This is a genomic window from Marinobacterium lacunae (genome assembly GCF_000705555.1).
In the GTDB taxonomy this organism is placed as follows: Bacteria; Pseudomonadota; Gammaproteobacteria; order Pseudomonadales; family Balneatricaceae; genus Marinobacterium_D; species Marinobacterium_D lacunae.
Window position 1 is genome coordinate 1 of record NZ_JMQN01000063.1, and the last position, 115343, is coordinate 115343.

The 115343-nt window shown below is 56.0% G+C and carries 98 protein-coding genes; 53 read left to right on the top strand and 45 right to left on the bottom strand.

Going from position 1 to position 115343, the window contains the following annotated elements:
* Positions 1-156: 156 nt before the first annotated feature.
* The 7 genes from ADIMK_RS20580 to tcuA all read right to left on the bottom strand — a co-directional run bounded on the left by ADIMK_RS20580 (position 157) and on the right by tcuA (position 8878).
* Positions 157-1020, bottom strand: a complete 864-nt coding sequence (locus tag ADIMK_RS20580; RefSeq protein ID WP_036192290.1) for a universal stress protein — start codon at positions 1018-1020, stop codon at positions 157-159.
* A 17-nt stretch (positions 1021-1037) separates the two neighbouring features.
* Positions 1038-3029 carry a tripartite tricarboxylate transporter permease gene (locus ADIMK_RS20585; RefSeq protein ID WP_036192293.1) on the bottom strand — a complete coding sequence of 664 codons (1992 nt, stop codon included), beginning with the start codon at positions 3027-3029 and terminating at the stop codon, positions 1038-1040.
* A 63-nt stretch (positions 3030-3092) separates the two neighbouring features.
* The gene (locus ADIMK_RS20590; RefSeq protein WP_036192296.1) at positions 3093-4196 is read right to left on the bottom strand and encodes a Bug family tripartite tricarboxylate transporter substrate binding protein; all 1104 of its coding nucleotides are present in this window, start codon (positions 4194-4196) and stop codon (positions 3093-3095) included.
* A gap of 126 nt (positions 4197-4322) precedes the next feature.
* Positions 4323-5441, bottom strand: a complete 1119-nt coding sequence (locus tag ADIMK_RS20595) for a 4-oxalomesaconate tautomerase (RefSeq protein ID WP_036192299.1) — start codon at positions 5439-5441, stop codon at positions 4323-4325.
* Between the two features lie 250 nt (positions 5442-5691).
* Positions 5692-6345: a GntR family transcriptional regulator gene (locus tag ADIMK_RS20600; RefSeq protein ID WP_036192302.1), complete on the bottom strand. Its 654-nt coding sequence runs from the start codon at positions 6343-6345 to the stop codon at positions 5692-5694.
* Positions 6346-6417: 72 nt separating this feature from the next.
* Positions 6418-7497, bottom strand: coding sequence for a tricarballylate utilization 4Fe-4S protein TcuB (gene tcuB / locus ADIMK_RS20605; RefSeq protein WP_036192306.1), 1080 nt, complete (start codon positions 7495-7497; stop codon positions 6418-6420).
* A complete protein-coding gene (gene tcuA / locus ADIMK_RS20610; RefSeq protein ID WP_036192484.1) occupies positions 7484-8878 on the bottom strand; it encodes an FAD-dependent tricarballylate dehydrogenase TcuA in 1395 nt (464 codons plus the stop codon). The genes tcuB and tcuA overlap by 14 nt, the downstream gene beginning before the upstream one ends.
* Before the next feature lie 206 nt (positions 8879-9084).
* On the opposite strand from tcuA, the gene ADIMK_RS20615 reads away from it, so the two are divergent.
* Genes ADIMK_RS20615 through ADIMK_RS20625 form a run of 3 tightly spaced genes read left to right on the top strand, consistent with a single transcriptional unit; the run spans position 9085 to position 12206 of the window.
* Entirely contained in the window at positions 9085-9762 is a 678-nt protein-coding gene (locus ADIMK_RS20615; protein ID WP_036192309.1) for a response regulator transcription factor, read from the top strand.
* Complete coding sequence (locus ADIMK_RS20620) at positions 9749-11161, top strand: sensor histidine kinase (protein WP_036192312.1); 1413 nt, start codon at positions 9749-9751, stop codon at positions 11159-11161. Before ADIMK_RS20615 ends, ADIMK_RS20620 begins: the two co-directional genes overlap by 14 nt.
* Positions 11154-12206, top strand: a complete 1053-nt coding sequence (locus tag ADIMK_RS20625; RefSeq protein ID WP_036192315.1) for an ABC transporter substrate-binding protein — start codon at positions 11154-11156, stop codon at positions 12204-12206. The genes ADIMK_RS20620 and ADIMK_RS20625 overlap by 8 nt, the downstream gene beginning before the upstream one ends.
* On the opposite strand, the gene ADIMK_RS20630 is transcribed toward ADIMK_RS20625, so the two are convergent.
* Positions 12197-13075 (bottom strand): LysR family transcriptional regulator, encoded by an 879-nt coding sequence (locus ADIMK_RS20630; protein WP_036192317.1) that lies wholly within the window; start codon positions 13073-13075, stop codon positions 12197-12199. The two genes, ADIMK_RS20625 and ADIMK_RS20630, sit on opposite strands and share 10 nt — an antisense overlap.
* Before the next feature lie 106 nt (positions 13076-13181).
* On the opposite strand from ADIMK_RS20630, the gene ADIMK_RS20635 reads away from it, so the two are divergent.
* Complete coding sequence (locus tag ADIMK_RS20635) at positions 13182-13901, top strand: sulfite exporter TauE/SafE family protein (protein ID WP_036192319.1); 720 nt, start codon at positions 13182-13184, stop codon at positions 13899-13901.
* On the opposite strand, the gene ADIMK_RS20640 is transcribed toward ADIMK_RS20635, so the two are convergent.
* The gene (locus ADIMK_RS20640; RefSeq protein WP_036192321.1) at positions 13892-14509 is read right to left on the bottom strand and encodes a helix-turn-helix domain-containing protein; all 618 of its coding nucleotides are present in this window, start codon (positions 14507-14509) and stop codon (positions 13892-13894) included. The genes ADIMK_RS20635 and ADIMK_RS20640 overlap by 10 nt on opposite strands.
* Before the next feature lie 300 nt (positions 14510-14809).
* On the opposite strand from ADIMK_RS20640, the gene ADIMK_RS20645 reads away from it, so the two are divergent.
* The 3 genes from ADIMK_RS20645 to ADIMK_RS20655 are packed head-to-tail and all read left to right on the top strand — an operon-like array spanning position 14810 to position 17119.
* Positions 14810-15052 carry a Trp family transcriptional regulator gene (locus tag ADIMK_RS20645; protein ID WP_036192323.1) on the top strand — a complete coding sequence of 81 codons (243 nt, stop codon included), beginning with the start codon at positions 14810-14812 and terminating at the stop codon, positions 15050-15052.
* Between the two features lie 19 nt (positions 15053-15071).
* The gene (locus ADIMK_RS20650) at positions 15072-16460 is read left to right on the top strand and encodes an anthranilate synthase component I family protein (RefSeq protein WP_036192325.1); all 1389 of its coding nucleotides are present in this window, start codon (positions 15072-15074) and stop codon (positions 16458-16460) included.
* Complete coding sequence (locus ADIMK_RS20655) at positions 16457-17119, top strand: anthranilate synthase component II (RefSeq protein WP_036192327.1); 663 nt, start codon at positions 16457-16459, stop codon at positions 17117-17119. Before ADIMK_RS20650 ends, ADIMK_RS20655 begins: the two co-directional genes overlap by 4 nt.
* A 71-nt stretch (positions 17120-17190) precedes the next feature.
* Here ADIMK_RS20655 and ADIMK_RS20660 read toward each other — a convergent pair whose 3' ends face one another.
* The 3 genes from ADIMK_RS20660 to ADIMK_RS20670 form a co-directional block, all read right to left on the bottom strand.
* A complete protein-coding gene (locus ADIMK_RS20660; RefSeq protein ID WP_036192329.1) occupies positions 17191-19362 on the bottom strand; it encodes a methyl-accepting chemotaxis protein in 2172 nt (723 codons plus the stop codon).
* Positions 19363-19681: 319 nt separating this feature from the next.
* Positions 19682-22255 carry an EAL domain-containing protein gene (locus tag ADIMK_RS20665; protein WP_231517111.1) on the bottom strand — a complete coding sequence of 858 codons (2574 nt, stop codon included), beginning with the start codon at positions 22253-22255 and terminating at the stop codon, positions 19682-19684.
* A 273-nt stretch (positions 22256-22528) separates the two neighbouring features.
* Positions 22529-23212, bottom strand: a complete 684-nt coding sequence (locus ADIMK_RS20670) for a GntR family transcriptional regulator (RefSeq protein ID WP_036192331.1) — start codon at positions 23210-23212, stop codon at positions 22529-22531.
* 306 nt (positions 23213-23518) lie between these two features.
* On the opposite strand from ADIMK_RS20670, the gene ADIMK_RS20675 reads away from it, so the two are divergent.
* From ADIMK_RS20675 to ADIMK_RS20710, 8 genes are all read left to right on the top strand, one after another.
* Entirely contained in the window at positions 23519-24610 is a 1092-nt protein-coding gene (locus ADIMK_RS20675; RefSeq protein WP_036192333.1) for an ABC transporter ATP-binding protein, read from the top strand.
* Positions 24611-24652: 42 nt separating this feature from the next.
* On the top strand, positions 24653-25993 hold the full coding sequence (locus ADIMK_RS20680) for an ABC transporter substrate-binding protein (protein WP_036192336.1): 1341 nt from the start codon (positions 24653-24655) through the stop codon (positions 25991-25993).
* Between the two features lie 108 nt (positions 25994-26101).
* Positions 26102-26956: an ABC transporter permease gene (locus tag ADIMK_RS20685; RefSeq protein WP_036192339.1), complete on the top strand. Its 855-nt coding sequence runs from the start codon at positions 26102-26104 to the stop codon at positions 26954-26956.
* A gap of 2 nt (positions 26957-26958) precedes the next feature.
* A complete protein-coding gene (locus ADIMK_RS20690; protein WP_036192342.1) occupies positions 26959-27801 on the top strand; it encodes an ABC transporter permease in 843 nt (280 codons plus the stop codon).
* Positions 27802-27805: 4 nt separating this feature from the next.
* Positions 27806-28501, top strand: a complete 696-nt coding sequence (locus tag ADIMK_RS20695) for an aspartate/glutamate racemase family protein (protein WP_036192344.1) — start codon at positions 27806-27808, stop codon at positions 28499-28501.
* Between the two features lie 108 nt (positions 28502-28609).
* Complete coding sequence (locus ADIMK_RS20700; protein WP_036192347.1) at positions 28610-29161, top strand: hypothetical protein; 552 nt, start codon at positions 28610-28612, stop codon at positions 29159-29161.
* A gap of 104 nt (positions 29162-29265) precedes the next feature.
* Positions 29266-30192, top strand: coding sequence for an ABC transporter ATP-binding protein (locus ADIMK_RS20705; RefSeq protein ID WP_036192350.1), 927 nt, complete (start codon positions 29266-29268; stop codon positions 30190-30192).
* Positions 30193-30204: 12 nt separating this feature from the next.
* On the top strand, positions 30205-30966 hold the full coding sequence (locus tag ADIMK_RS20710; protein ID WP_036192353.1) for an ABC transporter permease: 762 nt from the start codon (positions 30205-30207) through the stop codon (positions 30964-30966).
* A 54-nt stretch (positions 30967-31020) separates the two neighbouring features.
* Here the strand turns inward: ADIMK_RS20710 and ADIMK_RS20715 are convergent, their stop codons facing one another.
* A complete protein-coding gene (locus tag ADIMK_RS20715) occupies positions 31021-31761 on the bottom strand; it encodes a slipin family protein (RefSeq protein ID WP_081849910.1) in 741 nt (246 codons plus the stop codon).
* Positions 31762-31825: 64 nt separating this feature from the next.
* The gene (locus ADIMK_RS20720; protein WP_036192355.1) at positions 31826-33190 is read right to left on the bottom strand and encodes an NfeD family protein; all 1365 of its coding nucleotides are present in this window, start codon (positions 33188-33190) and stop codon (positions 31826-31828) included.
* A gap of 350 nt (positions 33191-33540) precedes the next feature.
* Here ADIMK_RS20720 and ADIMK_RS20725 point away from each other — a divergent pair, with 350 nt between their 5' ends.
* From ADIMK_RS20725 to ADIMK_RS20745, 5 genes are all read left to right on the top strand, one after another.
* Entirely contained in the window at positions 33541-34995 is a 1455-nt protein-coding gene (locus tag ADIMK_RS20725; RefSeq protein ID WP_036192358.1) for a circularly permuted type 2 ATP-grasp protein, read from the top strand.
* Positions 34996-34997: 2 nt separating this feature from the next.
* Entirely contained in the window at positions 34998-35927 is a 930-nt protein-coding gene (locus tag ADIMK_RS20730) for an alpha-E domain-containing protein (protein WP_036192362.1), read from the top strand.
* A 12-nt stretch (positions 35928-35939) separates the two neighbouring features.
* Positions 35940-39323, top strand: coding sequence for a transglutaminase family protein (locus ADIMK_RS20735; RefSeq protein WP_036192365.1), 3384 nt, complete (start codon positions 35940-35942; stop codon positions 39321-39323).
* Between the two features lie 74 nt (positions 39324-39397).
* Positions 39398-41941, top strand: coding sequence for a circularly permuted type 2 ATP-grasp protein (locus tag ADIMK_RS20740; RefSeq protein WP_231517112.1), 2544 nt, complete (start codon positions 39398-39400; stop codon positions 41939-41941).
* Positions 41938-42825, top strand: coding sequence for a transglutaminase family protein (locus ADIMK_RS20745; protein WP_036192368.1), 888 nt, complete (start codon positions 41938-41940; stop codon positions 42823-42825). Before ADIMK_RS20740 ends, ADIMK_RS20745 begins: the two co-directional genes overlap by 4 nt.
* Positions 42826-42861: 36 nt before the next feature.
* Here the strand turns inward: ADIMK_RS20745 and ADIMK_RS20750 are convergent, their stop codons facing one another.
* The gene (locus ADIMK_RS20750) at positions 42862-43710 is read right to left on the bottom strand and encodes a class III extradiol dioxygenase family protein (RefSeq protein ID WP_036192371.1); all 849 of its coding nucleotides are present in this window, start codon (positions 43708-43710) and stop codon (positions 42862-42864) included.
* Complete coding sequence (locus ADIMK_RS20755) at positions 43703-44104, bottom strand: protocatechuate 3,4-dioxygenase (RefSeq protein ID WP_036192374.1); 402 nt, start codon at positions 44102-44104, stop codon at positions 43703-43705. The genes ADIMK_RS20750 and ADIMK_RS20755 overlap by 8 nt, the downstream gene beginning before the upstream one ends.
* A gap of 153 nt (positions 44105-44257) precedes the next feature.
* On the opposite strand from ADIMK_RS20755, the gene ADIMK_RS20760 reads away from it, so the two are divergent.
* Positions 44258-45175, top strand: a complete 918-nt coding sequence (locus ADIMK_RS20760; RefSeq protein WP_197027605.1) for a helix-turn-helix domain-containing protein — start codon at positions 44258-44260, stop codon at positions 45173-45175.
* Here ADIMK_RS20760 and ADIMK_RS21580 read toward each other — a convergent pair.
* Complete coding sequence (locus tag ADIMK_RS21580) at positions 45118-47952, bottom strand: bifunctional diguanylate cyclase/phosphodiesterase (RefSeq protein WP_051693195.1); 2835 nt, start codon at positions 47950-47952, stop codon at positions 45118-45120. The genes ADIMK_RS20760 and ADIMK_RS21580 overlap by 58 nt on opposite strands.
* A 208-nt stretch (positions 47953-48160) precedes the next feature.
* Here ADIMK_RS21580 and ADIMK_RS20770 point away from each other — a divergent pair, with 208 nt between their 5' ends.
* A complete protein-coding gene (locus tag ADIMK_RS20770; protein WP_036192502.1) occupies positions 48161-49177 on the top strand; it encodes an adenosine deaminase in 1017 nt (338 codons plus the stop codon).
* Here ADIMK_RS20770 and ADIMK_RS21585 read toward each other — a convergent pair.
* Positions 49165-52308 (bottom strand): sensor domain-containing phosphodiesterase, encoded by a 3144-nt coding sequence (locus tag ADIMK_RS21585; RefSeq protein ID WP_081849906.1) that lies wholly within the window; start codon positions 52306-52308, stop codon positions 49165-49167. The two genes, ADIMK_RS20770 and ADIMK_RS21585, sit on opposite strands and share 13 nt — an antisense overlap.
* Positions 52309-52507: 199 nt before the next feature.
* On the opposite strand from ADIMK_RS21585, the gene ADIMK_RS20780 reads away from it, so the two are divergent.
* Both ADIMK_RS20780 and dinB read left to right on the top strand, forming a co-directional pair.
* Entirely contained in the window at positions 52508-52843 is a 336-nt protein-coding gene (locus tag ADIMK_RS20780; protein WP_051693197.1) for a hypothetical protein, read from the top strand.
* Between the two features lie 17 nt (positions 52844-52860).
* Positions 52861-53907, top strand: coding sequence for a DNA polymerase IV (gene dinB, locus ADIMK_RS20785; protein WP_036192377.1), 1047 nt, complete (start codon positions 52861-52863; stop codon positions 53905-53907).
* Between the two features lies 1 nt (position 53908).
* On the opposite strand, the gene ADIMK_RS20790 is transcribed toward dinB, so the two are convergent.
* From ADIMK_RS20790 to ADIMK_RS20800, 3 genes are all read right to left on the bottom strand, one after another.
* Complete coding sequence (locus ADIMK_RS20790) at positions 53909-55180, bottom strand: NAD(P)/FAD-dependent oxidoreductase (RefSeq protein WP_036192380.1); 1272 nt, start codon at positions 55178-55180, stop codon at positions 53909-53911.
* Between the two features lie 142 nt (positions 55181-55322).
* Positions 55323-57119, bottom strand: coding sequence for a sodium-extruding oxaloacetate decarboxylase subunit alpha (gene oadA / locus ADIMK_RS20795; protein WP_036192383.1), 1797 nt, complete (start codon positions 57117-57119; stop codon positions 55323-55325).
* 24 nt (positions 57120-57143) lie between these two features.
* On the bottom strand, positions 57144-58559 hold the full coding sequence (locus ADIMK_RS20800) for an acetyl-CoA carboxylase biotin carboxylase subunit (protein WP_036192386.1): 1416 nt from the start codon (positions 58557-58559) through the stop codon (positions 57144-57146).
* 153 nt (positions 58560-58712) lie between these two features.
* Between ADIMK_RS20800 and ADIMK_RS20805 the strand changes: the two genes are divergently transcribed.
* Both ADIMK_RS20805 and ADIMK_RS20810 read left to right on the top strand, forming a co-directional pair.
* A complete protein-coding gene (locus ADIMK_RS20805; protein ID WP_036192390.1) occupies positions 58713-59666 on the top strand; it encodes a LysR substrate-binding domain-containing protein in 954 nt (317 codons plus the stop codon).
* A gap of 176 nt (positions 59667-59842) precedes the next feature.
* On the top strand, positions 59843-60355 hold the full coding sequence (locus ADIMK_RS20810) for a hypothetical protein (protein ID WP_036192393.1): 513 nt from the start codon (positions 59843-59845) through the stop codon (positions 60353-60355).
* A 9-nt stretch (positions 60356-60364) separates the two neighbouring features.
* Here ADIMK_RS20810 and ADIMK_RS20815 read toward each other — a convergent pair whose 3' ends face one another.
* From ADIMK_RS20815 to ADIMK_RS20840, 6 genes are all read right to left on the bottom strand, one after another.
* A complete protein-coding gene (locus ADIMK_RS20815; protein WP_036192396.1) occupies positions 60365-64186 on the bottom strand; it encodes a translocation/assembly module TamB domain-containing protein in 3822 nt (1273 codons plus the stop codon).
* The gene (locus tag ADIMK_RS20820) at positions 64186-66009 is read right to left on the bottom strand and encodes an autotransporter assembly complex protein TamA (RefSeq protein ID WP_156043029.1); all 1824 of its coding nucleotides are present in this window, start codon (positions 66007-66009) and stop codon (positions 64186-64188) included. The genes ADIMK_RS20815 and ADIMK_RS20820 overlap by 1 nt, the downstream gene beginning before the upstream one ends.
* Positions 66010-66078: 69 nt before the next feature.
* Positions 66079-68073, bottom strand: a complete 1995-nt coding sequence (locus tag ADIMK_RS20825) for a sensor domain-containing diguanylate cyclase (RefSeq protein WP_197027606.1) — start codon at positions 68071-68073, stop codon at positions 66079-66081.
* Between the two features lie 181 nt (positions 68074-68254).
* Positions 68255-71140, bottom strand: coding sequence for an aminomethyl-transferring glycine dehydrogenase (gene gcvP / locus ADIMK_RS20830; RefSeq protein ID WP_036192399.1), 2886 nt, complete (start codon positions 71138-71140; stop codon positions 68255-68257).
* Positions 71141-71232: 92 nt separating this feature from the next.
* Complete coding sequence (gcvH, locus tag ADIMK_RS20835) at positions 71233-71625, bottom strand: glycine cleavage system protein GcvH (RefSeq protein ID WP_036192400.1); 393 nt, start codon at positions 71623-71625, stop codon at positions 71233-71235.
* Between the two features lie 50 nt (positions 71626-71675).
* Entirely contained in the window at positions 71676-73055 is a 1380-nt protein-coding gene (locus tag ADIMK_RS20840; RefSeq protein ID WP_036192402.1) for an L-serine ammonia-lyase, read from the bottom strand.
* A 395-nt stretch (positions 73056-73450) separates the two neighbouring features.
* Here ADIMK_RS20840 and gcvT point away from each other — a divergent pair, with 395 nt between their 5' ends.
* On the top strand, positions 73451-74569 hold the full coding sequence (gene gcvT / locus ADIMK_RS20845; protein ID WP_036192404.1) for a glycine cleavage system aminomethyltransferase GcvT: 1119 nt from the start codon (positions 73451-73453) through the stop codon (positions 74567-74569).
* A gap of 43 nt (positions 74570-74612) precedes the next feature.
* Here gcvT and ADIMK_RS20850 read toward each other — a convergent pair whose 3' ends face one another.
* The 3 genes from ADIMK_RS20850 to ADIMK_RS20860 all read right to left on the bottom strand — a co-directional run bounded on the left by ADIMK_RS20850 (position 74613) and on the right by ADIMK_RS20860 (position 76036).
* Positions 74613-75107 carry a Crp/Fnr family transcriptional regulator gene (locus ADIMK_RS20850; protein ID WP_051693198.1) on the bottom strand — a complete coding sequence of 165 codons (495 nt, stop codon included), beginning with the start codon at positions 75105-75107 and terminating at the stop codon, positions 74613-74615.
* Between the two features lie 132 nt (positions 75108-75239).
* On the bottom strand, positions 75240-75431 hold the full coding sequence (locus ADIMK_RS20855; protein ID WP_231517113.1) for a zf-HC2 domain-containing protein: 192 nt from the start codon (positions 75429-75431) through the stop codon (positions 75240-75242).
* The gene (locus ADIMK_RS20860) at positions 75428-76036 is read right to left on the bottom strand and encodes a sigma-70 family RNA polymerase sigma factor (protein WP_081849907.1); all 609 of its coding nucleotides are present in this window, start codon (positions 76034-76036) and stop codon (positions 75428-75430) included. Before ADIMK_RS20860 ends, ADIMK_RS20855 begins: the two co-directional genes overlap by 4 nt.
* A gap of 190 nt (positions 76037-76226) precedes the next feature.
* Between ADIMK_RS20860 and ADIMK_RS20865 the strand changes: the two genes are divergently transcribed.
* The 3 genes from ADIMK_RS20865 (at position 76227) to ADIMK_RS20875 (ending at position 77804) form a co-directional block, all read left to right on the top strand.
* Positions 76227-76418 (top strand): DUF3012 domain-containing protein, encoded by a 192-nt coding sequence (locus ADIMK_RS20865; RefSeq protein WP_036192406.1) that lies wholly within the window; start codon positions 76227-76229, stop codon positions 76416-76418.
* A gap of 80 nt (positions 76419-76498) precedes the next feature.
* Positions 76499-77428, top strand: a complete 930-nt coding sequence (locus tag ADIMK_RS20870) for a DHH family phosphoesterase (protein ID WP_036192408.1) — start codon at positions 76499-76501, stop codon at positions 77426-77428.
* Positions 77429-77450: 22 nt separating this feature from the next.
* The gene (locus ADIMK_RS20875; protein ID WP_036192410.1) at positions 77451-77804 is read left to right on the top strand and encodes a DUF4870 family protein; all 354 of its coding nucleotides are present in this window, start codon (positions 77451-77453) and stop codon (positions 77802-77804) included.
* Here ADIMK_RS20875 and ADIMK_RS20880 read toward each other — a convergent pair.
* A complete protein-coding gene (locus ADIMK_RS20880; protein ID WP_231517114.1) occupies positions 77801-78562 on the bottom strand; it encodes a pseudouridine synthase in 762 nt (253 codons plus the stop codon). The genes ADIMK_RS20875 and ADIMK_RS20880 overlap by 4 nt on opposite strands.
* 73 nt (positions 78563-78635) lie before the next feature.
* Between ADIMK_RS20880 and ADIMK_RS20885 the strand changes: the two genes are divergently transcribed.
* The 3 genes from ADIMK_RS20885 (at position 78636) to ADIMK_RS20895 (ending at position 80730) form a co-directional block, all read left to right on the top strand.
* A complete protein-coding gene (locus tag ADIMK_RS20885) occupies positions 78636-79133 on the top strand; it encodes an FKBP-type peptidyl-prolyl cis-trans isomerase (protein WP_036192519.1) in 498 nt (165 codons plus the stop codon).
* Between the two features lie 44 nt (positions 79134-79177).
* A complete protein-coding gene (locus ADIMK_RS20890) occupies positions 79178-79459 on the top strand; it encodes a peptidylprolyl isomerase (RefSeq protein WP_036192414.1) in 282 nt (93 codons plus the stop codon).
* A 200-nt stretch (positions 79460-79659) separates the two neighbouring features.
* On the top strand, positions 79660-80730 hold the full coding sequence (locus ADIMK_RS20895; protein ID WP_036192416.1) for a GGDEF domain-containing protein: 1071 nt from the start codon (positions 79660-79662) through the stop codon (positions 80728-80730).
* Between the two features lie 19 nt (positions 80731-80749).
* On the opposite strand, the gene leuA is transcribed toward ADIMK_RS20895, so the two are convergent.
* Positions 80750-82417, bottom strand: a complete 1668-nt coding sequence (gene leuA, locus ADIMK_RS20900) for a 2-isopropylmalate synthase (RefSeq protein WP_036192419.1) — start codon at positions 82415-82417, stop codon at positions 80750-80752.
* Between the two features lie 284 nt (positions 82418-82701).
* On the opposite strand from leuA, the gene ADIMK_RS20905 reads away from it, so the two are divergent.
* Positions 82702-83166, top strand: coding sequence for an Lrp/AsnC family transcriptional regulator (locus tag ADIMK_RS20905; protein WP_036192421.1), 465 nt, complete (start codon positions 82702-82704; stop codon positions 83164-83166).
* A gap of 25 nt (positions 83167-83191) precedes the next feature.
* Positions 83192-84955 (top strand): DNA repair helicase RadD, encoded by a 1764-nt coding sequence (gene radD, locus ADIMK_RS20910; RefSeq protein WP_036192423.1) that lies wholly within the window; start codon positions 83192-83194, stop codon positions 84953-84955.
* On the opposite strand, the gene ADIMK_RS20915 is transcribed toward radD, so the two are convergent.
* Positions 84952-86184 carry an NnrS family protein gene (locus ADIMK_RS20915; protein WP_051693199.1) on the bottom strand — a complete coding sequence of 411 codons (1233 nt, stop codon included), beginning with the start codon at positions 86182-86184 and terminating at the stop codon, positions 84952-84954. The two genes, radD and ADIMK_RS20915, sit on opposite strands and share 4 nt — an antisense overlap.
* A gap of 252 nt (positions 86185-86436) precedes the next feature.
* Between ADIMK_RS20915 and ADIMK_RS20920 the strand changes: the two genes are divergently transcribed.
* Positions 86437-86892: an Rrf2 family transcriptional regulator gene (locus tag ADIMK_RS20920; RefSeq protein ID WP_036192426.1), complete on the top strand. Its 456-nt coding sequence runs from the start codon at positions 86437-86439 to the stop codon at positions 86890-86892.
* Here ADIMK_RS20920 and dauA read toward each other — a convergent pair.
* Positions 86878-88614 carry a C4-dicarboxylic acid transporter DauA gene (dauA, locus tag ADIMK_RS20925; RefSeq protein ID WP_036192428.1) on the bottom strand — a complete coding sequence of 579 codons (1737 nt, stop codon included), beginning with the start codon at positions 88612-88614 and terminating at the stop codon, positions 86878-86880. The genes ADIMK_RS20920 and dauA overlap by 15 nt on opposite strands.
* A gap of 123 nt (positions 88615-88737) precedes the next feature.
* Here dauA and ADIMK_RS20930 point away from each other — a divergent pair, with 123 nt between their 5' ends.
* From ADIMK_RS20930 to ADIMK_RS20965, 8 genes are all read left to right on the top strand, one after another.
* Entirely contained in the window at positions 88738-88938 is a 201-nt protein-coding gene (locus ADIMK_RS20930; protein WP_036192431.1) for a ribbon-helix-helix protein, read from the top strand.
* Between the two features lie 107 nt (positions 88939-89045).
* Positions 89046-89255: a DUF2788 domain-containing protein gene (locus ADIMK_RS20935; RefSeq protein WP_036192434.1), complete on the top strand. Its 210-nt coding sequence runs from the start codon at positions 89046-89048 to the stop codon at positions 89253-89255.
* Positions 89256-89392: 137 nt separating this feature from the next.
* Positions 89393-89965 (top strand): LemA family protein, encoded by a 573-nt coding sequence (locus ADIMK_RS20940; RefSeq protein WP_036192437.1) that lies wholly within the window; start codon positions 89393-89395, stop codon positions 89963-89965.
* A gap of 8 nt (positions 89966-89973) precedes the next feature.
* Complete coding sequence (locus ADIMK_RS20945) at positions 89974-90909, top strand: GIDE domain-containing protein (protein WP_051693200.1); 936 nt, start codon at positions 89974-89976, stop codon at positions 90907-90909.
* Between the two features lie 74 nt (positions 90910-90983).
* Positions 90984-91394, top strand: a complete 411-nt coding sequence (locus ADIMK_RS20950; protein WP_051693201.1) for a hypothetical protein — start codon at positions 90984-90986, stop codon at positions 91392-91394.
* 90 nt (positions 91395-91484) lie between these two features.
* Positions 91485-92333, top strand: coding sequence for a 3-deoxy-8-phosphooctulonate synthase (gene kdsA / locus ADIMK_RS20955; protein ID WP_036192439.1), 849 nt, complete (start codon positions 91485-91487; stop codon positions 92331-92333).
* 52 nt (positions 92334-92385) lie between these two features.
* On the top strand, positions 92386-94404 hold the full coding sequence (locus ADIMK_RS21590) for an SUMF1/EgtB/PvdO family nonheme iron enzyme (protein ID WP_051693202.1): 2019 nt from the start codon (positions 92386-92388) through the stop codon (positions 94402-94404).
* Positions 94405-94451: 47 nt separating this feature from the next.
* Positions 94452-95837 carry a DUF4139 domain-containing protein gene (locus ADIMK_RS20965; RefSeq protein ID WP_036192441.1) on the top strand — a complete coding sequence of 462 codons (1386 nt, stop codon included), beginning with the start codon at positions 94452-94454 and terminating at the stop codon, positions 95835-95837.
* A 25-nt stretch (positions 95838-95862) separates the two neighbouring features.
* Here ADIMK_RS20965 and ADIMK_RS20970 read toward each other — a convergent pair whose 3' ends face one another.
* Positions 95863-97530: a sensor domain-containing diguanylate cyclase gene (locus ADIMK_RS20970; RefSeq protein WP_036192444.1), complete on the bottom strand. Its 1668-nt coding sequence runs from the start codon at positions 97528-97530 to the stop codon at positions 95863-95865.
* 129 nt (positions 97531-97659) lie between these two features.
* The gene (locus ADIMK_RS20975) at positions 97660-98151 is read right to left on the bottom strand and encodes a tetratricopeptide repeat protein (protein ID WP_036192447.1); all 492 of its coding nucleotides are present in this window, start codon (positions 98149-98151) and stop codon (positions 97660-97662) included.
* A 282-nt stretch (positions 98152-98433) separates the two neighbouring features.
* Here ADIMK_RS20975 and cysK point away from each other — a divergent pair, with 282 nt between their 5' ends.
* Positions 98434-99402: a cysteine synthase A gene (gene cysK / locus ADIMK_RS20980; RefSeq protein ID WP_036192450.1), complete on the top strand. Its 969-nt coding sequence runs from the start codon at positions 98434-98436 to the stop codon at positions 99400-99402.
* A gap of 75 nt (positions 99403-99477) precedes the next feature.
* Here the strand turns inward: cysK and ADIMK_RS20985 are convergent, their stop codons facing one another.
* From ADIMK_RS20985 to trpS, 3 genes are all read right to left on the bottom strand, one after another.
* On the bottom strand, positions 99478-99675 hold the full coding sequence (locus ADIMK_RS20985) for a hypothetical protein (protein WP_036192453.1): 198 nt from the start codon (positions 99673-99675) through the stop codon (positions 99478-99480).
* A gap of 158 nt (positions 99676-99833) precedes the next feature.
* A complete protein-coding gene (locus ADIMK_RS20990) occupies positions 99834-100694 on the bottom strand; it encodes a sulfurtransferase (protein WP_036192456.1) in 861 nt (286 codons plus the stop codon).
* Between the two features lie 24 nt (positions 100695-100718).
* Positions 100719-102098, bottom strand: a complete 1380-nt coding sequence (trpS, locus tag ADIMK_RS20995) for a tryptophan--tRNA ligase (protein WP_036192461.1) — start codon at positions 102096-102098, stop codon at positions 100719-100721.
* A gap of 189 nt (positions 102099-102287) precedes the next feature.
* Here trpS and ADIMK_RS21000 point away from each other — a divergent pair, with 189 nt between their 5' ends.
* The 4 genes from ADIMK_RS21000 to ADIMK_RS21015 all read left to right on the top strand — a co-directional run bounded on the left by ADIMK_RS21000 (position 102288) and on the right by ADIMK_RS21015 (position 104503).
* Complete coding sequence (locus ADIMK_RS21000; RefSeq protein WP_036192463.1) at positions 102288-102560, top strand: hypothetical protein; 273 nt, start codon at positions 102288-102290, stop codon at positions 102558-102560.
* A 106-nt stretch (positions 102561-102666) separates the two neighbouring features.
* Positions 102667-102906 (top strand): DUF2789 domain-containing protein, encoded by a 240-nt coding sequence (locus ADIMK_RS21005; RefSeq protein ID WP_036192464.1) that lies wholly within the window; start codon positions 102667-102669, stop codon positions 102904-102906.
* A gap of 155 nt (positions 102907-103061) precedes the next feature.
* Positions 103062-103841 carry a peroxide stress protein YaaA gene (yaaA, locus tag ADIMK_RS21010; RefSeq protein ID WP_036192465.1) on the top strand — a complete coding sequence of 260 codons (780 nt, stop codon included), beginning with the start codon at positions 103062-103064 and terminating at the stop codon, positions 103839-103841.
* A 173-nt stretch (positions 103842-104014) separates the two neighbouring features.
* A complete protein-coding gene (locus tag ADIMK_RS21015) occupies positions 104015-104503 on the top strand; it encodes a tetratricopeptide repeat protein (RefSeq protein WP_036192466.1) in 489 nt (162 codons plus the stop codon).
* 1 nt (position 104504) lies between these two features.
* On the opposite strand, the gene panB is transcribed toward ADIMK_RS21015, so the two are convergent.
* On the bottom strand, positions 104505-105293 hold the full coding sequence (gene panB / locus ADIMK_RS21020) for a 3-methyl-2-oxobutanoate hydroxymethyltransferase (RefSeq protein WP_036192467.1): 789 nt from the start codon (positions 105291-105293) through the stop codon (positions 104505-104507).
* A gap of 256 nt (positions 105294-105549) precedes the next feature.
* On the opposite strand from panB, the gene ADIMK_RS21025 reads away from it, so the two are divergent.
* Positions 105550-105939, top strand: coding sequence for a group II truncated hemoglobin (locus ADIMK_RS21025; protein ID WP_036192468.1), 390 nt, complete (start codon positions 105550-105552; stop codon positions 105937-105939).
* Positions 105940-106004: 65 nt separating this feature from the next.
* On the top strand, positions 106005-107366 hold the full coding sequence (dsdA, locus tag ADIMK_RS21030; RefSeq protein ID WP_036192469.1) for a D-serine ammonia-lyase: 1362 nt from the start codon (positions 106005-106007) through the stop codon (positions 107364-107366).
* A 15-nt stretch (positions 107367-107381) separates the two neighbouring features.
* Here dsdA and ADIMK_RS21035 read toward each other — a convergent pair whose 3' ends face one another.
* The 3 genes from ADIMK_RS21035 to ADIMK_RS21045 all read right to left on the bottom strand — a co-directional run bounded on the left by ADIMK_RS21035 (position 107382) and on the right by ADIMK_RS21045 (position 112782).
* The gene (locus ADIMK_RS21035; protein WP_051693203.1) at positions 107382-107948 is read right to left on the bottom strand and encodes a GDYXXLXY domain-containing protein; all 567 of its coding nucleotides are present in this window, start codon (positions 107946-107948) and stop codon (positions 107382-107384) included.
* The gene (locus ADIMK_RS21040) at positions 107941-109251 is read right to left on the bottom strand and encodes a DUF2157 domain-containing protein (RefSeq protein WP_036192470.1); all 1311 of its coding nucleotides are present in this window, start codon (positions 109249-109251) and stop codon (positions 107941-107943) included. Before ADIMK_RS21040 ends, ADIMK_RS21035 begins: the two co-directional genes overlap by 8 nt.
* Before the next feature lie 78 nt (positions 109252-109329).
* The gene (locus ADIMK_RS21045; RefSeq protein WP_036192471.1) at positions 109330-112782 is read right to left on the bottom strand and encodes an acyl-[ACP]--phospholipid O-acyltransferase; all 3453 of its coding nucleotides are present in this window, start codon (positions 112780-112782) and stop codon (positions 109330-109332) included.
* Between the two features lie 151 nt (positions 112783-112933).
* On the opposite strand from ADIMK_RS21045, the gene ADIMK_RS21050 reads away from it, so the two are divergent.
* Positions 112934-113668, top strand: a complete 735-nt coding sequence (locus ADIMK_RS21050) for a helix-turn-helix domain-containing protein (RefSeq protein WP_036192472.1) — start codon at positions 112934-112936, stop codon at positions 113666-113668.
* On the opposite strand, the gene ADIMK_RS21055 is transcribed toward ADIMK_RS21050, so the two are convergent.
* Positions 113665-114177 (bottom strand): RNA methyltransferase, encoded by a 513-nt coding sequence (locus tag ADIMK_RS21055; RefSeq protein ID WP_036192473.1) that lies wholly within the window; start codon positions 114175-114177, stop codon positions 113665-113667. The two genes, ADIMK_RS21050 and ADIMK_RS21055, sit on opposite strands and share 4 nt — an antisense overlap.
* A gap of 160 nt (positions 114178-114337) precedes the next feature.
* On the opposite strand from ADIMK_RS21055, the gene ppiC reads away from it, so the two are divergent.
* Complete coding sequence (gene ppiC / locus ADIMK_RS21060) at positions 114338-114616, top strand: peptidylprolyl isomerase PpiC (RefSeq protein WP_036192474.1); 279 nt, start codon at positions 114338-114340, stop codon at positions 114614-114616.
* A gap of 54 nt (positions 114617-114670) precedes the next feature.
* Here ppiC and ADIMK_RS21595 read toward each other — a convergent pair whose 3' ends face one another.
* Positions 114671-115336 carry a cold shock domain-containing protein gene (locus ADIMK_RS21595; protein ID WP_051693204.1) on the bottom strand — a complete coding sequence of 222 codons (666 nt, stop codon included), beginning with the start codon at positions 115334-115336 and terminating at the stop codon, positions 114671-114673.
* Between the last annotated feature and the right edge of the window lie 7 nt (positions 115337-115343).

Sequence of the window (115343 nt, forward strand, 5' to 3'; positions counted from 1 at the left end):
GTCGAGATCTCCATCTCCGTAGAGTAAATGGAAATCTCATCGAGGTCATGGTGCTAATTCAGGGGGAAAGGTCAGTGCTTCAATATAAAAAAAGGCGATACCGTTTTCACGGTATCGCCCAAAGCACTCGACTGATAACCGAGTAACAAGATAGGGTCAGTGCATCATCAATACCGGTATCCTGGCGTGGCCCACGACGTAACTCGTAACCCCACCGAATACTTGCTCATGTACCCGACGGTGGGTATAGGCTCCCATAACCAGCAAGTCATAGCCCTCGTCATGCAGCGTATCGATGATCGCCTCGCCCGCTGATTTATGGCGGCTGTCGAACGTCTTATGTACCGCGTCTATATCATGCCGTTCCAGATATACCAGCAGATCTTGAACATCGGGCTTGAACGCTCGGGCGTCCCGCTCAGTCAGGACATGAACCTCCTGAGCCCGTTTCAAAATCGGCAGTGCCGCACTGACCGCGCGCGAAACCTCCGTGCTGCCATTCCACGCAATGGCCACTCGCTCAGCGCGAAAACATGTCTGCTCACGGGGCATCAGCATGACCGGCTTACCGCTGCGCATCAGCGCCGACTCAAAAGTGGAGGTCGGAACGCCTGAGCGAGGCTGGGGAATCACCAGCATATCGCTGACCTTCCCTCGCTCTGCAACCATCTCACTGCGCAGCCCTGTTACATCAAGCCAAGTTGCAGAGGGGCCATCAACACGACCGGCGCTGATCAACTCGACAGATGCTGACTTACAGAGCTCTGCAAACATCGACCTCATAGCGACCGATTCATGCTCGGTAGACTTGGTTGCCAATGCCTCCAATTGATGAAGTAGCTCAGCCGGCACTGCCAGTGAGATACGGTCATCCGGAAAGAAACGTCGCGGACTCACCTGCGCATGCATGACATCCAAGTGGGCTTCGAAATACTGGGCGATCGCGAGCGCACCCTGTAATCGTTCCTTTACCTGCCCGCTGCTCGAGAGCGGCATCAGTAACGTTTTAGGATTCATCATTTAAGCTCTCCTGTACCTCAACCCAGCGGCCAAGGCATGTTGACCGCATCCTGAAGCAAGCCGCGTGGCAGCTCCAGCACCATCACATGTGCCAGCGCCAGCATGAAAGCCAATGCACTAACGGTCAGTACACTTGTCTTCAATATGGAGGCTCTTGCTTTAACCAGCAGGAATAGTGCGAAGAACAATGCCGTGGAAATGACGTAACCGAACAGATAGCACGCGACGACCAGACCGACCAGCCAGTACACATAGTGCAACATGCTCGCGACGCTACGGTCGAATGCGTAGCCTTCAGCCACCTCGCCATCAAAGTTCACGGTATCATTGATATCGCCCTTCACCAGTTTGAAGATGACAACACTGGTTAGAACCAACATCACTCCACACACCCCGGCCGTGAAAACACCGCCAAGCAGGGTTCTTTGCATGGCATCGTACAACCCGAAGGCGAACGCCAGCCAAATAGCCCCTGCAAACAGAATTTGCGGTGTGCGGTTCTCAGGCACAGAGGGATCGTCCACATCAGTTTTTACCGCCGGCTCTTCTTTGCTTTTGGCGATATGGCGTACAGCGAAGAAGATCGACAGTGCAATCAGTACACCGATGATCAACACACCCGGCTTAGTGAGAAACCCAATGCCGTCGAACTGGAGCGCCTGATAAAGGTAGGTTTCCATACCACTGGCAAGCACAAATCCGATCAGGAACGCAGGGCGCGGCCAACCGAACCTTTTCATCAGCACCCCGAGAACGCCGATCGCAACCAGGGAGATCAAGTCATTCAGGTCGCGGGTAGCCTGAAACGCCGCAAAACAGATCACCGTGATCATGAACGGCGCCATCAGCGCATAGGGAATGGTGGTAAGTTTGGCGACCCATTTTGACAGCAACAGACATGCACCTGCACCGAGTACGTTAGCCAGTGCCAGCGACCAAACGATGGTGTAGGTAATATCCAAGTTATTACCAACCATTGATGGGCCAGGTTCGAGCCCGATCAAGACCATACCGCCCAGGAAAACCGCCATGCTGCCGGAGCCTGGAATACCGAACAGCAGTGTCGGAATCAGACCGCCGCCTTCTTTAGCGTTATTGGATGATTCCGGTGCCAATACCCCACGGATATCGCCAGAGCCGAAGTTTTCTCTGTCCTTGGAGGTTTGAACCGCGTGACCGTAAGCGATCCAGTCAACAACACTACCGCCCAGACCTGGCAGCGCACCGACGATGCAGCCGATAACCGCACAGCGGAACGCAAGCCACTTATGGCGAACAAGATCTTTAACACCGTCGAGCCACCCGCTACCAAGTTCAGACGCCTCGGAGATGGCGCGGTTCTGTCGCAGCAAGTCAATAATTTCAGGCAGCGCAAAGATACCCAGACCGACGACAACCAAAGGTATACCGTCCATCAGGTAAAAGTTACCGAACGTCATACGGAACTCGCCGGTTGCTGGCGCACCACCGACACTGCCGAGGAGCAAGCCAAGACCACAGGCGCTAAGACCCTTGACCAGACTGTTGCCGGCCAACACGCCGACCATACTCAGACCAAGCAGCGTCAGCATAAACAGCTCGGCGGAGCCGAAGGCCAGGATTACCGGCCGAGCAATCAGCACGAATGCCGTCAATACTGCAGCACCGAATAAGCCACCAAACAGCGAAGCCGCAAAGGCAGCACCAAGTGCACGTGCCGCTTCACCTTTTTTCGCCAGTGGAAAGCCGTCGAGCACCGTCGCCTGAGAGCCACTGGATCCCGGAATGCCCATTAGCACAGAGGTAAAGGTATCGGAGGTCGGGATGACCGCGACCAAGCCGATCAACATCGCCAGCGCAGACGTCGGCTCCATTCCGTACAGAAAGGGCAGAAGAAGTGATAGACCGGCAATCCCGCCAAGCCCAGGAAATATACCAATTGCAAGACCGAGGGTGACACCACCTGCCAGATAAAGCAGGTGCACGCCAGAAAACACTGTCACCAGGGCTGTCAGGAATGCTTCAACCATTTTCCAAACCCTTGATTTGTTATTAACGAAAAAGGGGGCCGAGAAGCCCCCTTCGACGACTCGTTAGAACTGGGTGCCGTATTTTTCGGTCAGCCAGTTTCTGATCCACTCTTTATCGCCATCGGTGATATCCAGCGCCACAGCAAAGGCTTTCTGCGCCTGTTTACCGACCGCCTGGGGATAGCTTCCCAGCACATCTTCGCTACGCGCCTTGAAGCTCTCGGTCGCTACGGCCTTCTTGACCGCTTCGGTCCAGGCGTCTACGACCTCGTCAGGCGTTTCTTTGGGCAGGAACAGCCCTTTCTGCGCTGCAAAGCCAGCGGCAAAGAAGGTTTTCCAGACCTTGAACTCGACGCCGGAGGGCTTCTTGCCATTCATCATTTCATAGGCTTCGGCGAAGTGAGGCAGGTCAGGGAAAGTCGGGTCCCGCTGCAGGTTGCCGTCTTCATCCAACACACCCCAGCTCATGATCGGAATCGCCTTACCCTCTTCCACCAACGGCAGGACCTTGGTCAAGTACGCTGAGGAGGTCTGGTAATCGACGTTCACCTCACCACGCTCAAATGCCAGGCGCCCAGCCCCGCGCCCCTTCATACCGAAGATCGCGTTCACATCCAGGCCCATGATGTCCATCGCCAGCAGCGGGATCAGGTCGAGGGAGGTCGCGCCCTGGCTGGCGTACTTGACTTCTACGCCTTTGAGTTTGCCCAGATCCGCCGCCGATTTGATGCCAAGGTCGGCGCTCACATAGAACACCCCGCCAGTGGGGGATGCGAGCACAGCTTTCCAGTCTTTGTACTCATAGTTAACGCGCGGATCGCCGAGCAGATAGGGGAACTGAGTAGAACCGGAGGTACCCAGAACGGTCAGCCCGTCGTTGCCGGCACGCTGCTGGAAGATGTTGGCACCTTTGGTCGAACCACCACCGGGTATATTTTTGACCACGATAGCGGGTTGCCCCGGCAGCTGTTCGGAAATCAGCGGAGCGAAAAAGCGAGCCCAGGTGTCAGAACCGCCCCCCTCTTTGAACGGCATGATGAATTCAACGCGCTCGCCTGAGAAATCAACGGCCTGCGCCATGGCCGACACGCTAAGCCCAACGCCGCACGCCACGCCCAAAGCCGCACCTTTGATCAGTTTCGAGTAAGGGGATGTCTTGCTTTTCATTATATTACCTCGGGGTTTGTTATTATCTTTTTGCCGCGCGAAACCCCATCTCACGGGGCGGCGGCTGCACTCACAGTCGAATCTACCCAGCCAAGCTGTCAGTAACCTGTCACCCGATAGTCAGCCTCAAACCTCAACTGGCTGCGTGGAGTCAGGCGCCCATACACTGGCAGGGATATGGATCTGGCCTGAAAACAGCAGGCGTGCAGTGCGCACAAGCCCGGCCCGCTTCAACTCCAGGTTGTCGGCGTTCTGCCCTTCTACTTCGAGAATCACATCGATCTTGCCGCTGGGGTGTTCAATGCGAATTGACTTCTGCTCTCCCTCGGGACAAATCGCCACATCCCTCGCGACAGAGCCCGGCACCGCGATACAGGCCGCTACGCATATCGCGCCAGTTACGGCATGGGAGGCGTGGCAGTTATGAGGCACGAAATAACGGGAGGTAATCGCTCCGCCGTTGCGAGGCTCCGAGAGCAGTGCCACCTTGGGGATCACTTTTCCAGCTGCATCGCCAAGCCCCATCTTCAGCGCGGCTTCGCGGCGGATCTTCTCAATCCTGGCGAGAAGTTCGCTATCCGAATCAAGCTCTGCCTTGGATTCCGCGCCAGTCTTACCGAGCGATTTGGCGGGAATCAGCACCATCGGCACCGCCGCATCGACGCAGCTGACTTCGATGCCATCAAACTCATCACGTACATTTCCGGTCGGCAGCAGCTTGCCCGTTTTAGTCCCGGCCACATCGAGGAAATTCAGTATCACGGGCGCACCTGACCCCGGTACCCCATCGATCACGGTATCCCCTTCGTACTCGACAACCCCGCCCGGCGTCTTGACGACGACATGGATCAGCGAGTCGGTATTCACGTTACGTACTCGCACCACCGTCTCACCATCCTGCGCAGCAACCAGCCCCTTTTCGATGGCAAAGGGGCCAACACCGGAGAGGATGTTTCCACACGACGGCCCTATATCGACGCTGAGTTCCTCGACCGACACCTGGGCGAACAGATAGTCCACATCGGCTTCGGGATGCTGGGACGGACCGACGATCGCCACCTTGCTGGTCAGCGTGTGCCCGCCCCCGATGCCATTGACCTGCATCGCATTTCCAGAACCCATCGCGGCAGTCAGAATGCGGTCCTGAATCTCGCGCTCTTTTGGAAGGTCACTTGCTAAAAAATAGGGGCCTCTTGACGTGCCACCACGAAAAATGGTGCAAGGGATTGCGGTCTGATTCGGCATGGCAGCTACCTCACTCTGTTGTCGTTTTAGTTATCAAGTGAGCATCAGTGCTGGTGCATGAAGGGTTACACGCCGGCTTCACGCCAGGATCTATGCTCTATAGCGAGCAAAAATTAACGGCCAAAGCTGTCACCGGCCTGTCAAAGGCCGCAAATCAGTCATGATGTGGGCAAGCGGAGATGGTGCGTATCGAGGCACTGAAAGGCCGATACGCAACAGACTCTTGAATGAGTGGCGAGAATTATGTTCTTTAGATCAGATCGGTCATCATGCGGATACGGGCTTTTTGCGCCGAGCGTATATGCCGCCGGGCGGCTTCTTCGGCCATGTCGGAGTCTCGGGCCTCGATAGCGCTCAGCAGCTCTTCATGCTCTTCCAACGCACTGTTGCTTCTTCCCTCTATCGCGTAGGTGGTTCTCCCCAGCAACGTGAGCGAATCACGAAATCCGGATAACGCCTTAAGCAGATAGCGGTTATGCGCCGCCCGATACAGCGTCTGATGGAAAGCCTCATTGAGCCTTGCTCTTGCCTCGGGGTCATCTGCCTGATTTCGCTCCTGGTTTACAATCTCTCGAAGCGTATAGAGCTCAGGCTCCGAAGCATGCTTCGCCGCCAAGGACGCGGCGCTGGCCTCCAATACCTCGCGCATCTGGTACAGCTCTATTACCGCCTGGTAATCCAACGCGGCGATTGTCATGCCTTGATGAGGCGTAGAGCAGATCAAACCCTCCGACTCCAAACGTCGAAGCGCTTCTCGAACCGGTGTTCGACTGATTCCGAGCCAATTGGCAAGATCGGTCTCGACAACCCGACCACCCGGTTGAAGCGCTCCGCTGCGGATCGCTTCAATTATGCGCTCATACGCAACAGCGGCGAGAGGAGGCTTACGCGCTGATGTTGTCATACCGCTATGATTCCCCAATAAAGGTCCGGGCCTTTCGGCCCGGTACACGTATGAAAGTGCAACTCGTGTTGCTTAAGCCTTGCACTGCTCATCTCTAATCAGGGCTGCCAGGCGGAAGAAACCATGCACCATCTTAGAGAATGGCATCAACAGGAAGAACGCAAGTACTGCACCCAAATGCAACGCCAGCAGCTCATTCAACAGGCTGGTTTCACGCAGGAAGTAAAGCGCCAGCCCGCTGGTGCTAACGACGAACAGCAGTAGCACGAAGGCCATCTCCCCACCCCACACTCGAGCGTCCGCCAACCCACGATCCGCTTTCAGTTTCAGGCTCGCCAACCCCAAAGTTCCGATGCTTAGCAGCAAACCGCCAGAAATACCGAACAACTTAGGCAAGGAGAAAAACCCGTAAGGTGCCTGCATATCGAGCCCATAGTGCATCAACGTCGCCACCGAGGTCGCGGCAAAACAGAGCAGGAAACCATACATGGTGGCCTGATGGTATAGGCGGCGACGGTTCGAGAACGCATCTTCCGCCTCGAAATTACACCCATCGCCATGTCCGCCGGAGAGGTTTTTCATCTTCGCGATGCTGCCAAATGCCCCAGCAACATGGCGCCACCTGATCGACTCTCCACCAATCGTCCGCCAATACCCCCGCAGTGACAGCAAGATGAGCAGAATCGGCAAGATAAATGCCGGAGCAAACAGCATAACCATGGCATTGTGCGACATGAGCGAATAGAACCCTTCGCCAGAGGACTTGGGTGCTATCTGAATCAGCCATACCAGCAACGCAGCTGCCAACACAACAAACAGAGACAGGGAGACACCACTGCGATGAAATAGCTTGGCAATACCCCCCGGCTGCGTGTGACTCTCCCAGCTCTCTTGGCGGACTTCGGCCAGTGCCTTGGGCAGATTCAAGCCAAATTCATGCGGCGCGGTGTACTGGCAGGCGTAGTAGCAACCCCGGCAGTTGTGGCAAAGATTCGATAGCTGCTGAATATCGCCATCGCTGAAGGCACGTTTACTGTGCACCGCCGGAAACACTGCACAGTAACTCTCGCAGTAACGACAGGCATTGCATATCTCAATCTGGCGACGGGCCTCGCCAATGGCATCCACATTAACCAACTCAATTGCTTGCATAGCGAGCAGCCTCCCGACCTGCGATGCGTCCGAATACAGTACCAATTGTCATACCGAAACCGGCGAGATATCCCTGACCGAGTATGGAACCGGCCATAATTTCCCCTGCAGCCCAGAGGTTCTCGATCGGGCCCGTGCGGCCTTGTACTTGGGCTGACTCATCCACTTTCAGTCCAAGATAGGTAAAGGTGACGCCGGTACGCAGGGTATAGCCGTAGTAAGGGGGCGTATCGATCGGACGCGCCCAATTGCTTTTCGGTGGGGTCAACCCCTGAGTGGCCAAACCGTCAAGCTCGGTCGGATGGAAGTGCCCTTCGGTGCAGGCCTGGTTAAACCCATCAATCGTCTCTTGCAGCTGTACAGTCGGCAGATCGAGCTTACCGGCCAACTCCTCCAGGGTATCCGCTTTGATCGGGGGGAAAACCGACGGCATGAACAGTTCCAGCGATTTCGAATCGATGATCACATAGCCAACCTGATCCGGCTGAGCCGCAACCAGACGACCCCAGATCGCATAACGCTTAGGCCAGACATCCTCGCCCTCGTCGTAGAAGCGCTGACCCTCCTTGTTCACCACCACCGAGAATGGGACACAATCCAGTCGCGTTACGATGCCGCCGTCAAACTTTGGGGCGCGCCCATCGATTGCCACCGCATGACACTGAGTAGGGTCACCCACGGACTCCAGCTCTTGACCAATAAGATCCTTGAGCACAACACCTCGATTGTACGGCGTTCCCCTGATCAGGAAATTCTTCGCCGCCGGTCCCCAGGCATCAGCCAACCAATCGACATCCGCCTGAAAACCGCCCGATGAAACAACAACCGCTCGCGGTGACAAACGGTGCTGTTCACCCTGATAGGTGACGTCGATGCTGACGATCCGGTCGCCTTCTCTCTCGAGATGGGTCACCTGCGCCTCGTAAAGAACATCAACCCCCAGGTTCTGAGCGGTGCGATAGTAAGCATTGACCAAAGCCTTGCCCCCACCCATGAAAAACGCATTTGTACGCGAGAGAGAAAGCGTACCCGACAGCGAGGGCTGGAAGCGCACGCCATGCTCCACCATCCAGGCATAGCACTCTTCGGAGCTGCGGATCGCAAGCTTGGCAAGATTTTCATCCGTCTTGCCTTGCGTCACCTTCATCAGATCCTCGAAATACTCCTGTTCGCTGTAACTGTCGGTTAAGACAGCCATGGGCTCACCGTGCATACAGCGAAAATTTCGGGTATGGCGTGAGTTACCACCACGGTACGCCTTGGGCGCCCCCTCCAGTATCAGTGTACGAGCTCCAGCTTCGGCAGCCGAAATCGCGGCACAGAGTGCTGCGTTGCCCCCCCCCACCACAATCACATCGTAATTGGCTCTTAGATCAACCATATTGTTATCAGCCTCCTGATTGTATACAGCCGAATACATTTGCACTCATCCTCTATGAGAAAGCTGTCACAGACCTGTCACGGGGACGAATTAACTACTTCCAGCCCCGCATGAGTACAACTTCTTACGTTAATTTTCAGGATGCGTTTAGAATGAGTAAGAACGGCAGGATGTGATCGATATCGACATATTACTGAAGAGACACAATGAGAATTCTAATAGTCGAAGATGATGAAACGCTGGGCGATGCACTATCAAGGCGCGCAACCCGGCAAGGCCATGGTGCGGATTTGGTTGTGACAGGCAATCAGGCAGATGAGATTCTGAAACGACAGGATTACGACCTGATCATACTCGATTTGAACCTGCCAGGCCTTGACGGTAGACGTGTCCTGGAAAACCTCAGAAAAAGGAAAAAGGACACCCCGGTTCTGATTTTAACCGCCCGAGATCAGGTAGAAGACAGGATTACGCTGCTCGATTGCGGTGCCGACGATTATCTGACCAAACCCTTTGACTTCGGAGAACTGGAGGCCCGCTGCCGGGCGCTGCTCAGACGTAAGTCGGGACCCGCATGGGATCAGATCACCTATGGCAATCTGGTGCTGGATCGAAACGCCTGCACCGTCTCCATTGACAATGAACTCGTCGATCTAAAACAGCGGGAGTTTCGGTTGCTTGAGATATTCCTGACCCACACAGGCCGAGTCTTAAGCAAGGATGAGCTTCTAAATCACATCTACAGCTTTGATGAATCACCAAGCCCAAATGCGATTGAACTATACGTTGCTCGGCTTAGAAAGAAACTGGCATCAAGTTCGGTTGATATAAAAACGCTCAGAGGCTTGGGTTATCTACTCAATGATTTAGATGAAGCAAAATAGTTTTTCAATAAAACAGCAGCTTACCAAGCTCACAACCGCCCTCTTGGTCATTCTGATAATGATAAGCTATTTGGCTGCCGATCTTTACGGACGTCGTGCCGCACGCCTGTCCTATGACCGGCTTCTTGCCGGCGCCACACTACAGATCGCAGAGAATATCAGCCTGATCAACGGCGTAGCAGTGGTCGACTTGCCACGCTCGGCATTTAAGACGCTCGCGCTAGCACCCGATGATCGAGTTTTCTACGCAGTCACCGATGAAGACGGCGAACTGATCACGGGCTATAACGACCTTCCCTTTAATGCAGAAGGCAATGACAGGCCTCGCGAGGAAACGAGCATAGGACCTTTCAACTACAGGTTTTACACTCAAAAATATCGAGGCGAGAACATACGATTTATCACCATGGACCAGGTGTTAAATGACGTGGCGATTAAAAAAAGAATACGTATAACGCTCGGCCAATCCGTGCGAGCCCGAGAGGCGCTAGCTTCAGAGATTCGTTGGAAAGCGTTGCAGTTTGTCTCGTTTTTTTTCGTCCTTGCACTTTTGGTGGTCTCGCTGGCTATTAAAATGATGCTCTTACCGCTTAAAACGCTCAACAAAGAGCTCGGCTCCCGCTCACCTGTGGACTTAACACCACTTGATCTCTCAGTACCGGATGAAGTAACCCCCTTAGTGAAAACCATCAATCATTTCATGGCCCAGCTCAACGGCACACTGGATAAACTCAAGCAATTCACGGCTATTGCCGCACACCAAATACGCACACCTCTGGCTGGACTTAAATCTCAAGCGCAAAATGCGCTGGAGGAACAAGACAGCACGATCAGACGCCAACAGTTGCAACGCGTGGTCGAAAGCAGCGACCTGCTGAGCGAAACCGTGAGCCAGCTACTGATGCAGGCCGAGCTGGAGCACCGCTTTCGGCGTGAGGTTTTTGGCGATGTACAACTCGATGAACTGGTCAAAGAGGTGTGCCGCGATGTTGCCGTGCCCGCCCTGCTAAATGGTATAGAGGTAGCCTACTTGGGGGAGGGTCGGTTTCATTTGACCGGCGATCAATTCGCGTTGAAACAGATGATCCGCAACATTCTCGAAAATGCGATCAAATACAGTGATGCCAATGGGTTGGTCGAGACCAATATCTCAAGACATGAAGACGGCACAATCGTACTTTCAGTCAGTGATAATGGACCTGGCATACCAGAGGACGAGCGCCCAAAAGTGTTTGAAGAGTTCTTCCGCGGAACCGATAGCACCAAGCCGGGAAGCGGTCTGGGCCTATCAATCGCCAAGGAGATCGCCAACCATCACGGTGCAGATCTCCACCTACTTGATAACACGCCTCACGGACTCGTGGTCGAGATCCACTTTAAGAGGTCGGAAAATGCGTAAGTTAGTTCTACTGCTGATAATGCTGGCCACCAATCTACACGCAGCCAACCTTTACCAAATCCCAGCGACCTCCTCACCTTCCACCAAACTCATCATCTATGGTGCCGCGGACTATCCAGCAATCAGCCCTCTGCTGATGGCCTTTCACCATAAGTATCCCAACATCGACATCGAGTACACAGAGGGGAACACGCTGAAGCTGTATCAGAAATTTCTTGCCGTTCAGCCCAATGGCCCGGATGTGATGCTCAGTTCCGCCATGGACCTACAATTCAAGCTGGTCAATGATGGCTACGCTCGAGCTTACCTCTCCTCCGAGACCGAACGCCTGCCTCACTGGGCAAACTGGAGAAATGAAATTTTCGGTTTCACCTATGAACCCGCCGTCATCGTTGTCAATAAAACGTTGCTCGAGAGCACCGATATACCCAGAAGCCGTTCAGAACTGCTAACCCTACTGCGCCGCCAAAGCGAAAGCCTAAAAGGTCGAATCGGCACATTCGATATTGAGCGGGTGGGCATTGGCTACCTGACCTGGGCCAACGACCGCCAGCAGACAACCAGTTACGGCCGCCTTTTGGAAGCCTTCGGCAATAGCCTAGCTCGTCAGTTTCCCAGCAGCGCTTCAATGCTGCAGTCACTGCAGGACAAAGAGCTGACCATTGCTTACAACGTACTCGGCTCTTACGCAAACAGTTGGGCCAAGATATACCCAGACTTACAGGTTATTCTTCCGGAAGATTTCACAACATTGGTCATGCGCAGTGCCTTTATATCCAGAAGCGCCCGAAATCCGGAGAGCGCGCGACTGTTTATCGACTTCCTTCTCTCCAAAGAGGGACAAAGAATACTGGCCGATGCATCCAGCCTTTACCCTATACGTGACGATATTCCAGGCTACGAAACAGTAACATCGCTCATTAAGATAGATGATAGTCGCTTCAAACCGATTTACCTCGACCTATCACTATTGGCAATAAGCGATAAATCAAAAAAACAGATTATTCTGGACGAGTGGGATTCGGCGATGAGATCTTATCCCTGATCTGTCATTTTTTTCCAGAATATCTTTGCCGTTTGACTTAGAGTACGATCTTTTAACTTGATTAAATACATAGAGAGAAGACTGGTGCTATTAAATCCTTCTATAGATAAACGAGCTAAACGTCCAGCGTGGAGATCCTCGTCCACAATATACTGAGGCATACGCGCCCAGCCTAAACCCGCCATCAGCAACTCCTTTTTAACATGATAGTCTTTTACCAGCCACCTCCGTTCACCTGGCAATACATTTAAAGGATCAAACGGCGAATGGGTACCAGAATCTGCGACCAATATGTGTGGACGCTCGCGGGCCTCTTTTTGTGAAATAGTGCGCTGACTCATTCCATGAAAATACTCCGGCACTGCAACTGTGACCATTAACAACTCACCAATATCCGCGTACTCAAAATTATCATTCAATCCCAGATTCGGACCGATCGCGAGGTCAGCCTCACCCAAAATAAGGCGCTCCAGAATACCCGAATGATGTTCTGTGGATATATTCAACTCCACATCAGGAGTTTCATCACAAAATTCACGAATACGGTCTAAGTGCGGCGGTCGCGTACACATTGCACTCAATGAGAGTGAAAGCTTCGGATTAGTGCCTTTCGCTAATAAAGAGCCCAATTTCTGAAACTCATCCACTGCTCCCATTAATTGGCGCGCCTGCTTATAAAGAGCCTTCCCCTCTTGCGTCAGAATTGGCCTGTAGCTTTCCCGATCAAACAGTTTTACGTCATAGCTGTCTTCCAGCACCCGTATCGATGAACTGATAGTTGGTTGAGTCTTATGCAGCTGAGCGGCTGCGGCTCTGAAGCTTCCTGACTCAACAACCGCCATGAAAGCACGAACATGGTCAATCTTCATTATTCAAAATACCTATCATGATGAAAGAACAATATTATTATTATTTTTTGTTTATTAATAATATCATTTCTAAAAGCTTTTTTCTTGGGTACCAAGACTTATGGGAATGGAGTTTTTTACTCTATCTATAGCTGCGCTGATTACTGGACTGTCTAAGTTCTCAGTTGGCGGAATGGGTATGTTGATAGCCCCCATATTGCTCACCACCTTCCCAGCCCACACTGTTTTAGGTATTTTACTACCTATCTATTTGATCACCGATGTTATGGTAGTGCTTAGCTACCGGACCAATATCGATTGGGGTGTTATTCTTAAAATAATACCCGCGCAGTTGATTGGCATGACACTAGCCAGCCTACTAATGGCCAATATGAGCTTAGATTTTCTACCAAAGCTTATAGGTTTCATGATTATATTTATGATATTGATTGGTTTTTGGATTGAATATCACAATACTAATTTCATGAAAAGAAAATCCTCTATTCATGGAACTGGGCTAATAGCCGGTATTGTAGCCATGACTGCTAATGCTGGCGGCCCTTTTATAAGCTTAATACTACTAGAACAAAACCTTAAAAAAGTCTCTTATGTCAGCACTAGAGCGTGGTGTTTTCTTTTTATCGACATAGGAAAAATACCACTCATAATTTCCCTAGGATACATCAACACTGATACAATAAAGATAAGTATTCAATCTATTCCAGCCCTGTTGCTGGGGTCATTGATAGGATTTATCTTACTTAGAAACATCAAAACAAAACATTTCAAATGGATAATACGCATACTATCAGCATTGGCCGCATCAAATTTAATACTCTATGGATAATTCGATACAAGATCATCATAGAAGTTTAACGTCTGATGACGGCTAGTAATTCTGAGTTTTCTTCTAGCCCGTGTTATCGTGGCTTTAACGGCACCGGTTGAAACGCCCATCTCTTTAGATATTTCAACGTTAGAATAACCTTCGCATATTTTCAGCATAACATTCATTTCTTTTTTTGTTAAATCAACAACATCCCCTCTAAACAAGGACAAATAGTTTTTAGACATTATAAATTTATTTTTTACTTCTTTTGTCTCGTAAAGACTTTTAATAGTTTCTGTGACTAACTCAATTTCTGCTCTCATGGGAATAATAAAATCAACCTTTGATCGCATCAAATTTTTTCTATCTTGCAAGCCAAGTGTTTCTTTAAACACGAGCATTATTGTAGATTTTTGGCGTCTAATTTTCTTGTTAAGACGCATATAATCTTGACTTCTTAAAACATCATAAGCAATAACAAAAGAAGCTTCATTATCTAAAGAAGCCACTGATTCAACATCAGGATATTCTTTAAAGGAAACATTTTCGCAGAACAATTCTGAAATTATTTTTTTCAGACTTATATTGAATAACGGTGAGTTACCAACGATAACTGTTGTGACCATTAATACACTACCCCACCTTAATAAAAGGTTTCGATAGTATAAAAAATAAAGCTGTCACTAACCTGTCACCACCATTTTTTATTAGCTGAACATATCTTCTCTATTGGCAGTTTTGTATTGCTGGGGATGAGTCGCCCCTAAGCCACACCGCCTCCCCACCGGAAATCGAACGGCTTAGTCCCCGAGGGGCTAGCCTAATAATGTACGAAATCGGCCCGCCAACAGTCTGAAATTAAACATATGGGGGATATCACACAATTTTGATTGACAGGCTGGCCTTTTGTGATAGCGTACTAGTACATGAATACACCCTATCTCGACGAACTGCTTGATCACCTGCTCGAAATGCGTGACCGCGCATCTCTGGAAAAGGCACTGAGCGAACTGCTGACCCCTTCGGAGTTAACCGAGGTATGCAAACGCCTGCAGATCCTGCGTCTGCTCGAAGAGGGCGTTCCCCAACGCGAGATTGCACGCCGCCTCGGGGTGGGCATCGCCACGGTCACCCGTGGATCACGCGCCCTGAAATCGGAAACACCCTGACCCGGGAATACCAGATACCATGACCAAACCCGCCAGAATCGAACTGCCACGCAAGCCGCACTATGTCACGCTGACAGCGGACACAGACTTCTTCGGCCTGTTCAAAAAGATAGAAAAACGCTTCGATAACTGCTTCATGCTTGAGTCGCTCGGCGAGGAGAGTTTCATCTCCCGCCATTCGATCATCGGTTTCGACCCGGAGCAGATCCTGTATGCCACCGAAGGCGCCCTTCATATCGAGCAGCGCGACGGCAGCCGGGAAACCTACCCCAGCGACAACCCCTACTACCTGCTACGCGAGATCGTGCCGCAAGACATCATCTCGCGGAAATACGCAGGCGGCCTGACCGGTTATATCGGCTACGACTGCATGAACTACTTCGAGCCGACGCTGAATCTGCAGCACAGTGAACTGTTCGACGTGTTCCGCTTCGGTGTGTTCAAGGACGGTCTGATCCTCGACAAGATGACCGGCGAGGTGATCTATTTCTACTACACCGACAGCCGCATGGAGCTGATCGAGTCGATCCTCGCCGAGCCGGCGGCGGAGAACGGCCCGCTACGCATCACCCCGATGGGCGAGACCATGTCTCAGGAAGAGCACGCAGCGGCGGTGATGAAGGTGAAGCAGGACATCATCGAGGGCAAGATTTTCCAGTGCGAGGTTGGCTTCAAGAAGCGCTTCAAGCTTGAGGGCGACACCATCGCCATCTACGAGCAGCTACGCGAGGTGAACCCGTCGCCGCAGATGTATTACGTCAAGTTCGGTGAGCAGAAGCTGATCGGCGCGAGCCCCGAGCTGCTGTTCCGCCTGCGTCAGGGCGAGATGGAAACCTTCCCGCTGGCCGGTACCACCAAGCGCGGCAAGGATGAGGTGGAGAATACCCAGTATGCCCGCGCCCTGCTCAACGACCCGAAGGAGATCGCCGAGCACAATATGATCGTCGACCTGCACCGCAATGATATCGGCCGCGTGGCGCGCTTCGGCACGGTCAAGGTGCGCAGCCTGATGGATATCAAACGCTTCAGTCATGTGCAGCATATATCCAGTGAGATTGTCGGCATCATCGCCGAAACCGAAGACATGTTTTCGGCCCTGGCCAGCAACTTCCCCGCCGGCACATTGACGGGCGCACCCAAGATCGAAGCGATGAAGATCATCGACGATCTGGAATCTGACGGCCGCGGCCCCTACGGCGGCGCGGTTGGTCACTTCTCCTTCAACGGCGACTGTACCTTTGCCATCCCGATCCGTACCGTGTTCGCCAATGGCGAAAATGCTTACGTACAGACCTGCGGCGGCAACGTCTACGACTCCAATCCGGAGGACGAATACGAGGAGATCCGGCGCAAGTTCGCAGGCACCAAGAAAGTACTCGATACATTCATTCAGGAGTCCGAGGCATGAAGGTCTATATCATCGATAACTACGACTCCTTTACGTACAACCTGTACCAGTACATCGGAGAAATCCTATCCACTGCACGTCTCAAGGGCGAGATCGACGCGTTCGACATCGTGGTCAAGCGCAACAATCAGGTATCGCTGGAGCAGGTACGCGCCGCTAACCCTGACCGTCTGATCATCTCCCCGGGCCCTGGTTCACCGGATGATCCGGCCTACTTCGGCGTCTGCGCCGAGGTCATACGCGAGCTGGGCCCCACTATTCCGCTGCTGGGGGTATGCCTGGGCATGCAGGGCATTGTGCATGTGTTCGGCGGCAAGGTGGTCAAGGCACCGCTGCCGATGCACGGTAAGATCAGCCCGATCAGCCACAATGGAGAGGGAGTGTTCAAGAACACGCCGGATCAGCTCGAAATCATGCGTTACCACTCGCTGATCGCAGAGGCCGAGTCACTTCCAGAATGCCTTGAGGTAACGGCGGCGGTGGGCGACCTGCCCCGTGAAAGCTTCGACGATATCGCGCACATACACCAGGGTGGTCGGTTCGAGATTATGGGCGTCAAACACCGTGAATACCCGATCCACGGCATCCAGTTCCATCCGGAGTCCTTTGCAACAGAAGGCGGTAAAGAACTGATCAGCAACTTCCTGTTCGGCTGCTGAGCCAGCCGCCAAGGACGAAAAAGCCGCTACCGACTGAAACGGGGTAGCGGCTTTCTTATATCAACGACCGATCAGACTGAAACCTGAAAACGCGACATCAGTCCGGCGAGGTTGCCCGCCTGCGTCGTCATCTGCGAGGCCGCATCCGAACACTCGTCGGCACCGACGCTGTTACGCTGTGTCACTTCGTCGATCTGCGTCAGGCCTATGCTGACCTGCTCGATTGCCTGCGCCTGCTCCTGCGAGGCCGTGGCGATCTCGGCCACCAAGGATGAAACCTCGACAACTCCGGTGACAATCTCCGCCAGTGCTCCGGACGTGCTATCAGTCAGCTCCATTCCCCGCAATGTGCGCTCGTTGGAGGCCTGAATCAATTCGGCCGTGCGCCCTGCTGCTTCTGCACTGCGCGCTGCCAGACTGCGCACCTCATCGGCGACAACCGAGAAGCCTCGGCCATATTCGCCCGCACGGGCAGCTTCGATTGCCGCATTCAGCGCCAGCAAGTTGGTCTGCTCGGCTATCTCCTCAATGGTCTTGATGATGTTGGTGATATCCTGCCCCGACTGCTCAATCTCGTGCATCGCCACATTGAGCACCTGCATCAGCTCGTTGCCTTTCTGTGCCATCGATTCAGAACTGGCCGACAGCTGGCTGGCCCTCTCCGCATTCTGCGAACTTTGTGTGATTTGAGCGGCCATCTCGGTCACTGCGGCAGTAATCTGTGTTGTCGAAGAGGCGGATGCTGCAACCCCTTCTGACATGTTGTGAGCCAATCCCGATACCTGTGTTGCATTATCATGGATCAGTTGCGATGACACTTTGACGTCCGACACCAGCTCGTTAAGGTTGCGCACCATTCTCTGTAGGGCCCTACCCAGCTGGTCGTTTTCGGACGCCAGATCCACGTTCAGATTCAAATCGCCGTTGGAGATCCGCTCGGCCACGCCCACCTGTTTCTGCAGGCTATCCGCCATCCGATCCAGCGCTGCCGATAGCTGTCCCACCTCATCATCGGCCTGATGCCCCATACGCTGTGAGAAGTCTCCGGCACCAATGGTCCGGGCCAGTGCGACCGCCTTGCGAATCGGAGCGGCCAAAGAACGGGCGGCAATCCAGAGAACAGCAATAGCTATTAACGACACGACAACACCGACCACCGACTGCATCAGCATGCTGCTGCGCCCCTGCGCCGTCATCTCAGTCTCCAACTGCCGGGCGGAGGCCAGCACCACCGACTCATCGATTTTAAGCATCACTGACCAGGCGTGTCCGGTTCGCCCCATTGTGATTGGCGACAGGACGGTTATGACACCCGATTCTCGGTCATGATCCACCCAATTACTGCTCTCTTTGATTTTCGCCAGTCCCTCCTGCCACTTGTCACCCATTACCGTCTTGAAGTGCCCACCAATCGCTGACGGATCCTCACTCTCGGCGATCAGCAAGCCCTGATCGGTGACAATGGCCACTTCTCCCTGGCCATCAAACAACGCTCGGTCAACCCGCTGCGAGATCTCCTGCACAAAATCGAGGTCATAATCGGTGCCCACCACGCCGAGGAACTCCCCGTTCACCATGATCGGCACCGACATGGTGGCCAACCACACCTGCTTACCCTGCACGACATAGGGCAGCGGGCCTATAATGCTCTCGCGGCCGGTTGATTTGGGGCCTTGATACCAGCCGCCCTTGGCTACTCCGTTGGGATGTTTCTCGGCCGAGTCATACTCGACCAGCGCCTGAACGTTGATATCGCCATCTCGGGTGCGCGTCCAATAGGGTGTGAAACGGCCAGTGGAGATGTTGGTGCCTGCACCGAGAGATCGGGAAAAAGCATCTTCACCGTCAAGCGCATCCGGTTCCCAGCAGGCGTAGGTGCCGTTAAATTCCGGATTGTTCTTTAACACCCGAAGCAGTATGTCGTTGACCTGAGGCCGCCCCAGATTCAAACCTTCGTCGCCCTTGTCCCGCGCCTCGATCGCTACGATAAAGGTATCCGCCATGGTGCGGGCGGTATCCAGTGCGAGATCGAATTTCTCCTGTACTTCGCCGGCGTAATGTCCGCCCAGGTTTTGAAGATTTTCCAGCGTGGTCGAGGTGGTTTGAGCACTTACCCGGTCAAATACATGACTTTGCGTGGAAGAGAAGCTGTACATACTGTAAGCCACCAACAGCGCAGCCGTCAGCAGCAGACAGGCCGCCCCGATAAGGGCGATCTTCAGCTGAATTGATTTGATTTTCATAGACCTGCGCCCATTCCGATAAAAAACTGAGGATTAGAAAGAGAACAACTCAGACGGCCTTCTCAACCTCCTTGTTTGGCTTTTAGCTCCTTTGGGCGACCATACGACTTTGTTGCCTGTCTCCGATTGATATCGATTGTGTCCATTCTATAAAGCCCCGTGCACGGGAGCCCCGTAAGAAAGAACTAAACACCTTGTCCTTTGGTGGATAGCCGGATGTACATGCATCCCGCCAAAGGGGAGACTGGCAGTCGAGATATGAGATAGGGTTTTAAGAACCGATATGGGCGAAGTAAAGCTCGTTGATCCGGTCAGGCGATCAGCTGTAACACCGAACGCTGGCAAGCAACTCTTCGGCCGGTAAGGGGCGACCGAAGAGATACCCCTGAAAATAGCGGCAGCCGTACTCAAGCAAGGCTTGGCGCTGCTCGTGTGTTTCCACCCCTTCGGCGATGACAGACAGATCCAGACTCTCGCCTAATGCGACTATCGTGCGCACAATGGCCGCATCGTTCGCATCGTCCAGAAGATCACGGACAAAACTCTGATCTATCTTCAACTGATCCAGCGGCAACCGCTTCAGATAACTGAGCGAGGAAAAACCGGTACCAAAGTCATCCAGCGAGAAACCAACGCCGTGCTTGCGCAACCGACGCATCTTGTCGATGGTCTGCTCCACGTTGCGAACCAGCATCGACTCGGTAAGCTCAAGTTTTAATCGCCGAGCATCGGCGCCTGTCTTATTCAGCGCCGACAGTATCTCATCCACGAAGTTGTCCTGATGAATCTGCATGGCGCTGATATTCACCGCAATCGGTATACCGCCCAAAACGGAATCGCCAGACCAACAGACCAACTGGCGGCAGGCTTCTTCAACGACCCACCGGCCAAGAGGGCGTATCAAACCGCTGGCCTCGGCAACCGGGATAAACTCGGCTGGCGAGATCATGCCCATATCGGGGTGACCCCAGCGCAGCAAAGATTCCACACCGATCAGATCACCCTGCTCGCAGTACTGCGGCTGGTAGTGCAGCTCAAACTCACCCCGCTCGAGACCCCGTCGAATGCCTGCTTCAAGTTGGGCTCGTGAGCGTACCTGGGCCTGCATGGATGGGTCGAAAAAGCGGACGCTGTTGCGCCCTGCTGCCTTGGCTTCATACATCGCAAGCTCCGACCACTTGATCATGTCATCGACAGTGTGACGTTGTCGGGCGAACATGGCGACGCCGATGCTGGCGGTTGGCGTATACACGTTACCCTCGTATTCGAACACTTCGCTGACAAGCTCCAGCAACGCTTCAGCCAAATGCTCGGCTTGAAACAACGCCTGATCCTGCACTTCGTCCAACCCTTCAATAATCACAACAAACTCATCGCCGCCAAAGCGGGCAAGTGTATCGCCCTCACGCACCCTTAATTGCAGACGCTCTGCCACCAGACACAACAACTGGTCACCCGCACCGTGGCCAATGGAGTCATTAAGGTCACGAAATTTATCCAGATCGATAAACATGACGGCGCCCGGCACCCCGGAACGGGACGCACTTGCCAAAGCATGATCCAGCCTCTCCAACAGCAGGTTACGGTTTGGCAGCCCGGTCAGACTGTCATAGAAGGCCAACTGATGTATCTGTGCTTCGCTGCGCTTGCGATCAGTAATATCAGTCGACACGCCAACAAGCCCGACAATTTCTCCCTGCTCGTCCCGTAAGGGCTGTTTCACAGCCAGATGCGTTCGTTCCTCCCCACTGTCAAGTCGTCGCTGCGCTACTTCATCAACCACTCTTTCACCAAAGAGCAGCACGCGCTGATCCTGACTGCGTATTCGCTCCACCGTGTCCGCGTCGAAGAACTGTTCGTCACTGCAACCGCAGATTTGCTCTTCCGGCATTCCAAGCAGCTGAGCAACACGGGAGTTCACGTACTGATAGCGGAAATCCTTGCCCTTGATATAGATATAGGCATCGACATTGGACATGATGGTGTTCAGGCGCAGCTCGTTCGACGCAAGATCCCGCGTTTTCTGACGCACCTTGCGCCGGAGAAAGGCCACACCGACGCCGGCCGATAACAATAGAGCCGCCAGCACACCCAAAGCCCACAATAGATCGAGCGGGATCTGGGGTTCGTGATAGTGATCACCCCAGTGCCCCAGCACATGGTAATAGGGCGAATCAGCTTCATTCTTCCACTCACCCAGCCTTTCATCTATGCGCTGCAACACCCCTAAATTTTGCCCCCGAGGGGTGACATAAAATAGCTTTACCGGTTGAAACATGAGAGGGGTCTGCACCAGACCGAAATCATGGGCGTTGTACTCGCCATACTGTTGGTTAGTGACAGCGCCCTCGGCTTTACCGGCGGCCACCAGCTCGAACGCTTCCCGGAACGAGCTGACCCCCTCCAATTTGATGTCGACGCCGAACCCCTCTGCGAGACTGCGTAGGTATTTGGCTTGCACCGAACCGTTCAAAACGGCGATCCGCCGCCCGGCCAGATCCAGAGGGGAGTTCAAATGGGTCGATTCTTTGGCAAATACTTGTGACCAACTATACAAGGCGGGAATTTGATGAAATGTAAACTGTGCCCGCCGCTCTGGGCTTTCAGCCACGTCGGGGAGAATATCGATCCGCCCTTCCCTGAGCCCTTTAAGGCAATCCGACCATTCACAGGGCACCGGTTCAAGACGCCACCCTTCGTACCGAGCTATTTCACTCAGCAAGTCGCCCAATATGCCGGAGGGCAGATTCTGCTCCGCATCCAACGCTATTTTGGGGGGATTTTCATAGACACCGACGCGCAGCACTTGCTCGGCCAGTACCCACCGCGGTTCAGTCAGTAGCAATGCCAGAAACAGCGCTATGGCGTGCATCCGCGGCACTCTTGAATCCATCCGTCCGCTCCTCACCGAATCCCTTGGTCATCCTGATGTTTAAGCATAGCAGTCCTTGTTCGACAACCACTATTATTAAGCATCCACCGGGGTGTAAATGTCAGAGCGAATACGGATCGCCGCGTAATGATTGCAAAGGCGTTGTCACACGACAGCCCCGCCTTTTGCGCAGTCTCAACGCTCTTATGCTGATAACAGCGGGTGACCCTCATCCTGAGCGTGCTTGGGAGATACGACTTACCGATATCGGCAGCAACGGACGGAAAGGATGCTCTAAGACTCTTCGAGTACGGCCTGGAGATCCACATCACCCGACCGCTCATCAAGCAGCAGGTAACGCTGAATGGTCTTCATATGCTCATCCATCAAATATCGCGCCCGGTCACAATCCTTCGCCAGAATCGCATCGACCAATGCCTGATGTTCTTCGATGGAGCACTGCACATTTGGCGTTTCCTGGTAGAGCGCAATAATCAATGATGTGCGCGTAATCAACCCCGCCAGCAACTCATCCAGCACCTCATTGCCCGCAATCTGCGCCAGCACCCGGTGGAAATTACCCGATTCCCTGATCATCTCCTGACGCTCACCGCACTTTATCGCCCCGGTCTCCTTTTCCAGCTGTTTCAGCAGGCGGTTGCGATTTTTAGCGGTCAGATTGTCGATGGCCAGTTCCACCACTGCGCGTTCAATCACAATCCTGGCCGCGAAGACATCCCTGGCTTCCTTGATGGTCGGTTGGGCAACACAGGCACCGCGATTCGGAAAGATCGTCACGACTTTATATTCCGAGGCCAGCTTCTGTAGTGCCGAGCGGACATGATTGCGGTTGGCACCAAGCACCTCTACCAGCTTCGCCTCAGTGAGCCGAGTCCCCGGAGGCAAACGGTGCTCCACAATAGCACTGGCAAGCCGATCCATAATCCGCTTTACCTCAAGCTGGGCACGCGTTCCCATAAGCCCCCCTTATATATTATTGCTAGCAATTTTAACCCCTATATCCACCAGAGAACAGTCTTCTCACACCACCCAAATCCGGCATCAAGCGCACCATACAATTGCACCTGGCACTTTTTGGGTGCATGCAAGACTTAAATAACTCATTAATTATCATGTAAAAATTCATGAACAGTTAGACAACACAGCGATACTTGAATTTTTTATTCAAAAAAAATAACGGGTTATACGTACTCGGCCCGATATGGCACAGCCCTCGCAATCCATTATCAATAAATTGCTAACAATTTTGGATTGCTAACAGTTATGAAGAAAGGCTCTGTTGAATTGGTCGGCGTGGTAAAACGTTACGGCGAAAGCACCGCGGTCAGGAATATCGACCTCCATATTGAGGGCGGCTCCTACTGCTGTCTGCTTGGCCCAAGTGGCTGTGGAAAGTCGACAACGCTGCGAATGATCGCGGGACATGAGAGTGTCACGGAAGGCGACATTCTGATGAATAACCGCAATGTCACCACCCTCCCTCCCCGCAAACGGGGCACCGCTCTGATGTTCCAGAACTACGCCCTGTTTCCGCATCTTAATAGTCTGGATAACGTGGCCTTCAGCCTGAAAATCGCCGGCATCAGCAAGCAGGAGCGCCATGTCCGGGCCCTGGAGATGCTGAAACTGGTCAACATGGAAAGCTTTTTTGAAGCCTTTCCCGAACAGCTCTCCGGCGGGCAGCAGCAACGTGTGGCCCTGGCCCGTGCGCTGATCAACCAGCCGGAAGTCATCCTGCTGGATGAGCCTCTTTCAGCGTTGGATCCTTTCCTGCGCACCCGCATGCGTGCCGAACTTAAGAACATTCAGCAGCAGTTGGGCATTACCTTCATACACGTGACCCACTCCCAGGAAGAAGCCTTTGCCCTGGCGGACCAGGTCGTGGTGATGAACAACGGCTTCATCGAGCAGGTGGATGACCCAATCGCCATTTTCAGTCGCCCAAGCACCGGTTTTGTTGCCAGTTTTATCGGTGGACACAACATCATCGAGGGCACCTTGACCGATTCGGGTCTCAGCATCGGCGAGCAGCGGGTTATCGCTCTGGACACGCCATTGAAAAGCGACAGCGATAACCGCGCCCGTGTCTCTTTGCGCTGCGACCGGATACAGATCAGTCCCGAACCTTTTGACACGGCCCAGCCCGATCCGCTGCACGTGGAGTCCGTGGAGTACCAAGGCAGCTATGTGCACCTGCGAGGACAGTTCAGCGATGGCCTCGGGCTTTCCGTATTTCAGAGCGACGCCGACTACCTCGCATCACCTCTGCTTGCCGGCGATCGCGCTTTTGTGGGCTGGCGCCATACCGACCTCAACCCCCTGCGGCCCGGCGGCGACGCCCTGTCCGGCCTATGAACCCAACCCTTTGAATCCGATATCACAAACTGGAGATCGATGATGAGCTTCGACGACAAGAAAGACCTTAAGGACACTCTGAGCGCCAGTGCAGAACCGAAACAGGAACGTAGCGGCGTCAGCCGTCGCGGATTCATCAAGGCCGCTGGTGCGGTCGGTGGTGCAGCCCTGGGCTCTGGCGCGATTACTGGCTTCCCGATGATCTGGGCACAGAACATCAAGGACATCACCCTGCGCCAGTTTGGCACCGGGGTGTCCAACCTCAACGCGATCGCTCAGAAAGCGAAAGAGGACCTGGGTATCAACCTGGAGCTGACCGCACTGGATTCCGACGCTGTCGCCCAACGCGTCGTCACCCAGCCGCGCTCATTCGATATCGCAGACATCGAGTACTGGATCTGCAAAAAGACCTTCCCGGCTGGCACCATGCAGCCGATGAACACCTCGCGTCTGAAGAACTTCGACAAGATCTCCCAGCTGTTTATCACCGGTAAGCTGAACAAAGACTCTGAGATCGCCCAGGGCACCGCTCCGCACACCGTGGGCTTCGTTGAAGGCAAGGAATCGGTCCAGTTCGCCTCTGAGCCGACTGACTGGATGACGCTGATCCCGACCATTTACAACGCCGATACCCTGGGCATTCGCCCGGATCTGGTAGGCCGTCCGATCACCCACTGGCGCGACATCATGGACCCGGCGTTCAAGGGCAAGACCTCGATCCTGAATATCCCGTCCATCGGCATTATGGATGCGGCGATGATCTGCGAGTCCATGGGCGAAATCCAGTACGCCAACAAGGGCAACATGACCCGCGAAGAGATCGACGCCACCATCGAGATCCTCAAGGCAGCCAAGTCCGATGGCCAGTTCCGCGCCTTCTGGAAGAGCTTCGATGAGTCGGTGAACCTGATGTCCTCCGGCGAGGTCGTGATCCAGTCCATGTGGTCACCGGCGGTTGCGGCCGTGCGCGCCAAGGGCATCGCCTGCAAATACCAGCCGCTGGAAGAGGGCTACCGCGCCTGGGGTGGCGGTATCGGCCTGGCCAAGCACCTCTCCGGTCTGGAGCTGGATGCCGCGTACGAGTACATCGACTGGTACCTGTCCGGATGGGTCGGTGCTTACCTGAACCGTCAGGGCTACTACTCAGCGGCACCGTCCACCTCGAAGGAGCATATGAGCGCCGACGAGTGGGGCTACTGGATCGAAGGTAAGCCGGCCCAAGGCGATATCCTCAGCCCCGATGGCAAGGTGATGGAAACCGCGGGTGCCGTGCGTGACGGTGGCTCCTACTGGGATCGCATGGGCGCGGTCGCCTGCTGGAACTCCGTCATGGATGAGAACAAGTACATGGTTCGCAAGTGGAACGAGTTCATCGCGTCCTGATAGAACCCAACTTCAGGGGGCGAGTGATCGCCCCCGCCTTTACCTGAGCACTTAACCTGACTCAGAGCCCGTTTTTCAGAGAGCCCGTATTTCGGAGAATAAAGTTAGATGCGTTTTCTAACCGCCAACCCCAGCTACCTGCAGGTCACGCCCCTGGCACTGGTGATTCTGCTGTTTCTGCTGTTTCCCGTTGCGACCATCGTGATCGTCAGCTTCTGGGACTACAACGCCTATCAACTGCTGCCCGATTTCATCTTTGAAAACTACGAGTTTCTACTCACATCAAGCGTCACGCTGAGCGCCTATCTGAAGACGTTTTTCTTTGCCATCACCACCTGGGTGATCACCCTGACGCTGGGATTTACCGTCGCCTACTACCTGGCGTTCTATATCCGCAGTCCACTGCTTCAGGGCGTGCTGTTCGTGCTTTGCACCGTGCCGTTTCTGACCTCTAACATCATTCGTATGATCTCCTGGATTCCGCTGCTAGGACGCAACGGTCTGGTGAACTCGACCCTGCAGGAGATCAACCTGATCGACGCCCCCATCGAATGGCTGCTGTACAGCGATTTCGCCGTGGTGCTGGCATTCGTTCACCTCTATACCCTGTTCATGGTGGTCCCAATTTTCAACTCGATGATGCGGATCGACCGTAACCTGATCGAAGCCTCCATCGATGCCGGCGCCAGCGCCTTCCAGACGATCTTTCAGGTGGTGGTGCCGCTGTGTAAATCAGGTATCGCCATCGGCTCCATCTTTGTCGTCACCCTGGTGATGGGCGACTTCATCACCGTCAGTCTGATGAGCGGGGGCTTAAGCGCCTCCGTGGGCGTGTTGATCCGCAACGAGATCTCGCTATTGCAATACCCGGCCGCAGCCGCCGGTGCCGTGGTGCTGCTGATCACCGTCCTGATCATGCTCAGCATCATGTTCCGTTTCATCAACATCAAGAAGGAACTGTAATCATGGCAGCCCCCGACAAGGCGAAGCGCAAGGCGGGATTCATCCCCCTGACCATTGTTTTTGTATTGTTCATCATCTTTCTCTATGGCCCCACGGCCACCATCGCGATCCTGTCGTTCCAGGGGCCGGAGGGTGGCCTCACCTTTCCGATGAACGGGATTTCACTGCACTGGTTCCGGCAGCTTTTTGAAGAGCAACAGGTGGGTGACTTTGGCGGCTCGTTGACCCGCTCGATCCTGCTGGGCCTCTGTGTGATGCTCTGTACCGCCGTGTTTTCGCTGCTGGCAGGTTTGGCTTACCGACGCAGTTTCAAGGGCGGCAACGTATTGTTCTACCTGACATTGGTGAGCCTGATCCTGCCGTCGATCCTGATTAGCCTCGGCATCGGCATCATGTTCGACCGCACCGGCCTTTCACCGGCCTGGTACAGCTCAGCGTTCGGCGCTCATCTGACCTGGACCCTGCCGTTTGGCCTGCTGATCATGTTTGCGGTATTCAACCGCTTTAACAAAAGCTACGAAGCCGCCGCCATTGATATGGGGGCCACCGCCTGGCAGACCTTCCGTCTGGTGGTTTTCCCGCTGATTCTGCCAAGCCTGATCGGTGTCTGTCTGTTCGGCTTTACGCTGTCCTACGATGAGTTCGCCCGCACCCTGATGACCGCCGGCACCTTTAACACCCTGCCGCTGGAGATCTACGGCATGACCACCAACGTGACCACGCCGGTTCTCTATGCCCTGGGTACGCTGACCACCCTGTTCTCCTTCACCCTGATCTCTGCCGCTCTGATAACCATCTGGGCAGTTCGCAGAAGCCGGGCACGAAAGGCTCCAACCGGACTCTAGAACTATGAAACTGCGTGTTATTAACCCCAATGACAGCGAAACGATGCGCCAGACGATCGCCACCAGCTGCTGCGAGGTGGCATCGACAGGTACTCATGTCGAGGTCGTCTGTGCCGGTGCCGGTATCAACAGTATCGAAGGCTTCTATGACGGCGCCCTTGCCGCCCCTGGAGTGCTGGAACAGATACGCCTTGGCGAGGCGACCGGCTGCGATGCTTACCTTATCGCCTGTGCCGATGACACGGCACTGCACGCCGCCCGTGAGCTGGCCAAGGGTCCGGTACTCGGCATCGGTGAGGCTGGCGTACACGCTGCAAGCATGCTCGGCTGCGGTTTCTCCATCCTTACAGCGCAACAGAAGTCGGTGCGCATTCTGGAGAGAAACGCCCGTGAGTACGGCTTCGCAGAGCACTGTCTGGGTGTACATGCGATGAAGATGCCGGTACTGGCCCTTGAACAATGCGCAGAACCGGCCCTGTTTTCAACACTGGTCGCCCGGGCGGAAAGCATTCTCGCTACAGACGAATCAGAAGCACTGGTGCTGGGTTGCGCTGGGCTGACTTTCCTGCAGGCGGATCTGCAAAAGGCACTGGGATTGCCCGTGGTCGACGGCGTCCGGGTCGGTCTGCTCATGCTGGAAGCCTTGGTAAAAGCCGGACTGAAGACGAGCAAGCGCAGCAGTTACGCCTCCGCCAGCTGAACGTCTGCCATGACGGCGCCGGGCTGTGGAAAAGGGTACACAAGTAGCATTGTTAAGTGGTGATGCGCTCCTAGACTGAAGAGAGTCTCAGTTGCGACGAGGTATCCCATGTCTTTGCGTCTCACCGGTTTCGCCTTACCTCTGGCGTTAGTCCTGCATACTCACGCTGCTGACTTGGCCGGAGAACGCCAGATCTATCTTATCGATGGCCAGGGCAAAGAGCAGGCGATCGGCACGCTCACCGTCGAAGCGGACGGCTCCGGCTATGGCTACACCCTCGATCTGGACCTGAACCAGTTTAAGGACCACTTTCTCTCGATGAAAGAGATGAAGTGCCTGGAGGGTCCGGAACTCTGGTGCTACGTGCCCTACCCCTACGACACCCCACGACGTATTACCGCGGATGACCTGAGATGGCTGGAACATGATCTGCTGTTTCTCTTCAAGAAGCCGGACACCTTCGGTGCCCGGTTGTGGAACGGTATCTATTATCCACTTGAAGTGAGTGACGAAGGCACGATCCGGGGCGAGGCCCACGCACTCGATCTGAACCTGATTGCATCGCCACCAGAGGATCTTACGACACCGCCCATTGGCCAGTATGACATCGGCGACTTCAAACTGGAGGGCCGCTGGCTTCCTGATATAGAGATCCGCTAGTTGGGATCCTGAGTTCACGGTTAACAAATCGCCCTTGTCACCTCAGTCGCGCTACAATCAACGCTTCCTCAGCCTGACTGCACCACCAGTGACAAGGAGAGCCTGTGCAACCGATCATCAGTATCAAGGGCATCAGCAAGACCTATGCATCCGGTTTTACTGCGCTCAAATCGATAGATCTTGAGATCCGCAAAGGCGAGATTTTTGCCCTGCTCGGTCCCAATGGGGCGGGCAAGACAACATTGATCAGTATCATCTGCGGCATCGTGAACGCCAGCAGCGGCACCATTTCCGCCGATGGCGTCGATATCGTTCACGATTACCGCGCCGCTCGCAGCCTAATCGGTTTAGTACCCCAAGAACTGACCACCGACGCATTCGAGAGTGTCTGGGACACCGTCTCGTTCAGCCGTGGTCTGTTCGGCAAGCCTGCAGACCCTGCTTATATAGAAAAGGTTTTACGCCAGCTCTCGCTTTGGGATAAACGTCGATCCAAGATGCTTGCGCTCTCCGGTGGCATGAAGCGCCGCGTCATGATCGCCAAGGCGCTGTCACACGAACCCCGCATACTCTTTCTGGATGAGCCGACCGCCGGTGTCGATGTCGAGTTACGCCGTGACATGTGGGAGATGGTAAGGGGGCTTCGCGAAAGCGGTGTGACCATTATTCTGACAACCCACTACATCGAAGAAGCCGAAGAGATGGCGGACCGTATCGGCGTTATCAACCGGGGCGAACTGATCCTCGTCGAAGACAAGCATGCACTGATGCAGAAACTCGGTCAGAAGCAGTTGCATCTGCACCTGCAAACGTCTCTTGAGACACTCCCCGCTACCCTTGCGCATTACAACCTGACGCTTAGCGAAGATGGCCAGCAGCTCACCTACACCTTCGACGCCCATCAGGAAACCAGCGGCATCGCCGAACTGCTGCGCAGTTTGAGTGCGCAGGGTATCGATCTCAAGGACCTGCAATCGAAGCAGAGCTCGCTGGAAGAGATCTTCGTCAACCTCGTCAAGGGCAATGGGTAACAGGAATCACCAATGAATATCAATGGAATACGTGCAATCTACAAGTTCGAGATGGCGCGCACTCGACGTACCTTGATGCAGAGCATCGCCTCACCGGTACTCTCCACTTCGCTCTACTTCATCGTATTCGGCACGGCAATCGGTTCACGCATGGGCGAGATCGACGGTGTCGGCTATGGCGCTTTCATCATTCCAGGCCTGTTGATGCTCTCACTGCTGAGCGAAAGTATCTCGAACGCCTCGTTCGGCATATTCTTCCCGAAATTTTCGGGCACCATTTATGAGGTACTGTCAGCCCCTGTTTCACCATTCGAAATCGTCGCGGGATACGTCGGGGCCGCCGCAACCAAGTCGCTGATCATCGGCATACTCATACTGGCCACGGCCCGGCTGTTCGTCGACTACAGCATACTGCACCCCTTCTGGATGCTGGCGTTCCTGCTGCTGACAGCGCTGACCTTCAGCCTGTTCGGCTTTATCATCGGTGTCTGGGCGGATGACTTTCAGAAACTTCAGGTGATTCCGCTCATGGTGATCACGCCACTGACCTTCCTTGGCGGTGCGTTCTACTCGATCAACATGCTGCCGGAGCCCTGGCAGTCGCTGACGCTGTTCAATCCGGTGGTGTATCTGATCAGCGGTTTCCGCTGGGCGTTTTACGGCGTTGCCGACGTCAATGTGGGCTTGAGCCTGGGCATGACGCTGCTGTTCATGGTGATCTGCCTGAGCGCTGTATGGTGGATATTCCGTACTGGCTATCGCATCAAGCAATAAACGCCTGCGCCTGGCCTATGCACCTGCAGCCTTCAGGCAATGCGGACCCGGTGGTTACTGACGATCCTCGTCAGCACCGGAACCGCTTGGCGCTTTAGCGCCACTCGTCCCCGTCCACTGATTGATCATATCGATCGGCAGCGGAAACACGATGGTGTGGCTGCTCTGGCCAGAGCCAGCTATTTCAGTCAGCGTCTGCATGTATCGCAATTGCAATGCCTGCGGCTGCTCGGCCAACCGCTTCGCGGCGCCGAGGAGTTTTTCAGACGCCTCGAGCTCACCGCTGGCGTGAATCACCTTGGCGCGCCGAGACCGCTCGGCTTCAGCCTGTTTGGCGATAGCCCTGATCATGCTTTCATCGAGATCAACATGCTTGATCTCCACGTTAGCGACTTTGATTCCCCAGGCATCGGTCTGTTTATCCAGAATCTGCTGGATGTCGGCATTGAGTTTCTCGCGACCTGCCAGCATGTCATCAAGTTCATGCTGCCCTAATACTGACCTTAATGTGGTCTGCGACAACTGACTGGTGGCCTCCAGATAGTTTTCCACATGGATGATTGCCCGCTCAGGGTCCACCACGCGGAAGTAGATGACTGCATTCACCCTGACTGAAACGTTGTCGCGCGAAATGACATCCTGTGTCGGCACATCCATAACCAGGGTTCGCAGGTCCACTCGGACAATCTGCTGGATAACCGGGACCACGATGATCAACCCTGGCCCCTTCACCTTGTAGAAGCGCCCAAGCAAAAAGATCACGCCGCGTTCGTACTCGCGCAGAATGCGAAACATCGAGACCAGCAACAACACCACCAGCACGACGATTGTTATCACGAAGTAGGGAATACCGATCACCTCACGCCTCCAGCTTGTCGACGACAAGCGTTAATCCGTCGATTTCATGCACCCGCACACGGTCTCCGACCTGCAGAGGATCCGGGCAGCGCACAGACCAGAGTTCGCCCTCAAAGCGGGCCAACACCTGACCGTCGTACACCTGCTCGATGGTCACGCAGTGTTCCTTATCGGGCCCCGCACGATACTCCCGCGGTCGCTGATGTGCCCGCCAAGCCATACCCAGAACGGCGAACAGCAGCGCCCCGGTGGTAACTGCCAATGCAGCGATGACCGGCAGCGCAATCTGATAGGCAGGCAGGTCGGTATCCATCAGAATGATTGAGCCAACCACGAACGCAACCAGCCCCCCTACCCCGAGCACCCCGAAGCTGGGCATCAACACCTCGGCCGCGATCAAGCCGATACCCAGCAGCACCAGCCCAAGACCGGCATAGCTCACCGGTAAAATCTGGAACGCGTACAGCGCAACAAGCAGGCAGATAGCCCCCAGTACACCGGGTACGCCAAACCCCGGGTTGGTAAACTCGAAGATAAGTCCATACAGGCCAATCAGCATCAGTACATAGGCCACGTTGGGATTGGTAATCACGGCAAGAAAATCGCTGCGCCAGTCGGGATCAACCCTAAAACGTGGTGCCTGTGCCAGATCCAGCACGACCGTCTGACCTTTCACATCAATCGCCTTTCCTGAGAGCGTGGCGAACAGCTCCTCTTCATTCGCGGCAATAAGATCGATCACCCCCAACGCCTGAGCCGCCTTCGCACTGAGGCTCGCCCCTTCCCTCACCGCTTTTTCCGCCCAATCGGCGTTACGCCCTCTGAGCTCCGCCAGACTGCGGATATAGGCCACTGCATCATTGGTGACTTTTCGCTCCATTGCGGTACCGCCCTGCGGTGGCTGAGGCTCGTTGCCTTCATCCGGCGCGGGGGATATGGGGCCACCAATGGATACCGGCGTTGCGGCGCCAAGATTGGTTGCCGGCGCCATTGCCGCCACATGGCAGGCATAGAGCAGGAAGGTACCGGCGCTCGCAGCGCGCGCGCCGCTGGGAGAGACATAGCAGATGACCGGGATGGGAGACGCCAGTACAGACGAGATCATCTGCCGCATCGACTGATCCAGCCCACCCGGGGTATTGATGTTCAGCAGAATGGCGCTGGCATCGCCCGCTGCCGCATCGCGGATGCCACGGCTGACATAATCGGCGGTAGCGGGCCCCACCACGCCATCGAGCGTCAACACCCATAGCGCTTTGGAGGGTGGTACCTCATCTTGAGCCGCATACGCGATCCCAGAGGCGACCATGGCATAGCATGCCATCAGCCAGATACACCGTCGCAGCACGATCCTGATTCTGTTCATGACCACCCCCGAGCTTATGCATTCAGTATAGAAGAGCGCGACAAGCCTTCACGTGCCTCTTTCACCCAGCACATTCCGCTGCTATACATAAAAGAGTCGTATTAACCGGATACAGTAAGTCCCCCTCAGAAACATCCGCAAAGGGAGTCGTCGCACCACACAACCTCAATCAACTCTGGCTTGTAAATTGCAAAGTCTGGAGATGTTTCAACCAGATTCAGGAGCAGTATGCGTTGCGCCCCCGGGCGACAGGATCCATTCGCCCCAGTGCATTCATAACGAGAGAGAAAGGTCTTCAACCCGCTGGGTTCCAGGCCTCACGTCAGCCACAGTCGATGATGGGCATTTGCATGAGTATGGATTGGAAGAGATACGAGCCTCAGGAATTTTTTGATGAACTGGTCACCGCCAACGGCAATCCACGCGCCCCCGCACGGCGGTTGATCTCATACCTGGGTTCCCTGAGCGATGAAGAGATCGAAACCCGCCGCCAGATGGCAGAAGCGACTATCCAAGAGATGGGCATCAGTTTCACGGTGTACACGGAAGAGGGCAACATAGACCGAGCCTGGCCTTTCGACATTGTCCCCCGCACCATTTCTGCCCGCCAGTGGTCCACAACCGCAGCCGGATTAAAACAGCGTCTCAAAGCGCTCAACATGTTTATCGATGATCTCTATCACGATCAGAATGTGATAAAGGACGGCATCATCCCCGAACACATCATCACCGAGTCGAAAAACTTCCGCCCCGAGTGCGTCGGCATCTCTCCTCCTTACGGTGCATGGGCACACATATGCGGCACCGATTTGGTGCGCGCCGAGGATGGCGAGTTCTATGTCCTTGAAGATAACCTGCGCGTGCCCTCAGGCGTGTCCTATATGCTGGAAAACCGCGGCATCACAAAACGCGTGTTGCCGGAGCTGTTTGAGAACGATCGCATTCTGCCGGTGGACGACTACTGCTCAAACCTGTTCGACACACTGGTGTCACTCTCACCCCGTAAGATCAAAAAACCGGTCGTCGTTGTCCTGACCCCCGGCATTTTCAACTCTGCCTATTTCGAGCATGCCTTTCTGGCGCAGCAGATGGGGGTCGAGCTGGTCGAGGGTTCGGATCTGGTGGTATCGGACGATGACTGTGTGTTCATGCGCACCATCTCCGGCCTTGAGCGTGTCGATGTGATCTACCGCCGTATCGATGACCTGTTCCTGGATCCGGAAGTATTCCGCAAGGATTCGGTACTGGGCGTGCCCGGGCTGATGCGTGCCTGGCAGAACGGCAATGTCGCCCTGGCCAATGCCCCGGGTGCAGGCGTAGCCGATGACAAGGTCGTATACGCCTACGTGCCGGAGATTATTCGCTATTACCTCAACGAGGAACCGATCATCAAGAACGTGGAAACCTTCCTCTGCGAGGATCCCGAGCAACGCGCCTATGTACTGGCCAATCTGGACAAGCTGGTGGTGAAACCGGCCAACGAGTCCGGGGGTTACGGCATGCTGGTTGGCCCGCACTCGACCAAGAAGGATCAGGCTACCTTTGCAAAACTGATCAAGGAGAACCCTCGCAACTACATCGCCCAACCCACACTCAAGTTGTCCACAGCCCCGACCATTGTGGAGAAAGGCGCGCTGGAACCTCGCCATCTGGATCTGCGCCCATTCATTCTGCAGGGCAAGGATATGTACGTCACCACAGGCGGACTGACGCGAGTGGCCATGCGCAAAGGCTCACTGGTAGTCAACTCGTCGCAGGGCGGCGGTAGTAAAGACACCTGGATTGTCGAGACTGGGGAGGCCTGATCATGTTATCTACAGTTGCCGAGCGCCTCTACTGGATGGCGCGCTACCTTGAACGTGTTGAAAATACCGCCCGACTGGTGAGCGTCTACGACAAGTTGTTGTTTGACGTGCCCAACGAGATCACCATCGGCTGGTACAACCTTGTCATTCTGAACAGCGCTACCGACCTGTTCGAAGACCGTTACAAAAATCAGGATGAGCGAAACGTCGTAAAATTTCTGCTCGCCGACGATACCAACCCCAGCTCCATGCTCTCGGCCATCAAGATGGTGCGCGAGAATATCCGTACGTCACGCGACGTGGTGCCGGCAGAAACCTGGGAGCAGATCAACGAGCTCTACCTGTTCGCGCGCGACAATATCCAGCAGGGTATCAATCGCAGCCGTCGCCATGAGTTCCTCTCCGATATCATCAAGAGCTGCCAAACGCTGTCTGGGCTTCTCTACGGCACCATGAGCCACGACGCCGGCTGGCAGTTCATGAAGATGGGACGCGATCTCGAACGTGCGGACATGACCACCCGTCTGCTCGATGCCGGGGCCTTCGCGCTGATCGAGGTAAACGGTGACGCCAACGTCAACCTAAGGCAGATCGTCTGGGGTAACGTACTGCGCTCTGCCAGCGCCTACATGAGCTACCGCCGAACCGTAAAGGCGGCCGTATCGGGGCCGGAAGTCGCGAACTTCATGCTCACCGACCCTCACTTCCCACGTGCTGTGTACTTCTGCCTGCTTCAGATCGATGTTGCGGCGGGCAAGCTACCGAAAAGCGAAAACGTGCGCAAAGTATTGAAAGAGATCGATACCGGCGTCTTCCAGATCGAGGACGATCGGGATCTTGGGCAGGATTTCCGAGATTTCCTGAACGATCTGCAGGTGCAGCTCGGAAAGCTGCATGATTCGATTTACCAGACCTGGTTTCCCGTACCCTGAAGGACTTGAGCCGTGACTATCCGCATAGCGATTCGCCACTCGACCGAATATAAGTTCGATCGTGCGGTTTCACTTTCTCCGCATGTGCTGCGGCTGCGCCCTGCTGCGCACTCGCGTACCCATATTCACAGCTATAGCCTGAAGATCGAACCCGAAGAGCATTTCATCAACTGGCAGCAGGACCCCTTCGGCAACTACCAGGCGCGCCTGGTTTTCCCCGAGAAAACCCGCACGTTCAAGTTCGAGGTCGAAGTGATCGCCGATATGACGGTGATCAACCCCTTCGACTTTTTCCTTGAAGACTACGCCGAGCACTTCCCATTCACCTATGACGATGCGCTTAAAAAGGAGCTTCAGCCCTACCTTGAGGTAGCCGAGGATGGCGAGAAGCTAAACGCCTGGGTCGACAGCGTACCGCGCGATAAAACCCGCATCATCGACTTTCTGGTCGACATCAACCAGCGGCTTGAGAAAGAGATCGAATACGGCATCCGCCTTGAGCCCGGTGTACAGACCTGCGAAGAGACGCTGACGTTGGCGAAAGGCTCATGTCGCGACAGCGGATGGCTTCTGGTACAGATTCTGCGCAAGCTCGGGCTCGCTGCACGCTTCGTATCCGGTTATCTGGTTCAGCTCAAGCAGGATCAGGAAGCACTCGACGGTCCCTCCGGCGCGGCCGAAGATTTCACCGATCTGCACGCCTGGTGTGAGGTGTATATTCCAGGGGCCGGCTGGGTCGGACTCGATCCAACCTCGGGCCTGTTCGCCGGCGAAGGCCATATACCACTGGCCTGTACCCCGTCACCGGCATCGGCAGCGCCGATTACCGGCTACACCGACAAGTGCGAGGTGGAGTTCGTGTACGCCAACGAGGTGTTCCGAATCCACGAAGACCCGCGTGTCACCAAACCCTACACCGAGGAGCAGTGGGCCTGCATCGATGCGCTGGGCAAGGCGATCGATCAGGAGTTGACCGACGGTGACGTCCGGCTGACCATGGGCGGCGAACCCACCTTTGTATCCATCGACGACATGGACTCCGCCCAGTGGAACATCGAAGCACTGGGGGATGATAAGCTCAAACTGGCCAAGGACCTGCTGTTGCGTCTGCGCCAGCGCTTCGCTCCCAAAGGCCTGCTGCACTATGGCCAGGGTAAATGGTATCCCGGCGAAGAGGTCCCGCGGTGGGCACTCGGTTGCTACTGGCGTACCGACGGCGAGCCGATATGGCACGACCCAAAACTTCTGGCGCGGGTCGATAAGGATTACGGCCACGGTCTGGCTGAAGCCCAGTGGTTCATGAAAACCCTGTGTCAGCGACTTGAGATCAGCGACAGGTACCTCATCGACGCCTTCGAGGATACGCTCTATTACATGTGGCAGGAGCAACAACTGCCAGTCAACGTTGACCCAAAACAATTCGATGTAAAGGACGACCTGGAGCGCAAGCGTCTGGCAAAGCTGCTCGACCGGGGTCTGGATACACCGACAGGTTATGTGCTGCCGCTAGGCTGGGATTACGGTAAACAGGGCTGGCGTTCGACTCCCTGGGAGCTGCGCCGCGATCAACTCACGCTGATACCCGGCGACTCCCCTCTTGGATTCCGTTTGCCGTTGAACACCCTGCCTTGGGTTGCACGTGCCAAAAGGGATATCGAGCCGGAAGCGGACCCATTTGCCGAGAAGCCCCCCTTACCCGGGTACGCCCCCTTCTCCGACATGGTCCCGCCAACCGATCGGCCCAGCAGTGCCGATCTTCGCCAGATGATGGATGAAGCGGCCGATGCCGAAATACAGGAAGGCGAGCAGCGCTGGACAGAGGTCGTAAAAACCGCACTGTGCGTCGAGCCGCGCAACGGTCGACTCTACCTGTTCCTGCCGCCGCTTAACTATCTTGAACACTATGTTCACCTGATCAATGCGATCGAGCATACAGCGGCTGAACTCGGCATTCCGGTCGTGATCGAGGGTTACGAGCCACCGAAAGATCCACGATTGCAAAAGCTGTTGGTCACACCCGACCCCGGTGTGATCGAGGTCAATATCCATCCGGCAGGTAGCTGGAAGGAGCTCGTCGACAACACCACCGCCCTGTACGAGGAAGCACGCCTGTCACGCCTTGGCACCGAGAAGTTCATGATCGACGGTCGCCACGGCGGCACCGGAGGTGGCAACCATGTCACTCTCGGTGGCGTGACACCTGCAGACAGCCCCCTGTTGCGCCGTCCGGACCTGTTGCGCTCTCTGGTGACCTACTGGCAGCACCACCCGGGACTTTCCTACCTGTTCTCGGGAATGTTCATCGGCCCGACCAGCCAGGCACCGCGTGTGGACGAAGGGCGTCATGAAGCGTTGTACGAACTGGAGATCGCGTTTCAGCAGATGCCCGAAGGGCTGGTCGACAAGCCCTGGCTGGTCGATCGCCTGATGCGCAACCTGCTGGTGGATATCACCGGGAATACGCACCGCTCGGAGTTCTGCATCGACAAACTCTATGCGCCGGGCACCGCCTCTGGCCGTCAGGGTATTCTTGAGTTCCGTGGTTTCGAGATGCCGCCGCACGCCCAGATGTCGCTGGTTCAGGTTCTGCTGTTGCGTGCACTCGTCGCACGCTTCTGGAAAGAACCCTACAAGAAACCGCTGGTGCGCTGGGGTACGGAGCTGCACGACCGCTTCATGCTGCCCCACTATGTCTGGTCCGATCTCAACGACGTGGTCAAGGATCTTCAGGCCCACGGGCTGCCGTTCCAGCTGGAATGGCTGGCACCGTTCGAGGAGTTCCGCTTCCCGCACTACGGACGCGTGCAGATCGACGATGTGCGTATCGAGCTGCGCTGGGCCGTCGAGCCCTGGCACGTGCTGGGCGAAGAGATTTCCAGCTTTGGTACCGCCCGCTATGTGGACTCATCGGTGGAGCGTCTGCAGGTCAAGATCAACGGTCTGACCGATAGCCGCTATGTATTGGCCTGCAACGGTCGCCGCGTGCCGCTGAACAATACCGGTCGGCACGGTGAATATGTCGGCGGTGTACGCTACCGCGCATGGAATCCGCCCTCTGCCCTGCACCCGACCATCGGCATCCACGCACCGCTGGTGTTCGACCTCATCGACACCTGGAACGGACACTCCATCGGCGGCTGTACCTACCATGTCAGCCACCCCGGCGGTCGTAGTTACGATACCCAGCCGATCAATGCGTTCGAGGCGGAATCACGCCGCGTGAACCGATTCTGGGATTACGGCCATACACCGGGCGCTGTCACACCTCCTCCGTTCCATGAAGCGCTGCGCGAGTTTTTCCCGCATGAGGGAGGACCAAGACCGATGGCACCACCGCCAGAAGAGCCGACCGGTGAGTATCCATATACACTGGACCTGCGCCGGGGATTAGCTTGAGTTGTGCAAATCCCCTATGATTGTGGCCCGCGAAAGCGGGTCCTTCATATTGTCAGTAGAGCTGAGTAGATCAGGTGGCCACGCAACTGAAAGCCGACAACGCCGAACAAGCGCTGAACTATGCGCGTCCCGACACCTTCTTTGATGAAGTATTCGGGGCCGATGGCGACATGCGCCCATACTGGCGCTATCTGCTGGATGGGCTTGGAAGCCTGGGGCCAGATGGACTGCGCGAGCGACAACGCAAAGCCCAGCGCATACTGCGTGACGACGGCGCGACCTACAACATCGCCAGTGCAGGACTCGGCAGCCGGACCTGGGGCCTAGACCCGGTCCCCCTGCTGATTGACAGCGAAGAGTGGAGTCACATAGAAGCGGGCCTGATTGAACGCGCCGAACTGCTCGATCTGGTACTCAAGGATCTATACGGTCCGCGCGAGTTGATCCGCCACCGCGTACTTCCGCCCGAACTGATTTACTCCAATCAGGGCTTCCTTCGCGCCTGCCAGGGGCTTGCAATACCGGGTGAAAAACAACTGGTGCTGCATGCCGTGGACATGGTTCGTGGTCATGACGGCAAGATGGTTGTCATCGGTGACCGTACTCAGGCGCCCAGCGGGGCCGGGTATGCGCTGGAAAACCGCAATGTGATGTCACGCGTGCTGCCCAGCCTGTTTCGCGACAGTCAGGTACACCGCCTCTCGCTGTTCTTCCAGGCGTTGCGGCGCAAGATGGCCTCGCTATCACCCAACGGCGACTCGCCACGCGTCGTGGTAATGACACCCGGTGCCTATAGCGAAACCTATTTTGAACACACTTTTTTGGCCAACTATCTGGGCTACTCGCTAGTACAGGGCGGCGACCTGACCGTACGCAACGGTTATGTCTGGATGAAATCGCTTGATGGCCTGCACCGTGTCGACGTCATCCTGCGCCGTGTCGACGACACCTGGTGTGACCCGGTAGAGCTACGCTCGGACTCCCATCTGGGTGTGCCCGGTTTGCTCGAAGTTGCCCGTGCCGGCAACGTGGTGATCGCAAACCCGCTTGGCTCTGGCGTGCTGGAAAATCCGGCGCTGCTCAAATACCTGCCCCAGATCGCCGAGTTCTTTTTAGGCCATGATCTGACATTGCCCTCGACACAGACCTGGTGGCTTGGGGACCCCGAGGATCGCGACTACGTGTTGGCGAACCTACGGCAGCTGATCATCAAACCCACTGTCCGTCGCGGCGGCGAACACAGTGTTTACTGCGCCAACTTAAATGACGAGGCGCTTGACCAGCTCAAACGAAAGATCCACGAAGACCCGATCCACTATGTGGCTCAAGAGGCCAACCTGCCCGGTACATCTCCCTCCTGGCAACAACAGGAGCTGCTGCCTCGTGCCACTGTACTGCGCAGCTTTGCGGTCGCCGACCAAAGTGCCTACAGCATTATGCCGGGCGGTCTGACCCGCGTGGCCAGCGGCACCGATCAAGCCATGGTCAGCAACCAGTTGGGAGCAACCAGTAAAGATACCTGGGTGCTTGCATCCGAACCCCAGCGTAGGGTCAGCCCTCTCGAAGAGCGTCAGCCCACTTACGATGAGCAGACCAGCGATTTGCCAAGCCGTGTGGTGGAGAACCTCTTCTGGCTTGGCCGCTACAGTGAACGTGCCGAAGCGGCCATGCGCCTGCTGCGTACGGTGTTTATCCAGCTCAATAGCACAGGTCCTCTGCCGGAGTCGGTACGCGATCTGCTTTTAAAGGCGGTCACTCAGGTCACAACAACCTATCCCGGCTTTACAGCCGACGATGCGCCGCTTAGTCACCCTGAAGAGGAGCTGCTCTCTGTCATCCTCGATCCCGGCAGGGCCGGCGGTATAACCGCCAACCTGCTGGCAATGCTTAACTGCAGCGAAGAAACCAAAGAGATGCTCTCGGCGGACACCCATCGCGTCATCAACGATCTGCGCGACGAGCTCGAGTCACTGCCGCAGTATCTTGGCAGCGGATTGGCAGCCGCACCGGAAGAGGCGCTAGACCCGCTGGTTACCTCACTGCTGGCCCTGTCCGGTTTGACGCAGGAGAGCATGATTCGCAGCTTCGGCTGGCGCTTCCTTGAGATGGGCAGGCGTCTTGAACGCACGCTGCAAAGCACCGCACTGCTGCGCTCACTGCTCGTCCCCACGTTAGACGACTCGGCTCAAGAACAGGTTGTCGAGACCGTTCTGCTGACAACTGAGGTGCTGATTACCTACCGGCGCCGCTATCGCACCCGTCCGATGCTAAAGCACGGACTCACACTGATCATGTTGGACAAAACCAATCCGCGGTCATTGCATTATCAGATCGACCTGCTGCGCCAGCATATCGAACAGTTGCAAAGCCGCGAGCGCTCACCGGTACTGTCCGAAGAGCACCGCTGCATACTGGAGGCGCTGACACTCGTCCAGCTCAGTCGCCCCGACGAATTGGAAAACAGCAACGACAAAGGTATCCGGGAGGCACTGGATCAACGGCTGTCACGGATACAATCGCTTCTGTGCACCACCGCCATTGCCATTGCGGACCGTTATTTCGACCATCGCAGCGGCCCGCAGCAGTTGGTTCAGACCGGGTGGAGTGAAGAACCATGATCTACCGCATTCGCCACGTCACCCGCTACGAATATAAGACCCCGGTCACGCTCTGCTATAACCGCGCTCACCTGCTGCCGCGGGATACCGCTCGGCAACAGTGCCTGAGCACGCAGATCCGAATTACACCGACCCCGGTATACAGCGTGCGCCGCGAGGATTTCTATTCGAACCTGTACTACTACTTCTCGATTCAGGAGCCGCATACATCGCTGGAGATCGACGTGTCCAGCCAGATCCGCATTCTGCAGCCCACCCTGAATTTCGACCTCGATATCGGCAACAGCTGTGCGCGAGCGCGTGAACTGATGCAGGCAGCGGTGGATGAAGAGACCCTGCTCGCCCGCGAATTCTGTCTGGATTCCCCGATGATTCGTCGCAACGACGCCGTGCGGGAGTATGCACTCCCCTCCTTTGACGAAGACCGGCCTCTACTCTCGGCGGTGCGTGAGCTGACCAGCCGCATCTATCAGGACTTCAAGTACGATCCGGGATTCAGCACCGTGGCAACCCCCTTGAACGAAGTGCTTGAGCACCGCCGCGGCGTCTGTCAGGATTTTGCTCATCTGGCCATCGCCTGCCTGCGTTCACTGGGCTTTGCCGCCCGCTATATCAGCGGTTATCTGGAAACCTTGCCCCCGCCGGGACAGACAAAGCTGGTCGGGTCGGATGCATCTCATGCATGGTTCGCCGTATATTCACCGGGCGAAGGCTGGTTCGAGTTCGACCCGACCAATGACAACATCCCTTCCGAGCAGCACATCACCACAGCGCTCGGGCGTGACTATGGTGATGTCACGCCGCTCAGGGGTGTTATTTTCGATGGTGGCAGTGCACAAAAGCTTGAAGTTTCAGTGGACGTAACAGCGATGCCGGAGCCCTGAGGCCCCGGCAGCATTTCAAATACTGATCTCCCTGCCTTACTGGGCAGCTGCATCGGTCAGCAACAACACACCGGCGCCGGTATTCGAGATCGGTGCATGGTAATGCTTGTGCAGCACATCGACCTTATCGGCCAGCGCTCCGCGCATCACCATCCACATGATCACCTCGATACCCTCGGTACCGGCCTTTTCCATGATGTAGTCATTGGAAAGCCCCGTCATCCACTCAGGCTCGTTGATGATCTTGTCGATACACTTGAGATCGAAATCGACATCGATGATGCCGGCACGCTCGCCCTGCAGCTGATGTGACAGGCCACCGGTGCCGATCACCACCACTTTCATATCCTCAGGGTAGGATTCCACGGCCTTACGCAGCGCTTTACCCAGTTTGTAGCAGCGCGCAGCACTGGTCAGCGGATGCTGCACCGTGTTCACAGCCAGAGGGATCGCTTTGACCGGCCACTGTTCATACTGCCGCCAGAACAGGTTCATCGGCACCATGAAACCATGATCCACCAGCATCTCCTGACAGGTGGTCATATCGAACTCCTGGCGGATCAATGACTCGGCCAGATGCCAGGAGAACTGCGCGTCCCCAGGAACATCGGCACTGGCCGGAATACCCCAGCCTTCATCGGCATTCTGATAACGGTCGGCGCAGCCCAGTGCGAACGTCGGCACCTTATCAAGGAAGAAATTAAGGCCATGATCGTTATAGACGATGATCGCAAGATCCGGCTTGACCTCATCCAGCCACTGTTTAACCGGCTCGTAGCCATCGAAGAAACGCTTCCAGTACGGATCCTGCTCCAGCTTGCCCGCCATCGCGTTGCCGACAGCCGGGATATGAGACGTGGTCAGCCCACCGATAATCTTAGCCATGCCAGAATCCTCCTTCGGTCTCTAAACGTGATTGAAAGCCAGCGGATTGATCGAGCAGCTTCTGTCTGAACTCATCTGCAGTGATACCTTGGAATGCGGCACCGGCATCTTGCACATTCAGGCCATGGAAGACAGCGATCTTCGCCAAGTAATACACATTGCAACCAAGGTGGAGCAGTTTCAGAAACTCACCATTAAGCACCGCCTCACGCTGCTCATCAGTCAGTCCATACTTGCGGCAATACGCATCCATGTCGGCTGCGAACTCCTTGCGGTTTTGCTCGGAGTTGAACGAAAAAGCCATACGATTCAACGCGTAACCTGAATTTGCACGTTTCCCATCAAAGACATAGGTGCCGGGGATCTCGTCGTAGTCATGTCGATTCCAGACCATGATGCACTTACCTCCTACTTGTTATCGGTATTCACACCGGTCAAATTCGGTGATCGGGTAGAGGCAATTCTGGTCTTAAAACCTTTCACTAAGAAGGGACATAAGGATGAAAAAACTGTACATTTCGAAGATAACTTACAGCGAGACACGCTCATGCGCACACCATCTGCCATCCCAACGGTACAACTCTATGGAGACCAGAGCTGGCAACAAACGCCCGATTATCTGCATTGCGAACCCCTGATCACACGCTCACGCGAGCATCAGTTTAAGATCCGTCCCCACCGGCATCCGGGTATTTCACAGGTTTTCCATCTGCGCTCAGGCACCGGTGAGGCCAATATCGATGGTCAGGTGATTTCGATACGCGCCCCCATGTTGATTCTTATTTCGCAGATGAGCGTGCATGACTTTCTCTGGTCAGAGGACGTGGCCGGCACCGTGCTGTCGGTGGCCACAACACGGCTTGAACGCTCGGAGGCAGTTGGCAGCGCGCTGGCAAAGACAGCCCTGGTACGCCTGCCGGATGACAACGATCAGATTGAACAATTGATGGAGATGCTGCTAAGGGAGTATCGACGGACGCCCGACAAAGACAGAGATCATGCGTTGCAGGCCCTGATCGACCTGCTGGCCATTACCATCCACAGACTTGGACCCGGTTCGATAGGTGAACAGGTGCGCGCACACAGGGGCCAGGAACATCTGCAACGCTTTCTGGAGATGGTAAACCGGGACTACGTAGCCCAACGTACAGTGGAAAGTTATGCACTGGACTTGGGAATAACAGCGCCCTACCTGAATCAGCTATGCCGCGAGCTGACCGGGCGCAACGCGCTGCAAATCGTGCATGAACGCATTGTGCTTGAAGCCAGACGCTACCTTATCTACACGGCACTGCGCGTCAGCGAGATCGCCTACCAGCTGGGGTTTGCCGACCCCGCCTACTTCACCCGATTCTTTCGACGGCTCAGTGGACAATCACCGCGCCAGTTCAGGCAGGAGCGACAGGATCAGACGCCCACGAACAGCTCATCCGCCGGAATAGGTCGCCCAAGCAAAAAGCCCTGAACACTGTTGCAGGCGTGCTGGGTCAGGAAGCGTAATTGGGCCTCGGTTTCGACCCCTTCGGCCAACACCTCAATACCCAGGCTGCGCCCAAGTGCAATGATGGTCAGAATCACCGCTTCGTCTTTCGGGTTCTTGCCAATATCGCGGGTGAACGCCTGATCGATCTTGAGACGATCCAGCGGCAGGTACTTCAGGCGATCCAGAGACGAGTATCCGGTACCAAAGTCATCCAGCGCTATTCGGTACCCTGACTCTCTTAGGCGGTGCAGCTGCATCATCGCAAGATCCGGGTCCTGCATAATCATAAGCTCGGTAATCTCAAGCTCGATACTGGTTCTGGTAACCCCCTGCCCATCGACCAGCTTGTTGAGCTTTTCGACGAAGTCGATTTGCAACAGCTGCTGGGGCGAAATATTGATGGCAACGCAGGGTGAGTCGACCCCTTGCTGCTCCCAGCGCTTCATCTGCTCGCAGGCCAATTCGATCACCTGCCACCCCAAGGGAATGATCAGCTGGGTCTCCTCTGCCAGCTCGATAAAGTGTCCGGGCGCCAGCAGCCCGCGGGTAGGATGATTCCACCGCACCAGCGCTTCCGTGCCAACCAGTTCCATGGTTTTCAGATCGAATTGGGGTTGGAAGTGCAGTACAAGCTGCCGCTCTGACAGGGCCACGCGCAGATCCTGTTCCAGTGAAAAGGAGTGGAACGCCTGGTCGGTAAACTCTTCGCTATAGACCACATAGCGGTTCTTGCCCTGTGCCTTGGCCCTGTACATGGCGGTATCGGCATGCTTGATCAGCATGCCCAAATCATCACCGTGGGCGGGATAAAGACTGATACCGATACTGGCCGTGATCTGCACGCGCACATCATCGATGTCCAAAGGCAAGGTAGTGGCAATCAATACCCGGTCGGCCTCGACACTGGCGCGCTGAACATCCCCCTCCACCAGCAGGATGAACTCGTCCCCGCCCATACGAAACAGCATGGTGTCTTTCGGCAAATGACGGCTGAGCAGCTGCGCCAGTTGCTGCAACATCCGATCACCCGCCTGATGCCCGAGACTGTCATTGATCAGTTTGAAACGGTCAAGATCGATAAACAGCACGGCGAAGGGCTGTTTATCAGGCCCCAAAACACGCTGCCGAATCGTTTCCATCAAATGGCTTCGGTTGGGCAGTCCGGTCAGATCGTCATGCCGGGCCTGAAACGCAAGAGACTGGGTTTGCCGATCCACTTCATCCATCAGTACGCGCTCGCGGTCATGCATGGAGAGCACCAAAAGCGTACTAATCACAGCACTCAAGACCAACAGTAGTTGCATATCGGTCGCATTGCTCGACGGATTAGCCGCCATGTAGTCAGGGCCTGGCATCGCTTCGACCTGCCAGTTACGCTGCCCCACCTGAAGCGTGAAATGACCAATCAGATCGTCGAGTACGGCATCCGGGAAATCAGAGTAAAACGGTGTCTCAGCCTCCTGTTCCGTGAGTCTCAACCTTACGTCGGTAATTCCCGCTCCGTTAAGCGCACCATCAATCAGCTGAGAGACGGTAAAAACACCGACCATAAAACCGGTCAGCTCTCGCTTCCGTTGCAACGGACCGTTTTCACCCACCAAACGATAAACCGGATGCAGAATCAGAAAACCCGGCTGGTCCGGTGCCTGCGTCAGATTAAGCACCTCGGTCACCACCGGCTGACCGCTGCTCTGAGCCAGAATCACCGAACGGCGGCGGTCCCCAAGCGAGAGAAGGTTAAAACCCAACGCCTTGCGGTTCAATGCCCTTGGTTCCACCATCTGTACCGGTATCAACGGGTCGTTTGGCATCAGCGACTCGCCATAGATGGTGTAGTTTGGCTCGCCAAGCATGGCCCCGGTCATTTGCTCGAACGCATGGCGATCTTCGACCTCTACCACAGGATCCCAGGAATAGGCACGCACACTTGGATTGTCCCGGGTTAGCTGTTCCACACGCTCCCGAAACGCTTCGGTACTCATTCCTCCGGGCTCGGCAAAGCGTTGCCCCAGATAAGCCAGATCGGCGAAGTTTTTTTGGATAGCGGAAAAAATCTGGGCTTCTACAAGGCGTATATCGCGCTGAAAATCACGCCTTAGCTGCCCATCCAGACGTAGCATCAGCAGATGATTGAGCATCAGCACCAAGCCCACAACACCGAGTAGACGAATCACCAAAGGCCAGCGTCTCTGCCTGACAGCAGCTTTGTCGGGGAACAACGCAAGCACAGCCGGCGCCATCACAATAGCCCCGAAGCTGTCGCCCCCCCACCATAACAACCAGTCTTTAAAAAAGCCCGCGCTACCGCCTGCATCATTGATGAAATAGACAGCCGAAGTACCCAGAGTCGAATTGATAAGACAGCTCAAAGGGCCTGCGATCAGCACATAAGCCAGCAGCGCCCACCCGCTTTTTGGCGCCAGCGGTAGTGACTTGAAACGGTGCAGCAAAGCCGCGGCGACGCCTGCCTGTACCGTCGCGCCGGTTCCAATAGCCAGAGCCGTCAACGCGTTATTGAACGTGAGGGATTCGTTCCAGGTGAGCGGTATCAGGAGGTTGAACGCGAAGTTGCCAAGCAATACCCCCGGCAATACAGCGGGACCGAAACGCAGCACTGCACCCAATGCAATACCGGCCGGAGCCCAGAAAGGCATGATCTGCTGGTGCATGCCCTGACCGGTAATCAGGAGGGCCGCCAGAAAATATGCAAGCGCCAGCGCCAAGATCAGACCCGTTGTTCGGATTATGCCGGAGTACACAACGCTCCTTAGGGTGGGCTAATGCGCCTACTCACCTACTCCATAAGTGATTGTTTCAAAAATTGTATTAAAACCATCTTACATAATGTTACCGAAGAAAAACACGGCCTATGGGACAGGTTAAAGCTCTCCCACCCAAGCCCCTTTGCTATACACTCAAAGTGACAACAAAAAGCGCTTTATGCTGCTGCTCTGCGGAGAGATGACGATGAGCAATATCGATACTGAGTTGCTGCGGGCTCTGCCCAAAGCCGAGTTGCACCTGCATCTGGAAGGCACGCTTGAACCTGAGCTAATGTTTGCATTGGCCGAGCGTAACGAAATCACCCTGCCCTATGACAGCGTCGAGGCGCTGCGCGATGCTTACGAATTCGGGAACCTGCAGGACTTTTTGAATCTTTACTATCAGGGTGCTGCTGTACTCCAGTCCGAAGAGGACTTCTACGATCTCACGCTGGCGTATCTTGCACGCTGTGCCGAAGATGGCGTTGTCCACGTCGAGCCATTTTTTGATCCCCAGACGCACACCGCGCGTGCCATCACCATGGCGTGCCAGTTCCGCGGTATTCTCCGCGCGCTAGAAGAGGGCCACAAACGATGGGGAATCACCAGCCGTCTGATACTCAGTTTCCTTCGCCACCTCAGCGAAGAGGACGCCGTGGTCACGCTTCAGCAAGCGCTGCCATGGCGTGAGCACTTTGTAGCGGTGGGGCTGGACAGCTCGGAAAAGGGGAACCCACCGGAGAAATTCCAGCGAGTGTTCGATCAGGTGAGAGCCCTGGGGCTGAAGGCCGTCGCTCACGCCGGTGAAGAGGGTCCCGCCGACTACATTGCTCAGGCACTGGACCTGCTCAAGGTTGTCCGTATCGACCACGGTGTACGCTGCACCGAGGATGAGCAGCTGGTGAAGCGGCTGATCGATCAGCAGATACCGCTGACCGTTTGCCCTCTGTCCAATGTACGCCTGAAAGTGTTTTCGCAGATGTCTGACCACAACATCATGCAACTGCTTAAGCGCGGTATGTGCGTAACGATCAACTCGGATGATCCCGCCTATTTCGGCGGCTACCTGCTGGATAACTTTCTGGCGGTTCGTGACGCGATCGGCATGAGCAAGGCTGAGGCCGTACAGCTGGCCCGTAACAGTCTAACCGCCAGCTTTATGGATTCAGAGACGCTGACGCAGCACCTCTCCCGTCTTGAGCAACTCGCTCAGCAAGGCTGATTGGCACCATTTTCACCCGCGCGGAGCAGTTCGATAAACGACTGCTCCGGCAACGCCGGACTGCACAAGAAGCCCTGATAGATATCACACCCCAACCCTTGCAGGTACTTCAGCTGCTGCTCGGTTTCAACACCTTCGGCCAGTACGCTCATGCCCAGCGAGTGCCCCATGGCAACCACCGTGCGGGAGATGGCACAGTCGTCAGAATCGACCGGCAGCCCCCTGACGAATGATTTATCAATCTTGAGCACTGAAAGCGGGAACCGCTTGAGATAGGCCAGAGAAGAGTACCCAGTACCGAAATCGTCAAGCGCGAGACATATACCCAGCTCACGCAGCTCGGTAAGCCGCTGTGTCGCGACTTCCGGATCATGCATCAGTGCGCCCTCGGTCAGCTCCAACTCCAGCAGGCGGGCAGGGTAACCGGTTCTATTCACGATCTCGGCGATACGTGTTACCAAATCATTGCTGCGCATCTGTCCCGGCGAGAGGTTCACCGCCAACTGAAGTTCGGGATAACCTTGATCAAGCCAAGCCTTACCCTGACGACAAACCTGCTCAAGCACCCAGTCCCCAAGCTTCACAATCAATTCCGATTGCTCTGCCAAGGGGATAAACTGATCAGGCGGAATATAGCCCCGCTCCTCATCGTGCCAGCGCACAAGGGCCTCGGCACCAATAATCTGCCCTGTCGTGATCTCGACCTGGGGCTGATAATGCACTTCAAGCAATCCCTGCTGCATCGCACGACGCAAGCGCACCTCCATATCCAACCGCTCTGCCGCCCGTTTGGATAGATCATTGGAGTAATAGCTAAATGACCCTCTACCCAGTGACTTGGCCTTGTACAGTGCGGCATCCGCCTGTTTTAGCATCTCCTGGGCATCATGATCGTCGGCATGCTGGTTCAAGCTAATGCCGATACTGACACCGGACTGAATGTCGGCCCCGTTACTGAGATGAAAAGGTTCGGACATTAACTCGATCAGTTGCCTTGCAACGCTGGCTGCATCCAGCTGGCGTCCAAGATCGGTCAATAAAACCGCGAACTCGTCGCCGCCCAATCGAGCCAACGAATCGCTCCCTCGCAAATGCTGCTGCAATCTCTGTGCAACCTGCTGAAGCAGTTCATCACCGATACCGTGCCCATAGCCATCGTTGATATCCTTGAAATGGTCAAGATCCAATATCAACAACGCCACCTCGTGCGATTGTCTTTTCCCGGACCGAATGGCCTGTTCAAGCATCGACTGAAATAGCGCGCGGTTGGGCAGCCCTGTTACCGGATCGGTATGCGCGAGAAACTCGATCTTTTCGCTGGAGCGCTTGATTTCCGAGACATCGGCGAACACCGCCACATAACGCCTATCGCCTCCGTCAGGATCATCCACACGGGTAATACTGAGCAGCTCGGGAATCAACTGACCGTCACGACGCCGGTTCCAGATCTCACCCTGCCAGTAGCCTTCAGCTTGCAGATCCCGCCACATAGTGGCGTAGAAATCGGCGCCATGCCGGCCTGAGCTAAAAAGTTTGGGCGTCTTGCCGATCACCTCTTCCGGCTCATAACCCAACATCGCGCTGCACGCCGGGTTGATCTCCAGAATACGCTGGTTCGCGTCGGTTATGACAACCCCTTCCCGCGTACTGCGGAACACAGCAGCGGCTAAATTCAGACTGTCTTCATGCTGTTTGCGTGCATGGACATCCCTTACCAACGCCTCCAAACAGCCACTCTGATCGCCGGTGGCATGGCAGATAATCTGAGCCTCGACCCAACGGGTTTCGCCATCGCCGGTCAGAACACGGAAGCGGCACTGAGATAGCTGATCGCCTCTGGACACTACCCCCTGTATCAAGTGCTCCAGTCGGGACCGGTCTTGCGGGGATACGAGACTCATCAATGGAGTGTTCTGCAGGTCTGCCGAGCGATAGCCCCAACGCAGGATATTCTCGCTCGCAAACAGCAACTGGTTTCCGGGCTTCGAGGACCAGCGCAACACGACCACGGGGCTGGACTCTATAATCTGATTGGCAGTTTCCAGCGCCTGTTGACGCTCGAGGTTATTCAGGGCGTAGCCGATATCACCCGCCATCTCGGCAAGCGTGCGCATGACCAGCGGATCAAAAAATTCTGCTTCTTTGGAATACAGCGTGAGGTTACCGATCACCTCCCCCTCTTGATGAAGAGGAAACACCGCTATCGAAGCGATACCTGCACGTTTGGCCAGATCGACCGTAAAGTCATCCCACGTGTGCTCATGAATGTTATTGCAGACACTGACACGATCTTCTCTCAGCGCCTTATAGGTCGGCGCTTCACGGCTAACATCGTTGATCCCTTCAAAAACCTGCTCCAAAACCTGCAAGTTTTCACTGGCCCAGGCCATCGGCTTCAGCTCAGTTCCGACGAAATGTCCCACCCACGCATGGCACAGATGACCGTGATTGACCGCAACAGTGCAGATAGAATCCAACAGCGTCTGCCGATCCTTTGCACGCACGATCGTTTTATTGGTCTGAGACAGGGTTTCATAGAGATCCCGCTGACGCTGGATCGATCTTAAAGCCTGACGCTGCTCGGTAATATCGTGTGCGGTCGCCAGCAGGTATCGCCGTTGATCAAGATCAGTCTGTAGGTGAAGGTCAAATTCGATCCAGCGCTCGCTGCCATCGTCCAGTCGCCGAATACGGTGTTCGACATGCATGTACTGCTGTTCACCGCTTTTGAACCTAGCATAGATCTCGTCGGCCCGCAGACGCTCCGAGGGTTCCAACACCTTCAGAAAATCCTCAGTGGAAAGCTGTGCTGTACTGCCGCCAAACAGTTGCGAAAAAGAAGGGTTATTCCACAGCCAGCGATCATCATCCAGGCTCATCAAGGAAAGCCCGATATAGGGAAGTTCACGACTCCTGCGCGTGAGCCGATCTAGGTGAGAGTCCTCACACAGTCGGCGGTATTGCCTGAGCTGCAAACAACCTACGCCGAGAATCAGTAGCAAGGACAGCGTAAGGGCCGCGTTCACCACCAATACGTCGTTTAGCGTCCAGATGAGTGTGATGCTACCCATGACGAGCACGGCAAGCAGGCTACAGACCTTACTGCTACGGCTGCTTACCCAATCGTTCACGATACAACCCCTTCCATATGAGCCGTCAATACTAGATCACTGGAGCCTTAATCGACATCGCACCGGATTGATCCAGAGCAATGAACACCATCTCTGTCCCTAATTACAGACTGTACTCCTTCGTACCGCCACTTGGACAATAGTTTTTATACAGCCCTCGAATCCAGCGTAAAGCGAGCTGCAAGAACCATTGGGGTTCATGCATAATATCGGGATGAATAAGCGTCGCAGCAAAGCTGAAATCCGCCGCGAACTCGAGCAACAGGTTCTCGATTACGTTCGCGATGGCGGCGAAATAAAGAGTGTAAATCCGGGGGTCAGTGGGCTTGAGGATGGCGCGGTAATTCGGCCGTCATTCAACGATGGCCGTCCTGCGCAAACGCGTACACCGGCCATGGACGTTCTCGCTGCCATCGATGCCCGACGTAAACAAAGCAAGCCCGAGCGAAAGTCTCACACCAAAACGAAACCGCGCAAGCGCGTCATCTATGACGACTTCGGTGAGCCACTACGTGAAGTCTGGGAGGACGGCTGAACCAGAGCCCAACGTCCATGCAGCGTAAAATCATCCATATCGACATGGACGCCTTCTTTGCTTCGGTCGAGATACGGGACAATCCTCAGCTTAAGGGCAAAGCGATCGCCGTCGGCGGCAAAGCGGACTCCCGAGGTGTTATCTCCACCTGCAGCTACGAAGCGCGCAAGTTTGGCGTGCACTCGGCAATGCCCAGTGCCGAAGCGGTCCGGCGTTGCCCGCAGTTGATTCTGCTGCCCGGACGCATGTCAGTGTATAAAGAAGTATCCAACCAGATTCGAGCGATCTTCGCCCGCTACAGCGATCTCGTCGAGCCGCTTTCACTCGATGAGGCTTATCTGGATGTTACTGATTGCAAGGCGTGCCGGGGCAGCGCAACGCTGATCGCCGAGAAGATCCGTGCAGAAATACTGGCCGAAACAGGACTGACTGCATCGGCCGGCGTCGCACCGAACAAGTTTCTCGCCAAGATTGCCTCGGACGAGAACAAGCCCGACGGACAGTTCGTGATTACGCCGGACAACGCCGCTGCATTTGCCGCCGACCTGCCATTGCGAAAACTGCCAGGCGTGGGACCTCGAACAGCCGAGCGGCTGGAATCGTTGGGCTTGCATTATGGCCGCGACATTCTGCCCTGGTCGCTGGCCGATCTGACCGAGGCTTTCGGAAAGTTCGGTAATAGCCTTTATCAGCGCGCACGCGGCATTGACGACAGACCGGTTCAGCCTTCACGGGAGCGCAAGTCGGTAGGTGTCGAAACAACCCTGGCTCATGACCTGAGAACCGAGGCCCAATGCGCCTCTATCATGAATACGCTATTGCCCGAGCTTGTGCAGCGGTTGCGCGGGCGCCCCTTCAAGGGGATTACCGTAAAACTCAAATTTCACGACTTCCAGCAGACAACCGCGTCCGGACAAGCCAACCGTATCAGCTCTGATATCCTCGATTCCATTTTACATACCGCCTGGCAACGCGCCGACGGACGGAGGGTCCGTCTGGTCGGCATCAGTGTCGCACTGTCGGATGAACTCCCGACCCGACAGCTCAGTTTCGAATTCAGCTAAATCAGCTTTTCAGCTTCTCGATACCAAGCGCTTTCAACACGATCTTTTCGTAGATCGGATCGCAGTTGCCGTGACTGATCTTGCGCATGAAGTACTTCTCAAATCCTACCTTGGCCAGGTGCACCCATTTGCCCTTTTTCATCCAGTTCACGTTGCGCGGAGGTATCTGAGGCATCGCCACAAAGGCGATACCGGTATCCCCCATATCGGCCAGACACACCGCGTTCCATGTTGCCTCGGCGGTTTCACTCTCGCCATCGAGTCGCGCACGAATGTTGCGGGCGGTCGCGGTCACCATACTTTCAATCATGAAACCGGTCTTGGGCACTCCGGTGGGCACGGGCGTTGGCTTTTTCGGTGCAATCGCCACTGCAACGCCGATGCCCCAAATGTTGCGATGGGTCGGGTTACACTGGTGCTCGTCAATCAGAACAAACCCTCGGGGATTCACCAGCCCCTCAACACCGCGCACTGCGTCGATGCCGGTGAACGCAGGCAGCATCATCGAATAGTTAAACGGCAGCTCATGACGCTTTTTCTCCTGCCCCTGCTCGTCACACTCGATGACATGCATGACACCGTCTTCAACGCGATCGACTTTGGCATTACATATCCAGTCAATATGGTGCTGACGCAATTCAGATTCGAGCATGGTTTTGCTGTCGCCTACGCCATCAAGCCCTAGATGGCCAATATAGGGTTCAGGCGTAACAAAGGTGATGGGGACCTGATCACGTATTTTTCGATTACGCAGATCCTTGTCCATGATGAAGGTGAACTCGTAGGCGGGCCCGAAGCAGGAAGCCCCCTGCACGGCTCCCACCACAATAGGGCCGGGCTTGGCGGTAAACTCGCGCCACTTCTCGCACGCAGCCTCGGCATGGTCTACATGGCAGATCGACTGGGTGTAGCCATCAGGCCCTAGCCCTTCGATCTCATCGAAGGCCAGTCTTGGTCCCGTAGCGATAATCAGATGGTCATAGCCGAGCGTGCCGCCGCCAGTCAGCTCGATAACGTTCGATTCGGGGACAACACGGGTCACGCCGGCAACCACCAGTTCGATATTCTTCTTCGCCAAGGGGTTGGCCAATGCCAGCACGATATCTTCACGCTTTCGCCAGTCCACGGCGATCCAGGGGTTCGAGGGCACAAAATGAAAGTAGTCCTTGTCGCTGACGACAATGACCCTATCCTCTGGCTTCGCCAGCGCCTGCATCTCATACGCCATGGGCAGACCGCCCACCCCCGCACCGACAATTACGATATCCGCCATGCTCGAATCCCCGATTTTTATTATTTAGATTTATCTAATTTAGTATCCTCTAACTAAATAGGCAACCGTTCCTGCGGACATAAAAAAACCCCGCCGGATCATCGGCGGGGTCCGCAATCACGAGGGGCATTGCGAAGCTGTATCAGGCCTCGATCTCGACCAGCACCTCTCCCGGCGTTACACGGTCGCCCTTGGCAACATGCACACCGGTGACAGTACCGGCGATCGGCGCTTGAATCTCGGTTTCCATCTTCATCGCTTCGGTGATCAGCACTGGCTGACCGGCGCTGACCTTATCGCCGACAGCCACCAGCACATCGACGATGTTACCCGGCATACCGGTGGTCACATGGCCCGGCGCACTGGCCTGTTGGCGTCCGCTGGCGGTTGCGCCAACATAGGCGTTCAACGGCTCGAACAGCACCTCTTCAGGCATGCCATCCAGCGTCAGGTAGATGTGGCGCTTGCCACTTTCATGCCCGCCCACACCGGTAATGGCCACCTGATAGGTTTCGCCGTGCACATCGATCTTGAACTCGGTGGCGACGCCCTCGTCGACACTGCGGCCCGCTTTCTCTTTCGGCAGCAGGGCTTCCGGCTCCAGTGTGCCGGCAGCACGCTGTTCGAGGAACTGACGGCCAATGTCCTGAAACATGGCGAAGGTCAGTACATCCTCGTCGGTCTCGGCCAGATCACCAATATCCTTGCGCAGGCGCTCCATCTCCGGTTTGAGCAGATCAGCCGGGCGCCCTTCAATCAGATCCTCTTTACCGACCGCCTTGGTACGCAACTTGGGATCAACCTCAGCCGGCGGATGGCCATACCCGCCCTGGAGGTAACGCTTGACCTCGTTGGTGATGGTTTTGTAGCGCTCACCGGTGAGCACGTTCAACACCGCCTGCGTGCCGACAATTTGAGAGGTCGGGGTAACCAACGGAGGATAGCCCAGATCCTTGCGCACCGCCGGAATTTCGGCAAAGACTTCACGAATACGGCCCAGCGCATTCTGCTCTTTCAACTGGTTGGCCAGGTTGGACATCATGCCGCCCGGCACCTGGTTGATCTGAACAGACACGTCTTCGCGTGTGAACTCAGATTCGAACTGGTGATACTTCTTGCGCACTTCGCGGAAGTAATCGGCGATTTCGCCCAGCAGTTCAAGATCAAGTCCGGTATCCCACTGAGTGCCGCGCAGTGCCGCAACCTGAGATTCGGTCGCCGGATGGCTGGTACCCCAAGCGAATGAGGAGATTGCGGTATCGATATGTTCGGCACCGGCCTCAATCGCCTTCAACTGACACTGCGCGGCCAAACCAGCCGTGGCATGGCTGTGGATAAACAGCGGCAGATCAACGGCATCCTTGATCGCCTTGACCAGATCGTAGGTGGCGTACGGCGTCAGCAGACCCGCCATATCCTTGATCGCGATCGAATCGGCACCCATATCCTTTAGCGCCTGAGCCTGCTTCACGAACAGCGCTTCAGTGTGTACGGGGCTGGTGGTGTAGCAGATCGTACCCTGTGCGTGCTTGCCCGCTTTCTTGACCGCCTTGATCGCAACCTCAAGATTGCGCAGGTCATTCAGCGCATCGAACACTCTGAATACATCGATTCCGTTTTCCGCCGCCTTGGCGACAAACGCTTCCACGACATCATCGGCGTAATGACGATAGCCCAGCAGGTTCTGGCCGCGCAGCAGCATCTGCAAGCGAGTATTGGGCAACGCCTTGCGCAGTTCGCGCAGACGTTCCCACGGATCTTCCTTCAGAAAACGCACGCAGGCATCGAAAGTCGCGCCACCCCAGACTTCAAGGGACCAGAATCCAACCTTGTCCAGCTTGTCACAGATCGGCAGCATATCCTCTGTGCGCATGCGGGTCGCGATCAGGGACTGGTGGGCATCGCGCAGAATGACATCGGTAACGTTAATCTTGCTCATCAAATCTCTCCTTTTCGCGACGGCTTACACGCCGGCGTGGGCAGCAATGGCGGCAGCGATCGCCAATGCGATCTCGCTGGGGTCTCGTTTCTCTGAGTAGTTCTGCAGCTCGGGATGGTTGGGCACGAAGCTGGTATTGAACTCCCCACTGCGGAAGTCAGGATCCTGGAGGATCTCCTGATAGTAACGTGCAGTCGTTTTAACACCCTGTACACGCATATCCGACAGGGCTCGCGCGCCACGATCCAGAGCGTCCTCCCAGTTCAACGCCCATACGATCAGTTTCAGACACATGGAGTCGAAGTAAGGGGGAATGGTGTAACCGGTGTAGATCGCAGTATCGGTGCGCACACCCGGACCGCCCGGCGCGTAGTAGCGGGTGATACGGCCAAAGCTCGGCAGGAAGTTGTTCTTCGGATCTTCGGCATTGATACGGAACTGCAACGCAAACCCACGGTAGCTGATATCCTCTTGGCGGTAGCTCAGCGGTAGACCTGACGCCACTCGAATCTGCTCACGCACGATATCGACACCGGTGATCTGCTCGGAGATGGTGTGCTCCACCTGAACACGGGTGTTCATCTCCATGAAGTAGATCTCGTTGCCGGTCACCAGAAACTCGACGGTTCCTGCGTTCTCGTACCCGACAGCCTTGGCGGCGCGCACCGCCAGTTCCCCAACATAGTTGCGCTGCTCCGGCGTGAGCGACGGGCTGGGCGCAATCTCGATCAGCTTCTGGTTGCGACGCTGGATCGAGCAGTCACGCTCATAGAGGTGGATTGCATTGCCCTGGCTATCCGCCAGCACCTGCACTTCGATATGCTTGGGATCGACGATGCACTTCTCCATGAACACCTCGGCAGAACCAAACGCCTTGGTCGCCTCGGAGATGACACGCGGGTATTGAGCTTTCAGTTCTGCAGCGTTGTCGCAACGGCGAATACCGCGACCGCCACCACCCGACGTCGCCTTCAGCATGATCGGATAGCCGATCTCGTCCGCCACACTCAATGCTTCATCGAGATCCGCCAGGTTACCTTCGGTGCCCGGTGTTACCGGCACGCCTGCGGCGATCATGCTTGCACGCGCAGCGGTTTTGTCCCCCATTTTGGCAATGACATCCGATTTCGGGCCGATAAAGGTCACGCCGCGCTCGGCACAGATACGGGCGAACTCGCTATTCTCGGACAAAAATCCGTAGCCGGGATGGATTGCATCACAGCCGGTTTCAACCGCCAAATTCACTATTCGACGCGGATCGAGATAGCCAGCCAACGGGTCTTCACCTAAATAGTAGGCTTCATCCGCACGTTTCACGTGCAGCGAGTACCGATCCGGCTCGGTATAGATCGCCACCGAACGGATATTCATCTCTGCGCAGGCCCGTACTATACGGACCGCGATTTCACCGCGGTTGGCAATCAGGATCTTTTTCAACATGGATCTTCTCCCTGAAGAGTGCATCGATCAGACCAATTCACACTAGATCACTCGGAGAAAAACTATAAATTGATATTTTTTCTGCTTGTTATAAGGTTTTACTTATAACTAGGAATTAGCACTCTATTTCAATCAGTTACGAATGGATACCTCATGCCTTACACGCTAAATCAATTACTTAACAGGTTATCCTTTCGTCAGCTACAGGTGTTTCGCACCGTCTATGTCCGACAAAACTACAGCCGGGCGGCAGAGGAACTGGGGCTGACCCAACCGGCTGTCAGCGCCCAGATCAGACAACTAGAGCAGACTCTGGGCCAACCGGTATTTGAGTATGTAGGCAAGCAGCTCTATGTCACCGCCGCGGGTGAGCAACTGATGTTGGCGGTGCGAGCCATATTTGCCGATCTTGAGCGTCTTCAGATGGAGCTGGCTGAGCTTCAGGGACAGGTGCGGGGCGAATTACGCCTTGCCGCCGTCAGCACCGCTCAATATGTGGTGCCCTACCTGCTGGAAGGCTTTTTGAAGCAGTATCCACAGATTGAGGTACGCCTACGGGTGGTCAATCGTGCCCAAGCCGTCGAGCGACTAAACGAGAACCGGGACGATCTCGTCATAATGGGTATGGTGCCAGATTCCAGAAGCCTATCCAGCATGCCGTTTCTCGACAATGAGATGGTACCGGTGGTGCGTGCAGACGACCCTCTTCTGCATCAGGCGAACCTGACTCCTCAGGGGTTTCTCGATGCAGGCCTGCTGATCAGAGAGCCCGGTTCTGGCACCCGACACGCGCTGGAAGACTGGTGTTCACGTCGGCGGCTGAGCCTGAAACCGAAGATGGAACTAGGCTCAAACGCGGCCATAAGACACGGCATTATTGCCGGGCTAGGCGTCGCTGTTCTACCGAAACTCAGTATCAGCGCCGAGCTACGACTGGGCGAGCTGGCCATACCCGATCTAGACGGTTTTCCACTTCGCCGCTCCTGGTGCACAGTCTATCCGTCATCTAAGCACCCAACCCCCGTTATGCAGGCGTTTCTCGACTACGTGCGCAACAACCTCAACTCACATTACAGTCGGATATATGGCGATATTGCCAATCGTTAGTCGATCATCCAAACCGTCACAACACCTTTACCGGCACTAAACCACGTCTGCGTTAAACTCCTCCGATCAACTCCCTGAGGGTCATTGTCGGTTTGACAGCCACAAGGATCACGTCTAATTTCAGCTAATCCCCAACGCGAAGTAGGGGTTCTCCAGGGAGAGGAGCACAGCCTGATATGGATACAACAATTAAAAAAGTGGTGCTTGGCGCCGTCATCTGTGTCGGCGGGTTCAAATCGATCAGTACGTTGATCGATGCCATCACCCCCCAAAACACTCAGGAAAACATCGCGGTGATTCAGAACGCGCGGGACACCGGCGTCTCCCAGGATCAGCTCGATGCAATTCTTCAGGGTGCTGACCCAACAGAGGTATTCGCGCCAACCGCCGCCGGCAACACCCCCTTGCCCTGCACACGGGGCGAGATCGAACTTGCCGACGGGGTCAACCCGGAGATGCAGGGCCATGAGTTCGTCTCAACCCAGATTAATGATCGCACCTACATCAAGGTGATGCCGTTCGAGCGCCGCTTTCTGGTCCAGCGCTCATATCAAAGTGTGAGCGCGACCGAGTACGCACAGATCCCAACCAACGCCGAGCGACAACTTCAGGATGCTATCGCAAAAGTAGACAACTGCGAGCATCGCACGCTCTACCTGTCATCGGTTGCCGTTGCGTCCGAGCCCTAAGCCTCCGGTTCAGCGCTCAAAACTGTAGATCAGATCACCGCCGCTGCCCTCGCTACTGGTTTCCGTTTCCAGCGACAGGCGTTTACTGAGCTGGTATCGCATCAGGAAGGTATTCACGGGGTTTATCAACCCGAGGCCATACTTGATATACAGATCCGGCGACAGGTATTTGCCGATGTAGAACGAGGTCTCATCTGCGGTTTCGCCTGAGGCGAAACCGATCTCGTCCACATTCAACGACTGACCAATTTTTTCGGTGATGCTGGTGCCCCCTTTGGCACCGAGGGAAAGCGCCAGTTTCATCAGCATCTGCTGCTCCCCTGCCGATGCACTGTCCGGCGCACGGCCCAGCACGAGATAGGACAGTATGCGATTGTCCGGCATCGCCGGCGATGAGGTCAGACGCAGATCCGGTTTACGCAGCGTCCCACTGACCAGCGCCCCCACCACCACGTCATCCACCTCACGCTCCACCCGCAGATCCAACCCCGGATTACTCAACGGGCCACCGGTAAAAACGACGTTGCCGCGACTGATATTCAGATCCTGTCCGTAAAGTCGGTATTGGCCGCTCACCACACCGACACTACCCGTCCCCCGGGCAAGACCCTGCCCTTGCTGCTGAAGGTTCAATGCACCCGCCAACCGGCCGTCGAAGCCGAAGGCATCGACACGAACCGCGTCACCAAACTCAACCCGCAGGTCCACATCCAGTTCGGGCCCCCTGGCCGCTTGCGCCCCTGTGGCATCCTGCACGACAAGGTCCGGTGACGCGCTCACGGCGCTCTGCTCAATCTTCGGCGTCTGAATCAGCGCCTCCGGTATTGTCAGATCACCGCGAACTTTGATTCGCGCAGGCGAGAGCGCCAGTTGCAGGTCCGGTGAGACCAACACTTGCACCTGTGCAGTATTGACCGCCTCAAACCCGGCGCCGCTGATCTGCAGCTCGGCGAGCTGTTCCGCGGGCTGCACACGCCCTTTAACGGCCAACTCACCCTCACCCGATCGCGCTTGCGCATTGACGCGCATCTGGCCAGGATGCTGTGGATCGTCCTCTACCTTGAGCTGAATATTGGTGACCCGGATTCCAGCTGAGGGCACCTCTATATCACCCTCGGCAACAGACAACTGCCCGGTGATATCAGGCTCAGCCAGCGTACCCGCCACCTTCAATTGTGCATTCGCAGTCCCCTGCTGAATCTGAAGCGTGGGCACAAGCAACGACAGGGGGCGCAACTGTTCTAGCCTCGCCTCTATGCCACCGCGCAAACGTTGAGCACCTGAGAGGTCTGACACATCCAGCTGACCACGGACAACACCATCGAATGGATCCAGACGCAGATCGATCTTTGCCTGCGCGCTCTTTTCATCACCGCTGACGGTCACACGGCTTCGATCAAGCGTCAGATTCAGATCCGAATCGGGCAGACTCAAACCGGCACTGGGTAGTAGCACTTGCGCCTCATATTGACGGCGCTGGCCACGCGCACTGAACCGAGCCTCAGCATTGACGATTCCACTGATGCGAGTCGGGTCCGGGATGAACGGTTCCAGAAGCGCCAGCGACAGGGATTGGACATCAAGACGGGCTTCGGTATCAGCCCCCTGGCTGCGCCCCTCCAAACACGCTGCGCCTTCAATCGCTTGCGGTATCAGGCAAAGTCGTGACAACTCATAGCCTTTGGGGCTGGCGGCAATCGTCGCCGCTGACTTGAGCCCCCAATGCCCGGCGTGTGGATTATCGATATCAAGGCGTGTAATTCGCCCCGCCCACTGCCAGTTAACGGGAGTTTTCTGAAGATCGGTTTGCAGCCGCCCATCTGCGCGCAGCGCAAGATCGGCCAACCCCTTCGCCTGAGCGTCCAGCGCAATATTCAACGCTTTGTCCGTGCCATCAATATTCAGTACGGCACTTTGAATCTGCTGGCCACCGGCCTCAATGCCTTTCGCCTCGATGTGGATATCCGCCGGCTGCCGCCAGTTGGGGTCAAAGCGAACCCGGCCATCAAGACGGTCAAGCTGTGCACCTTCTACCCTCAAGCCCGCCACATCGATATCGGCATCGACAGACGGTAACGCGCGCGCACCCGACAACCGTCCTGCGCCCTTGATTCGACCCTGCGAGCCGGGCAGCAGGCGGCCCAGATCAGCCACATTTAACGTCCATTGCAGCGCCATCTGCTCAGCAATCTCGCCACTGGCTGTCAGTTGGGTGCCACCCCACTCCAAATTCAACTGATCCAGACGTACGACGGGCCCCATCATGCGCGCCACTCCCCCGCCCTTGAGCGGTTGCGATTGCAGATTGCCGTCCAGCCGTTTGATCTGAAGCTCGGCTTCCAACTGCTCGGCCAGTTGCCCGCTGCTGTGCAGTTGGGTACTTACGCTGCCCGGCAGCTGTGGCCAAAACTGTCCCGGGTCCAGTTGGTCAGCGCTGAGATTGAGGTTCCAATCAAGCTGCGATTGCCAGCCGATATTACCCTCTATATCAACCTTCCCGCCCAAGGTTTCAGCGTGCAACGGCTCAAGACGTATACCCTCTAGACTGCCCTGAGCCTGCAGATTCAACTCGATGGGTGGAAAGTCCGGCCCGTTCAACCCAGTTGTCAACGTCAGTCGATAATCATCCAGCGAGCCGTCAAGACTCAGCTCGCCTTTTGCAGACCGCACAAGCGCAGTATCAACCAGTGGATAGCGTAGTGCCTGCCAGCTGAGCTTCGCCTTGAGCGTGCGTGCACCAAGAGGGTCATCAATACGGCCAACACCTTCCAATCGAGCCTCTCCCTGCTCCGGCGTCAAGGTGAGTCGCTCAATCTCGATTCGCTGAGTTGACGCCGACAGCCCGAGATCGAGCTGTGTCCGCTTCAACTCCGGCAAGGTTGCGAAGAGCGACAACTCCACCTCTGCCGACGAGAGATCCCCCTTGGCTGTGATCCGAGCCTCAGGATCAAGCGCCTGCATCTCCTGCGTTGGATCGGTCAGTATCTGGGATATCTCGACCTGACTGACCGCCAGCTCAGCCTGCCATTGCGGCTGCGCGCTCAGCACCTGCTCCAACTGCCCCTTCAGGGAGGCGGTCACCGCGCCCTGCACCTGCTGCTCGATAACCAAAGCCTTGAGATCGCCGCTAATACGCCCCTTGCCACTGACATTCATCACAGCCCCGTCATCAACACCTCCGCGTGGCACTCGTAACACCCATTGGGTGTCAACTCCAAGCGGGTAGTCATCGCGCAGATCAGCGCGTCCGTTGACACTGAGATCCGCCATCGGCGACTGCACGGACAGCCGTTCAAGTTCAACGGATTCTCCCCGCGCACTCAGTATCAACTCGGCGTTATCCACAAGGGTTTCGGGTTTATCGTTGTCTGCAGAAAAGACACGAACACGCGCCAGACGCAGATCACGAATCTCGACGCCCAGGGGCAGCGTCACCTGACCGGGCAACTCGATCCCATCTGATCCCTCTGTCTGAACCGCCTCATCCGTCGGCTTCGGCAAGTGAAGATCGACAGGTCCGATCACCAGCTGCCGAATCAGCAATTCACCCGATAGCAGTCCTGAGGCATCCCACTCAAGCAGCAAGGACTCACCGTCAATCGCCAGATCGCCCGCCTGATAATGAATGCCGGTCAGCTGCATTTGATCGATCAGTCGCCCCGATACCGTCTCGATCCGAAGGCTGCCCGGCGCATAGGCGATCGCGCGCCCCGCCAGCCAACGCGTGCCGGACTCCGTAGCCACACTCCACCCGAGAACGCTCAGGATCAGCAACAGCAGCACTAGCAGGACCAAAAGTGCATAGCGCAGATAGCGCTTGAACATAGGCATCAAAGATCAGGCCCCAGGGTGAAATGAATACGAAAGCCGCCATCCTCAACAGGGTGGGCAAGATCGACACGCACAGGCCCTACGGGTGACTGCCAACGCCCTCCTACGCCGATACTGTTTTTCAGTGGCGTATCCAGTGAATCGAAGGCATTACCGCTATCCCAGAAAACAGCGGCCCGCCACTGGGGCGCCACGCGGTAATCCATCTCCAGACTGCCCGCCAGCAGATAGCGTCCACCACGCACTTCGCCTTCGTTATCCTCAGGTCCCAACTCTTTGTAGTCATACCCGCGCACGCTATTATCACCCCCGGCGAAGAACCGGCGTGATGCAGGCATAAGTCCGAAGTCAGTGGCAGCTGTCGCGCCGATATCAGCCCGCGCCAATACCCGCAGATCGTCTGTCAGACTGTAAACGGCCTTGCCGCTGACCTGTGTTTGCACAAAGCTCGTGTCGGAGAGCAGGCTTTCAGCGGCCCCCGATAAATCAATACTCAGGCGGTAGCCACGCGAAGGGTTCAAACGGTTGTCGGTGGAGACTATCGACCACCCGCCTTCTGGCACCAGCAGCATGGTGCTTTGCTCATCATCACCGAAGCGGAAGGTCTCCTGCTCCAGCCCCAAGCCCCAGTGCCAGCTCTGGTTGCCTCGTGCACGCTGATCCTGCGCACCGACAGCCCAGGTTTCGGAGTCCGTACTGTCGGTCTGCTCCTGCTCATAGGACGCCCGCCCCTGGTACGTATCGGTGACCGGATTACGCCCCGGGATTTCGTAGTTGAACAGCAGCGTATTCGTCACCTCCGACAGCCGAAGGATCGACTCCATGCGATGCCCACGATCATTCACCCAACGACGTCGCTGGCTGGCACTCATGCGTGCGCCGGTATCGGTGCCGTAGCCTGCACCAAAGCGGTAAGCGGTGCGCTTGTTAGACGTCAGGTAAACCTCTACCGGTATCGCCCGATCTTCATCGGCCTCATCCCAGAGCGGCTGAACTTCGACGCCGCTGAAATAGCCACTATCGACAAGCCCCCGCTGCATCTCAAGCAGTTGATCGGTGGCGACAGGGTCCCCCGTTTCCAGCGTACTGTATCGCGCTAGTAACGCCTCACGCACTGGCGCATCGCTGAAACGTATTTCACGCAGGCGATAGAGCGGGCCGGTATCAAGTGCCAGTCGAATATCGGCACTGTTATCCGGCGCATCGACGACAATTTGGGCCTGAGTGAAGCGGGCATCGTAATAACCAAGCCCCGCCGCACGCTCAAGCACCTCAGCCTTTATGGCGTCATACGCCTGTTGATCCAGCGGCGCCCCCACTTGTAACGCTGGGCGGGACTGCCACCTAGTGAGCGACGGATCATCGGCCCCCTCGCCGGTGACGCTCAACTCCTGGCGGCGTACACGCGCCCGGGGCCCGGCATCAATGTGATAGATCGCACGCCAACCGGTAGCGGTTTGCTCAAGCTCAGACTCGACGTGACTGTTGAAATACCCCAGCGGTGTAAGACCGGCACTGACCTCCTTCGCGGCCTGCCCGTGGAGGTAACGAATACGGCTTACACTCGGAAGCGACTCATCGCCGACCAGGCGCGACAGCGACAGATGAGCACGTACATTGCTTTCCAGATCACCTTCGATCCCTTTGATCACCACCTCCAGCTCATCAGCCGCCTGGGCTAGTGGAGCCAACGCAGAGCCGAACAACAGGAGAACCAGCGTTGCGCTGGTAACAGTAAGCTTTGAACCTGTCCCCCGAACGAACTGAACCGTGGACAAGATGGCACACAAAAACATCAGCAGTAACTGATCCTTGGTCAACATTGCGAGAACAGAGAGCGGACTGAAACCAGCTGCGCTACCGCCCCTTATACGTTATCGGTCGCCTATCGATCAAACGCCGATCACAGTGGAAGAACCGGCCGACTCCACCCTGTTTCGACCCAGAGACTTGGCTTTATACAGCGCCGAATCGGCTCGGTTATAGATGGTTTTGAAATCTTCACCGGTCTTTAGCTGCGCTATGCCCGCACTGATCGTGATCCGCACATCGCCGCTGAGCGTCTCTATCTTCGTGTTAGACACGCAGCTCCGCAGGCGTTCCGCGACGATCGCCGCCTCATGCTCCTGGGTTTCCGGCATCAGAATCGCGAACTCTTCCCCCCCCAACCGCGCAAACAGATCAGTCGTACGCAACAATCCTTGGACAATCTCAGCAATGCGCTTCAGCGTTTCGTCGCCGGCATGATGACCATAAGAGTCGTTAACGCGCTTAAAGAGATCCAGATCCACCAGAATCAACGCCAGAGGACGTCGATAACGGTGAGCCCGGTTGATCTCGTCATCCACAGCAGCGGTGAAATAGCCCCGACTTCTCGCCCCAGTTAACGAATCGGTTGTTGCCAGTGCGGTTAACTTCTTGACGGCGCGGTCCTCGGCGATGGAACTGCCCACCCAGCGCCCTAACATGCGAACGAATTCTCGATCACTGTCATCGAACTCCTGCGCATAGGGTTTGGTCGAGTAAAACCCCAGCGCACCGTAGAGCGTATCGTCAATCCAGATCGATGTACCGATAAAACACTCATGTTCGAATACTTCATTGCTCAGCAGACTGGCGCTATGGGACTGGCTACCTCTACGAATAATGACCACATCGTGACTGTTAAACATGTCGCGGGAATGGTGGGCGGGGAGCTCCAGCTCATCCCCCTCTTTCAGGTCGGTAAATACCGTGGAATAACATTTATCCACAACATAAGCGTTGTCGTACAGGGCTCCGACAACCCCCATCTCGACGCCCAGATGCTTACATCCCAGCTCCAGCGCCTTATAAAACTTGTCGCCCAGCTCGGCACCCGCTTGAATGGCGATGGTATTCAGTGTCCTCAAGCTGTCGTTCGCCACCAGAAGGTGGGCCTTTAACAGATACTGAAGCCTTACGGCCCGGGCAAGCCAGGCGCCGGCAGCGAACAGCAGAACGGACACGACGGCCGCTCCCCATTTGTAGTGCAGCCAGAGCCGTTCGTGCTCCGCGAAGACGGCTTCGGTCGCTTTCGTCACCGCAACGACCATCGGATACTCATTCATCTGTCTGTAGCTGATACGGCGCTTAACGCCATCAATTACACTGACAGCCTGGAAATTGCCCACATCGGCCGCATCGGCATTCATAAAAGGCCGATCACTGGGCACAACCTTGCCAATGGCGCTTTCATCCAGCTTCAGGTCTATCCCCCTGACACGCACGATGCCGTCGAGACCGATCAGCGCAATGCTGCCGCCATCACCGAGGTCAAGAGAACCGAAAAAACCTGAGAAGTAACTTGGATTCAACGATATCACCAGGACACCACCGAAGTGGTCTCCATGCGTCAAGATCGGACGTGTCAACTGGATACTGTAGCGACCCGAGACCCTGCCCTTGACCGGTTTGCTGATATACAGCTCATCGGCACTGCGATCGCGATGCACTCGAAAATGCTCACGGTCGCTGAGGTTCACAGGGGCGGCATTAGGATCGAGGTTAGAGTAGGCCAGTTTACCGTTCGCATCGATGACCGCTATCTGCACCAGCAGCGAATCATCATAGGCCGCCTGCATAATCCGCACCTTGGTTTCAAACTTCGAGCGGTCATCCACCCAAGCCTGACGCAACACCAATAGCACGGCATCGATATTGTTGAACGTGCGAGCGACATGCTCTTCAAAGGTACGCGCGACACCAGCCGCATCGCTCCAGGCGTGTCGACTCACATCTTCGTAGTTCCGTCTCTGTTCGAATAACAACGCCGACCACAGCGCAACGATCAAGATCCCGGTAAGCGCCAGAATTGCGAGAGGATCGCTTTTGCGATGGGACTGAGGTGAACGAGACTGTACAGACATCTGAACATCCATTTTCAAGATCTTCTTGTACGCTGATGTTAAGTTATTGAGCGCGATACATGCACTCAAAATCGCACAGAACTACCCCTCGATTTTGCGAAAGACCAGAAAAAAGGCCCAGCATAACGCTGAGCCTTTGGTAAGGGTCGGTGGTCGAATCGCAGGGACTCAACTCGGATAATCAATCCCGATATGCATCCACCGACGGGCAGGAGCAGACAAAGTTACGATCTCCGTACACGTTGTCGATGCGGTTGACGGTCGGCCAGAACTTACTGTCGCGTGTTGCAGCCGACGGGAATACCGCCTCGGAAACGCTGTAGCTGCGGTTCCATTCGCCAGTAATGTCGGCAAGGGTATGCGGTGCGTGGTGCAGAGGGCTCTGCTCGGCGCTCCACTCTCCGGTTTCGACCCGTGCAATTTCACCACGGATGCTCACCATCGCCTCAATGAAACGATCAAGCTCTGCCTTGGACTCCGATTCGGTCGGCTCGATCATGAGCGTGCCCGGTACCGGGAAGGACATGGTCGGCGCATGGAAGCCGTAGTCCATCAGACGCTTGGCGATATCCTCTTCGGTAACACCAGTCGCATCCTTGAGCGGACGAATATCGACGATACACTCGTGAGCAACACGGTCGTGCTTACCGCGATAGAGGATCGGGTAATGCTCGGACAGCTTCTGCGTCAGGTAGTTGGCATTCAGAATCGCCATTTGGGTCGAGCGCTTGAGCCCCGTCTTACCGAGCATGCGGATATACATCCAGCTGATCGGCAGGATAGTGCCAGAACCATAGGGCGACGCGGATACCGCACCGTTGTTCTGCTTTTGACCGGCCACATGTGTCACCGCATGACCGGGCAGGAAAGGCGCCAGATGAGCGCGAACACCGATCGGGCCCATGCCTGGGCCGCCACCGCCATGAGGAATGGCGAAGGTCTTGTGCAGGTTCAGGTGAGACACGTCGGAACCGATCAGGCCGGGCTTGGAGATACCCACCTGTGCGTTCATGTTCGCGCCATCCATGTATACCTGACCGCCGAACTTGTGCACGATCTGGCAGATCTCGACGATCTCCTGCTCGTAAACGCCGTGGGTACTCGGGTAGGTGACCATCAGCGTGGACAGGTTGTCGGCATGCGCCTCGGCCTTGGCCGCCAGGTCGGCAATATCCACGTTACCCTGCTCGTCGCACTCGACGATCACTACTTTCAGCCCCATCATCGCCGCCGATGCCGGGTTGGTTCCGTGCGCCGATGACGGAATAAGACAGATATCACGATGCCCCTGACCGATCGATTCCTGATATTTGCGGATCGCCAGGAGTCCTGCGTATTCGCCCTGTGCACCGGAGTTGGGCTGCATGGATACGGCGTCGTAACCCGTGATCTCAACCAGCATCTGCTCGAGCTGACGGATCATCTCCAGATAGCCTTCGGTCTGATCATGCGGCGCGAAGGGGTGAATGTTGGCAAATTCGGGCCAGGTAACCGGTGCCATCTCAGACGTCGCGTTAAGTTTCATGGTGCATGAGCCCAGCGGGATCATGCCATGAACCAGTGAATAGTCACGGTTTTCCAGCTTTTTCAGGTAGCGCAGCATCTCGGTTTCGCTGTGATAGCTGTTGAACACCGGATGCGTCAGGATTGCATCGTCTCGCAACAGCTGAGACGGAATACCGGTCGTTTCGCCATCGACAATCGCTGCATCGAGCTCATCGATGGACAGGCCATGATTGGCGCCCAGCAGGATGTCGAACAGGTGCTCGACATCGCCACGGGTGGTGGTTTCATCCAAACTGATGCCGATATGGTGACCACCGAACAGACGCAGGTTACAACCACCGGCCAGCGCCCCTTCGATCACTTCACCCGGGTTTTCCAGATCAAGCGTCAGGGTATCGAAGAAAGTATCGTTGAGCTTGATGCCCTTACTGCGCAGACCATTGGCCAGAATAGTGGTCAGGCGATGCACGCGCTCGGCAATACGGCGCAGCCCCTGCGGACCATGATAGACGGCGTAGAATGCGGCCATGTTGGCCAGCAACGCCTGGGCAGTACAGATGTTGGAAGTCGCCTTCTCACGACGGATATGCTGCTCGCGGGTCTGCATCGCCATACGCAGCGCCTGATTGCCGCGGCTGTCTACCGATACACCGATGATGCGGCCAGGAACCGAACGCTTGAGCTTGTCAGAGGTAGCAAAGAACGCCGCGTGCGGCCCGCCAAAGCCCATCGGTACGCCGAAACGCTGGGCACAACCGAATACCACGTCAGCCCCGAGGGTGCCGGGTGCCTTCAGCATCACCAGCGCCAGCAGGTCTGAGGCGACACATACCATGGAGTTCTGTGCCTTGGCCTTAGCAATCAGTGTTTCAATGTCGCGAATATCGCCGTGGGTGCCCGGATATTGCAGCAACACACCAAAGCTGTCGTACTGATCCAGTTTGTCAGCCGCATCAACGGTGATATCGAAACCAAAATATTCGGCACGGGTGCGGATAACGTCGATGGTCTGCGGATGCACATCATCGGCGATGAAGAAAATATCGCTCTTCTTGCGGTTGGAGCGCTTGCACAAGGTCATCGCTTCGGCAGCCGCAGTGGCTTCATCGAGCAGCGATGCATTGGCCAGATCCATACCGGTCAGATCCATAACCATCTGCTGGAAGTTGAGCAATGACTCAAGACGCCCCTGGGAGATCTCTGGCTGGTAAGGTGTGTAAGCGGTATACCAGGCCGGATTTTCCAGTACGTTACGCTGAATAACGCCCGGAACATGCGTGCCGTAGTAGCCCATGCCGATGAACGATTTATTAACCTTGTTACGTGACGCCAGCGCCTTGAGTTCATCCAGCGCTTCTGTCTCAGTGACGCTATCGGGCATTGCAAGCGCATCATCCAGGCGAATCGATGCGGGGACTGCCTGTTCGATCAGTTGATCCAGAGAGCCCACGTCCAAAGCGTCGAGCATCGCCTGTTGCTCTGCCGCGTCCGGCCCTATATGACGCTGGATAAACTCATCCCGTGCTTCCAGTTCGCTCAATCCACGGTTTTCAGTTGCCATCTTGCCTGCCCCTTTTGACGTTATTCTGTCAATAAAAATAGATCGGGTCGGCCGCACTGTGTACGACCGACCCGTCATCGACCTGACCGTTCTCAGCCCTCTTCTGCAACACGCTCAGCGTAGTCTGCAGAGCCCAGAAGTGCATCCAGTTCACTGGCGTCAGCCAGTTTCAGCTTGCAGATCCAGCCATCGGCAAAGGGGGATTCATTGATCAGCTCGGGGCTGTCCTGCAGCTGCTCGTTCACCTCGACAACCTCGCCACCGACAGCAGCGTAGATGTCGGACGCCGCCTTGACGGACTCGACAACCGAGAACTCTTCACCGGCAGATACTTCACGGCCCACTTCCGGCAGCTCCACGAATACGACATCGCCCAACTGCTCCTGCGCGAAGTCGGTGATACCAATCGTTACGGTGCCATCACCGTTATCGCGGACCCATTCATGGGAAGCAGCATATTTCAGCTCGGTCGGAAGGTTGCTCATGGTTTCTAATCCATCTCTCATTTAGTCATTATCGTAAAGGCTCTGCGTTATCAGCAGGCCACCACGTTTACCGCGAGACCTCCTGTTGAGGTCTCCTTGTATTTATCCTGCATATCGGCGCCGGTCTGTCGCATCGTCTCGATCACGGAATCGAGCGACACAAAGTGTATGCCGTCACCTCGAAGTGCCAGTCGGGCCGCGTTGATCGCTTTGACGGCCCCCATGGTATTGCGCTCGATACAGGGCACCTGAACAAGCCCTGCTATTGGGTCGCAGGTCAGGCCCAGATTATGCTCCATTCCGATCTCGGCGGCATTCTCAACCTGCCTGACCGTGCCACCGAGCACTGCACACAGCGCGCCGGCCGCCATGGAGCACGCCACGCCGATCTCCCCCTGGCAGCCAACCTCAGCCGCTGAAATTGACGCGTTGCGCTTGTACAGCATGCCAATCGCCGCGGCCGTAGCCAGAAAGGTGATAACCCCTTCGTCGTTGGAACCCGGCACAAAGCGATCATAGTAAGCCAGAACCGCAGGAATCACACCGGCGGCTCCGTTTGTCGGTGCCGTCACAACCCGGCCCCCGGCCGCATTTTCCTCGTTTACCGCCAGCGCGTACAGGTTGACCCAGTCCAGCACTTCGAGATGGTCGTCGACGTGCGCCTTCTTGGGCTTGTCCATCAACTCACGGCAGAGTTCGTGTGCGCGACGCCGGACATGCAGCCCACCGGGCAGTTCCCCTGTTTTACTGCAGCCCCGGTGGATAGCCTCGTCCATTACCTTCCAGATCTGCAGCAGCCGCGGCCTGACCTCTTCAGCGGGCGTACGCACCTCTTCGTTCGCCAGCATCAACTCGGCGATGGTCAGACCTTCACGTTCGGCCAGCGACATCAGCTCTTCTGCGTAATTGAAGGGCCAGGGCTCCGAAGGGCCATTATTCGCCGGCGGATTGTCGACTTCGTCCGCTGTTAGCACAAAGCCACCGCCAACCGAGTAGCACTCCAGTTGCGCAATCTGAATACCGGCCTCATCCAGTGCTTCAAACCGCAAGCCATTCGGATGCGCAGGCAGTGAAACGCCGAGATTAAAGCGCAGATCCTGCTCGGGATCGAACGCCACCTCCTGGCCACCTTCAAGTGTTATCGTGCCGCGCGTGCGTATGTCATCGACAATGCTCTGTACTGCATCGGGATCGACACTCTCGGGACGCTCGCCGCTCAGGCCAAGAATTACCGCGATGTCAGTCGCGTGCCCCTTGCCTGTCATGGCTAGCGATCCATACAACTGCACACGCATGCGTGCTGTCTGATCCAGCAATCCGCCTTCACCGAGCTGGTCGATAAAGCGCCGCGCCGCAACCATAGGTCCGACCGTATGAGAGCTGGAGGGACCGATACCGATCTTGAATAGATCAAACATACTGAGCGACATCGCGAGCCTCCGTCTAAAATCAACGTCGTAAACGTCAAAAACAGGAAACGGACAGGCTGCCGGATATAACGGCAACCACGCTATACAGTGTAATTCAGTTGCGCCGAATGGGGCGGCAGACTAACAGCCGAGTGGCCAGTCGGCAAGAAAAATTTCCTATTGGAAACTTTCGTTCATTGCGGCCATTTTTACGCCGCCCGCACAACTCGTTGTTTAGACTGGATGCACACCCAGATTGTTCAACGATACACAGCATATAGAGGCACTAAATCATGGCCACACCCAGGCGCTCAAAACGTTGTAGAATTGTTTCCTATTGGAAATTTTGACACACTACGCCCCTATTCCGTTGCGTCATTTCGCAGCCAGACACGATCAGATTGAAGAGGCACAGGATGGAAGAGACACTGCTGCATACCCCGTTGTACGACCTGCATATCGAACTCGGCGCCCGTATGGTCCCCTTCGCCGGCTATGAGATGCCGGTGCAGTATCCCGCCGGTGTGCGCAAAGAGCACCTGCACACGCGCGAGGCAGCAGGTCTTTTCGATGTCAGCCATATGGGGCAGCTTTTCATGAGCGGGCCGCAGGCAGGTGCCGATATTGAGCGTCTGGTGCCGGTGGACATCATCGATCTGCCGCAGGGAAAGCAGCGTTATGCCATGTTCACCAACGAGAATGGCGGCATCCTCGACGACCTGATGGTGACCCGCATGGAGGACGGCTACTATCTGGTGGTGAATGCCGCCTGCAAAAATGAAGACATCGCACACCTGCGGGCTAACCTGAGCCCCGATACCCAGCTGGATATCCTTGAGGATCGTGCGCTGATCGCCCTTCAGGGCCCCCGCGCTGCAGAGGTACTGGCGCGTCTTCAGCCTGCCGTGGCCGATATGGTCTTTATGGACAACCGTGCCTTGCCGATAGAGGGCATCGATTGTTTCGTCAGCCGTTCAGGCTACACCGGCGAAGATGGCTATGAGATCTCGGTGCCGGCAAGCGAAGCCGAAGCCCTGACCCGCACCCTGCTTGCACAGCCGGAAGTGGAACCGATCGGTCTTGGCGCGCGCGACTCACTGCGCCTGGAAGCAGGACTCTGCCTGTACGGTCACGACATCGACACCGACACCACCCCTGCCGAAGCTAGCCTGATCTGGGCCGTTTCTCCGGCACGCCGCACAGGTGGAGTACGTCAAGGCGGCTTCCCAGGCGCTGATATCCTGCTCGAGCAGATCGATAACAAATCAGCCACGCGCAAGCGCGTCGGTCTGATTGGTGAGGGTCGCGCACCGGTTCGAGAAGGTACCGAACTGTTCAATAGCGAAGGGAAACTGGTTGGCAAGGTCACCAGTGGTACTTTCGGCCCCAGCGCCGAGCAGTCAGTCGCCATGGCTTATGTCAGCAGCGACGTCAGCGCTCTGGATACGCAAATCTTTGCCGAAGTACGGGGAAAGCGTTTGCCGATGAAGGTAAGCCGCATGCCGTTCGTGGCGCAGCGGTACTATAGGGGCTGACCTCGCTCACAATCTGCAGCCAAAACCGGCATTGCGACGGGTTCTATTCTCGACAATGACCCGTCGCAATTGCTGTCAGCTTGGTATTGATACAATCGATGGTACGGGCAAGCTCTCTCGACAGGTTCAGCATCAAGATGCCGAAGTCGGAGGGAAAATCGATGTGAAGCTGGAAAAACAGGTTGGAATCCACCTTCAATACGACACTGGGCTCAAGGGCATAGACCGACCCTTTGCGGTTGAACAGGCCGATCATCGACACATAGCCAACCTCTTCTCCAAACTTAACCTCGCGGATCAACAGGCGTTCGCGCCCGACCTCGCGGTAATAACCGACCTTGCCACTGAGGACGACGACAAAAAAACTACCCGGCTCGCCGGAATGGAATATCGCCTCGTCGGTTTCAACGCCGTGAACCTGCCCGTTATTCAACAGGAAGCGTAACGCGTCGTCGCTCAAGGCACCGAAGGTTGAAGCCCCCTTGAAATAATCCAGGCCCGATTCGGCAATCAGCCGTTGAGCATCCAGATTTTTCATACACCACCCGCTTATGATGATCGAGCAGCATCGCCGATCAACTCTGTTTTAAAATTACTTCACTCTACAGCTTGGACCTGTCTACAAAGTTCCACAACTATCCCTTGGTACAATCAATTGGCGCTCTGAGCCTCACTCCTCCTCGTCGCCTCGCTCACGCCTGCGTGCCGTAATCCGATGCAACATATCCATCTGCTTTTCACAGCGTCGACAGTAGCGGCAAAGCATCAGGTGTAGCCTTAATGAGCTCTTTTCCGCCAGGGTCAGCTCACGATCGATGCGCAGCGACATTAACTCGGTCGCTTTTTTGCAAGCCATCGTCATATCTCACCCTCCCCTTTAGTGAACCAGCCACTTTCAAGACAGGCCCTCAGTTTGAGACGTGCTCTGTGCAAAATAACCCAGCAATTCTTCTCGGTAATCTCCAGACTCTCGCATATCTCGGTTGTGTCCAGCCCCATCAATTCGCGCATGGTAAAGACCTGCGCTGCACTTTTGGGTAGATGAAACACGCAGAGATCGAACACCTCCCAAAAGTTGTCACGCTCGCACGACTCCTCAGGCTGAACCCACTGCTGCGGCCTTGCACCTCGGGTCCAATGCGCCCGCTCATCGAACAGCTCATCGGCATCATCCAGTTCATTGGTATCGACCTCAGCTGTAATCTCCCGCCCCTTGAGGCGGATCGCATCGATCAGCTTGTGGCGAAGAATGCCGAACACCCAGGTTTCGAACTTTGCCTGTCCGCGAAAACGGTCAAGAGACTCCAGCGCGCTGACCAGCGTCTCCTGAACCAGATCCTCAGCATACACCTGATCAGAAAGCTGCAAGCGAGCAAAAGCCAACAGTCGGGGCCTGATAGCGGCAAGACGCTGTTGCAACACTTCCCGCTCTGGCAAGCCCCCCTGCTCTTGCGTATTGGTATCCAATACAGCCTCCCTGTCCTATGTGAATAAAGTCGTGGTTGCTGTTGCAACCTTACACTCAAGCTAAAAAAAGTGCTCGGTTTCACACCGATGCCAGCACACTAATTACATTGACTGAGTCTCAGACGGTGGGGACATGCTACCCAGGATCGGATAACATCGGTGCGATTACAGCCTAACCAAGGAGAACAAAATGAATATTGCCCAAAAGGGATTTGGAAAAGCTGCACTGGTTGCCTCCTCTCTGGCCGCAGTACTGCTAATAACAGGCTGCAGCCCAAAAGTGGGCAGCCCTGAATGGTGTGCCGATATGAAAGAGAAACCCAAAGGGGAGTGGACAGCCAACGAACTAGGTGATTTTACCAAGCACTGTTTGCTGCCTTGATGATTCGGAGCATCCCTTTTAAACGCCACCCGTGATAGTTTTTTTGGAAATAAAGCCAAACGAATAAGGAAACGATAGCGATGGCCGGTGACAAATTCAGACTCGTAACGCGCAGTGACTTCGACGGCCTGGTTTGTGCCGTGTTGCTCAAGCACCTGAACCTGATCGACGATATCAAGTTTGTCCACCCCAAGGACATGCAGGATGGCAAGGTCGATATCTCCGATCGCGATATCACCACCAACCTGCCCTATGTAAAAGGGGTGAATCTGGCGTTCGACCATCACCTTTCCGAAACGCTGCGTAACGAAAAGGTCGACAACCACATCATCGATCCGGACGCGCCCTCGGCAGCTCGTGTCGTCTGGCGGCACTACGGCGGTCATGATGCCTTCCCCCCAAGCTGGGACGAGATGATGGATGCCGTCGACAAGGGCGATTCTGCTCAGTTTTCGCAGGAAGAGGTACTCAATGCCGACGGCTGGGTACTGCTCAATTTCCTGATGGACGCACGCACGGGGCTGGGCCGCTTTCGCGAGTTCCGCATCTCCAACTATGCATTGATGATGGATCTGATCGACTACTGCAAAAACCACTCAATCGAGGAGATTCTGCAGTTGCCGGACGTTCGCGAGCGTGTTGACCTCTATCGCGAACAGGAAGCCAAGTTCAAAGAGCAGGTTACCCGCTGCGCAAATGTGCACGGCAATCTGGTCGTACTGGACCTGCGTAGCGAAGAGACAATCTGGGCGGGCAACCGTTTCATGATTTACGCCCTCTACCCGCAGTGCAACATCTCGATCCACGTCATGTGGGGCTTGAAACAGCAGAACACGGTGTTTGCCACCGGCAAGTCGATCTTCGACCGCAGCTCAAAAACCAACGTCGGCGAGCTCATGCTCCAGTATGGCGGTGGCGGGCATCAGGCGGCGGGGACCTGTCAGGTCGACAATGATCGCGCCGAGGCTGTATTGGGTGAACTGATCGCCCGCATCAACGCCGACGGTTAAACCATCCAACAGGGAAGAACAGATGACAGAGATCACATCTCAAGCAGGAAATGACACCAGCAACGCGAAGCTAATATACATCCTGTATCTGGCGAGCCTCGTGGTCGGCATTACCGGCCTGATCGGCCTTGTCATGGCATATATCAACAAGAGCGGCAACAACAGCATCGCCGACTCCCACTACCGCTTTCAGATCCGGACCTTCTGGATTGGCCTGCTGATGGCGGTTATCGGCGGCATTACGCTGATGTTCGTGGTCGGCTGGTTCATCCTGCTGTTCCTCACCATCTGGATGATCATCCGGTGCGTGAAGGGGCTCAAGTATCTCAGCGAAGGAAAGGCCCATCCGGATCCTGCCAGCTGGATGTTCGGCTAAGCCGAAACGGCCCTTACAGAGGCGACCTCCGCCTCTGTAAGGGCCCGATGCTCACCCGGTGCGAGATCCACATCCAACACAATAGCGCCCATCCGCTCACGATGAAGCGCCACCACACGATTGCCGACCTGCGCAAACATTCGCTTGACCTGATGGTAACGCCCCTCGTAGATCGTCAGCCGTACCTCATGCTCATCGAGTTGTTCGAGCTGAGCAGGTGAAGTCGTCAGGTTTTCATATGCCAGATAGATACCTTCGGCAAACCGGCTTTCGGTTTCCGGCGAGATCGGGCGTTCGGTTTTGACGCGGTACACCTTGGGGATTTTCTGTTTCGGTTCGGTCAGGCGACGCGACCACACACCATCGTTGGTCAGTATCAGTAACCCTGAGGTACTGCGATCCAGGCGCCCCCCAATGTGCAATCGAGGGCGCAACGCACTCGGCATCAGGTCCAGAACGGTGGGATGTTGAGGATCTTCCGTTGCACTGAGGTAGCCCGGCGGCTTATGCAACATCAGGTAATGTGCGTCCTCCCCCTGAAGCTGGCGGTCATCCAGCCAGACAGCGACAAACCTATCAACCTCTGCCCGTGGATCGGTAACGACGTCACCCCCTACCCGTACGCGGCCGCTGGCGATCATCAACCGCGAGTGCTGATGACTAAAGGGGGTATGTTTGCAGATAAACTTGTCGAGTCGCATGGCGGTGCGATTATCGCAAATTGAGACACGCCCTGTCGCGGTCTGTTCCCTTGCCAACGCACCCGGTAACCCTGATACTGCCGGTCTTTACCCGGCACAGGCCGGTTCGTTCAACGTACAGGATCGCCCCATGACCCAGATCACTCAGGATACAGTCGTGCAATTTCACTACACGCTGACCGATAACGATAACCAGCAGATCGAAACCAGCCTGGACTCGGATCCTCTGGCCTACCTCCATGGCCACGACAACATGATCCCGGCGATCGAAGAAGCGCTAGAAGGCAAGAGTGCCGGCGATACCCTTCACCTGACCCTATCTGCCGACCAAGCGTACGGCGAACGTCAGGAAGGTCTGGAACAGCGCGTGCCGATCAAGCATCTGCAGGGTTTGCCCAAAGGTCAGAAAAGCTGGAAACCGGGCATGGTTGCCGTGGTTAAAACCGATCAGGGCATGCGTCAGGTCACCGTCATCAAGCCGGGGCTCAAAATGGTGCTGGTCGACGCCAACCACCCGCTGGCCGGAAAGACGCTGACTTATGACATTCAGGTTGTCGATGTACGCACAGCCACCGATGACGAGATCGCCCACGGCCACGCCCATGGCGTCGGTGGTCATCACCATTAAACGCTATGCTTAGCTTTATCACTAACCTATTTCGGAGGACCCCTATGGCTCGCGCAACTGCACGTCATATCCTCGTGGGCACTGAACAACAGTGTCTTGAACTCAAACAGCAGATTCAGGATGGCGCCGACTTCGCCCAGGTGGCACGGGACCACTCTCAGTGTCCCTCAGGACGTCAGGGTGGCGACCTCGGCAGTTTTGGCCGCGGCCAGATGGTACCGGAGTTCGACAAGGTGGTGTTCAGCGCTCCTCTGAATGAAGTTCAGGGGCCTGTTAAAACCCAGTTCGGTTACCACCTGCTTGAAGTCACCAGCCGGGAAGACTGAACCATTTACGCTCAACTACCGTAAGTGCGACCAAAACCGATATAAAGCCGGGCATTGCCCGGCTTTTTTCTGTGCGCGACAGGGCGCACTGGTCTAACTTTGAAGATAGTCATGAAAGCATGGGACAGGGAATTCTCTTGAGATTATCGGATTCAGCAAAGCGCCTCATGAACGGGGCTTGCATCTGGGTAGGCGCATCGATGCTTATCCAACTGGCACTCATGGAAGAGCCCTCCCCTACCACTCTTATCGTCACGCTGGCAGGGCTGGCGGGGCTGTTTTTGATCCCGGCGGTCATTTTCCGCGCCAAAATACCTAAAGAGGATAAAGAGGCTGATAAAAGCTTTCAAACCTCATTTGAGGAGGTGGCCATCGGACTGGTTCATGTCGCGCCCGATGGCGCCTTTATCCGCGTAAACCCCTATGTTTGTAAATTTCTCGGCTATAGCGAACAAGAGCTGCTGCAGCTGACCTTTCAAGAACTCACGCTCCCTGAAGAGCTGGCTGAGAGTATCACCTATATCAAGGCAGCCCTGTCCGGTGAAATTGAACAGAGCTTTTCGCTGATCAAACGTTATCGTCACAAACAAGGCCACCTGGTGTGGGCAAAGCTGACAACAACGCTTATTCGGGATGACCAAGGCAATCCTGACTATTTTCTATCCTCGATTCAGGACGTTTCGGAGCTCAAGGAGACCGAAGCGAAACTCGATGAATCATTGGACAAACTCAAGCAGGCATACCACGAGCTGGAACAGAACGCGCGCAAAGACGGACTGACCGGCGCGCTGAATATCACCGCATTCAAAGCCTGCGTGCAGGATGCATTTCAGCGCTTTGACCGCTACCGCACACCGGCCACACTGGTATTTATCGATTTGGACAGGTTCAAGGAGATTAATGATTCACACGGTCATATCGCAGGCGATCAGGTCCTGACTACGCTGGTCGCGAAGCTCTTAAACGAGGTGCGTCTCACTGATGCAGTCGGTCGCTATGGCGGAGATGAGTTTGCTGTGCTGCTGGCCAATAGCGATGAAATTCAGGCAGAGGAGTTCTGTAACCGCCTTGGCAAAACGGTCTCACTTGGGCTCGAAGAGGGTCAGGCGATAGAGGTCGGAATGTCGGTCGGTATCAGCGAGATCTCTGATGACACACAAAGTGTCGACGATTGGTTAAAGCGGGCTGATCATCAGATGTACTCGAGCAAGAAAAGCACGCCGCAAGACCCAAGTCCTGCCGAAACGACAAAGGGCCACCCTATCGGGTAGCCCTTTTCGGAGCGCTCACTCAGGCTGCTGCGCTGGCCACCACGCCGGAACGGTTAAGTGCCGAGATGATCGCGTTCAAAGAGGCACTGATCGTATCGTTATCGAATGCGATACCGGACACTCGCTGTCCCCCTATGTTCAGGTGAACATAGGCAACGGCCTGCGCGTCGGATCCTTCACCAATCGCGTGTTCCGAGTAATCCACCACATTCAGTGTCTCGCCAGTGGCCTCACGCCAAGCCTGCGTGAAGGCTGATATAGCTCCCTCACCTTCACCACGAATTGTGCGCGGCTGTCCGGCAATAATCAGATCAGCCTCAACCTGCTCGTTTTCGGCGCGAGTGATGCGATAACCGCGCAGCGCCACCGGCTCGCTCGTCCGGGCGAAATGCGCCATAAACAGGTTATGAATCTCGACGCTGTTGATCTCCGATCCACGCTCCTCACTGGCCTTTTGTACAATCGGCGCCAACTCTGTCTGCATCCAGCGCGGCAGGTGCAAACCGAAATCACGCTCCAGCACAAAGGACATACCGCCCTTGCCGGACTGGCTGTTGACTCGAATCACGGCCTGATAATCGCGCCCGATGTCCTTCGGGTCGATCGGCAGGTAGGCCACCTGCCAGTGCTCATCGCTCTGCTGGCGATGCAAACATTTCTGGATCGCATCCTGATGGCTTCCAGAGAACGCGGTATAAACCAGCTCTCCCACCCAAGGGTGACGCGGATGCACAGGAAGACGTGTGCACTCGGTATACACCTCGATCAGCTCATCGGGGTTAGACAGGTCAAGCTTGGGATCAATGCCCTGGCTGTAGAGGTTCATCGCCATGGTGACGATATCCATGTTGCCGGTGCGTTCACCGTTGCCCAGCAGCGTGCCTTCGACACGGTCGGCACCAGCCAACACCGCCAACTCCGCTGCGGCCACCGCACAGCCTCGGTCATTATGGGTATGTACCGAAATGATCAGGCTGTCGCGCTTGTCGACGTGTGTCACAAAATACTCCACCTGATCGGCAAAGATGTTCGGCGTCGTCATCTCAACCGTGGATGGCAGGTTGATGATGCACTTTTTCTCAGGCGTCGGCTGCCAGACATCGATCACCGCATTACAGATATCCACGGCATAGTCCATCTCGGTCCCGGTAAAGCTCTCGGGGGAGTACTGGAACGTCCACTCCACCTCCGGATACTGGGCCGCACCCTCCATTACCCAGCGTGCACCCTGTACCGCAATCTCGGTAATGCCTGCACGATCCTTGTTGAACACGCGCTCGCGCTGAACGGTCGATGTTGAGTTATACACATGTACCACCGCACGTTTGACACCCTTGAGCGCCTCATAAGTGCGATCGATCAGCTCCTTGCGCGCCTGTACCAGTACCTGCACGGTGACATCATCGGGAATTTGATCCTCCTCAATCAGCCAGCGCACGAAGTCATAATCGGGCTGGCTGGCAGAGGGGAAACCGACCTCTATCTCCTTGAAGCCGAGCTTGACCAACAGCGCCCACAGACGCCGTTTCTGGGCCACGTTCATGGGCTCCAGTAGCGCCTGGTTACCATCCCGGAGGTCGACACTGGCCCAATGTGGTGCTTGGGAGAGTGTACGATCCGGCCATTGACGCTGCTGCAAGCGTACGGCAGGTGCCGGCTGGTAACGCTGATGATCAAAAGTGTTCATGAGATATTCCATTAAAAGGTTGAGTTCGAGTTTCAATCAACGGCTCTTGTGAAGCCCGCTCACGTCTATACCCGGATAGAGCACAGAGGGAGAAAACGGCACCACCTCCCGATAAGGCGTGGCGCCAAAGTCGCCTGGGTAAGTCGACTGGAGATAGTGTAGGGAAAAAGCTAAGACAGATGATTGCTAAGTTGCCACCAATAACAAATAATTTGGCATATAATTTCTTTTTTTAGAAAATTAAAGCAACATTATGACAATCAAACCAAATACAGGGGCATCAGATGCAACTCGACCGGCATGATCGCCATATTCTCGAGATCATTCAGAACGAAGGCCGCATCAGTAATCAGGAACTGGCCGACCGCGTCGGACTCTCCCCCTCCCCCTGCCTGCGCCGTGTACGGGCACTGGAAGACTCAGGCCTGATCACCGGTTACAAGGCGATTGTCGACGCCAAAGCGATGGGGCTAACCCTAATGGCCTTGCTGCATATCTCCATGGATCGCCACACACCGGAGCGTTTCGCCAATTTTGACAGCACGGTCAGTGCCATACCGGAGGTGCTGGAGTGCCTGTTGATAACGGGCCAGGATGCCGATTATCAGCTCAAGGTCATCGTCCGAGACATGGATGCCTATCAGGATCTGTTGCTCAACAAGATTACCCGTATAGAAGGCGTAACCGGCGCTCACTCCAGCTTTGTGCTGCGACAGATAGTCAACAAGACCGCGATTCCGATACCCTAGCGCTTTTGCCACTTACAGACCTGACGTGACCAAGCCGCCGCTTCCCAACACAGCGTTTACCCTTCGCCCTTACCAACAAGAAGCGGTGGATGCGACCCTGCGCCATTTTCGCCGCTCCGACGCCCCCGCCTGTATCGTGCTACCTACCGGCGCTGGAAAAAGCCTGGTCATTGCAGAGCTTGCCCGGCTGGCCAGACGCCGCATACTAGTGCTGGCCCATGTACGAGAACTGGTCGAGCAGAACCACGCAAAATATCAGGCCTTTGGTCTGGAAGCAGGCATATTCTCAGCGGGGCTCGGTCGCAAGGAAAACCAGCATCAGGTCACGTTCGCCAGCGTGCAATCGCTCGCACGTAATCTGGAACACTTCGACGACCAGTTTTCGCTATTGATCATCGACGAGTGCCATCGCGTGAGCGAGAACGAGGAGTCGCAGTATCAGCAGATCATTGCAGCGCTCACACAACGAAACCCGGGCCTGAAGGTATTGGGCCTCACAGCCACGCCATACCGGCTGGGGTACGGCTGGATCTACCGCTACCACTACCGCGGCTTCGTGCGTGCCACCGACACCCGGCTGTTCGAGCACTGCATTTACGAGCTGCCGTTGCCCTTCATGATTCGACAGGGGTATCTCACCGAACCCACATTGATTGATGCGGCGATTGCCCACTACGACTTTTCGTCACTTATGCCCAACGCCAATGGCTATTTCAACGAAAACGAGTTGAATAGCCTGATCGCACGGCATCCCCGGGTCACGCGTGCCATCTGCGAACAGATTGTCGAGCTTGGGCATCAGCGCGAGGGCGTCATGATCTTCGCCGCCACCGTACGCCACGCCAGAGAGATATTGGGTTATCTGCCACAGGCGGAATCCGCTTTGATTATCGGCGATACCGCCTCGGATGAGCGAGACGAGATTATCCGCCGATTCAAGCAGCGCGACATCCGCTATCTGGTCAACGTAGCCGTACTGACGACAGGCTTCGATGCGCCCCATGTCGATATGATCGCGCTGCTTCGCCCCACCGCTTCGGTCAGTCTGTTTCAGCAGATTATCGGACGCGGCCTGCGGCTGAGCCCCGGCAAGCGTGAATGTCTGATTATCGACTACGCAGGCTCCGGCTTCGACCTGTTCCATCCGGAGGTCGGTACGCCCAGACCCGATTCGGACTCCGAACCGGTTCAAGTGTTTTGTCCGGCCTGCGGGTTCGCCAACATCTTCTGGGGCAAGACCGACAGCGAAGGTCAGGTCATCGAGCACTACGGCCGGCGCTGCCAGGGTGTGCTTGAGATGGAGGGGGAAAAACCTCAGCAGTGTGACTATCGCTTCCGCTTCAAGGAGTGCCCACACTGCGGCGCCGAAAACGATATCGCCGCGCGTGACTGCCACCAGTGCGGCGAAGCTGTCGTTGATCCTGACGATCTGCTAAAGCGTGCGCTGCAACTCAAGGACGCGATGGTTATCCGCTGCGCCGGTGTCAGCTTCACTAACAAAGACGGACGTCTGCGCATCACCTATCACGATGAACAGGGCGAAGAACTCCACGAGAGTTTCGATCTCAACCACAATGGACAGCGCGCCGTATTCAATCGGCTGTTCGGGCGTCGCTTCAATGGCGGCACCGAGCCTCGCACCTTCAAATCAGCCGACGAAGTCATCACACTCTCAAGCCGTTTCACGGCGCCGGACTTTGTCGTCGCCCGCCGCCATAAACACCACTGGCGAGTAAGGGAGCGTCTGTTCGATTACGACGGGCGCTACCGCAAGGCCAATCAGCTTTAAGTCCCGGGTTTGAGTTTCGCTTTTTCCCGTTTCAGGGCTTGGGACAAACTCTCTTCAGGGCCAATCAGAATCGGCAGATAGCGCACCGCGAATAACGCGAAGGATACTAGCCACACACACCCGGCGAGCACCATCAGCAACCACGAGTATTGGGGTATCAAAGCCGCCAGCACACGGGCCAGCGCGGCCAGATGAATCGCCAAAAATGCCAGAGAGACCAGCACACCTGCACGCAATTCACGGTTGGTATGTCCAAGCGCCGCACGGGCCGCAACAGCCAGGATCATGCCGGCCATGGCCCCCACACCCAGCGCATGAATACCGGCCGTTTTCGAGATTGCCGTTGAAAACTCGCTAAGGCCAAGCAGTACAAAGCCAATGCCAACCCACAGATACCCCAGATGCAGGGCGAACAGCAGCGGCTCACTCAGGCTCATCAAACCTCTCCAGCGCAATAACCGCATAATCTGCATCACACCGGCAACAAGCAGCACCGTGCCGGTAATGACCTCAGGCAACCCCGCTACCCAAGCCAGAGTAGCAACTATAGAAGCCGCCAGTGCAATCTTGTCGACCCAGCCAAAAGGCGACGGCATACGCGCCTGCGGCACCTGTCGACGCACTAGCCAGTTGCGGGTAAAAGCGGGTGTGATACGACCACCGATCAGTGAAATCATCAGAGCAATCAGCAAAACCTGAGACTCAAGCAGGTGTACACGATCCACCCAGCCAAGCTGGAACATCAGGCTAAAGAGGCTCATGATGGCCAGCGCCAGCACCACTACAAGGTTGCGCCGGTTTCCGCTGACCAGCACCTCCCGACCGATCAGTGCGGTGAGCATCACCCAATACCCCGTATTGGCGATCACCAGAAGTGCAAGGCTGTCAGTGCCCGACCACACCACCAGACGCCCACACAACCACAGCAGGGTAAGAGCCATAAGCGCAAGCCCGTGCACCGGCACCCGACCTGTCCATTTCGATACCGCGGCCAATAGAAAACCACCGACTGCCGCGCCGACAAAACCGAACAGCATCTCGTGCCCATGCCAGGCCATGGCACTCCAGCCAGAGGGCAGGTTCAATCCCACGACTCCCGCGAGGTAGAGCAACCAGACACCCATGACCGCCAACGCCTGAAGCGCGCAAACCAGAAACAGGGGACGAAAGCCGTTGCTGAAGATACGCTGCCACGCTCCGGACGGCTCTACTGAAGGTGTGATCAACATAAGCGGGCTCCAAACATAAAACATGCATAGATAATACATTTTAATAAGCCTGTAGACACTGCTCTGGATCATCCGAGTGCGAGAAAACACCCGCATCAGCCGGTAACGCGCGGGAAACCGCTGTATATAGAACGGAAAATATATTAGCCTTACGCCATGTATGACTAAGCGGGAGCAGCCCGGAATACCTGCTGATGTAGCTGTCAGCACGTTTAAACCAGCTGCCACACGCCTCTCTGAGCAGCCACGTTTATGCAACTGACCAAATACACTGACTTTTCTCTGCGTACGCTGATTTTTCTAGGCGTACAGGATCCTGAAAGCCGCGTTACCATCTCTCAGGTGTCTGAACATTTTCAGATTCCGCGCAACCATTTGATCAAGATCGTGCATCATTTGGGCAAGGAGGGGTTTATCGATACCGTACGCGGAAAAGGTGGCGGTATACGCCTTGGCATGCCCGCCGATCAGATCAACCTGAGAACGCTGGTGGAATCCACAGAAGAGACGCTAAAGCCGGTCAATTGCGAGTTGCCGCACTGCCCTATCGTCGGCAACTGCCGACTGCAGGGCATTCTGTTCCAGGCTCAGGAAGCGTTTATGCGTGAACTGTCAAACTATACGCTGGCCGACATCTGCTCGGCGCCCGAGCAGATCGCGCAGTTACTGAAATGGACAACCGGACAGAGCGCCTCAGCCCTCAACTGAGGCCTCGGCCAACTCGTCAAGTGCGGCAGACAAGGTCGGTGTAAAACTCAAGAGACCGACAACCGGTTTAACACCGGCTCGTGCCAACGCACGCAGCGGCTGGAACTGAAGATCCGCCACGACCAACCGAATCCCCATCCGCTCGCATTGGCCCTGGAACCGTGCAAACGCACTCAGCCCGCCGGCATCCAGTAGCGGCACACCATCCATATAGAGCACCAGTCCGGCTCCGGGCTTAGACATCGCCAGTACCTCCTCGAACACCCGGTCGGCAGCGGCAAAAAACAGCGGGCCTGTCACCTTAATAACCCGCCAGCCTTCAGGCAACTCGCCCGGCACATGCTTGCGCTGCTCGGATATATCATTCACCCGGGTCATGCCTGCGATATCGCGCATAAAGAGCAGCGACGCCAAAACAATCCCTGTGGATATCGCGATCACCATATCGAACAGGACAGTCAGCGAGAGACAGCACAGCAGCACCAGCACATCCCCGAGAGGCGCTCTACGCAGCAACTCGACTACCTTCGGCGCTTCGCTCATATTCCAGGCCACAATCAACAGCAACGCAGCCATACTCGCCATCGGCAGATAGGCCAACAAGGGCGCCAGCAACAGCAAACCCGCCAGTACCACCAGCGCATGAATAATTCCGGCCAACGGAGAGCGCGCCCCCGCACGGTAGTTCGCTGCCGAGCGCGCGATGGCGGCCGTTGCGGTAATGCCGCCGAAGAAAGGGGTGACCAGATTGCCGATCCCCTGCCCCAGCAACTCACCATTGGCGTGATGCCGATAGCCCGTCATGCCATCAAGCACGACTGCACACAGAAGAGATTCGATTGCACCGAGCATGGCGATGGAAAACGCCGCCGGCAACAATTCACGCATCGCACTCCAGCTTAGTTCGAATGGCTGACCATCGGGCCCTGCGTGAAGCCATGGCCACTCAAAGCCCGGCAGAATAGGCGGAATGCCTTGCCCCAGAGAGCCATCCGGCAACTCAAAGCTGAATCGGCTACCGATGGTTTCGATGCTCGCGCCGTTTTGGTTGAGCCAGAGCGCCAACCCCGTACCCAGAAGCAGGGCCGGCAGATGCCCTGGTATCGGCAAACGTAACCGCGGCCAGAACACCAATACCGCCAGTGTGGTTGCCGCCACCAACGCTTCGGGCCACTGCCAGGCGGGGGCTCGGTGAACCAGTTCCAGCACCTTTTCGGAATAGTGAGATGAAAGCCCCTCGCTGGAGAGCCCCAGAAGGTCGGGCACCTGCAAGGTCGCAATCACGATGGCGATACCGGCGGTAAACCCCAGCGTCACCGATTCCGGGATGTACTCGATCAAACGGCCCAAGCGGGCCAATGCCAGCGCGATCAGGATTAACCCCGCCATCACCGATGCCAGCAACAGACCGGCAAGACCAAAGCTTTGTGAGACAGGATAGAGAATCACAACGAACGCAGCAGTGGGCCCGGAAATGCTGTAGCGGGAGCCGCCGGTCAGCGCGATAAGAAAGCCGGCAATGATCGCCGTGTAGAGGCCGTTCTCAGGGCGCACGCCACTGGCGATTGCCAGCGCCATCGAAAGCGGTATAGCGATAATTCCGACTGTGACACCGGCCACAAGATCGGCCATCAAGTCCCGCCCACCATACCCTTTGGCCAGCGACTCTCTCAGAGCACTGGCGAATGAGAGGGAGTGCAACCTGGCGCGACTGGAGGACATGCTCATTAACCCCTGTACGAGTAAGCGGCTAAAGACATAAACATTACAGGTTAATTGAGTTAGAATGCAATGTTAATAGAATTAACATAAAGTCCAATCCAAACACTGAATAGAGAGTTTCCGGTGGATAAAAGCGAGAAGCGCACTGCGCGTCTGACACTGCTGATCGACCCTAACAAGAAAGCGGTTTTCGAAAAGCTTTGCTTCGAGCACGACGTAACCCCATCACAGATGGTTCGAAAATTCATCCGTGATTTTATAGAGCAGGAGCTCGGCCCCGACTGGCGTGATCAGGTATTGGAGGGGGAAGACTCTTCGTCCTGACAGGCGCTTCACCCGCCTCACGAAAAACCGTACTAAAAGACTGTTTATTAACCACACGCGGCACAGTAAACTGCGCGCAATTTTTGACCAATTCCGAGGAATTCTCCATGCGTCTTGCCGAAGCTGAAAGCCTGATGCTGAACATTGGCCTGGTCGTATTCGCAGGCTTTATCTTCTTCATCATTTACGATCTGGCTAAGAAATCGAATGCAGGCCGTTTTGGCACCTTCGTTCTGTTCTTCGCACTGGGCCTTGGGCTTGCCGCGTTTCTGGTGAAAACCGTAGTCGTCGAGTTGATCGAAGGCGGCACTATCTGACCCGTTGTCAAAATCTGACACGCCAATTGGAACAATTCCGGTGCTGCTCAACAGCACCGGCGAATCAGGCAAGCAGTTACGATAACAAACGGGCTGAGTTATAGTCCCTGCAAAAGTCTCTGCGCAGGGAGCTTCAGATGGACCCGGTTTTAATCACGCTTATTGTGGTGGCAGCACTGACTGTCATCTATGCCATCTTTATCTACAACCACCTTGTGCGACTCAAGCACAATGTTTCCCGCGCCTTCTCTAATATTGATGTGTTGCTCAAGCAGCGCCACGACGAACTGCCCAAGCTGGTTGAAACCTGCAAACAGCACATGGGCTACGAGCAGAAAACCCTTGAAGCGGTCATGCGCGCACGCAGCGCCGTTGCCAGCGCCAGCCAACAGGGGGATATAAAAGCACTGGGGCAGGCGGAATCGCAGTTGCGTCTGGGCCTTGGCAATCTGTTTGCAGTGGCCGAGGCCTATCCGGAACTGACCGCCAGTGAGTCCTTCCACCACCTGCACAGCCGCATAACCGGCCTGGAATCAGCCATTGCCGACCGTCGTGAGTACTACAACGACTCGGTAAACCTTTACAACATCCGGATTGAGCAGTTCCCGGACATTATCATCGCACGCCGCATGGGCTTCCTGTCGAGAGCGCTGCTAGAGTTCGATGAGGCCGAAAAAGCGGACGTGGATATGAAAACCCTATTTGACTGACTCGTCCGATGCTGCTTGAACTCAACATCGACGCTCAAGAGAGGCTTTTTGGGCTGATCGCCTGTATCGTCGCCTTTACAGTCTGTGTTTTCTTCGCCTTCCGCCGCTTTGCGCGCTACCGCATTATTGCCGATACGCCCACAGCGCTGATCCGCTCTGCGCCACAGGGCTATGTCGAACTTATAGGAAAAGTGATCGCCGGTGAGGCTGGGCTGCTCGACTCTCCGCTCTCAGGTAGTCAATGCGTGTGGTTCGATGCCCGCATCGATCGCTACAAGCGCAACAGCAATGGCAAAGGTGGCCACTGGGAGCCTGTATTCAGAAAATGCTCCGATGCCTGGTTTCAGATCGACGATGACACCGGCATCTGCCTGATCGACCCAACAGGCGCCGAGGCCAACACCCGTCAAAACAGAGTCTGGTACGGGGCCACCGAGTGGCCGGGCGCGTTACACAACTACAGCTTCGAGCACTACTCGATATCGATCGTTGGCGGTAATAGCCGATACCGCTATACCGAGAAACTGATCACCGAAGGTGAGCCGCTCTACGCGCTGGGCAACTTTCATAGCGTCGGCGGCGGACGCGACAGGCTGGATCTTCAAGCGGCAAGTCGTAACCTTTTAAAACAATGGAAAAGCGATCAGGCGGCATTGATTGACCGCTTCGACACCAACAGTGACGGCAAGATCGACATGAACGAGTGGTCGCTGGCACAGAACGCAGCTCTGAAGCAGGCCAAAGCCAATCAGCGCGAACTCGACACGCTGCCCACCATGCATGCACTGCGGGACCCACAAGCGCCGGGATTACCGTTTATTCTGTCCACATTTGACGAAGGCGCCCTGATTAAACGCTTTCGCTGGCACGTTGCAGGTTTTATGGCATGTGCCTTGCTTGCATTCTGGTTAGGACTGGAGCTCCTGCTGACTGAAACTTTCTAAAGCCGGGGTTCAGCCCGCCGATAACCAACACAACGATACGATTGAGAGCTTAGTGAGGCACCGGAATGACCTCTATGCCCAGCCCAATCAGCTATATACAACACCCGGACAACACCCCTCTTAGTCTGGATGCACGGCCCTCTTCACCTCCCGAAACACCGCCCCTCCCGCTTGGTCTTATCTGCAACTCGCTCAACAAGATGCCCAACGGCACTCTGGTCGAGATCAGCAGCCCGCGCCTGGCTCCGGATATGCGCGGTATCGGCCAGATAATTTGGTGTCGCCGTCTTGGTAAGGGCTATCAACTTGGCGTCGCCTTCTATACCAGCGATGACCTCTATGCCATCAGAATGATGGAGCAGCTCTGTCACATCGAACACTACCGTCACATTCTTGTTACAGAGGGACAGTCATTGACACTCGAATGTGCAGCCAGGGAATGGATCGAAAAATTTGCTGAACATTTTCCCACTGACGGTCTCTAACGCTGCCAACGACAGCCGTCTCCAGACGCAGGTAGTTTTCCGATAGCCTGCTATAATGGCCGCTCCATACAATCTGGATGAGTTAAGGTTATGCAACAGAAAGTGGTACAGGTCGGCGATATCGCCATCGGTAATGATCAACCCATGGTGTTGTTTGGCGGCATGAATGTGCTGGAGTCCCGCGACCTGGCACTGAAAATCGCAGAGCACTACGTCGAAGTTACCACCAAGCTTGGCATCCCCTACGTTTTCAAGGCCTCCTTCGACAAAGCCAACCGCTCGTCGCTGAACTCATTCCGTGGCCCCGGCATGGATGAGGGGCTTAAGATTCTCGAAGAGGTGAAGAAAACCTTCAACGTCCCGCTGATTACCGATGTGCATGAGCCCTATCAGGCCGCCCCGGTTGCAGAGGTGTGCGATATCATCCAGTTGCCGGCTTTCCTGTCACGCCAGACAGACCTGGTTGTGGCCATGGCGGAAACCGGCGCCGCGATCAATATCAAGAAAGCCCAGTTCCTGGCACCGCAGGAGATGAAACATATCCTGCACAAATGCAAGGAAGCGGGGAACGAGCGCCTGATTCTGTGTGAGCGCGGCACCAGCTTTGGTTACAACAACCTTGTGGTCGACATGTTGGGCTTCAGCGTCATGAAAGAGTTTGGCTACCCGGTCATGTTCGATGCCACACATGCTCTGCAGATGCCGGGTGGTCGGGCCGACTCTGCCGACGGTCGCCGCGCACTGGTCGCGCAGCTCTCGCGCGCAGGTCTCTCTCAGGCCATAGCGGGCCTGTTCCTGGAGGCCCACCCGGAACCTGCCAAGGCGAAGTGCGATGGTCCCTGCGCCCTGCCGCTGGACAAGCTCGAACCTTATCTCGCGCAAATGAAAGCGATCGACGAACTGGTCAAGCAGTTCCCGGCGCTGGATACCGCCGGCTGATCCTTTAGCAGATACGCTACGCCCTAGGGCGTAGCGATTGGGATATGCGCCTATGGATAGCGCCAACGTCAAACCGCTGGATCTACTCAAGCCCGAACAGGTTATAGGGCCGGATCATCACCGTTTTCGCCTTACCGCCCCGCTATCTTCACACCCGCTTGGACAACTGTGGCAGGCCGACGATATATCGACGACCAAGCCAACCCCCGTCACCCTGCTGTTCCTGAGCGAGGCACTGCAAAGCCAGTCGGGATTTGTCGACAAGCTCCGTGACACGCTAAACCGCAACCGCAGCCTCAAGGACAGCTTTTCAGCACGCTGCTACGGCCTCTTTACCTGGCGCGGCATATTCTTCAGTTCATGGGAAGTGCTCGATGGCCTGACCCTGGCTCAAATGCTGGCGGACGGGCGTGCCTACAAGATGAAAGAGGGGCAAAAACGGGGGCTGATCGTTCAGGTTGGCAAAGCGCTGCAAGCCCAACTCAAGCAGACCTCCCAACCTCACGCGACACTGGCGCCTGAACTGATCTACCTGAACAGAAGCAACGGTGTCCGGCTCATGGGCTATCAGTGGCGTGCGCTACTGAGCAGCCTCGATGGCAAGGTAAATCACGGTGCCCGCTATATTGGCTGGCAATCGGCCGAAGCCTTCCACCCCAACCCTCTCGATGCCAGTGAGGACGTATTTGCACTGGCGAGCATGATCTACCAGCTCTATGCAGGCAAGACACCGTTCACCCCGCCGGAGAGCGAAGAGAGCCGCAACGGCAAAGAGTTGAAGGCCCCGTCAGGGTTGACCCGTGACCAATGGAAGACCCTGCAGACGGCGCTATCCGACGATCCCGAGCAACGGCCGAAATCTCCGATGGAACTGTTACGAAAGCTCTACTCGGAGAAGACCGAAGAGTCCCCTGCAAAAGTCGATGACTCCAAGGTAGAACCGGAACCTGAGTTGCCTGCCGATCCTCCCGAGGCTGTCCGTCCGTCACGCCCGAAACTATCAGCAAAATGGGTAAAACCGGCTATCGGCGGTTCGGCGCTTTTTGTTGCAGGGCTGATTCTGGGCTATTGGATGGCACTGACCAATGCACCCGATAACCGCACCGTTACTGAAACTGACGCGACACTTGCACTGTTGCAACAGGAAAACCGGTCGTTACGCGAGCAGTTACAGACCAACACCGAACCGCTTCAAACAACAGCCGAAGCTGAACCCGATCTCCGAACAGAGCCCGAGGAGCGCAACGCGCTGGCACGCCCCGAAAAGCCCACAAGCGTGGTTCAGGATGGCGCAGCGCTGCACAACGCTGAAAAACCCGCGGACAACCTCAGCGCATTTCGCGATCAATGGGCGCCGGATCGTTTCGCCCCGCAGATGGTAGTGATACCCAAAGGCCGCTTTCGCATGGGCGATCTGCACGGTGCAGGCGATGACAACGAATACCCCGTTCACGAAGTGATTATCAGCAAAGCATTTGCCTTCAGCCGCTTTGAGGTCACCTTTGCTGAATACGATCAGTTTGCACAGGAAACCGGCCGCCCCTTGCCCGACGATGAAGGTTGGGGACGCGACAATCAGCCGGTAATCAATGTCAGTTGGCTGGATGCAAAAGCCTACACCCGCTGGCTGGCCGAGCAGAGCGGCCAACCCTATCGTCTTCCCAGCGAAGCGGAGTGGGAGTATGTCGCCCGCGCCGGCACAGAGACCAAATACTGGTGGGGTGATGAACTCAGTCAGAAGATGGCTGTCTGTGATGGATGCGGCACGCAATGGGATGGCGACAGACCGGCCCCGGTGGGCAGCTTTCCAGCCAACCCCTGGGGCATCCACGATCTCAACGGCAATGTCGATGAGTGGGTAGAGGACTGCTATAACGGCACCTATGACGGTGCTCCGACAGATGGCAGCGCTCGCACAGGCAGCAGCTGCTCCCATCGCGTCATGCGCGGCGGATCATGGTTTGAAATTCCACGCCTGATCCGCTCCGCCAGCCGCTATCGCCACCCGGCCAACACCAGCCGAAACAGCTGGGGCTTCAGGGTCGCACTCGATCTACCGATCACCGAATAGAGAGCCGCCGCGGCGTAGCGGCGACACGACACAGGGGAGTGTACACCATGCTAATCCGCACCTTGGCCGCCGGCACCGCGCTGCTGGTATCAGGCCAGAGCTTTGCTGCCGACCCGTTGCACCTTGCCAACGATGAACTAACGCAACGCCGTTTGATGATTTTCCAGTCAGGCCAGACCCTGTTCAGTGAGCAGTATGCGCTACCCCAAGGCTTCAACGCGCCCCTCATCGAGATAGAGGGTATCAGCCCTCAGCTTCAGCCCGGCTCGGCGCTCGTCAACGGTGCCGGTGCGATTGAGCATATAGCCCTGCTGACACCCAAAAATGGACTACAGGAGCGTCTCAAGGCAGTTGTCGGACAGACGATAACCCTCAAACGCTACGGTGCCGATGGGCAAGCGATATACCGTGAAGCACGCCTGCTGGAGATCAGCAACGGTCAGCTTCTGGTCGAGGACGGCGACAACGTCGAACATCTGGCGCTGAACGGCGACTGGAAACCGCTCCTGCCCAAGCCTGTACGCCACGAGCCCGATAGCCCCTATCTTCAGATCAAGCGGGACGGGCAGACAGAAAAGGCACTGACGCTTAGCTACATGGGAGGCGGTATAAACTGGCAGGCCGACTACTCACTCACGCTCGACGCCAACGACACAACCCTTTCGCTTCAGGCTCAGGCAACGCTGGCCAACCACAGCGGTATAGACCTTCCGCAGAGCCAAATACGCCTGCTCGCCGGACAGGTCAATCAGCCCCAGGGATCGCCTCGTCTGTATATGGCCAAGGCAGCAATGGAGATGGCAGCGGATAGCATGCCCTCAGAGGAGGCATTCGAGGATTACCACCTGTATACCCTGCCCGGCCTGACCGACCTGCCCGCCGGCACGACAACCAGTGTCCCGTTAATGCCGACCCAGACGCTGGACTACAGCAACAGCTACCACTTCCAGATGCCGGTCTACGGCAATGCCCAGCCGGAGACTATTCAGGGGCGGCCGCAACGGGTGATTCGCTTCAACCTGCCGCAGAGCGCGGAGCGCGATACACCGCTGCCCGCCGGCAATGCCCGGGTCTACACATCGGACCCGCAACAGGGCTTGAGCTTCATTGGCGGCCAGTACATTGCCGCCCACGCCGCGGGTGAACAGGTCGAGATGGTGTTAGGCGAAGCTTTCGATATCGGCATTGAACAGACCCAGAGCCTGTACGAGCGTCAGGGCAACACCACACGCACAGGTTATCAGGTGACACTGAGTAATGCGGGCAAGACAGCCAAAAGCATCGAACTGACCGCCAACTTCAACCAGAACTGGAAGATTACCCAAAGCAGCGCACCGGCGAAGACACAGGGCGCTCAGGCAGCATGGACCATTCAGGTTCCGGCTGGCGGAAAAACCACTCTGAGTTATCAGGTGGAGCTGACGCGTCGATAGAAATGGAGGGCTGACGGCAACGCAGTCAGCCCTGCCAGCACATGGTTTGGGGTGACCTATCCTCATGGGCGATCAACCTCAACCGGTGCTGGCGAATATCCCGCTCGATATCATGCGCGCTGCGTGGATGAGCCGCAGTTCCCTTCTCGGCTAACCAGCCAAGCCCCATCCAATTGTTGCGGCCACTGTTTTTGACCGCATACAACGCAAGGTCCGCCACTTTCAGCATCTCCGGCCACTCAGCGGGCGGATTAGAGACCTGTCTGGCGGCGACCGTGTAAAAACCGACAGAACAGGTTATATCGAATGGGGCTTTCTCGGGCCCGAAACGACGCTGGGCCACACTTGAGCAGATGCGCTGCGCAAGCTTTTCGCCGACACTGGCGTCGCAATCCAGACTGATCAGGGCATACTCCTCCCCCCCGGTTCGAATCAGCAGGTCATCGTCACGGCAACACTCCCTGAGTTGCCCGGCAAACTGCTTGATCACCAGATCGCCCACATCGTGGCCGTAAGTGTCGTTCACACTTTTGAACATATCAATATCCATGATCATCAACAGATAACTCTGGCCAGATTGCCAGACCTCGGGCCTCGCCAGATACTGTTCCAGAAAGCGTCGATTCCGTAGTCCAGTCATCGGGTCGGTCAGGCTGGCATCAAGAAACTGATTACGCTCACGTTGCAGCATCTGACGATTCGTCTCGACACTCTTGGCCATCTGCATAAATGTGTTCGCCAGTTCACCCAGCTCATCTTTGCGAGAGTGAGTCTCAAACACCACCGCGCACTGATCGCGACCGAAAGACTCGGCCTGCTCTTTCAGCTCCTCGAGCGGGCGTACAAACATACGGTTGAAGAAGTAATACGCGAACAGGATCGCCAGCAATCCGATCAGGCAAATCGTGATAACCGTGTAGGCAACACTATCAAATGCCTGCTGATAAAACGGTCTTGGCTGAATCAATTCAGCCCGCAAACTTCGGCTATCAGCGTTCGCAACCGGAATGACGAGTTGGGCAAGACTGCGCTCAGCAGATAAAAAACGCACCGTCGCCCCCGCACCGTCTTCAACAAACGATAACTCGAAGGGAAGCTGCAACTGCTCGCGCAGCGCAGCCACCAGATCGCTGCCGATCAATCGGGCCATATAAAATGTTCCGCGCGGGGGCAGGTTTGAGTGACTATCCAGTATAGGATGCGCCGCTAGAAGGAATGCACCGGCATCCGTCAGCATAATGGCGGTTTCCGGCCTCCCGGAGCGACTCATCGCGTAAAGAGGGTTGTGCTCATCGACAAAAGAGGCCGCCAAAAATCCGATCTCGGATGGGTCGACGCTCTCGGAGAACTGCGCCGACACCACTTCACCGCTTGCGGCCTGGATAAGCATCGCATCCACATTGATCGGCTCCATGAAGGAGGGGTCCAGATTGGAGGATGCGTACTCCTCGTTGCGGTCTTGAACAAAGCGGTAGGTGTCATCCCAGACGGCCCAATCGGTCGTCAGTGCCAACAGTCCCTTTTGCTCATGCAGCAAGGACTGCCGGATACGTTCCAGCTCGGTCAACAGTGACTGCTGCTCGAGCGACGCAAGGCGCGGCAACAGCAGATTCTGTACAGTTGCAACCACACCTATGCAGATTGCAGCCAACAGCAGCAGCATACCCATAGTCAGCTTGGCGCGGATCTTCATTTTCGTAAGTATCCCGGTTATTCGCCATGCATCCCCTCGAGTACAGCCACGCACCCACTATCAGCGAATCAGATTTCTGACTCCATTTGGATTCATTTTAACCAGTTATTTACGAATGGTCAGCCTCTTTTACGACTCCTGTACGCCCGGTTTTACATCCGCGCGTCGCTCTATCCAGAGCGCGGCCTGAGCCTTGTCCGGTGCCACACCCAAACCGCCTTCGCTATAGAGTTCTATCATCCGTTTTATCGCCAGCGGATGACCGCGCTCGGCTGCCTTTCGGTAAGCCAGAAGTGCTTTTTCGGGTTCAATCCCGAAGTGATGCTCGAACCCCCGCTCGTGAATACGCCCCATCTGGTAAAGCGCTTTCACATCGCCTTTATCAGCAGAACGTTGCAGGTATATCGCGCCCTGTATGCGGCTGGCCACGCCCTCACCACGAAAATGCAAAAGATGGCCATACACCGATAGCGCCCTGCGGTTGCCATTATCCGCGGCTATTCGAAACAGCTTCATGGCCAGCGTGTGGCGTCTGCGAGACCCCCTGAGAATGGGGCTGCGAAATATTGTATACGCAATCCAGAACAGTAGCGGCGCGATCACCTTCATCACCAGTCGCATGGCATCTCCCTGTGGCAAGCCAACAAAGCATCAATCTACCCCAGAGCTACCTACTACCCAACCCTCTGCGCCGGAAGTGGCCTGCCTTATATTATATGCCAGCGTTTTTTTATAACCTTATGCAAAGTCTGTATGAGCAATGCGAAACAGATTGGGTAAACTGACCATGCCCGCATACCGTTAACGATGCCGACTGGTGCTTTTCAGGCCCTCCGAACAGGGCCTTGTGAAGCCCGTCTCTAAACTCATAGTCAAGACACGACTTCAAGGAAGTGGAGCAATATGAAAATCTACGACGACAACTCCCAAACCATCGGCAATACCCCTCTGGTCCGTCTCAAGCATCTGTGGCCGGCAGGCAACGTTTACGGCAAGGTAGAGTCGCGCAACCCGGCAGGTTCCGTTAAATGCCGTATCGGCGCGAGCATGATCAACGCGGCCGAAGCCAGCGGACAACTCAAGCCGGGCATCACGCTGGTAGAACCGACCAGCGGCAACACCGGTATCGCGCTTGCGTTCGTCGCCGCTGCCAAGGGGTACAAACTGATCCTGACCATGCCCTCCTCCATGTCGCTGGAACGCCGCAAGCTGATGAAAGCCCTGGGTGCTGAAATCCTGCTAACCGAACCTGCCAAGGGGATGAAAGGCGCTATCGCCAAGGCGCAGGAGCTGGTCGACAGTAACCCCAGTGAATACCTGATGTTGCAGCAGTTTGAAAACCCGGCCAACCCGGCTATTCACGAACAAACCACAGGCCCGGAGATCTGGAACGATACCGATGGCCAGATCGACATTCTCGTGGCAGGTGTCGGCACCGGTGGCACCATCAGCGGCGTATCCCGCTATATCAAGGAGACACAGGGCAAGGCAATCACATCCATCGCCGTGGAACCTGTGGACTCACCGGTCATTACGCAGACGCTGAAAGGCGAGGAGCTCAAGCCCTCACCGCACAAGATACAAGGTATTGGCGCAGGCTTCGTGCCGACTAACCTGAAGCTCGATCTGGTCGATGCGGTCGAGCAGGTCGGCAACGATGAAGCGATCGCAACAGCGCGGGAGCTGATGCAGAAAGAGGGTATTCTCGCCGGCATCTCCTGTGGCGCCGCAACCGCCGCCGCACTGCGTGTTGCCGCCCAACCCGAGAACAAGGACAAGATGATTGTCGTGATTCTGCCGGACTCTGGTGAGCGCTATCTTTCCTCTGCGCTGTTTGAAGGCGTATTCAGCGAAAACGAGATGGTGCAGTAAACCCTTTTCCGCCCCTAACGGATACAAAAAAGCCGCGGCGACTGCCACGGCTTTTTTATTTATCTGCGCTGTCGATCAGTGAACAAGTTCACGGATGCGATCGTAGCTTGGAAAAGACTCCAGATTCTCGAAGCAAACGCTGCGATCTTCAGACTTGGTCAGTATGTAACAGGTCGGCTTGTGGGCTTCACCGATATACACACCACCCACTTCATAGTTGTCGCCATCTACACCAAGAATCGCAATTGTCTTCACAGTCCGCTGCATTTCCATACCCACCCCCAGGCTCATTATTTTTTTGTAGTTTAACTACACAATTATAGCCTAGAAGGTAAATATGACAACAAAATGAAGCGCCACCCCATCAAATTGATGAAAATTTAGACAGATTACGCCTTAAATCTAGCGTCGCCCAAGAAAGTGTATGTAATTCAACGACAAGCAGGACCGGTCGCGACCGGGCGCTTCGGATCGCGAATCCACTCGCTCCATGACCCCGCATAAAGCCGGGATCCACTCAAGCCGGCGTGCTCCATCGCCAGCAGATTCACGCAGGCTGTGACACCTGAACCACACATATGCACCACCTGATCGGCAGCTTTTCCCGCCAGAAACGCACTCCACCGACTGCGCAACTGCTCAGCCGGGGCAAAGCGACCGTCCACAAGGTTATCGGTAAACGGCAGGTTATCGGCACCCGGCACGTGGCCTGCCACGGGGTCCAAAGGCTCAACATCACCGCGGAATCGCTCAGGAGCCCGAGCGTCGATCAACAGGCACGCGTCCTGCTCAAGCGCCTGCTGGAGCGCATCGACCGATAACAAAAGGCTCCGTTGCGGTTGCACGGGGGAGTCTGTTGCGAGTGGCGTAATGGGTCGCTCACCCGATTCCACCTCAGCGTCGGCACCGAGCCAGGCTTGCCAGCCACCGTTCAGTACCGCCACGTTGCGATAGCCAAGCCAGCGCAGTAACCACCAGCCACGGGCTGCAAAAGCACCGCCGGATGCGTCATAGAGAACAACCTGACGAGTGGCGCAGGCGCCTGCTGCCCGCAGTTTGGCCTGCAGACAGTCAGGGTCCGGTAGCGGATGCCGCCCGGTCGAGGGTGTAATGGGTGAAGAAAGATCATCTTCTAGATGCAGGTAGAAAGCGCCGGGGATATGCCCTTCGACAAAGGCCCGGGCGCCAGCATCCCTATCGCCCGGCTGGGTCGACAGGGTAAAGCGGCAGTCGAATATCAGGGGGTTGTCCAGCGCCTTGAGCTGGTCGACCTCAATCAGCGTATCGTACATGGACTCCCCCACCCTATTCCTGAATTAGAGGTAAGACGCCAGCTCTTCGCGGAGTATATCGAGCTCATTCTGCGCCTTTTGTTTCGCTTTCTTCTTCAGCTGATCAACTTCAGCGGACTTCTCATCGAGTACACGCTCGGCCTCCACCGATTTGTCATCGGCGCCCGTCACACGATCAATCAGGTGCTGTACCTGCTTGAGAATGGCACGGCGGCGTCCCTCTTCGACACGGGCAAGCTCGTCAGCGCTCTTCTCTTTCTTGGCAGGGCCAGCATCGGCACTCTGCGCCGGTACGTAGGTCAGCGGTCGAATACCGGATGCAATGCGGATCTTTTCAAGGAAGGGCGAGGCATAGGCGCGTGCCTTTTCGGCCCCCTTGTGCAGAACCTGCTCGACATAGCCAAGATCGTTGAGCAACTCGTTGTAGCGCTGTCTCGGCTCACTGAGCTTGGCATCGAGAAACTCGAACAGCTCGCGCTTGGCATCGCCCCAGGCGATACCCTCTTCGTACTTGCGGCGCATCTGCACCTTCTCGTCGGCTGTGGCGAAGTGGCCGTACAGTTGGAACAGCGTGCTGTTATCAGCATCCTTCGGTTCGCCCGGCTCACGCAGATCAGTCTTGATCTTGTTGATCAGAGAGCGCAACTCGTCTGAGGAGCAGAACAATGGAATGGTGTTGTCATAGCTTTTCGACATCTTGCGACCGTCCAGCCCCGGGATCAGCTGGGTCTCTTCATCCACCTGCGCTTCCGGCAGGGTGAAAAGTGGTGCGTAGACGTGGTTGAAACGACCGGCGATGTCGCGCGCCATCTCGATGTGCTGGATCTGATCCTTGCCCACCGGAATGATATCGGCGTTGAACATCAGGATATCGGCCGCCATCAGGATCGGGTAGTTGAACAACCCCATGGTAATGCCGTCATCATCGTCAACTTTGGATGCATTCGAGTGATATGGACATCTTGAGGCAAGCAATTTACAAGGAGTTCCTTTGGATGTTTGAGCTCCACACTTCTGACTACTTTCGACGGCCTTATTTTTTTCTTTGTTGGCATCCACAGCAGCCTTGTAGGCGTGAGCACGGTTCATCAATCCCTTGGAGGTCTGACAGGTGAGCAGCCAGGTCAGCTCGGTAATCTCGGGAATATCGGTCTGGCGGTAGAAGGTTGCCTTGTCGGTATCCAGCCCCAACGCCAGCCAGGTCGCCGCAATCTCGCGAGTGGAGCGCGCAACACGCTCGGGCTCATGACACTTGATCAAGGCGTGGTAATCGGCCAGAAAGAAGAAGCTGTTGAACGCGGGGTTCTCGCTCGCTTCGATAGCCGGTTTGATGGCGCCGAGATAGTTGCCAATATGCGGTGTACCTGTTGTCGTGATACCAGTCAGTACAGTCTTCTTGCTCATCGTCTGCTCTTTAGATCCGTGGCGTCGTTGCAGGCTGTTTGGGTTAGCTGTCAACGGTATGTCGATTGCTGTCGATTTTGTAGGCGGATAATCATACACGATCTGCTACAACGTTTGACCAATGGCGGCTGGCCTCTGCCGGAATGGAGTGATACAACGTAGGCTAAGGCAACGATACAGAGAATAACAATGTCCGATCTTCTTCCCTCTTTGGTGACACTGGCCGGGTTTCTGATTCCCGCCGGTATTCTGCTTAAGCGCCGTCCCGAGCGATCAGCCGGTCACATCGCCCATACCCTGCTGATCGCACTGTTCTGCATGTTCGGCGGGCTGGTATTCGCCGGAGCACTGATCAGCCTGCTCGGCGAAGGCAGCCCCGATCTGCTCAACTCAGGACTGGTCGTCGTTGGTGCTGTACTGTGCGTCTTCGGCCAGCAGTGGCTCGCGCGCAAAAGCAGCTGAGCGACTTTGACAGAGCAAGTGTGCCCACCATACTTAGAGTATCCGGGCGCGGATGCGCTCGGGATTCAGACGCCTGCATAACCTGCACTTACCAAGGAGGCGAACCATGGATACCAGCGCTCATACGCTGAACACACTGTTTGAACAGTTAGGTCTACCCAGCAGCAGCACAGAGATCGAACGCTTTATCGAAACCCATCGCCTGTTTACTCAGGAGATCCCGCTGCATCAAGCCAGCTTCTGGAGCAGCTCTCAGGCCGACTTTCTGAAAGACGCTATCTACTCCGATTCAGACTGGGCTGAAGTGGTCGATGAGCTCAACGCACTGCTGCGCAGCACGCACTGAATAGCCTTTCTGTTTTCGTCACCTAAGCAATGTGCAGGTCGCGCCTGCAGGATAAACCTGCACGCGAGGACCTGCCGTATTCTGACCAACGCTTTTGCCGACTGCCGAGGTTGGGTATTATCGGGGGGCTAATTCATAACTCAGGCCCGATTGTAATGCTGACGCTGATTTCGCCCGCCAAGACACTCGACTATGACTCCCCTCTTGCCACAGAAAAGCACACTACGCCGCGCTTTCTGGAACACTCGGCGGAACTGATCGAGCAACTGCGCCCACTCGCGGTTCAGGATATCGCAGAGCTGATGAAACTGAGCGACAAGCTTGCGAGCCTCAATGTGGCCCGCTACGAGAGCTGGAGCGCGGAACATACGCTGGACAACGCCCGCCCTGCTGTATTGGCCTTCAAGGGTGATGTCTACACGGGACTGGAAGCTGAAGCCTTCAGCGAAGAGGCGTTCGAGTTTGCACAGCAGCACCTGCGCATACTTTCGGGTCTTTATGGCGTCCTACGCCCCCTCGACCTGCTCGAGCCCTATCGACTTGAGATGGGAACCAAGCTCAAGAATACCCGTGGCGATAACCTCTATCAGTTCTGGGGCAATATCATCACCGAATCGCTGCAGGCCGAGCTGAACGAGCAGGCCAATCCGGTGCTGGTCAATCTCGCCTCCAACGAGTACTACAAATCGGTCAAGCCCAAGGCGCTTGGCTGTCGCATCGTCACCCCTGAGTTCAAAGACCTGAAAAACGGCCAGTACAAGATCATCAGCTTTTATGCCAAGAAAGCCAGAGGCCTGATGAGCCGTTACATCATCGAAAACCGTATCGATGAGCCCGAAGCACTGAAAGGGTTTGATCTGGAGGGGTACTACTTCAGCCCTGAGCACTCAGACGGCGATAACTGGGTCTTCCTGCGCGACGCGCCGCCACACTAAACCCCGACATGATGACCGGCCTGCTGACACATCACAGGCCGGTCATGTAACACTAATTCCGTTCTAAAGTACCATCCACGTACCTGTAACCAGCATCTATGTTGAATGGGTCACAGAGGCAGTGCGGCAAGGTGAACCCGCGCTGAAATCTATACCCAACACAGGCCCTTACCATGCGCCGGATACCGACATACCTCCCGCTTCTACTTGCGATCGGCTCTTCACTGGTTATTGCCGACTCAGACACCAGCGATCTGAGCTACGAATCCTATATCAACTCCGACAAACGGCTTAAATGCCTGTACGGCTATGTGGCCGACAAGACCGGCAATCATGAAGCGGCAATCAAGATCTTCGAAGACTGCATAGAACGCTGGAACGATGTCTACTCAATGATCTGGCTGGCCCAGATCTATGAGTCTGGAGTTGGCGTACCGCGTGATCTGGCCTACTCAACGGCACTGATGAAACGTGGTGCCCACACCCAGGACGAAGCGGGATACTCGACTCTGGCGCGCTACCACTACGGCGTTGCGCTTTACGAGGGACGTGGTGTCGAGCAAAACCGACAGGAGGGGATCAAGTGGCTGCGACAGGCTGCCGCCGAGGGGATGGAAGAGGCAGCCGACTATCTCGAAAAAGTCGGTGCCTCTTCCCATTAGCTTATCGCTTGCCGGCAGTACCGGTGAACTGAAGGATGTTGTTCGGGAACTCCATGGTCTCGACCTCGGAGACAAACTCTCTGGCAACCTTCAGGATGGTGCGGCTGGCGTGGGCGTACTGCTTGGAGAACGGCGGCCAGTAGTCACCGAGGCCCATGGCGTCGTTGATCACCAGTACCTGGCCATCGCAGTCGGGACCTGCGCCGATACCGATGGTCGGGATGCGCAGTGACTGGGTGATAGTCAGACCCAGCGTCGCCGGCACATGCTCAATGACCAGCATGAACGCCCCTGCGTCCTGAATGGCCTGCGCTTCATCGATGATGCGCTGAGCATCCTCGCTGGTGTTACCGACCTTTTTGAAGCTCTCGGCAGTCTGTGGCGTGAGGCCCGTGTGCCCCACCACCGGAATCCCGTTGGCAACCAGATGCTTGATCACATCGAGCTTGCCCCCCTCCAGCTTGATGCTGTCGGCGCCAGCCGCCATCAGACGCTTGGCACTGGCCAGCGCGATCTCCGGATTGGCATCGGTCAGGTAGGGCAGATCACCGATGATATGGGTATCTTTTGCCCCGCGGCGAACCGCGCCAATGTGATACTCCATATGTTCGATGGTCACGTCGCGTGTGCTCTCGAACCCCATTTCAACCATGCCCACCGTATCGCCAACCAGGATCACTGGTACTCCGGCTTCCTCTATGCCACGGGCCACCGGGCATGTATAGGCAGTCAGCATCGGGATTGGTTTGACTCCCTTGCGCTGAATGAAGTCGTTTGCGCTCAGTTTCATAACCGGACTCCTGTTATTCAGTCCTGTAAGTGAGTTCCCTCAGCGGGAGGTGCAGTGTAGTGAAAACTGCACCGGCGGCGTTTTTAGACTTTAGTCTAATGACGAACTCTTTTTGGTTATGACGGAACCTTGACCGGCGTCAGTATCGCCTCAGATTCGCGCCCCTGAAGCATTGCTGCTCGTCTGACCTGACGACACACTCCAAGAGTTCCCGTGAACGGGCACCCACGACAATAACGACGAGAGAAACCTGGCCATGACCGATTACTCAGCCTACTCCACCCCCTACGAAGTGCTTGGTGAACAGAAGATCCGCGAGCTGACCAGCGCCTTCTACGACATCATGGACAGCCTGCCGGAAGCCGCTGGCATTCGCGCCATGCACAAGGCCGACCTGAATCCAATGCGGGAGCGCCTTGCTGAATACCTGATCGGCTGGTTGGGCGGCCCTCAGATCTATGCCGAAAAATATGGCAGCGTCTGTATGACCGGCCCCCACAAAGGCTACGCCATCGGCGAATCGGAGCGTGACCAGTGGCTGCTGTGCATGCACAAGGCACTGGAAACGGTCGAGGTGGAACCTCAATTACGCGAGATGCTCAAGGAGCCGCTATTCGCCATTGCGGACATGGTGCGCAACCGTTGAGTGTCCTGAGCTGTTTTCTGGTCTAATCTCCTAGCCTGTTCAAACTGAAGATCAAGGTTAGGTATATGGCAGACTCCCCCGTTAACGACTGGATCGCCGCTGCTAACGACGATCCAGTACTGAGAAGCCTGCGACAGTGTCGCGAGCAGCTGTGGATAAACCCTAAGCGCAGCGCGTTCGAACGCGTGAAACAGCAGTTACCGCTGAGCTTCTCCGATATTGAGGACGCCTCAGCACGGCTGGAGCGCTTCGCCGGCTACTTCTCGGTCGCCTTTCCGGAAACCGCCGCACGCGATGGCATCATCGAATCGGAGCTTGTCCGTGTGGATAAGGCCGCGAAACTGATCGCCGAGTTTCTGCACAGCGATGTGCCGGACAACCTGCTGATCAAGTGCGACAGCCACCTGCCGATCTCCGGCTCGATCAAGGCTCGCGGCGGCATCTACGAGGTGCTGCTGTACGCCGAGCAATTGGCACTTGAGCACGGCCTGCTCCAGCTCGGTGACGACTACAGTTGTTTTGCCTCCGAACCCTTCCGCCAGCTGTTTGCCCAACACAGCATCGCGGTGGGCTCCACCGGTAACCTGGGGCTCAGCATCGGCATCATCAGCGCCAAGCTAGGCTTCAAGGTGACGGTGCATATGTCCGCCGATGCGCGGGAGTGGAAAAAAGCGCTGCTGCGCTCGAAGGGTGTCAATGTGGTCGAGCACCCATCCGACTACAGCGTCGCAGTGGCACAGGGGCGGCAGGAGGCGCTGAATACGCCGGGTTGCCACTTTATCGATGACGAGGACTCCACCTCGCTGTTCCTCGGCTACAGCGTCGCCGCGCTTCGCCTGAAGCGACAGCTGGCGGAACAGAACATTCCGGTGGACGCCGAGCACCCGTTGATCGTTTACCTGCCCTGCGGGGTTGGTGGCGGCCCCGGCGGTATCGCCTTTGGCCTCAAGCATGTGTTCGGCGATGCCGTACACTGCTTCTTTGCAGAGCCCACGCATTCCCCCTGCATGTTGCTGGGGATGCACTCAAGGTTGCACAACGACATCAGCGTGCAGGATATCGGGCTGGACAACCGCACCTGCGCCGACGGACTTGCCGTGGGGAGAGCCTCCGCCTTCGTCGGTCAGGTGATGGAGCCGCTGCTGGACGGTATCTACACCCTCAGTGACGAGCGGATGTACGCGCTGGTCACCCTGCTCACCGACAGCGAAAAACTTGCGGTAGAACCCTCCGCCACGGCGGGTCTGCCCGGCTTCGCCTGGTTGATGAACTCAAACCAGGAGACGCTCGAAGTACTGGGCCTGGCATCGTCGCTGCACAACGCCACCCATATCGCCTGGGCCACCGGCGGCAACATGGTGCCGGTGGATGAGATGGCCAAGTACTACGCGCTGGGTGTAGAGGCGCTTAAGCAGTTCAAGTTCTAGCAGTTCAAGTACGCCTCACCCCTCACAGCCGCCCTCGCACAGCAGATCGGCGATGGCGGCTTTGCCACTGTCGAGCAGGTAGACCTGCGCCCAGGCCTCCTTCTCGCGTACCGCCGACTGCGCCGCCAGCGCCTTCTGCTTCGGCATGAAAAACGCCTCGATGCCGTACTCGATACGGTAAACCTCGCCACCGGCCCAGCGCACCCGACCGCGGATAAACGGCCCCTGCTGTGGCGGCTCATGCAGCAGCGCGCTGGCCACGTGGTAGCGCCCCTCAGGTTTCAGCGCCACATAGACCGGCTGATGGCGGCGGAATGGTTCAGTTGCCAGATCGCGCTCGACGGTGGAGATGGCGTAGTTCAGCCGCACATAGTTGCCCCGAAACAGGCTGCGCGGGTCGATCGGTTCGGTTTTCAGCAATATAGGCTGGCCATACTTTAGCGGCCAGATGGAACTGACATACTCGGTGCCCAGCACCGCCAGTTGCAACAGCAGCGTCAGCACTAAACCGGCAGAGATCATCCATTTACCGCTCAACGCGGGCTTGCTGGTGGTATCAAACCTATAGGTCGCCTCAAGCATGGTCACTGCCCTCCTGCAGATGTTTGCGCCAGAAGCGTGCTGCGCCAAACAGTACGCCGGCCGCTGCCATGAACAGCAGCGCCCCGCCGATGTACTCGCCAATCAGATCGAAGTAGCGCAACAGCGCCGTCAGCAGCAAGACGCCAACGCCGGTGTAGAAAAAGTGGGTCACGGCATCCTCGACGCCACGTCGAATCAGCCAGATACCGGTTACCACTAACAGCAGGTTGGTCGCTACGGCCAGCGCCAGCGGATCCAGCCACCGTTGCTGCACACACAGGGCTGCCAGCGTGAAGAAGGCGCCATTTAGCAGCAAAGGTGCCGAGGCGTTGCGTCCTGAGGGTCGCGCCAGCGCACAGCCGCCCAGAGTCCCCAGCGCCAGCAGCAGTGGGTTAAACACACCGAGCAGGTAGTCACCGCGCAACAGGTCGCGCCAGAAATCGTCGTAGCTGAGGATTAGTAGGGTGAGGATGGCACCGCGCAACAGATACAGATGCAGCAGCTGGCCATAGTCCCTGATCAGCGGCTCACGACTGCGCATCAACCACCAGGCGCTACCCGCCATCACCAGACCCAGCGCCACCGTGAGTGGCACCTGATCGGCAAAACCGTCGTAGTGATACCAATCGCCAGCCGCCCAGGCCAACAGCAGGTTGAGCCAGGTCACAAGCCCTGCCAGCGCCGCCAAGAAGATCAGCGCCGAACGCCTGTAAGTCCATACCAGCCACAGACAAGCCAGAGAGAACAATGGATAACTGGCGGGAAAAAATCCGGTCTGGGCCTCGGTAATCATCCACAGCGTGGCCAGCGCCAATACCTGCAGCGCGATCAACCGCGAGCGGGTTACAAATAGTAGCGGCAGCACACCCAGCGCCCACCAATAGATGCCATCGGGGTAGTGCTCGCCCAGATGGTAGATCTGCGCGATCAGCATGATCGACGCGCCATAACTGATGCCGCCGAAGAACAGCCAGAGCACACCGGGCCGGTAGCGCTCGCGCAGCAGCTGCCACCCGCCGGTCAGGTTGATCACGACAGTGCCACCGATCAGCCCCAGCATCCGCACCATACGCGGGATCTCGTCCCAGTTGTGGGACAGAATCAGAATCAGCGCCAACCCTGCAAACAGCGCGGCCAGCGCGGTCAGCACGTAATAGCCGAACGAACTGCCCCGTCCGTCCGCCAGCCGCGCACCGTAGCGCGCCAGAATCGCTTCGCCCTGCACAGGCTCGATCAGGCCATCGCCGACCCAGTCGTTCACCTCGCGGGCCAGATCCCTCTTGAATAATCGTAGAATTCGCATGGCGTTACCGTGTCCATTTACGTAAAGGGTGAGTGAGCAGGGGGGAACCCACAGGATTCCGCCCCCACTACGCAGTGCTTATGCGGCGAGTCTTTTCAGCCCGGCGAAGTCGATTTTGCCGCTGCCAAGCTTGGGCAGCGCTTCCACTTCGATAATCTCGGAGGGGATCATCAGCGGATTGATACCTCGGTCGATCAGACGCTGGCGCAATGTTTCAGGATCGGCACCGGGGGTGATGAGCAGCACCACCCGCTCGCCCTTCTTGTCATCCTTCACATTCGTAGCGGCGAACTCGATCTCTTCGTTATCCACCACCTCACGAACGGCAGCTTCCACTGCACCGAGACTGATCATCTCGCCACCGATCTTGGCGAAACGGGAGTAGCGATCAACGATGGTCAGGAAACCATCTTCATCGACATGGCCCTTGTCACCGGTCTTATACCAACGGCGTCCATCCAGCTCGATAATCGCATCGGAGGTTTTCTCTTCGTTCTTCAGATAGCCCAGCATCACCTGCCCGCCTGAGATCAGAATAAGGCCGTCCTCGCCCGCCGCAAGCGTTTCGTAACTGTTTGGGTCGACAATGCGGAAGCAGCTCCCCGGCAGCGGCAAGCCGACAGTGCCCTGCTTCTGTCCCTGCTGAACCTTCCATGTAGTCGGATCGATAGCGTCGGGAATATTCACGCTGGCCACCGGCGCGGTTTCAGTGGCGCCGTACCCCTCGTAGATCGTCTTCTTGAACTTCAGCTCGAACCCTTCACGCACATCGGCGGTCAGCTTCTCGGCGCCGGCCACCACTACGCGCAGGGAATCCAGCATCATCGGCTGCACCTTGCGGTTGCGGGTATACAGGCGCAGGAAGGTCGCGGTGCCACACAGTATGGTGCCGTGATACTGATAGATCGCCTTGGCCACATTCAGCGCATCGGTAGGGTCCGGGTGGCACACCGCCGGAATCCCCTCCACCATCGGTAGCAGGCTGTTGACGGTGAGACCAAAGGAGTGGAATAGCGGCAGCGTTGCCATCATCACGTCGTCATCGCGGGTGTTGAGTACATCACTGATCTGCTTGATATTGCCCATCAGGTTACGGTGGGTCAGTACCACACCCTTGGGTGTGCCCTCACTACCGCTGGAGAACAGGATCTGCGCGGGGCTGTCCAGATCCACCGGTTTACCGTTAAGGCGGTAGAGCCAGGAGGCAGGCAGCACAATCGCCGCCAGTAGATGGCGCAGCAATCGGGGCCGGCTCATGCGCTCTTTAAGCTCCTCCAGATACACCACCCGTGTACCGGCAAGCATCCTGTCCAGATCGATCCCCTTACCGGTCAGCTTTCGGGCAAACCGGGACGAGGTATATACCGTCTTGATCTCACCGGCGGCGATCGCCGCCTGTACCGCCTCAACCCCCGCCGTGAAGTTCAGGTTTACCGCCGTCTGGCCATTGAGCATCACCGCCAGATTCGCCATTACGCCCCCTGCGCTGGCTGGCAATACCAACGCCACCTGCTGTTCGCGCTTGCGTGGGCTGATTTTTCGCATCGCCTGAGCGATGGCGGTGGTTCCGGCAATCACCCGGGCATTGCTGTACTCACCCCCACTGGAGTCGATCAGGCTGATCGCACGCAGATCGGATTTAGCTTGCTTCAACCAGGCCAGCGGCAGGGTTTCGAGCTGGGCGGTATAGCCCTCCCAAGCGGTGATCGACAGCTCGGACACCTTCTGTTTCAGCTGATCGGCCTTGGTGTCCAGCGGCAACGGTTCACCGAAAGCAACAATCACATTGCGCTTGGAGCCCCCCGACGTATTCTCGCGCAGCTTCTCGCTATGGGAGCGGGACAAACGGCTGCCCCAGAGCCCGCGCAGATAGAAGGGTACTATTGCGCCCTTTTCCACGCCTTCGACAGTACGTTCATAGCCCGACTTGAACTCACCCAACTGGCCGGTGCGGCTGATGCCGCCCTCCGGAAACAGGCACACCACCTCACCTTTTTTCAGTGATTCGTTGACGCTGGCCAGCGCTTCACGACTACTGCCGGAGCTGATCGGGATCGCACCAAACGCCTTCAGGAACGGCTTCAGATACCAGGTATCGTAGTAGTTGCGCGCCATGACAAAGCGAATCTCACGCGGGCAGGCGATCTGCACCATCGCCCAATCGACCCAACTGATGTGATTACCCAGCAGCAGCACCCCGCCCTCTTTAGGAAGATGTTCGAAGCCGATCACGTTGACCCGGTAAACACGCTTCATCAGCGCACCGATCACGATCCGCACCAGCGATTGCGGCAGTTGGTAAATAGTGTAGAGGGCCCCGCCGATGGCAGTGAACGCCAGCAGATAGAGCAGCCCTTCGCTATCGAACCCGGCCAGCGAGAACAGCACCGCCAGCGCGAGAAACCCGATCATGCAGATGTTCTGCACCCAGTTGTTGCCCGCCAACACCGTACCCAGACGGGACGGGCGCGCGCTGTACTGAATCAGCGCATTCAGGGGCACAATGAAGAAACCACCGCACACACCCAGCAGCAAAAACAGCAACCCAATGGCTGTGACGCTGGCAAGCGAGGGCAATACCAACAGCGCGGCAGAAATACCGATTGCCCCCACTGGAATCAGGCCCAGCTCCAGATAGTGGCGCGAAAGGCGCCCGGCAATCACCGAGCCCAGCACAATACCCACACCGGTGGCCGCCAACAGGCCCTGAATCACCACCGTGTTGGTTTCACCCAGTGTTGCCTTTGCATAGGCCGGAAACGCCGCCAGCACCACCTGCGAGATCGCCCAGAACAGCGACAGCCCCACAATCGACAGCCAGATCGCGCGGCTGGAGTGGATCGCCCGCATGTTTCTGCGCAAATAGCGACCACTTACATACGCGCCCAACACCAGCGACTTTCGCTCATCGCCAGCGCGTTTTGCCGGCAGGCATCCCGCCACCAGCCACTCAACCAGCGACAAGCCCACCAGTGCAAAACCCAGCGGCGCGATACCGGCAATAATCGCATTAGCGGAATCAAACGTGGGCAGATAGAAGTGCTCGAACAGCGCCGAAAAGATAAAGGTACCGGCCAGAATCGACACGATGGTCACCGCCTGTACCCAGGCATTACCCTCAGCCAGATGCTCATCCCCGACCAACTCGCGGATATAGCCGTACTTTGCCGGTGAGTAGAACGCACTTTGAATCGACAGCAGCAACGTCAGGCCAAAGGCGACCTCAAACCAGCCATTGAAATAACTCCAGGTGATCAGCACCGTACCGGCCACGGCCGCGAGCGCACCGTAACGCAGCACCTTTTGCTTGGGGAAACGGTCAGAAAGAAAACCTGCCGGGGTAAACAGCAGGATAAACGGCAACAGGATCAGGCCGTTGATAATCGCCGTAAGCATCACCTGCGTCTCGCCATCCCAGGTTTTGAAGATGGTGTTCTGAATCACGATTTTGTGCCCGAGATCGACAAAGGCGTTGAGAAACACCACGACGATATAGGGCAAAAAGCCTTTCATTGCGCTGAGCTTATTCATGACCGTTTCCGCTGGTTTCGGTTAAAGACCGCCCAAATCTCGCGCCGCGGCGTTTTATGCGCAACCTTTAATAGCAATGTCGAATCATCATCACCAAAAGGTATCGCATTATGATACCTTCTGACACAAATCCCGACGTCGGACAGCCCCCATGGCCAAACAGACCAAAGCCCTGATCGCCACACTCAAACGCGCCCTTAAAGCCCACGGCACAACCTACGCTGAGGTTGCCAAAGCGCTGGGTCTGTCGGAAGCGAGCGTCAAACGCCTCTTTTCGACCTATCAGTTATCCTTAGACCGCCTGGACGAGATCTGCCAACTGATCGGCATGGAGATATCCGATCTGGTCAAACAGATGGACGAGCATGACGGCCGAATTGAACGCCTGAGTGTCGAGCAGGAGCGCGAAATCGCCAACGACCTCACCCTGCTGCTGATCACCGTGTGTGTCCTTAACCGTTGGACACTCGACGACATCCTGCGCGTACATAAGCTGGATAAGCACAGCTGCATCCAGAAACTGGCCCATCTGGACCGATTGAAAATCATCGACCTGCTTCCCAAAAACCGGATAAAGCTGAAGATTGCCGCCAACTTCAACTGGATCGAAAACGGCCCGATCCAACAGTTTTTCCAGCAACGCATCGCCGCCGAATACTTCAGCACCCGCTTTCAGGGCGAGGACGAATCTCTGCTGGTGTTAAACGGCATGTTGTCGAAATCGTCCAATCAGGCGTTTCAGCGCCGCATGCAGCGACTGGCGCGGGAGTTTGAAGAGTTCAACCGAGAGGATGTGGCGCTCGATTTCGACAAGCGCCACGGGGCCACCGTCATCATTGCGATTCGCGGGTGGCGCTATGGATTATTCAAAGATGGCGTCGTTTAACCCCTGACAACCAGACGATTATTCACATCACGACTGGATTTAACGTGCTCGATATCGTCGATCTCCAGATCGGCCTTGGCCAGCCGGTCATACAGTAAAACGTTTACACTGGCCGCCAGATTCATGCAGCCGATCGTCGGCACGTACACCACGTGATCGGCCTTATCCACAACCGCCTGCGCAATCGAGCCATCTTCAGGGCCGAAGATATAGATCGCCCGTTCGGGGTGGGTAAAGCCCGGCAAAGGCTCGGCGCCCTCCGCCAGCTCGACACACACCACCTGCATATCGCCGGGCAGATCGATCAACAGATCATCCACCTGCGTCAGCGGCACAGAGCTGTTGATATTTTTGGTATCGGTACTGTATTTCGCTGCCCGCGGAAAACGCTCGCCGGTATAGCGCACTTCGCTGGCCTGATAGCAGCCGGCGGCACGCAACACAGCCCCCACATTGGTGGGGCTTTTGGGATTCGATAACCCTATAAACACCAAACTCTGATTCGACACCGGCAGCCACTCCGCTCATACAGTTGCAGGGCTACATCATACCCTCTGCCACCTGTGAGCTCTATCGCGCTTGAGGTGACACGGCACATGCGGTGCGCCGCAACGCGGTTTATTGATAGAATACCGTGGTTAATTTTTGACCCGATCAGCGAGAAACAACGTGGCTACAGCGGCAGCACTACACATACTGGTAAAGACCGAAAAAGAAGCACTGGACATACTCGACCAGCTAAAGAAGGGCAAAAAATTCGAGGCCCTGGCCAAACGCTACTCCATCTGCCCCTCAGGCAAGCGCGGCGGCGACCTCGGCGAGTTTCATCGCGGCGACATGGTTAAACCGTTTGACGACGTTGTGTTCAAACGCCCTTTGCTGAAAGTACACGGCCCAATCAAAACCCGCTTCGGTTACCACCTGATCAAGACATTGTACCGGAGTTGATGGGGACGATACTGCAAAGCAGCGATCGAATTTAGATTTTTATGGAATTAGTCTTCACGCTAACCACTGATATAAACCCATACAACCTAAAATCGGAACAACCGTTAAAAGCACCAGAACACCGAGACAACCGCGCCCCTGACTTTGCATCGATTGCTTATCTTGATTCGGGTTATCCTTCAGCCACTGAAAGTGGCATGCACTGCAGTAAAGTTTAACAAAGCCATTGTTCCAGGCTTTTATTGTGCGCGAGTCATGCTCTGAAATTTTTCTACACCGCGAGCAATGGAATGTTTTATCCTTCGGCTTTTTCTGACGGTTTATAACTAAAAAAGCGATCACTGCAGGCACACTAAAAAACCATGATTTTTCGACAGATCCCGTGCGATAAAACTCGAAACCCGTAGCAAGAATGGAGACTGAAATCACTAAATATGAAACAAAGTCAACAGCATCTTTCTTGGGCGGCTCAACTCGTATTGAACGTGATCTAGCTGATGAGCTGCTGTCTTTCCTCACCCCATCGATTACAACCGACTTCGCCTTTTTCCTCTTCTGTGAGTCAAGCATTGATTCGTAAAATACACTGTCTCCAACTTGAGGTCTGCGAGCATCCGTTTTTACGCTAGAGACGTGGAAAAACACTTTTTCAGAACCGTCATCAGGTTGAATGAACCCAAACCCCTTTTCATCCATCCACTGTACTATTTTGCCTTTCATAAGTACT

What these genes read in the sequence shown, in the direction of transcription:
- ADIMK_RS20580 (WP_036192290.1), bottom strand. Translation starts at nt 1,020, where the DNA reads ATGATGAATCCTAAAACGTTACTGATGCCGCTCTCGAGCAGCGGGCAG.
- ADIMK_RS20585 (WP_036192293.1), bottom strand. Translation starts at nt 3,029, where the DNA reads ATGGTTGAAGCATTCCTGACAGCCCTGGTGACAGTGTTTTCTGGCGTG.
- ADIMK_RS20590 (WP_036192296.1), bottom strand. Translation starts at nt 4,196, where the DNA reads ATGAAAAGCAAGACATCCCCTTACTCGAAACTGATCAAAGGTGCGGCT.
- ADIMK_RS20595 (WP_036192299.1), bottom strand. Translation starts at nt 5,441, where the DNA reads ATGCCGAATCAGACCGCAATCCCTTGCACCATTTTTCGTGGTGGCACG.
- ADIMK_RS20600 (WP_036192302.1), bottom strand. Translation starts at nt 6,345, where the DNA reads ATGACAACATCAGCGCGTAAGCCTCCTCTCGCCGCTGTTGCGTATGAG.
- tcuB (WP_036192306.1), bottom strand. Translation starts at nt 7,497, where the DNA reads ATGCAAGCAATTGAGTTGGTTAATGTGGATGCCATTGGCGAGGCCCGT.
- tcuA (WP_036192484.1), bottom strand. Translation starts at nt 8,878, where the DNA reads ATGGTTGATCTAAGAGCCAATTACGATGTGATTGTGGTGGGGGGGGGC.
- ADIMK_RS20615 (WP_036192309.1), top strand. Translation starts at nt 9,085, where the DNA reads ATGAGAATTCTAATAGTCGAAGATGATGAAACGCTGGGCGATGCACTA.
- ADIMK_RS20620 (WP_036192312.1), top strand. Translation starts at nt 9,749, where the DNA reads ATGAAGCAAAATAGTTTTTCAATAAAACAGCAGCTTACCAAGCTCACA.
- ADIMK_RS20625 (WP_036192315.1), top strand. Translation starts at nt 11,154, where the DNA reads ATGCGTAAGTTAGTTCTACTGCTGATAATGCTGGCCACCAATCTACAC.
- ADIMK_RS20630 (WP_036192317.1), bottom strand. Translation starts at nt 13,075, where the DNA reads ATGAAGATTGACCATGTTCGTGCTTTCATGGCGGTTGTTGAGTCAGGA.
- ADIMK_RS20635 (WP_036192319.1), top strand. Translation starts at nt 13,182, where the DNA reads ATGGAGTTTTTTACTCTATCTATAGCTGCGCTGATTACTGGACTGTCT.
- ADIMK_RS20640 (WP_036192321.1), bottom strand. Translation starts at nt 14,509, where the DNA reads ATGGTCACAACAGTTATCGTTGGTAACTCACCGTTATTCAATATAAGT.
- ADIMK_RS20645 (WP_036192323.1), top strand. Translation starts at nt 14,810, where the DNA reads ATGAATACACCCTATCTCGACGAACTGCTTGATCACCTGCTCGAAATG.
- ADIMK_RS20650 (WP_036192325.1), top strand. Translation starts at nt 15,072, where the DNA reads ATGACCAAACCCGCCAGAATCGAACTGCCACGCAAGCCGCACTATGTC.
- ADIMK_RS20655 (WP_036192327.1), top strand. Translation starts at nt 16,457, where the DNA reads ATGAAGGTCTATATCATCGATAACTACGACTCCTTTACGTACAACCTG.
- ADIMK_RS20660 (WP_036192329.1), bottom strand. Translation starts at nt 19,362, where the DNA reads ATGAAAATCAAATCAATTCAGCTGAAGATCGCCCTTATCGGGGCGGCC.
- ADIMK_RS20665 (WP_231517111.1), bottom strand. Translation starts at nt 22,255, where the DNA reads ATGGATTCAAGAGTGCCGCGGATGCACGCCATAGCGCTGTTTCTGGCA.
- ADIMK_RS20670 (WP_036192331.1), bottom strand. Translation starts at nt 23,212, where the DNA reads ATGGGAACGCGTGCCCAGCTTGAGGTAAAGCGGATTATGGATCGGCTT.
- ADIMK_RS20675 (WP_036192333.1), top strand. Translation starts at nt 23,519, where the DNA reads ATGAAGAAAGGCTCTGTTGAATTGGTCGGCGTGGTAAAACGTTACGGC.
- ADIMK_RS20680 (WP_036192336.1), top strand. Translation starts at nt 24,653, where the DNA reads ATGAGCTTCGACGACAAGAAAGACCTTAAGGACACTCTGAGCGCCAGT.
- ADIMK_RS20685 (WP_036192339.1), top strand. Translation starts at nt 26,102, where the DNA reads ATGCGTTTTCTAACCGCCAACCCCAGCTACCTGCAGGTCACGCCCCTG.
- ADIMK_RS20690 (WP_036192342.1), top strand. Translation starts at nt 26,959, where the DNA reads ATGGCAGCCCCCGACAAGGCGAAGCGCAAGGCGGGATTCATCCCCCTG.
- ADIMK_RS20695 (WP_036192344.1), top strand. Translation starts at nt 27,806, where the DNA reads ATGAAACTGCGTGTTATTAACCCCAATGACAGCGAAACGATGCGCCAG.
- ADIMK_RS20700 (WP_036192347.1), top strand. Translation starts at nt 28,610, where the DNA reads ATGTCTTTGCGTCTCACCGGTTTCGCCTTACCTCTGGCGTTAGTCCTG.
- ADIMK_RS20710 (WP_036192353.1), top strand. Translation starts at nt 30,205, where the DNA reads ATGAATATCAATGGAATACGTGCAATCTACAAGTTCGAGATGGCGCGC.
- ADIMK_RS20715 (WP_081849910.1), bottom strand. Translation starts at nt 31,761, where the DNA reads ATGTTTCGCATTCTGCGCGAGTACGAACGCGGCGTGATCTTTTTGCTT.
- ADIMK_RS20720 (WP_036192355.1), bottom strand. Translation starts at nt 33,190, where the DNA reads ATGAACAGAATCAGGATCGTGCTGCGACGGTGTATCTGGCTGATGGCA.
- ADIMK_RS20725 (WP_036192358.1), top strand. Translation starts at nt 33,541, where the DNA reads ATGAGTATGGATTGGAAGAGATACGAGCCTCAGGAATTTTTTGATGAA.
- ADIMK_RS20730 (WP_036192362.1), top strand. Translation starts at nt 34,998, where the DNA reads ATGTTATCTACAGTTGCCGAGCGCCTCTACTGGATGGCGCGCTACCTT.
- ADIMK_RS20745 (WP_036192368.1), top strand. Translation starts at nt 41,938, where the DNA reads ATGATCTACCGCATTCGCCACGTCACCCGCTACGAATATAAGACCCCG.
- ADIMK_RS20750 (WP_036192371.1), bottom strand. Translation starts at nt 43,710, where the DNA reads ATGGCTAAGATTATCGGTGGGCTGACCACGTCTCATATCCCGGCTGTC.
- ADIMK_RS20755 (WP_036192374.1), bottom strand. Translation starts at nt 44,104, where the DNA reads ATGGTCTGGAATCGACATGACTACGACGAGATCCCCGGCACCTATGTC.
- ADIMK_RS20760 (WP_197027605.1), top strand. Translation starts at nt 44,258, where the DNA reads ATGCGCACACCATCTGCCATCCCAACGGTACAACTCTATGGAGACCAG.
- ADIMK_RS20770 (WP_036192502.1), top strand. Translation starts at nt 48,161, where the DNA reads ATGAGCAATATCGATACTGAGTTGCTGCGGGCTCTGCCCAAAGCCGAG.
- ADIMK_RS20780 (WP_051693197.1), top strand. Translation starts at nt 52,508, where the DNA reads ATGCATAATATCGGGATGAATAAGCGTCGCAGCAAAGCTGAAATCCGC.
- dinB (WP_036192377.1), top strand. Translation starts at nt 52,861, where the DNA reads ATGCAGCGTAAAATCATCCATATCGACATGGACGCCTTCTTTGCTTCG.
- ADIMK_RS20790 (WP_036192380.1), bottom strand. Translation starts at nt 55,180, where the DNA reads ATGGCGGATATCGTAATTGTCGGTGCGGGGGTGGGCGGTCTGCCCATG.
- oadA (WP_036192383.1), bottom strand. Translation starts at nt 57,119, where the DNA reads ATGAGCAAGATTAACGTTACCGATGTCATTCTGCGCGATGCCCACCAG.
- ADIMK_RS20800 (WP_036192386.1), bottom strand. Translation starts at nt 58,559, where the DNA reads ATGTTGAAAAAGATCCTGATTGCCAACCGCGGTGAAATCGCGGTCCGT.
- ADIMK_RS20805 (WP_036192390.1), top strand. Translation starts at nt 58,713, where the DNA reads ATGCCTTACACGCTAAATCAATTACTTAACAGGTTATCCTTTCGTCAG.
- ADIMK_RS20810 (WP_036192393.1), top strand. Translation starts at nt 59,843, where the DNA reads ATGGATACAACAATTAAAAAAGTGGTGCTTGGCGCCGTCATCTGTGTC.
- ADIMK_RS20815 (WP_036192396.1), bottom strand. Translation starts at nt 64,186, where the DNA reads ATGCCTATGTTCAAGCGCTATCTGCGCTATGCACTTTTGGTCCTGCTA.
- ADIMK_RS20820 (WP_156043029.1), bottom strand. Translation starts at nt 66,009, where the DNA reads ATGTTGACCAAGGATCAGTTACTGCTGATGTTTTTGTGTGCCATCTTG.
- ADIMK_RS20825 (WP_197027606.1), bottom strand. Translation starts at nt 68,073, where the DNA reads ATGTCTGTACAGTCTCGTTCACCTCAGTCCCATCGCAAAAGCGATCCT.
- gcvP (WP_036192399.1), bottom strand. Translation starts at nt 71,140, where the DNA reads ATGGCAACTGAAAACCGTGGATTGAGCGAACTGGAAGCACGGGATGAG.
- gcvH (WP_036192400.1), bottom strand. Translation starts at nt 71,625, where the DNA reads ATGAGCAACCTTCCGACCGAGCTGAAATATGCTGCTTCCCATGAATGG.
- ADIMK_RS20840 (WP_036192402.1), bottom strand. Translation starts at nt 73,055, where the DNA reads ATGTCGCTCAGTATGTTTGATCTATTCAAGATCGGTATCGGTCCCTCC.
- gcvT (WP_036192404.1), top strand. Translation starts at nt 73,451, where the DNA reads ATGGAAGAGACACTGCTGCATACCCCGTTGTACGACCTGCATATCGAA.
- ADIMK_RS20850 (WP_051693198.1), bottom strand. Translation starts at nt 75,107, where the DNA reads ATGAAAAATCTGGATGCTCAACGGCTGATTGCCGAATCGGGCCTGGAT.
- ADIMK_RS20855 (WP_231517113.1), bottom strand. Translation starts at nt 75,431, where the DNA reads ATGACGATGGCTTGCAAAAAAGCGACCGAGTTAATGTCGCTGCGCATC.
- ADIMK_RS20865 (WP_036192406.1), top strand. Translation starts at nt 76,227, where the DNA reads ATGAATATTGCCCAAAAGGGATTTGGAAAAGCTGCACTGGTTGCCTCC.
- ADIMK_RS20870 (WP_036192408.1), top strand. Translation starts at nt 76,499, where the DNA reads ATGGCCGGTGACAAATTCAGACTCGTAACGCGCAGTGACTTCGACGGC.
- ADIMK_RS20875 (WP_036192410.1), top strand. Translation starts at nt 77,451, where the DNA reads ATGACAGAGATCACATCTCAAGCAGGAAATGACACCAGCAACGCGAAG.
- ADIMK_RS20885 (WP_036192519.1), top strand. Translation starts at nt 78,636, where the DNA reads ATGACCCAGATCACTCAGGATACAGTCGTGCAATTTCACTACACGCTG.
- ADIMK_RS20890 (WP_036192414.1), top strand. Translation starts at nt 79,178, where the DNA reads ATGGCTCGCGCAACTGCACGTCATATCCTCGTGGGCACTGAACAACAG.
- ADIMK_RS20895 (WP_036192416.1), top strand. Translation starts at nt 79,660, where the DNA reads ATGCTTATCCAACTGGCACTCATGGAAGAGCCCTCCCCTACCACTCTT.
- leuA (WP_036192419.1), bottom strand. Translation starts at nt 82,417, where the DNA reads ATGAACACTTTTGATCATCAGCGTTACCAGCCGGCACCTGCCGTACGC.
- ADIMK_RS20905 (WP_036192421.1), top strand. Translation starts at nt 82,702, where the DNA reads ATGCAACTCGACCGGCATGATCGCCATATTCTCGAGATCATTCAGAAC.
- ADIMK_RS20915 (WP_051693199.1), bottom strand. Translation starts at nt 86,184, where the DNA reads ATGTTGATCACACCTTCAGTAGAGCCGTCCGGAGCGTGGCAGCGTATC.
- ADIMK_RS20920 (WP_036192426.1), top strand. Translation starts at nt 86,437, where the DNA reads ATGCAACTGACCAAATACACTGACTTTTCTCTGCGTACGCTGATTTTT.
- dauA (WP_036192428.1), bottom strand. Translation starts at nt 88,614, where the DNA reads ATGTCCTCCAGTCGCGCCAGGTTGCACTCCCTCTCATTCGCCAGTGCT.
- ADIMK_RS20935 (WP_036192434.1), top strand. Translation starts at nt 89,046, where the DNA reads ATGCGTCTTGCCGAAGCTGAAAGCCTGATGCTGAACATTGGCCTGGTC.
- ADIMK_RS20940 (WP_036192437.1), top strand. Translation starts at nt 89,393, where the DNA reads ATGGACCCGGTTTTAATCACGCTTATTGTGGTGGCAGCACTGACTGTC.
- ADIMK_RS20945 (WP_051693200.1), top strand. Translation starts at nt 89,974, where the DNA reads ATGCTGCTTGAACTCAACATCGACGCTCAAGAGAGGCTTTTTGGGCTG.
- ADIMK_RS20950 (WP_051693201.1), top strand. Translation starts at nt 90,984, where the DNA reads ATGCCCAGCCCAATCAGCTATATACAACACCCGGACAACACCCCTCTT.
- kdsA (WP_036192439.1), top strand. Translation starts at nt 91,485, where the DNA reads ATGCAACAGAAAGTGGTACAGGTCGGCGATATCGCCATCGGTAATGAT.
- ADIMK_RS21590 (WP_051693202.1), top strand. Translation starts at nt 92,386, where the DNA reads ATGGATAGCGCCAACGTCAAACCGCTGGATCTACTCAAGCCCGAACAG.
- ADIMK_RS20965 (WP_036192441.1), top strand. Translation starts at nt 94,452, where the DNA reads ATGCTAATCCGCACCTTGGCCGCCGGCACCGCGCTGCTGGTATCAGGC.
- ADIMK_RS20970 (WP_036192444.1), bottom strand. Translation starts at nt 97,530, where the DNA reads ATGAAGATCCGCGCCAAGCTGACTATGGGTATGCTGCTGCTGTTGGCT.
- ADIMK_RS20975 (WP_036192447.1), bottom strand. Translation starts at nt 98,151, where the DNA reads ATGCGACTGGTGATGAAGGTGATCGCGCCGCTACTGTTCTGGATTGCG.
- cysK (WP_036192450.1), top strand. Translation starts at nt 98,434, where the DNA reads ATGAAAATCTACGACGACAACTCCCAAACCATCGGCAATACCCCTCTG.
- ADIMK_RS20985 (WP_036192453.1), bottom strand. Translation starts at nt 99,675, where the DNA reads ATGGAAATGCAGCGGACTGTGAAGACAATTGCGATTCTTGGTGTAGAT.
- ADIMK_RS20990 (WP_036192456.1), bottom strand. Translation starts at nt 100,694, where the DNA reads ATGTACGATACGCTGATTGAGGTCGACCAGCTCAAGGCGCTGGACAAC.
- trpS (WP_036192461.1), bottom strand. Translation starts at nt 102,098, where the DNA reads ATGAGCAAGAAGACTGTACTGACTGGTATCACGACAACAGGTACACCG.
- ADIMK_RS21000 (WP_036192463.1), top strand. Translation starts at nt 102,288, where the DNA reads ATGTCCGATCTTCTTCCCTCTTTGGTGACACTGGCCGGGTTTCTGATT.
- ADIMK_RS21005 (WP_036192464.1), top strand. Translation starts at nt 102,667, where the DNA reads ATGGATACCAGCGCTCATACGCTGAACACACTGTTTGAACAGTTAGGT.
- yaaA (WP_036192465.1), top strand. Translation starts at nt 103,062, where the DNA reads ATGCTGACGCTGATTTCGCCCGCCAAGACACTCGACTATGACTCCCCT.
- ADIMK_RS21015 (WP_036192466.1), top strand. Translation starts at nt 104,015, where the DNA reads ATGCGCCGGATACCGACATACCTCCCGCTTCTACTTGCGATCGGCTCT.
- panB (WP_036192467.1), bottom strand. Translation starts at nt 105,293, where the DNA reads ATGAAACTGAGCGCAAACGACTTCATTCAGCGCAAGGGAGTCAAACCA.
- ADIMK_RS21025 (WP_036192468.1), top strand. Translation starts at nt 105,550, where the DNA reads ATGACCGATTACTCAGCCTACTCCACCCCCTACGAAGTGCTTGGTGAA.
- dsdA (WP_036192469.1), top strand. Translation starts at nt 106,005, where the DNA reads ATGGCAGACTCCCCCGTTAACGACTGGATCGCCGCTGCTAACGACGAT.
- ADIMK_RS21035 (WP_051693203.1), bottom strand. Translation starts at nt 107,948, where the DNA reads ATGCTTGAGGCGACCTATAGGTTTGATACCACCAGCAAGCCCGCGTTG.
- ADIMK_RS21040 (WP_036192470.1), bottom strand. Translation starts at nt 109,251, where the DNA reads ATGCGAATTCTACGATTATTCAAGAGGGATCTGGCCCGCGAGGTGAAC.
- ADIMK_RS21045 (WP_036192471.1), bottom strand. Translation starts at nt 112,782, where the DNA reads ATGAATAAGCTCAGCGCAATGAAAGGCTTTTTGCCCTATATCGTCGTG.
- ADIMK_RS21050 (WP_036192472.1), top strand. Translation starts at nt 112,934, where the DNA reads ATGGCCAAACAGACCAAAGCCCTGATCGCCACACTCAAACGCGCCCTT.
- ADIMK_RS21595 (WP_051693204.1), bottom strand. Translation starts at nt 115,336, where the DNA reads ATGAAAGGCAAAATAGTACAGTGGATGGATGAAAAGGGGTTTGGGTTC.